Source organism: Arthrobacter sp. ISL-95, from assembly GCF_018613695.1.
In the GTDB taxonomy this organism is placed as follows: Bacteria; Actinomycetota; Actinomycetes; order Actinomycetales; family Micrococcaceae; genus Arthrobacter.
In genome coordinates this window covers 1-103,581 of sequence record NZ_JAGGPR010000014.1, presented here as the reverse complement: position 1 = coordinate 103,581, position 103,581 = coordinate 1, and the positions used below count along the sequence as shown (strand labels likewise).

The window sequence follows — 103,581 nt, the reverse complement described above, 5'->3', positions numbered from 1 at the left end:
TAACCCAAAGATTTCCCACCCCAACGGGACCAGCCCACACCAGGGCCGGCACACCACCGGGAACGGGTAACAGAGTTACGGCGGTCATAGCGTGGGGGAAACGCCCGGTCCCATTCCGAACCCGGAAGCTAAGACCCACAGCGCCGATGGTACTGCACCCGGGAGGGTGTGGGAGAGTAGGACACCGCCGGACACAAATTCAGGAGAGCCCCGACCACCAGGTCGGGGCTCCCCGCATTTAAGTGCTCTCCACAACGTAAGGTCTTGGGCGCTGTCCTCAAGCTCACAGCGCCCGCTTTAACCCAGCTGTGTGCCATTCACCCCCGGTAGAGTTGGTGGTCATGGAAAATCTGTTTAGCCACCCTGAATCGGAGCCCGAGCCGTCCAGGCAGGACGGTGACGGACTGGAGCCCCTCATCATGACTGTTGTGGTGCCCACCAACGTCTCGCATGCCTTCCAAGGCTTCACCGATCATCCACACCTTTGGTGGCCGCTGGAACAGGAAAGCGTGTATGGCGAGGGATCGCATGTTGAGTTCGAAGAGAACCTGATCCTGGAGACAGCCGAGGATGGCCGCACGTCCGTGTGGGGGACAATTGATGACTGGCAGCCTCCGCTATCCTTCCACGCCAGCTGGTACCCGGCCAGTACTCCTTTGTGGTCCACTGAGATCCGTGTGGTCTTCCGGGCAGTGGATGAGGGCACTGAAGTACGTCTGATCCATGATGGTTGGGAGGGCGCCGAGGACCCTGCGGCCTCGCGGGAGTCCTACGCCGAAGGCTGGCCTCGAGTCCTTGAGCGATATGTGCGATTCATGGGCGGGGCAGTTGCCTAGGACCCGCAGGCTCCACGCGAGTGATTGGCAGTTGTTGAAAGCAGTGCGTCTGGAGATGCTCTCGGATACGCCCATGGCCTATGTTGAGAGGCTGGATGCTGCGCGCCGGCATACGGAATCCCAGTGGCAGGAGCGTGCTGCCGCAATGTCCGGAGATGCCAGCATCACCCTGGTGGCTGATACAGGCGAGGATGGCAGCAAACTGTGTGGACTGATGCGTGTGGTGCTCAAACACCCCGAAAGCGCGGAGAAGCCGCCGCAGGCCATGCTTATCAGCGTCTACGTGGCGCCTGAGCACCGCGGGCTGGGACTGGCCGATGAACTCCTCAGCGAATCGTGCAAGGCCGCGGCGGAGGAGCTGGGAGCCGAAAGCATCGAGCTGGGGGTTCACGAGGAGAACGTGAGGGCGCTTGCGTTCTACCGACGCCACGGATTCGAGACTACGGGTGCCAGCCGGCCTTATCCGCAGGATACGTCAAAGCTGGAGCTCGTGATGGAGCGGCGGCTGCCGTAAAGAGGCCTAAGAGCCGGCCCTGGGAACAGCCGTACTTGTCCGGACCACCAGCTGGGTGGGGTGCTCAGTGTCGGCCGGTTCCAGGACCAGCCCGTTGGTGATTGCACCCAGAAGTGTCCGAACAGCCAATGCGCCCTGGCCCTTGGCGTCCTGGTCGATGGTTGTCAGGCCAAGCACCTTGCCGAGGTCATGCCCGTCAATGCCCATCACCGAGAGGTCATCCGGGATGCGCAGCCCGAAGTCCCTGGCGGCGAGTATGGTCCCGATCGCCATTTCATCTGACGCTGCGAAAACTGCGGTGGGCCTCTCCGGAGCGCTTGCCAGGAGTTGCCGCGCGGCAGCGTATGCGCCTTCTATGGTGAAGTCCGCGGAAACGATCCATTCGGGCCTGACGGGGCAACCGGCGTCGTGCATTGCTCTTTCATAACCGCTGCGGCGGGTTCCGGGCAGGTGGAAGTCTTGGTCATAGGCTTCAAGACCGGTGACGTGCGCGATCTTGGTGTGGCCCAGGCCCAACAGGTGGTTGGTGGCTTTCAGCGCGATTCCGGAGTCGTCGATCCTGATGGTAGAGGCTCCCGGCAAGGGGCCCCCGATGCCCACAATGGGCCGGTGCATGGCATGAAGCTGCTGGAGCTCGTGTTCGCTGAGCTCAAGGGAGACTGCAATCACCGCATCCACCCTTTTGCGGAGCAGGAAGTCGGTAAAGACGCTTTGCCGGTGAGCAGGATTTTCACCGATGTTGTAAAGGGTGAGGTCGTACCCGGCCTCAAGCAGCGCAGCGGAGGCGCCCTCGATCACCGCCGAATAGAACCAGCGGTGGACCGAGGGAACCACCAAACCGACGTTGTGCGTGCGCCCGGAGGCCAGGCTCGACGCATGGTAGGACACTACGAATCCCAATTCGGCTGCCGCGGTGCGGGCACGTTCTCGGCTGCTGGAGGAAACGTTGCCCTTTCCGCTCAGGGCCCGCGAGACCGTAGCAACGGACAGCCCTGCTCGTTCGGCTACGTCCTTGATGCCGGTCATGCTGCTCCTCGGGGAAAGTTAGCTGGCTGTGAGCCAGATTGTCTCCCCCGAGCCTAGTAGACCCGCGCCCTCCGCTCCGGAGCTTCGCAGGATGGTTTCGCCTTCCGGGAGCGCCATGGCGTCGGCCCCGACGTTCATGATCACAAGGGTGTTGCCGTTGAGGTAGGCGAGGGAGCTCCCGCTGCAGAAGTCCTCCACCCAGGCAAGGGAACCCTCTCCGAGCCGGTGCGTGGCGCGAAGGGCAAGCATCCGGCGGTACAGGTTAAGGTGCGACGCCGGATCTGCCTCTTGCTTGTCCCTCGCCAGTGCGGGCCAGGACTCCGGTTGCGGCAGCCAGGGGTCCATGCCGCTACCGAACCCGGAGTGTGGTTCGGCGGAGCGCCAAGGGAGTGGCACCCGGCAACCGTCGCGGCCGATGCGTGATCCACCGGTCCGGGTGAATGTGGGGTCCTGGCGCATGCTGCCGGGGATGCCGAAGGAGTCGGGAAGGCCCAGTTCTTCTCCTTGGTAGAGGTAGGCGCCGCCAGGCAGGCCCAACATGAACATGGTGGCCGCGGCAGCACGCCGTCGTCCGAGTTCCTCGTTGGGCTGGACGTCGTCAGGGCCGATTCCGTCGCCGTCACGGGGGCCTGGTCCGTCGTAGCCGAATCGTGAAACGTGCCGCACAACATCGTGGTTGGACAGCACCCAGGTGCTCGGGGCGCCCACGGCATCCAGAGACACCAGGGAGTCGGTGATGATGTGGCGGAGGCGGTTCACATCCAGTCCTGCGTGCAGGTAAGGGAAGTTGAAGGCCTGGTGCATTTCGTCGGGACGGACCCACTGTGCCAAGCGGGGGAGCGGGTCCACGTTGGCTTCGGCACACAGGATGCGGTCCGGTCCATACTCTTCCAGGATGGAGCGCCAGCGGCGGTAGATATCGTGCAGAGCCGGTTGGCCAAACATCGGCGCGTCCTGGCCCGGGAAACCGTCTGAGCTGTTGCCGTCCGCACGGCCACCCCAGTTGGGGAGTCCTGCGGCCTTGACCAGAGCGTGGGCGACGTCCACGCGGAAACCGGAGATGCCGCGGTCCAGCCAGAAGCGCAGGACGCGTTCAAACTCGGCATGCACGGCCGGGTTGTCCCAGTTGAAGTCCGGCTGCGAGGAGTCGAAGAGGTGCAGGAACCACTGGCCGGGTTGGCCGTTCGGCTCCGTGATGCGTGTCCATGCCGGGCCGCCGAAGTGCGACTGCCAGTTGTTGGGCGGCTCGTTGCCGTCCGGTCCCTGGCCGTCCCGGAAGATAAACATGTCCCGCTCCGCGCTGCCGGCCCCGGCAGTGAGGGCTGCTTGGAAGGCCACGTTCTGATCCGAGCAGTGGTTGGGGACGAGGTCCGCGATGACGCGCAGGTTGAGCCTGTGGGCTTCGGCAATGAGGGCGTCGAAGTCGGCCAGGGTGCCGAAGAGCGGATCGACATCGCAGTAGTCGCTGACGTCGTATCCGGCATCCCTCTGAGGTGAACGGTAGAAGGGTGACAGCCACACGGCGTCCACACCCAGCGCAGCCAGGTGGGCGAGCTCGGCAGTGATGCCCGCCAGGTCTCCCACGCCATCACCGTTGAGGTCGCGGAAGGACCGCGGATAGATCTGGTAGATCACAGCCGAACGCCACCAGCCGTGCGCCGTGGAGGCGTCGTGGACCGGGGTCAGATGCGTAAAAGCTGCAGTGGGCTCGTGGGTCGCAACCGAGAGCATGGAATCAACGGACATGAACACATCGTAGGAGAGATTTCCTCAAAGTGTAAACGTTTCCAGTCCTAAGGATGCTGACTTTGCGGCTTCCAAGTAGGCTTGGTAATCCTCGCCCGCGGGTTACATGTTTGGATCTGGAAGCGCTTGCAGTCGGCCATGGGAGTACCGTGATCCAGGCGATTCCCCTGACTGACATTCGCACGTACTGGAGGGCATTCGGTGCCGCGCCGGCGATGTGCGCAGCTGACTAGACTGGCACTGAAAAGACTGCGAAGACTGCCGGTTTGGCGTGTCCGCGGAGCTCATGTGGAGGGAAAGCCTTGTCGGACGAAACGGCGGTTGCCGGAACATCAGGGGAAAGCATCAAGAAACGCGCCGCAGGCCACGGGGAAGCCATGCAACCTTCAGCCGCGCAACGCACCTTCCTGCAGGAGCTCGAAGCCGGGCTGAATACCGGGCAAATGGCGGGCGATCAAGAGACCCTCACCGTTTACTCCGCAGATCAGGGGCCAATCCTTGAGAGGAACCTGCCGCTCGCTGTGGTCTGGGCCGAATCGGTCGAAGACGTGCAACGCATTGTCCGCAGCTGCGCGGCCCATCAGGTGCCGATCGTTGCACGGGGCGCTGGCACCGGTGTCTCCGGAGGTGCGCACGCCACCCCAGGCTGCATCGTCCTGAGCTTGGAACGGATGAACCGCATCCTGGCCCTCAATCCCGACGACGAGACGGCCGTCGTCGAACCCGGCGTCATCAACGCTGAACTGAACGCTGCCGCCGCCGAACACGGGCTCATGTACGCGCCGGACCCGGCCAGTTACAAAGTATCCACCATCGGCGGCAACGTGGCCACGAACGCCGGGGGACTGCGGTGCGCCAAATACGGTGTAACGCGCGACTCCGTGCTGGCGCTGGACGTCGTCATGGCCGACGGCTCGCTGATGCACACCGGTCACCAAACCTTCAAAGGCGTCGCCGGCTATGACCTGACCGCACTGCTTGTGGGCTCAGAAGGAACACTGGGGATCGTGGTGGGTGTGACCGTTCGCCTGAAGTACCTGCCCCGCGAGGTGCACACCATTGCTGCCTTCTACCGGGATTTCCGTAGCGCCGCCGCCGGGGTACTCGCCGTAGGCAAGGCCAGGGTACAGCCCGCCATCATGGAACTCCTGGACAACGGAACCCTGGTGCAGCTCGACGAACTCCACGGCGGCGACCTGCAAAAGCGCGGCAAGTCCCTGCTGCTCATCCAGACAGACGGTTTTGGGGCGGCTGCAGAAGCCGACGTCGTCCGGCAGGTCCTCGCCGATGGCGGCGCCACCGTGACCACCGAAGCCAGCGCCGAAGCCGAAATGTTGGTGGAACTTCGACGCAACAGCCGAGGCGTGGAAGTGGACGACGAATTCCGGGTAGGTGAAGACATCGCAGTCCCTCGCTCCCGGCTGGTGGACTTCGTAGCCGAACTCGAAGCCATGGCCGCCCGATTCCAGGTACGACTCAAAGTCGTGGCCCACGCCGGCGACGGGAACCTGCATCCCACCTTCTGGATGGACCGTGTAGACCCAACCACCGACGCCGACGCCCTGCAGCGACTCAACACTGCCCTGGACGAATCCATCCGGGTAGGACTGGGCATGGGCGGCACCATCACAGGTGAACACGGCGTGGGGCAATACAAGCTCCGCTGGCTCGGCCTTGAGCAGCCAGAGCCCGTGCGGGAGTTGCAGCGGCGGATCAAGGAGCTGTTTGATCCCCAGGGGATTCTGAACCCGGGGAAGGCTATCTAAGGCTGGCTTTTCGGTGTGGCCCGCGGGGCCGTAACGCTCGGCGCGCTCCTGTGACGCTCTATCACGTCCCTCGGGTTTGGGGGTGACGCTCTATCACCTCCAATCCTCTTGCAGATTGCAGACCACCCCAACACTTCTTGGTATTCCAAAATTGTATCGCGCTTAGAGCGTGTCACATCGATGCTGCTTGTTTGTCGGCGTTTACTTTCCACCAATCTCCTCCTAGGCTTGCTTGGTATACCAAAGTTGCTATGAGGAGAATGACGTGGAAGAACTGCGCCTGGACGATGCCCGACCTTCGGGGCGTGGATCACGACTCACTACAGGGCTGGTATTGCTCGCGCTAGTTGTGGTGTCTGTTAATCTTCGGCCGGCTATTACGACCGTCGCCGGGGTCATGAACCAGGTGCCGGGTGTGTTTGGTTTGGATCCTTCGCTTCTTCCCTTGTTGGGGACCCTGCCCGTGTTGGCTTTTGGTATTTCGGGGCCGATTGGGCCTTGGCTGGCCCGACGGCTGGGGACCGGGCCGGCTGTGGCCGTTGCCTTGTTGGTACTCGCTGCTGCATTGATTGTTCGGGCGACCGTGTCCGCACTTTTGCTGCCCGGCACGTTCTTGGCCGGCAGCGCGATCATGACGGCCAGCGTGCTGGTTCCCCAGATCGTCAAAGCCAACCGCGGGACCGGGTGGTGGACGGGCCTGTGCACCATGGGATTCGGTCTTGGCGCCGCGCTCGGTGCCGGACTGGTCCAGCCACTTGAGCAGGCATTCGGCGGCAACCTGCCGTCAGCCCTGGCCGTGTGGGCAGTGCCCGCCCTGATCGGTGCCTTCCTGATCCATCGATCCGGAGGACGCCCGACGGCGGCACCCACCACTGCAGGCACCATCACCGGAGCCCCTGATGTGGTCACCCCGCTCAGGAAGCAGCGCACGGCGTGGGCAGTCACCGCGTTCTTCGGGCTGCAGGCCATGCTCTACTTCGCCATCACGTCGTGGCTGGCCGTGTACTTGGTATCCCGGGGCCTTTCGCCGGCCGACTCCGCCGCCTTGCTGGCCTGGTTCAGCATTGCAGGGCTCCCGGCCAGTTTGCTGGCACCCGTGCTGGCCGGCCGACCCGCCATCCTTCGGATCATGGCCCCCGGCCTGGGGCTCTCGGTGGCACTGGCACTCCTGGGAGTCCTCGCAGCACCGGCCGAGCTGCAGTTCCTCATGGTTGGGGTCCTCGGAATTGTCCAAAGCGCGGGCTTCGGCTTGGCTATGGCCTTGGTGGTGATCCGATCGGCTGGACCCCAGTCCGCCGGAAGGCTCTCTGCCATGAGCCAGGGATTCGGATTCGCTCTGGCTTCGTTGGGGCCGCTGGGCGCCGGGTTGCTGCACACCATCACAGGTGGCTGGGAAGTGACATTCTGGGTGCTTGCAGCCGAAGCCGTGGTTCTGGCCGGTGCGGGGTTCCTGGCCGTCCGGGGACCGCTGGTGAGTGTCGAATCGGCTGAAACACCCCAGCAGGTACCAGCCAATCCCTCTCCTGTTCGCTAACCCCTCTGTTCTCAACGGCGGGGAATCGGACGGCGCCCGCCGTGCGATGGCTTCGCACGGGCCTGTCGGGTAGCAACTCTGCGGCGTATCCTCGGCGATATGACGAACTCACCATCAGGGACGAATCAGCCAGGACCGCCCGCTACTGAAATTCTGGAGACCAACGAGTGTTGGGACCTCCTCCGTGGTGTCTCAGTGGGGAGGCTTGCTGTCTTGGTGGACGACCACCCGGACATCTTCCCAGTGAATTACAAAGTGGACCACGGAACCATGGTGTTCCGAACCGGCGAGGGCACCAAGCTCCATGCGGCCCTCGGCGATACTCCCGTGGCCATCGAAGCCGACGGTGTCAATGCCGAGACAGGTGTGGCGTGGAGCGTGGTGGTCAAGGGCCAGGCGTCCGAGGTGAAGCTGACCGAGGACGTGCTGGATACCATCGGCCTCCTGTTGTTCCCGTGGGAAGCGGGGCAGAAGGACCAGTTCATTCGGATCACTCCAAGCAAGGTTACTGGCCGCCGATTCACGGTCACTCCCGCTGTAACGTGGTGGTCGCCGCTGGATGACGCGCCCACGGCACGAGGCGAGTAACACTTAACGCGAAAACCCGCCCTCGTTCGAGACCCACGCTGTCGCTATGCGGCGAGGTGTTCGAACAAAGACGGTTTTCTTGCGGGCGCTAGACGAGTTCCAGCTGGTCGGCCACCACCCTGCCGGCGTGGATCACAGTGCGGTCCTTTCCCCGGTCCATCACCGTGGAGGCCACGGTTTCGCCGTCCACCAGAAGCAGTTCTGCGGGATCGCCAACCTCGACGCCGGGACGGTGGGCTGTGTCCTTGAGCCTGGTGGCGCTTGGGTCAAGAATGCTCGCCCCACCGATGGTGGCGATGGCCAGGCAGTGCTCGATCAGCTCGTCCTTGCGGAAACCATGAGTGAAGGCGAGCTGCCAGGTCCGGTCCAGCATGTCCGTGTTGCCGTAGGGGGACCAGTAGTCGCGCTGACCGTCTTCGCCGATCCCCAAGCGAACGCCGGCTTCCGTGAGCAGCGGGATGGGCAGTTGACCTGCTGCAGAAGGTGCAACCGAAGCCAAAGAGACATCGAGCTCAGCGAAAGCATCAATGAGCCTGCGTGTGGTGGCTTCGTTCACGCTACCCAATTGGTAGGCGTGGGACATGGTCACCTTGCCCTGCATTCCGAGCGCGCGGGTGCGCTCCAGTACCAAATCGGTGCTGAAGACACCCAGCTCACCGGGCTCGTGGAGGTGGATGTCGATAGGAACCTGATACTTCTCCGCCAGTCCGAACACGATGTCCAGGTGCTTCGCGGGATCACGGTCCAGCGTACAAGGATCGATGCCGCCCATTACGTTGGCGCCCGCTTTCAACGCCTCCTCCATCAATTCCACTGTCCCCTCCTCCAGCAACAAACCAGCCTGAGGGAAGGCGATGATGTCCAACGAGGTGTGGCCGGCGAACTTCTCCTTGGCGGCAGCAACGGCGTCGAAACGCTCCAGCCTGCAGTCCACATCCACTTGCGCATAGGAGCGGACGCGAGTAGTACCCCGGGCGATCATCCGGCCCAAGGTGTCGTTCACGCGTTCCTGCAGCGGAACCTCGGCGTTGCGCCAGTTTTGGCGATCGTTCATCATCATGGTCCACACGCCCGGACCGCCGGTGTGTTCCCGGAAAGGGAGGCCGATCCGGGTGGAGTCCAAGTGCACGTGGACGTCCGAGAACGATGGCAGCAGCAAGCGTCCGCGGCCTTCTACGACGGTCCCTCCGGCTGGAACCACCCGGGCAGGGTCATGGGCCTCGACGCTGGTGATCTTGCCGCCGGTTTCGCCCGCAACAACGGTGACGTCGCTGAGCGCTTGCCCCCAAGGGCGGACGGCGCGGATCAGGGTGTTCAATGTTTGCTCCTTTGGTAGTGAAACCATTGCAGGCCTCTATTGCACGCCGGCCAGGGCCGTTGCGGCCAGACCTGCGTGGTGGCAAGCCGGTGCGCCAGGCGTGGCTGGCGCCGGAATCTGGTCAATGCAGCGTTGGCGTTGTTCCTCTGGAAGCGTGCCGATCAACGGGCAACGTGTCCGGAAGACGCAGCCGCTGGGTGGATTGGCCGGAGAAGGCAGATCGCCGCGAAGGCGGATCTTCACTTGTTCGCGGGCAGCGCGCGGATCCGGCAGCGGCACCGCCGACAGCAGTGCTTTGGTGTACGGGTGCAAGGGATCGCTGAACAAAGCGTCGCGAGGCCCCTGCTCAACGATCTTGCCCAAGTACATCACCGCGACCTCATGGGAAATGTGCCGGACCACAGAAAGATCGTGGGCGATGAAAATGTAGGAAACACCGGTATCGCGCTGGATCTGCTGCAACAGGTTCACTACCTGTGCCTGCACCGAAACATCCAGGGCGGATACTGGTTCGTCGCACACAATCACCGAAGGATTCAGGGAGATCGCCCTGGCGATACCTACACGCTGACGCTGACCGCCGGAAAACTCATGCGGGAACCGGTTGTAGTGCTCCGGCTTGAGCCCCACATGGTCCAGGAGTTCCTTGACCCGGTTCTTGAGTCCACCCGGAGGGTTGATCTTCTGCGCCACCATGGGAGCCGCGATGGCCGTGCCCACCGTCTGACGCGGATTCAACGAAGCGAAGGGATCCTGGAAAATCATCTGGACTTTCCGCCGGAAGTTGTACAGATCCTTGCCCCGGAGTCCGCTGATGTCCTCCCCGTCCACCCGAATTCGTCCACCCGTCGGGTCCATGAGGCGCGCAACCATGCGGCCTGTGGTCGACTTGCCGCATCCGGACTCACCTACGAGCCCCAAAGTCTGGCCTCGAGCAAGACTGAACGATACGCCGTCGACCGCTTTTACAGAGCGCTTGGCGGCGCCCGGCAGCAGCCCGCCCTTCAGCGGGAAGTGCTTCTGCAGATTTTCAATCTGGAGAATTGGCTGATGTTCCATGGCGGGTCCTAACGCGAATTCCGGATGGTGATGATCTGCGGGCCGCTCAAATGGCAGCGTTTGCCGTGCCCGTCCTCAACCCGCAGTTCCGGCCGCTGGTTGCTGCACAGGCCGTCGCCGGCGAGTTCGGCGTACTGACACCGCGCGCTGAAGATGCAGCCCCTGGGCAGGTCAAGGAGCGACGGCGGCTGGCCGGGTATGGGGTTCAGCCTGCTCGCCGCGCTGTTGAGCGTAGGCATCGAATTGAGCAGTCCCAAAGTGTAAGGGTGCTGCGTGTCGTAGAAGATTTCGTCCACGGGCCCGGACTCAACGCACTGGCCGCCGTACATGACCAGCACGTTGTCGCTGACCTCGGCCACCACACCGAGGTCGTGGGTGATCAGAATGAGAGCGGAGTTAATTTCCTCTTGAAGCTCGGACATGAGGTCCAAGATCTGGGCCTGAACCGTCACATCCAATGCAGTGGTTGGTTCGTCGGCAATCAACAGCTCGGGTTCGCAAATCAGCGCCATGGCGATCATGGCGCGCTGCCGCATGCCACCGGAGAAGTGGTGCGGGTACTCGTCGTAGCGCTGCTTAGGACTGGGGATACCCACCCTTCCCAGCATGTCGACGGCGGCAGCCCGGGCCTGCTTCTTGTTCGCCTTGTTGTGGACCAGGTACGCCTCGGCAATCTGGTGACCCACCGTATAGAAGGGGTGCAGCGCAGAAAGGGGGTCCTGGAAGATCATGCCGATGTTGCGGCCACGGAGCGGGCGCATTGCGGACTCGGGCAGGGTTACCAGATCTTTGCCCTGGAACATCGCTTGGCCTGTGACCTGAGCCGACGTGCCTTTGAGCAGGCCCATCAGCGCTTGGCTGGTCACGGATTTTCCGGAACCGGACTCGCCCACAATGCCAAGGGTCTGACCCCGTTCCAGTGAAAAATCCATGCCGTTCACTGCGGAAACAACGCCGTCGTCCGTAGGGAACTTCACGGTGAGGTCGCGTACCTCAAGGAACGCTTCTGTTGCTGTGCTACCTGCCGTATCGCCAGCCGGGGCGTTCGCCTTCTTGGTGCTGATATTCAACGGGGTCATTGGAGCCTCACTCGGGGATCGATGGCGGCGTAGGCGAGATCCACCACGACGTTGGCCACGATCACGAAGAACGCGGCCAGCATGGTGATGGCCATGGTGACGGGGAGATCGCCGGAAATGGCGGCGTGTACGGCGGTGAAGCCCAAGCCGGGGACGGAGAAGATCTGCTCGGTAAGGACTGCGCCGCCCAGCAACAGGCCGATGTCCATGCCGAGCATGGTCACAACCGGTGTGATGCCGGCTCGCACGCCGTGCTTGAAGGTGACCGTCCGCGGTGCCAGGCCCTTGGCGCGGGCCGTCCTGATGAAGTCCTCGCCGAACGTCTCGATCATGTTGGTTCGGGTAACGCGGATGTAGGAGGCACTGAAGAGCACAGCCAGCGCGATCCAGGGCAGCAGGTAGTTGGCCACCCACGCCCCGGGTCCCTGCGGGCCAAAGGGGCTGTTGATCTCGTTGGTGGTGAAGGGCAACAGGTGCAGTTGGTTGACGAACAGGAGCAGCAGGAACAGACCGGTAACGGGGATGGGTAGCGAGACACCTACAGAGGCTGCGCCAACAATGAACTTGTCCACGGGCGAGCCCTTGCGCAGGGCGGCAAGAAGGCCCAGCCCGACGCCGCTGATGGTCCACAGCACCAGCGCGCCGATGGCCATGGAGAAGGTGTAGGGAAGCGAGCGGCCGATGATGTCGGCTACGTTCTCATTTGTTTGGAAGGACTTTCCGAGGCACGGCCATTCGCAAAGAGTCTGCGCACCCGGGGCACCGATCATTCGCGAAGAAAAAAGCCCGCGGATGTAATCGGCGTACTGGACGAGGAAAGGCTGGTCCATGCCCAAAGCAACACGGGCCTCGGCCACACGCTCGGGTGTGCATTCCTGACCGCAAGCAGCGGCTGCGGGATCAGAGGGGCCGAGTTGGAAAAGCGTGAAGGTAATAAAGCTGACCGCGGCGAGAAGCAGGACCAATGAACCGGTCCGGCGAAGAATGAAAGTCATCATGGTGGTGGTTGCGGGCCGCCCGCTGATGCAGACGGCCCGCTTCTCCTTCTGGACTATGCCCGAATAGTTTTCGAAGCCCGGTTATTGCTCGACGCCGACGATCGAGAGATCGATGCCGCCGAAGAAGTAGCCCACCTGGGCGTTGCGGACGTTGGAACCCACCACGCTGTTGGTGTGGCTGCGGATGAGCGGGACGATCGGGTAGGTCTTCAAAGCTGAGCCGAACGCCTCGGACCACTTCTTGCCCAGTTCCTCGGAGGTGCCGTCCGTATTGCGGAGATCAAACATGGTCTTGGAAACTACGGGATCGAAGTATCGGGACGTGTTGGAGAAGCCGTAGCTGGTGCCCTCATTGTTCGGTCCCAGCAGGGGATCCGCGGAGGTGCGGATTGACGCCGGGTCGGCACCGCCGCACCAGCCGGAACGGCCCATGTCCGGCAGCTGCTCGCTGGCCAGTACGGAGTAGTAGTTGGGTGCCGGGATCGGAACCAGCTCAACCTCGATGCCCAAGGCCTTGAGGTTCTGCTGGACAACCGTTCCGGTGTTCTTGAAGGCATCCCGATTGTTGGCGTACCCGTAGGTCAGGGTCTTAGGGAAGTCCTTGCCTTCAAGGAGCTTCTTGGCTTCCTCCAACTTCGGCTTGCCAGTGGGATCCAGTTCCAGTTCGGTCTCTACATAACCGCGCATCTTGGCGTTCAGCGGGCTCTGGGTGATTTCGCCGAATCGTCGTCCACCGTACTGAACCAGGATGGACTGGCGGTCCAGAGCCAAAGCGATTGCCTTGCGGACATCCGGGTCCTTGATTTTCTCGGTGTTCAAACTCAGGACGTCGTTGCATCCCAGGAGACCCGAGGCCACCCGGTCCTTGACCTGGGCGTCGGCCAGCTTGGCGGAGTCCGAGGTTTGGAGCGCACCGTTGGAGTCAAGGGTGATGGCATTCGGATCAGAGTCCGCCAAAAGCTGCTGGCTGATGGTGGCCTGTGAGGTGGACAGCGAGAAGCTGAAGGTGTCCGGAAGGGCCGAGCGGTTGGGGTCCGTTGCGGGGTCCCAGTGCGGGTTGCGGACCAGCTTGAGGGACTTGCCGCGGTTGTAGGACTCCACCATGTACGGGCCCGAGGACACCGGGTGATTGGTGTAGTCCAGCTTGGTGTCCTTGGCCTTCGGGACCGGCGCCGTATTGGAACGGGACGCCAGGGCAGGGAACTCAGCAAAGGGCTTCTTGAGGTGGAAGACCACGGTGCGCTCATCGGGCGTTTCAACCGCCTTGAGCACAGCGGAAGGATCCTTGTACGGCCCCTTGTACCCGCCGGCGTCGAGCGCTGCGTTCAACTCCTGCGGCGCCTGGGTGTACACATCCTGCGCGAAGGTTCGCTCCACGCCGTACTTGATGTCCGCAGAGGTAATGTGCGTTCCGTCCTCGAACTTCACGCCTTCCTTGAGGGTGAACGTCCAGCTGAGGCCGTCATCGGAGACCTTGCCGGTGTCCGTTGCCAGGTCCGGGACTACTGTTGGCGGCTGGCCCGCCGTCTCCTTCGCCATGGTGAGCGTGCGGTAGTAAAGCTGGCCAACATTCGCCGTCTGAACATAGTTGCTGTTTCCGGGGTCCAGGGTCTGGAAATCGGAGGACATCAGGACGTTGATATTGCCGCCCTTGGCGGTGAAGCCGGACTTGACCACGTTGGGGGCCAACTCTGTGACCGAACCGGCGGGCTTGGAACTGCTGGGCTGGCTTTGGCCGGCGCCGCAGCCGGTCGCGGCCATGGCGATCAGCACCGAAAGTGCCAGAGCTCTTGCAGGGGTTTTCATGATGCTCCTTGTGAGGGGGTGGGAGGCGATGCGGGGGATAAGGGTTAGTGACGCGAAGCTTTGGGATCCAAGGCATCCCGGACGGCGTCGCCCAGGAGGTTGAAGGCCAGGACGGTAACGATGAGCATGACGCCGGGGACAGCGAGGAACCACGGATCACTGAGGTACCAGTTGCCGGACTGGGCAGCATTGAGCATCTGGCCCCACGACGGTGTCGGATCCTTGACGCCGACGCCCAGGAAGGACAGCGCGGCCTCCGCCGAGATGTTGGTGGGGATCAGCATGGTGGCGTACACCAGGACGACTCCCATGACATTGGGGATGATCTGGCGGAAGAGAATGCTCAGGTGAGAGGCGCCGAAGGATCGGGCGGCTTCGACGAACTCGCGCTCGCGGAGGCTCAGCACCTGGCCTCGGACGATTCTGGCGAGGTACGCCCATCCGAAGAAGCCCAGGATGATCACCAGGGATGCCATGGGCAGGAAGCTGCCTTCGCCCAGCGGCGTGTCCCTCAGCCGTGACTGCAGGATGGGTGTCAGGGAGAGCACCAGGAGAAGGTGCGGGAAGGCCAGGAATAAGTCCATGATGCGGCTGATGATGGCGTCCGTCTTGCCGCCGAAGTAGCCTGCCGCCGCGCCGAGGACCGTTCCGAGGACCACTGAAACGACGGTGGAGAGCAGCGCGATGGTGAGTGACACTTGTCCGCCGTAGGCGAGCCTGGCGAAGAGGTCGCGTCCCAACCCGGGCTCGACGCCCAACCAGTGCTGGGCCGAGGGATACATGTAGCCGGGGAGCGGCAGACCGGGGGTTTGGAAGTCATCCAGAACCTCGGGACTGGTGTTGGACGTGTAGGGGTCGTTGCCTGACATGGCGCTGAGGACGGGAGCCAGGATGGCGAACAGCAGGATGGCAACCACCACGCACAGGCTGAGGAGCGCGATCTTGCTGCGCCGGATCCTCATCCAGGCCGTGGCGAGAAGGGAACGCGCTTCGGCAGGTGCTTTGGCCTCCGGCGACGTTGCCGGAGGGAGCGGCGGGCTGCCGATGCTTGGTTCGACGGACTGTATCTGGGTCAACGGTTCTGCTCATTTCGTGATAAGGAGCTGGCTCCGGAGTTCTTGTATACCAAAATAGACTAGAGCAGGATTGGTGCGATGTAAATCACAATTAATGTACTGTTTGGAATACCAGAGGGTAATACGAGCTGTCCCTACCGGACAGGAAACAGGAGTCGCCGTGCCTACCAAGGTCACCGCCCGCTATGTGCTGGGGCATCAGAACGGCCGCCACGTTCTGCTCGAAAATGCGTGCGTGGTGTACAGCGGCCACACCATCGACTACGTGGGACACGAGTACACCGGGCCGGTGGACGAGGAAGTCCACGTAGGCGAAGCCCTGCTGATGCCCGGCTTGATCGACCTCGACGCCCTGACAGACATAGATCACCTCATCCTGGACAGCTGGGCAGGCCCGGAGCAGGCCAAAGGCCATCAGTGGTCCGAGGACTACTTCCAGCACCACCGCACTGACGTCTTCACAGCCGAAGAACGCCAGGAGATCCGCGAATACGCCCTGATTCAGCTGATACTTCACGGCATCACTACCTACATGCCCATCGCCTCGGAAGTTCACTCAGAGTGGGCTGAACCTTTCGAGGAACTGGTGGGCATGGCGGATACCAGCCGACGCTTGGGCCTGCGCGGCTACTTGGGCCCCGCCTATAGATCCGGTGTGAACGTCGTGTTGGAGAACGGCGAACGCTCGGTAATGTTCGACGACGGCCGCGGCCGTGAGGGATTGGCCGACGCCTTGCGTTTCCTTGACCACGCAACGGAACTCGATGACCCCTTGGTCAACGGAGTCCTGCTCCCGTGCCGGATCGAAACGTTGGACATCGAACTGCTTAAGGAGACGGCAGCCGCCTCCGCGGATCGCGATGTGTTGGTACGCCTGCACTCACTTCAAGGGCTCGTGGAGCGCGAGCTCATTCTGGAACGTCACGGCGTGACACCCCTGGAGCTTTTGGAGCAGGTGGGAATACTCAACGAACGCCTGCTCATCCCGCACGCCACCTACACCGATCGGAATCCTGCCGTATTCGGGGAGGACCATGGCGACCTCGCCCGGTTGGCAGCAAGCGGTGCCAGCATCATCCATTGCCCGTTGACGTCCATGCGCTACGGCAGCACGCTGGATTCCTTCAATGCCTACAAGGCGGCAGGAATCAACATTTCCCTGGGTACCGACTCGTTTCCGCCCGACCTGATCCGCGGCATTGACGCCGGCGTGCAACTGGCCAAGATTCTGGCCGGGACGAACGACGCCGGCGACGTGGCCGGATACTTCGACGCAGCCACGGTAGGAGGAGCGCATGCACTGCGCCGTCCGGACCTTGGGCGGCTCCAGCCGGGTGCTCAGGCAGACCTTGTGGCTTTCTCGCTGGGAGACATCCGCGACGGCGTCCATGATGGCCCGCTACGAACCCTCATCCTCAATGGAACAGCCCGCCAGACCGTGCTTTCGGTGGTGGCAGGCCGGACAATTATGGCCAACGGTGTGATCGAGGGAGTGAACCTGGACCACTGGCGGCAGAGGGGCCAGGAACTCTTTGACAAGATGCGCCGCGCCTACAGCGTCCGGGACAGCCGGAACCGTGCAGCGGATGACCTGTTTCCGCCCGTGTATGCTCGGGTGGAACGCTGACCGGCGCCGTCCGCCGCAGGGAGCGGACACTGGCATGAAGGGAAGTTTGACAGTGGCTGAGGCGATGCCGGAAACCGCGAATGGCCGCGACGAAGAGGCCCGCGCAGAGAATGTCTACCAACTGGTGTTGGAGGGCATTGTCACGGGCACGTACGCGCAGGGTATGCGGTTGCGGGAACGCGAACTTTCAGAGCTCTATAACGTCTCCCGCATTCCTGTGCGCGAAGCCATCCAGCGCCTGGAGCAGGACGGCTTTGTTGCGACATTCCCTCGCCGCGGTGCGGTGGTGCGCCAACTGACCCTGACCGATGTCAACGAGCTCTTCGATGTTCGCCTCTGCCTGGAGACGTTTGCTGCCCGCATGGCTGCCGCGCGTGTGGCCGAGGGCAGCGACGGCGGACGGCTGGAAGAACTCATGGAGGCGTCCGAGGCAGCCATCGGCGACGAACGCACTGACGACGTCGCTTTGATCAGCGCCGAGCTCCACGCCGAAATCGTGCGCCTGTCCGGGAACAGGCTGCTGATTGAATCCGTGAAACCCCTGTTCGGGCGGATGCGCTGGATCTTCGGGCTGGCCCACAACCGCAGCAACGAGCTCCAGCGCGATGAACACACCGAACTGTGCAACGCGATCCTGAAGGGTAAGCCGGACCTGGCCTACTCACTGGCCTACTCGCACATCGAGCTGGGCCGCGAACCTGTTCTGGCCGGCCTCGCCGAGACCCTGGAACCGTGAAACTCCACTAGTCGTCAGCGTCCGGATATTCTTCCTCGTCGTCGTACCGGCCGGATTCTTCCACTTCCACCTCCAGGATCTTGAGCAGCTCCGTGTCCGGGTTCAGCATGATGGCTGCCTCGTCGCGGCGGTGCTGCAGCACCGTGTCCAGGTAGGACTGAACGGTCTCAGCCAAGGGCACGTACCTGTCCTGTTTCTGGCTCATATACCAACGGTGCTCCAGGACCTCGTGCACCACTTCCGCCGGCTCCAGCTTCCCGGCCAAGTGCCGGGGAATGGAGCGGACAATGGGTTCGAAGATCTGGCTGACCCAGATGTGGGCGCTGATTTCCTCGTCAAGATCCGGGTTGTTGTCGGCACGGAACTGGTCCATGTCGTTGAGGAGCCTTCGGGCCTGGTTCTCCTGGGCGTCCAGTCCGGTGAGGCGCAGCAAGCGACGCTGGTGGTGACCGGCGTCGACGACTTTGGGCTGGAGCTGGATGGTGGAGCCGTCCGCCGTGGTCTTGATGGCGTACTCTTCGACGTCAAAGCCGAGCTCGTTGAGGCGCCGGATGCGGGCAGCCACGCGCCACCGCTCGCCGAGTTCGAAGGACTCCTTCTCCGTCAGCTCGGTCCAGAGCCGGCGGTAACTGTCCATGATCAGCTCACTGGTGGCTACGGGATCCACCTTCTCCTCGATCAGCCCGCCGTCCAGCAGGTCCATCAGTTCGCCGGCGATGTTCACTCGGGCGATTTCGAGGTCGTACTCACGCTGGCCCATGGACAGATCCGGGTAGAGTTCGCCCGTTTCGGCGTCCACCAGGTAAGCGGCGAAGGCACCGGCATCACGGCGGAACAATGTGTTGGACAGCGAAACGTCGCCCCAGTAGAAGCCCACAAGGTGCAAGCGCACCAGCAGTAGCGCCTGGGCGTCAATGAGCCTGGTCAGGGTGTCCTTGCGCAGCATCTGGGAGAACAGCGCACGGTACGGCATGGAGAACTTCAGGTGCCGCGTGACCAGCACCGGGTTCAGTGGCCTGCCGTCCGCGGTAGTCCTGCCCGTAATGACAGCCACCGGCTCCACGCAGGGAACATCCAGCCGGGCCAGCTTCCGCAGCATGTGGTATTCATGGCGGGCAACGTGTTCAGAGGTCTCCTTGATGGCGATGACCGAGCCAGCCAAGTGCGCGAAACGGACAATGTGCCGGGAGATACCGCGGGGGAGCGCGGCCAGGTTCTCAGCAGGCCAATCTTCCAAGGCAATATGCCACGGCAAATCCAGCAATTCAGGATCTGCCGCGGCCGCCGTGATGTTCAGGGATCCGATGACGCTCGCCGGCGGTGCGGTGTCCTGCGCGCTCGCCGCTTCAGTCCTGGGGAGCTTGCCGATCTGCCCGTAGTCGGTAGGTTCGTCGTGCCACTGGGCTTCGTTTTGCTCGCTCATGCCTCAATTGTTCCGTACTTGGGAGGGGAGGACGTTTCCGCTTCGGGAAACGGCCACAGCGACGTGGCAGACCATTCGACGTCGGGCGCTTCCTGGAAGGCAACACCCTGCCTGGCGAGCCGCTCACACAAGGCGCCCAACCGGCGTCGGAAGTCACCTGCATTGCGGACCTCCTGACCGGACCAAGCCACTTCCGCCAAGGAAACGGACCTCGGGTAGAGGAGCCACTGTGCCTGCTGGTTGTCTCGGACGGTCTCAGACCACAACGCGCCCTCGACGCCAAGGATGTGCTGGTCCTTCAGGCCGCCTTGCGCGGGGTCCCAGTTGTAGTAGTCCGCCCAATCGAACGGCCCGCCTTCCACCCATTCGAGCCCCACGGGACTGTCCGGCGCGTATTTCTGGTCCAGGTAGGTTTTGTCCGCCGGGGACATGAGCACCTTGGCCGCGTGGTCTTCCGCCTGCCGCGCCACCGGCTCGAAATCGCCGTGCCAGTACTGGATTACGGCACCTTCTGGAAGCTCTACGGCCGCAAACTCATTCCAACCCACTACTGTCTTGCCGGTTTCAGCGCCGATCCGAACGAACTGCTGGACCATGGCGACGTAGTCGTCATGCTCCGTGACCTTCGCTTCATCGCCACCAATGTGGAGATAAGGACCAACCGTGATGGCAGCAAGCTGGCCGAGGACCTCGCGCACGAACTCGTACGTGGCGGGCAGGTCTGCGGTGAGCGTCGACCAGCCCACCTCCGCCGTGGTGCTCATCGGCTTGGCTTGGCCGTCAGGGCTCAGCTGCGGAATCGCGGCGAGGGCAGCGTTGACGTGTCCCGGAAGGTCAATCTCCGGCACTATCAGCACGTTCTTGCTGGCAGCATAAGCCTGGACGTCCCGGAAGTCCTGCTGTGTGTAAAACCCTTCGCGACCACGCACGGGCACGGCCGTAGGCACTTCTACAGCGCCTTGGCCACCCACAGCGGTGAGATCCGCGTAGGGCAGTCCCGACGGGTTGTGCTCCGGCTCGTGTATTTCGATACGCCAGGCTTGATCATCCGTGAGATGCAGGTGGAGGGCGTTCAGCTTGAACTGCGTCATGACGTCGATCTGCTCTTTGACCTGTTCCACGGTGAAGAAGCTGCGGGCCACGTCCAGCATCAGACCGCGGTAGGCAAAGCGCGGAGCGTCCGCAATTTCGACGGGGGGAATCACCCAGGTGCTTTCGGCGCCCGGATCCGTTCCCTCAAGGGCGGCCGGGAGCAGTTGGCGCAGCGTCTGTATGCCATTGAAGAGTCCCGCAGCAGTGAAAGCGGTCAACCTGACACCGGACTCGGTAGCTGTGAGGGCGTAGGCCTCGGGGCCGTCGTCGAACGTTTCTTCCAACTCCAAGGTGATGTCACCCGGGTGGGTTTCCCGGACAATCGGCAATTCAAAACCGGTTGCCCGGCGCAGCAGCGACGCGAGCTGCTCGGCGACCGGGCCGGCTGAATGGTCCGCGGTGATCCGGGCGGTGGATGTGAGCGTGAAAGCCGGGCCGTCCAGGAGTGCAACGTGGGAGGGGCGGGGGATCAAATTATCTGTGGTGTTCATGCCGTTCCTTCGCCGGAGTTAGGTTAACGCGAGAGCGGCCCGACCGGGAGGGTCGGGCCGCTGTCACGATGCGGAACTTACAGACGCGTCAGCGCCTTGGCGGGATTAGTCGCCCAGACGGAGGCCGGTCTTGGTGTCGAACAGGTGCACGTGGCCGGACTGCGGACGAACGAAGATGGACTCGCCCTTCATCGGGGGGCGACGACCGTCGACGCGTGCAACGATGTCGTGGCTCTTGCCATCAAGGATGGTGTGGCCATAGACGTAAGCGTCGGCACCGAGTTCTTCAACCACGTCAACCTCAACCTGGAGGCCTTCGCCGTTGCCGACCGTCTCAAGGTCTTCCGGGCGCGAACCGAGGGTGACGGTCTGTCCGTGAGCCTCCTCGAGGATGTCGCGCGGCACGGGGTAAACCGTTCCACCGAACTGGACGCCGCCGTCGACGACCGGCAGTTCAAGAAGGTTCATGGCCGGGGAGCCGATGAAGCCTGCAACGAAGACGTTCTGCGGGCGGTCGTACAGGTTGCGCGGGGTGTCAACCTGCTGCAGCAGCCCGTCCTTCAGCACAGCAACGCGGTCGCCCATGGTCATTGCCTCAACCTGGTCGTGTGTCACGTAAACCGTGGTGACGCCGAGGCGGCGGGTCAGGGATGCGATCTGCGTACGGGTCTGGACGCGGAGCTTGGCGTCAAGGTTGGAGAGCGGCTCATCCATGAGGAAGACCTGCGGGTTACGGACGATTGCGCGGCCCATGGCAACACGCTGGCGCTGACCACCGGAGAGTGCCTTCGGCTTGCGGTCCAGGTAAGCCTCAAGGTCAAGAAGCTTGGCTGCTTCGCGTACACGCTCGGCACGCTCTTCCTTGGAGATACCGGCGATCTTCAGTGCGAAGCCCATGTTGTCCGCAACGGTCATGTGCGGGTACAGAGCGTAGTTCTGGAAGACCATTGCGATGTCGCGGTCCTTCGGCGGAACGTCAGTGACGTCGCGATCGCCGATCAGGATACGGCCTGCGTTGACGTCCTCAAGGCCTGCGAGCATGCGCAAGGAGGTGGACTTACCGCAACCGGAGGGTCCAACGAGGACCAGGAATTCGCCATCGGCGATGTCGATGTTGAGTTTATCGACAGCGGGCTTATCTGTGCCCGGGTACAGACGCGTAGCGTTATCAAAAGTAACTGTAGCCACAGTTATCAATCCCTTCACCGGCAGGTACGTGCCGGACGATCCGTTGTGAATGGTTCATTTTCTTCAGTTGAACTCCCCGGCCAATGGCCGGGGAGGATCTCATGACGCCGCACGGTACTGTGCGTCACATCACATCCAAGAGTATGTCAGACTTTTTGACTAACTACCTAAATGTTACGAACGTCACATGTCGTGCTCGTCACGTGCTAGGCCCCCGCAGTGACCTGCCGTCGCTCGCGCAGCAAGGTTTCCAGCAACTCCGCCACGTGCATGGGCGCTTCCACCCGATACTGCGCTTGGGTAAAGTCCAAGCCTACTTTGATGCCTACGTCATCGCCCATCAGCCGGCCCAGCGCATCCTCATCGGTGACGTCGTCGCCGGCGAACAAGATGGCCGTGGCGCCGGTTGCTTGGCGGAGGAACTCCACAGCCTCGCCCTTTGACGCATGGACTACCGAAGTTTCCAGGACGCGCTTGCCCGTTTTCAGGTAAACACCCGGGTGTTCGCGGAGCACCCGCATTGCGGCCTCGACGGCGTCTTCCGCAACGTCGTCGTCTGCCATCCTCGTGTGGAGGACGACGCCGGCGGGCTTATCCTCGAGCAACGTCCCCGGAGCAATATTCACGATTTCCGCAAGAACCTCACGGACCGCAGCCAGTTTGCTGCGCTGCTGCTCGTCCAGTTCCAAACCCAAAGATCCTTCGCCCAGCCACACCTCAGCGCCATGGCTGCCGATCAGCAGCGTACCCGGCGGGGGTGAGGCGACCAGGCGCAGGCTGTCCAATGCGCGGCCTGAGATGAGTGCCGTCGTCGTGCGGGGAAGTTGTGCCAGGGCCTCCAACGCCGCGGCGGACCGGGGCAGGGGACGTGCGTCCTCCGCGCGATCAACCAGCGGGGACAGGGTGCCATCAAAATCGAGGGCAATCAGGAGGTGCTCCGTGCTGGAAATGCGCCGGACAGCATCCAGCAATTCCGGTGAAAGGGAGAGCTTCTCAGCTGTCATCGCGCACCACCTTCTCTTCCAAGGCGGCCAGGAATTCAGCTGACCAATGATCGACGTCGTGATCCAGGATCTGCTTGCGCATCAGCTTCATGCGGCGGCGGGCTTCCTTCGGCGGAAGGTTCACTGCGCGCAGGATGGCGGATTTGAGGCCGTCGATGTCGTGCGGGTTGATCAGGAGCGCTTGCTTGAGTTGGTCCGCCGCGCCGGCGAACTCGCTGAGGACCAAAGCCCCATCGTCCTCCGACCTGGCGGTGACGTATTCCTTCGCCACCAAGTTCATGCCGTCGCGCAGGGCCGTGACGAGCATGACATCCGCTGCGAGGTACAGCGCCACCATTTCCTCTACCGGGTAGCTGTGATGAAGGTAGCGGACGGCCGTGTTCTGGATGGTGTCGTAAGTGCCGTTGATGTGGCCAACAGTGCCTTCGATTTCCTCGCGCAGAAGCCTGTACTGCTCTACGCGTTCGCGGCTTGGGCTGGCCACCTGAATCAGAGTGGCGTCCTCCACCTTGATGCTGCCTTCGCGGAGGAGTTCCTCAAAGGCTTTGAGCCGGTGTCCGATTCCCTTGGTGTAATCCAGCCGGTCAACGCCAAGCAGGATGGTCTTGGGGTCACCCAGGTCCCTGCGGATCTGCTTGGCCCGCTCAATGATGTCCGGCCTGGCCGCGAGCTCACGGATCTGGTCAACGTCGATGGAGATGGGGAACGCTTGTGCCCGGGCGATGTGGGTGACTTCGCCGTCCGGACCCTTCACATGAACCTGCTGCTGTTTGACGCTGGCACCCAGGAACCGGCGGGCGGAACGCATGAAATTGCCGGCATCGCTGGGGCGTTGGAAGCCCAAAAGGTCCGCGCCCAGCAAGCCGTCAATGATTTCCTTGCGCCACGGGAGCTGCGCGAAGATCTCCGGGGGAGGGAACGGAATGTGGTTGAAGAAGCCGATCTTCAGGTCCGGCCGGGCCTCGCGTAGCATGCGCGGAACCAGCTGGAGCTGGTAGTCCTGGACCCAGACCGTAGCGTTGTCGGCGGCATGCCGAATGATGGCGTCCGCAAACTTCTTGTTGACCTGGCGGTACGAATCCCACCACGTACGGTGGAACTCAGGCGGTGCAATGACATCGTGGTACAGCGGCCAAATGGTCGCATTGGAAAAGCCCTCGTAATACATTTCCACTTCGTGGCTGCTGAGCTGGACCGGGACCAGGTCCATGCCGTCGTGACTGAAGGGACGCACTGTCTCGTCAGGGGCGCCATGCCAACCCACCCACGCGCCGTCGGACTTCGTCATCATCGGAGCGAGTGCCGTGACGAGGCCGCCGGGGGAGCGACGCCAGCCATCGCCGCCGTCGTCGTTTCCGTCATTGCTGCACCGATCAACGGGCAGCCTGTTGGAAACCACCATGAAATCGAACGTGCTCGCCGTGGGCTTCTTCGTTGGAGAAGCCTTGGCGCTTTGTTCGGTAGTGAGTTTTTCGCTTGCCAAATCCTGCATTAATGCTCCCTGGGGTTGCTGTGACTCAACTCCCAGCCTACTAGCGGAATCATCCCAGGCACTTGATCGTTCAACAGCCGGGTCATAAGGCAGGGGCAAACCTTCAAGTTTGCTCCCGTAAACTGACCCCGTTGCCCCAAGCTATGCACTTTGACGTCGAATACCCCGAGGAACTGATGAGCCCCGCAAACGAACCACGCCTGTCCAAGGCCGAAAAGACCGCCCAGGCGCGGGAGAAAGCGCGAGCAATCCGCGAAGAACAGATCAAGAAGGAGAAGCGCAACAAGCTCCTTGTCGGCTGGGGCATCGTGGCGGCCGTGGTGGCAATCATCGTCGTCATTGCCTTCGTGTTTTTCGGAACTTCCCAGAACAACTCGGCTGTTGCCGATCAGGGTCCGACGCCAGCCAACGGTAACGTTCATGGCGGCATCACGCTGCTGGCCAACACTGAAGTGGTGAAATCGGAACCAGCCACGGTCAACGTGGCCGATGTCCCGGCTCCCCTTGAGACCAAACCCGCTACGGTTACCGTTCCGGGCGGCGAGGCCGAGGCCGGCAAGCCCGTCAAGGTTATCGCCTACATCGACTTCATCTGCCCGGTCTGCAAGCAGTTCGAGACCGCCTACGGCGAATCCCTCACGAACCTTCGCAACGAAGGCAAGATCTCCGTTGAGTACCGCGCCCTGGGCTTCCTTGACCGCCAGTCCACCACCAACTACTCATCCCGTGCAGCCAACGCTGCCGCCTGCGTAGTGAACTCCTCGCCCGAGAAGTACGCGGAATTCTTCGACCTGCTCTTCGAACGCCAGCCTGCTGAGGGTGGAGCGGGCATCTCCGATAACGACCTCAAGAAGATGGCCACCGAAATCGGTGCGGCCAACATCGACTCCTGCATCGACAGCAAGCAGTTCCGTCCGTGGGTGAAGGTTGCCACCCAGGAAGCAGCGGCAATCGGCGTCACTGGTACGCCCACCGTGTTCATCGACGGCAAGCAGTGGGACGGCAAGTCCGACCTGAACGCCGAGATCCAGACGGCAGTCAGCGCCAAGGGCTAAGCCTCGCGGAATTCACGACGGCGGCCGGTCACCCTTTGCGGGTGGCGGGCCGCTGTTTGTTTGTGGCGGTCGCTTTGGAGTGGCTGTTCTTGGCCGCCGTGGAGCCGCGAATTTCGTTGACGGGGATGGTCTGGGCTAACCTTATCTAGCGCACTTTCGCGCTTTGCTTCGGGTAACCGAAGCGTGCCTCCTTAGCTCAGTTGGCCAGAGCACCGCTCTTGTAAAGCGGGGGTCGTCGGTTCGAATCCGACAGGGGGCTCCACGAACCCCTCCATTCCGGCGATTTTGCCCGGAATGGAGGGGTTTTTCGTGTCTGAAATGTAGGGCACTACATGCTGGACGTTTAGGTGAGACAGGCCGCGCCTGACGTCGTATGACTTGTGGCGCCGGTGCGTTCTGTGTCTGCCCAGGACATCTCACGCTGCCCTAGCGGAGCTGTCGCTTGTACTGGAAGCTGTAACCATTGTGGGATTGGCTGTAAACACAGCCGGTCACAAGGTAGCCCTTCTTCGCGTACTGGCCCTGCCAGTACGTGCAGGCGTCCCAAGAGACGTACTGCCATGCGGTGAATCCGGGGATAGCGGCAGTTGCTGCAGGTGCTGCGGCAACGCCTGCCCCCACGGCGATGTCCGCAAGAAAGGCGCGATCGCCACCTCGGGGCTGCTCTTGTCAGAAGGTCAATTAACTGTATGGTTAATTAAACAATCGGTTAAATGCAATTCTGGAAGGCCAGCCATGACCACGACGGTTGAACATCTCGATGCCGCTTTTGCGGCACTCGCGGACCCGACCAGGAGGGCCATTCTGACGACTTTGGCCCGCGGCGATGCGACAGTCTCAGAACTAGCGGCGCCGTTCTCCATGAGCCTCCCGGCGGTTTCGAAACATCTGAAAGTCTTGGAAACCAGCGGACTCATCTCCAGAAGTCGGAGTGCGCAGTACCGCCCCTGCCATCTGGAACGTGTGGTTCTTGATGACATCGGGGAGTGGATCGAGCAACACCGCAGGCTCTGGAACGAGCGGTTCGACAAGCTTGATGAACACCTTCAGGCAATCCAAGGCAGTGAGGACGTCACCGAATGAGCGACCCCGATGTTGTTGCCGCCGATCTGGAGTATTCCCGTGTGTTTGACGCGCCTCGGGAGCTGGTCTTCGACTGCCTCATCACCCCAGAGCATCTTGTCCACTTCTGGGCGCCCCGAGGTTCCAGTGCTCCGGTGGCGCACATGAGGGTTGATCCACGCCCTGGAGGCGTGTTCGAGACTGTCATCGTCAGCGACTCCGATGGAAGTGTCTATGAAACCCATTCCGTGTTTCTCGAGATTGACAGGCCGGAACGACTCGTATGGCAAGAGGGGCATACCGGCATGACCGTCTTCGTGACGCTAACGGCGCTGTCCCAAGGAAAAACGCGCTTGGATCTCCGACAGACGAACGTACCGGCCGTGGTGAGGCTTCCCCGGAATCGAGCAGGGTTCAAAACAACGCTGGACAAATTCGCTGCCTACCTCCTAAATCTTTCGAAAGAGGAACAACTATGAACCAGACCATTTCGTCGGACGGAACCACTATTGCCGTCGACAGCTACGGAAACGGTCCCGCCCTGGTTGTAGTCGTGGGCGCCTTTTGCGACCGACAGTCAAAGAAAGGGCTCACCGCCCGGCTCTCGGATCGTTTCACAATTTTCGAATACGACCGGAGGGGTCGGGGCGACAGTGGGCCGCTCGGCGATAACAGCGTCGAACGCGAGGTGGACGATCTGGCCGCTGTCATCAGTTTGACCGGGCAGTCGCCATTTGTCTTCGGAGACTCCTCCGGGGGAGCTCTCGCGCTGGCGGCCGCAGCAGCCGGGGTGGCTATGAAGAGGATAGCGGTCTTTGAGGTCCCCTTTACTGAAGGACCGAGCTTCACTGTTGCCCAGGAGCTCGCACGCTTGGTTGCTTCGGGCCAGCCCGGGGAAGCGGTGGTTCGATTTTTGGCACTGATGGGCACCCCGGCGCCGGCCGTCGAGGCCATGAGGCAAGGCCCCTACTGGCCGCATATGGAAGCTTTTGCTGCCACACTGCCCATCGATGTTCAGTTATGCAACAACGGAGTTATTCCCCGCGGCCAACTCGGTACCCTCACAGCACCACTTCTGGCACTGGCGGGTGACCGCAGCCCGTGGGCCGAGGACGTGGCCCGAACCATCGCGGCCGCCGCACCTGGCGCTGAGGCGCGTGTCCTCTCCGGCGTCGGGCATGACGTTCCCGACGCTGTTCTCGCTCCGATCCTCGCGGAGTACTTCGCCTGACCCGGCACTATGGCCGTTCCGCGTGAAGAAGATGTAGTCGGTACGACGCGCACCTCTATCCCGAAGCACGCTGTTCCCGGCGCTGGCGGTCCATAGCATTGAGGCGGTCGATGCCAATGGCAATCCGTATGGACAAGACCAGCCGGTGGATCTCGTTGTCTGTCAGGGTCCCCTGCAGGCTCGGAAAATACCGGTATGCGGTACTTCGTGCAATGCCGGCGGCCTGCGTTGGGTCATCGACGGCGGGCGAAGTCCCTGATGCCTTCTGTGTCAAATAACCACGAAAGCAGTGATCTTGCGTAAATTCTTTCGGCTGGCGGCCTCGACTTCGGTCGTCGGGTTGCTCGTCCTTGGTCTCATTGCCTGCGGCGGCCCTTCAGAGGCAGAACGGCTCGTCAATGATATGCAGGATGCGGCAACATCGGTGCCTGGGGTACAAGCCGCCCAAGTGCACGTGAACATGAACACCTCTGGAAACTTCATCACCGCCAAGCTTGTAGGGGCCAGTAACGACGAGGCCGCGCTCTCCCAAGCCCTGAAGGGAGCCCTTCCGGCGATGCTGGAGAAGACCAAGGACTTGGCCTCGGGGACCTTCTCGGTCAGCATCTTCTCCCCTGATGACGCAGTGTCCGTAGGGTCAGACGCTCTTGGCTACACAGGCGGGACATCCCTCTCCGATATCCGGGATTACTTTCTCGACCAGCCCTAGAGCATGTGTCTGCGTAAACCTACTAGGCGGCGGACTAAAACCGTAACCGGCCCCTACTCAGGCTTGAACGATGACAGCCGGCCAATTCTTCGCCGTGCCGCGGCTATCAGAGGACGTGCTGCCAGGGCCCCTGCCTTCAAAGACCCAAGAACCTTATTGAAGCTGCCGTAGAGGCGGCCCCGGCTACGCCAGTTTTGCGTCCATTCCCACGTTGTTCGGATGAAGTGCACAGCCAGCACAACGACGAAGAGTGAGATCACCAGACCAGCAACTGAGGCGGCCACGATCATCACACCCGTGATGTGCACCAGGAGGACGGCAGAGATCACAACTGTGTGTGCGTCAAGAAGTTCCATATTCATTTCTCGTTTTATGCGGGATGGGGATGAGGGTGCCGGAGGCGGAAGCCTGCGGCCAGGTACGTGGATTGCAGGCGTGTTGAGGCCGTCTCCGAGTCAGTCGGAAAACGCCGTCATGCCGCGGGCAGGCCACGACTGCGGAATGACCTCGGAAATCTTCAAAGCTGGGTCAGTCTGCGAATAGGTTCGGCGACGCGGCTGGCGAAGTTCGTTCCTCAGGTGCCACGAACGGTCAAGTCAATGACAGCAGGCACCGCAAACGCACGCATAGACTCCGTCCGGTGTTCTTTCCGGGCATCACTTTTATCGGGTTGTTCCCCACAACAAGCCTTCCTGACCTTGAGTTTCGTTCTATCCTATCGATGAGTACCCGCGCGTTCGTTAGCAACGCGTCACGGACTCGTCAGAATCGCCGGGAGGAGTAACGCTGAGGGCGACTGTGACGCCGTAGAAGTTCACCCCACTCAGCGCCTGAACTGAACTCAGCGCCTCGCCCTGGGCTGACTCTCATAACCCCTTTACGGCCGCCAGTTTCGTTTGATGTGTGTGCCTTCCGAACGAAATGTGACCAGCCTCCAGCTCACCGTGCAAAAGTCACCCAATGATGTCGCTAGGGTCCGGCGCACTGTTGCTCATTGGTGTGAATACCGAGGTGGGCAGGCCAACCAGGCGACGACTCCCAACTCGCCTGATCACGCGGGGGCGCCTCTTTTCGGTTACAAAACTACTCCGGTCATCAAACGGCACATGGCTGCCATTGACATGCCTTGGAAGCGTCGGACATACTCGTCCCAAATCGATTTGGGATCAGATCACAACGTCAGTCCCAAGCAGGTAAGAAGTAGCTTCCATAGGCGCAGCAGACCAATGACGGTTGTACGGCCCTACCGGGCCGTCGCTGCGCCAACCTGACTTTCAGGCACTACAGATGACAGACCATCTTCGAGAGAAGTTATTCATCATGGAACGTACAAAGCTTCACCCCGTGGACGAAGTTCCACCCCTCCGACGCCTCATCCCCCTGGGACTGCAACACGTGATGGTCATGGTTGCGACCCCACTCTCAGCAGTTTTCCTTGTCAGCCAGACTCTCCGACTATCCGACTCCCTCACAACCAATCTGCTCAGCGCCACCTTCATCCTCTCGGGCCTGGGAACGCTCCTCCAGTCGTTCGGCCCATGGAAGATGGGTGCAAAACTACCCTTCGTCATGCTCCCGGGCGGCGCTCCAATCATCATGTTCCTCATGATTGCTCAGGAGCATGGCCTTCAGATGGCTACCGGCGCGGTGATCCTTACCGGCGTCTTCTATTTCGTTGTCCTTCCACTGTTCACCAGACTGCTCAGGTTCTTTCCGACCGTCGTTATTGGAACGATGATCGTCGTCATCGGGATCAACTTGGTCAAACACTCCGCGTTGCTGATAACGGGCCAACCCACCAGTGAAGGCTTTGGGCGCTTCGACCACCTCGCTCTAGGGGTGGCTACGATCCTCCTCATCGTGCTCTTCTATCGTTTTCTTCCGGGCTCTTGGCGGCCGGTCGCTGTCTTGCTGGGCATGGTGGGAGCCACCGCCATAGCCGCGCTTATGGGTTTGGTGAACTTCACTGGCGTCGCTGAGGGCAATGTCATTGCCCTTCCTCAGTTGCTGCCTTTCGGACCTCCGGAGTTCGATCTTCTGGCCTCGCTCCCTTTGCTGATCTTCAGCATTGCCTCGATGGCAGAGGCTACGGGCCAGACAGTCCTCAACGGTGAGGTTGTTGGCAAGGAGATCATTGCCAAGCGCGATGCGCCGAAAACCATCCGGGGCGATGCCATCATGTCGCTCCTGGGAGGCCTGTTCGGTACGTCCCTTATCGTTACCAGCGGCGAAAACATTGGAATCGTCAAAGCGACCGGAGTCCGTACCCGATTCGTCACTGTCACGGCCGGCTTCATCCTCATCCTCATTGGAGTCATCGCCCCGGTCGGACGACTAATGGCGGCAATTCCCACCGCGGTGGTGGGCGGTACAGCGGTCATCGTGTTCTCAATAATTCTGGCAATGGGCATTCAGATGCTACGACGCGTGGACTTCCAAGACCATCGAAACACCATGATCGCCGCGGTCGCTCTCTGCGCGGGACTCATGCCCACCCTCGTACCAGGCATGTACGACGAATTACCACCCAATGCCCGCATCCTGCTGGGCAGCGGCGTCGCGATGACAGCCTTCGTCGGCGTCGTGATGAACATTCTCTTCCTGCATCTGGGAAAGAAGTCCGGCCAAGAGACAAGCACTCCAGACGAAGAATTCCCAGCACCTGAAAACCAAGTGAAAGAGTCCCTGTGAACACTTCAACATCCGTCAAGCACCTGAACACCGACGAGATGCTGCTCCTGCCGGAGCTGCTTCTTCTACCCACTGGACCAGTCCGCGACTACGCGGTGGTCATCGCCGATGGTATTTTCCGCGAGGTGGGCCCCGCCTCCAAGCTCATAGCAGAAAATCCGGCACTTTCACCGGTCCGCCTGGATCACCACCTCCTCATGCCGGGCTTCGTAGATACCCATCACCACCTGACCCAAAGCTTCGGCAAATCGATGATCTGCGGCGAGCCATCGGAGATCTTCCGTCGGCTGTGGGTCCCGTTGGAGCAGCACCTCGACGACGAATCAATCTACGTGGCCTCGAAGCTGGCCGCCTTGGAGTCACTTCGAGGAGGGTTTACCACCGTCTGTGACGCGGGAACACGAGCAAGTGTTGATGTGGGAACGGTCGCAGCTGCAACGCAGGACGTCGGCCTTCGTACCGTGCTGGGCTACATCTGCAACGACATTGCTCCCGACGGTTCCTCCTTGGATTACGCAACGGTCATGCATGCTGCGGAGCGTCATCTCAGTCGTTGGGACGGGGGGTCCCTTGTCCACCCATCTCTGGCCGTGTCCATCCCTGAAGCAGCAAGCCAAGCTGTCCTTCGTGATACCTCACTTCTTGCCCATGAAGCCGGTGCCACCTACCAGGTTCACTTGAACGAACACCTGGCCTCGGTTGAGCGCTCCATCGAACGCTGGGGGCTCAGGCCACTGGAATACATGAATTCAGTCGGCGCGCTCGGCCCGCAAACACTGGCCGCCCATGCCACACTCCTGACTCCTTATGAACTCCGGCTCCTCGAAGAAACAGACTGTGCTGTCAGCTACAACCCGGTCGCCAGCGCATGGAAGGGAAACGCCGTAGCACCAGCCCTGCACTTTGCCGAGAGGTCTATTCGCTTCGGGATCGGCACGGACGGTACCAGAAGCGACGGTTTCCGATTGCTCGACATCGCCGAACTGGCCCAACGACTGGCTTTTGGCATCCAAACGGGCGACTCCTCCTGCGGCGGTGGCTGGACATGGCTGCATCACGCGACCCAAGGAGGGGCTGAAGCCGCCGGTCTCGGGGCGGTCACTGGAGAGATCGCAGTGGGTAAATCCGCTGATTTCCTCGTATTGGATTGGTCGGTTCCGGAGATGCAACCATCGTGGGATCCCAGCTGGGAGCTTGTCAGGTATGCCAACCGCGATCAGATCATGGCTGTCGTCGTCGCCGGCAAGCTGAGGCTCTGGGAAGGATGGCCTGTGGAGTGGGACGCCCAAGCCTTCATGGTTGAAGCTCAAGAAGTTGCACACCGTGTCATGGCAAAAGCGCCCGTCCGGCGCCTGCATCCAACAGCTACCGAACATCAGCTGTTGCGCCAGCGCTCCAAAGCGGGCACACCCTCTCTTGTGGGTTAGGAGGTTCCGTGGCGCCGAAAGGAGTTTCTTCGGCGCCGCGGCCCTTGGCTTTGCTGCAAGACAACCGACAGAAGGAAACAAGTGAGCACGCAAATATTCATCCTGGTGGCGATAACCGTAGCCGTGGCATCCCTGGTGCAGGGAAGCACGGGGATGGGATTCGCCCTGATCGTGGCCCCTGTGGTGGGGCTCTTTGAACCGCAGCTGTTGCCGGTGCTGTTGCTGGTCCTCATGCTGCCATTGAACGCCTACGTTGTTTGGCGGGAACGCCATGCCCTCGATCTACGTGGAGCAGGTTGGATCACCATCGGCCGGGTAGCCGGCACAGCCGGCGGATTCTGGGTTCTCGTCGCCGTTCCCCCTTCGGGTTTGAGCCTGCTCATTGGCATCTCAACAATTCTTGCCGCCCTCGTCTCCCTGATCATTCCATCCTTCAAGGCCGGACGAGGAGCCTTGCTGGCAGTTGGAACGATCACGGGCATCACCGAGACAGCAACCGGTATTGGGGGACCCCCGTTGGTTCTGGCCTACCAGCACCGGCCGGCAGCAGTTTTGCGCTCCACCGTGGCCTTCTGCTTTCTCGTCGGGGAGGTGATGTCGCTGGCGTTGCTCGCTGCAACGGGAAACGTCCATTTTGAACAGTTCCAGATGGCATTGTTCCTTCTACCGGCCTTGGCCGTCGGTGCTGTGGCCAGTGCAGCGATTCATCACCGTCTGGGAGGTAAACGCATGAGGACCATCGTGCTCACCTTCGCCCTGGTCTCAGGAGTCGCTGTTCTGTTCCAAGGCTGACCGGTCAACCATGACGGACGACGCCCGTGGGATCAGTTCAGGTTCCGGGCCGAGGACCACATGTCGGGAACGGTTCCCGGAGCGGTGCTCAAGCAGGAGGTCGACGGCGAGGTCAGCAGCGTCGGCCAGGTGAAGATTGACCGCCGTCAGCGGGGGCACGGACGTCTGAGCCCGGAGCCCGTTATAGCGGGTGACCACCCTGACGTCCGCAGGGATTCTCTTGCCGCTTTCGTGGAGGCCCCGGACGACGCCAACGGCGAAAGCATCCACCAAGGCACAAATACCGTCAACTTCAGGATGTGACTCCAGGAGGGCGAGGGCCGCGCGATAACCGCCGTCCTCGCCCTCCTCTTCGTCCAATCGAATGACGAGCGACTCGAGGTGGTGTTCCGCTGTGAACTCCTCGTAGGCCCTGGAAACATCTATGTACGAGTGCCTCTGTTGGGAACCGATGATCAGTGCGATGGAACGGGAACCCTGCTCAAACAGGTGCTCCAGCAGGAGGTTCCCTGTACGGTGGGACTGCATGTCGATGTAGGGGATTTCAGTCTCTGCCTCGGGCTGCCGGCCCAGGCTCACTACCGGAACTCCCAGTGCACGTAACCGGCCCGTGGCCGGGTCATTTTCCTCGGGTTCAACAACCACTGCGCCGTCAATATCGAATTGATCCAGTTCCGGACGTTCCCGTAGCGGCGGCACGAGAATCATTGCGAAACCACTCAGCAGCGCTGTTTCAGCCGCAGAGGCCGCCACCTCCATGAAGAACCCAAGCTTTGAAGGACCAGCAGCAACCGAAGCGGGCATCGAAGCGACGAGACCAAGCGTCTGCGCGCTACCAGTACGGAGTCGCTGGGCCCGGATGTTGGGCCTGTATCCGAGCTCCTCGGCCGCTAAGTGCACCCGCGCTTTGGTGCCGGGGTCGACGTATCCCCGGTTGTTCAGGGCGTGTGACACTGTTGTCCTGGATACGGCTGCCACTCGTGCGACGTCACTGATGGTGGGACGTTTCTCCGAACCCAATTACTTCCTCCCGGCGAGCTGGTGCTCGAAGAGTACCACGCACTGAATGCACATTTGTCGGACACGGGATACGGGCAGGGTGGTCGTTCGGGGCCCCTTTCAGGCCGAAGTCCGGCACCCAATCTGCTCGGCAAACGCGAGCATTGCCTCGCGGGCCATGTCGACGGTAACCAGCCTGTTTCCTGCCACAATATGCAAGCTGTATGCGTCTTCGAGCGCCACCATGTTCATTGTGGCTTGATCGAGATCGGCGGAAATAGTGAAGGCGCCGGACGCATTGCCTTCCTCAAAAATGGCGCGGTATGTGGCGGTCTGGCGCAAGTACATCTGCTGAACCAGGGTGTCGTGCAGGTCCGACTGGCCGGCCATGAAATCGAACTCGTAAAGCAGTCGCATGAGGGCGTCGTCGGGTCCGCTGGGCAGTCCCGCGGCAATGGCTGCCCGCAGCTTTTCAGCCGGTGATTCAAGTTCAGCCACCACGCTGTCCCGGTGGTCGCAGAAACGCTCCGTACCGGCGCGGTGGGCTTCCACCAGGAGAGCATCCAGATCATCGAAGTAGTAGAGCAGCGCCCCTCTGGTCAGCCCCGCCCTTTTGGCGACGTCGGTCAGGGACAGGGAGCGCAGCCCCTGTGTGGAGGCTTCCTTGAGTGCCGCCTCGACGAGCTCGGAGCGGCGCCGTTCCTGCGTGTTGGGTCTTGCCATGCTCTTGACACTATCCGATGTGAACTGCCACACTCCAATAGTTATTTGACGCTGACGTCAAAAAACTAAATCGACCTGAATGGACTCCCATGGAACAGCCCATCACCTCCGTTCCCGCGCAGCCTCCCAAACCTGTAAGCGGGACAGCAGGAAACTATGACGCCTCCTTGTCCCGCAGTCTGGGGCTTGGCGGCAATATCCTCATCACTTTGTCGTCGATTTCGCCTGCTTCCAGCGTCTTCATCCTCGGCGGCGCCGCCTTGACGGCTTTCGGCACCGGGGTGGTGTGGGGATTTCTCATAGCCGGCGTCGTCAGCATCCTTGTGGCCTTTTGCTATGCGGAACTCGCGTCCGCCTATCCCGTAGCGGGCGGCGACTATTCGCTGGTGTCCCGGGCGTTGGGACCGGCTTTTGGTGTCGCCACCTTTTTCATCAGTTTGGTGTCCCTGCCCCTGATTGTGGCGGTCTTCGCCCTGGGTGTTGCCGACTACCTCGGAGTGGCCTTTGCAGGGCTGTCGCCGCAGCAGACGGCACTGGTAGTGGTGGTTCTCACCACCGTCACGGCCTGCTTCAACATCCGGACCAACGCCTGGCTGACGGGCGTCTTCCTGTTCATTGAAATGGCCGCACTGGTACTTCTGGCAGTCCTGGGCCTCGTCCACATTGAGCGCCCAGTTGAGTCTCTCTTCACTGCCCAGGCTCTGGACCCGGCCACTGGCTCCTTGGCCCCGCTCGCCATCTCCGGGCTCATGATTGCCGTGACACAGGGCATCTTCTCCTTCAACGGTTACGGGGGAGCGGTTTACTTCGCCGAGGAAACCAAGAACCCCACAAAGACGTTGGCCCGTGCGGTGATCTGGAGTGCGGCCGTGACTATCGCCGCAGAAATAATCCCGCTGGGTGCGATCCTCCTGGGGGCTTCATCCCAAGAGGAATTGTTCGGCTCGGTGCTCCCCGTAGAGGCTTTCCTGAGCGAACGTGCAGGGGACGCCGTGACCATGTTGGTCCTCTTGTCCGTCGCGTTTGCCATCGTTAACGCCATCATTGCCATCACCCTCCAGGCCGGCCGCCTGCTATATGCGGCCGCACGTGATCAGGCGCTGCCAGCAGGTCTTTCCCGCGGCCTGCGGCAAGTGAGCAGCAAGGGCCAGGTACCCGTAGTCGCCACAGCCGTCATGGGCGTGTTCGCCTTCGTGGCGTGCTTCGTCCCTATCGACGTTCTTCTGACCGCCACAGGGTCCACGCTCACTTTCAGCTATCTCTTCATCGCGCTGGCCGCCATCAACCACCGCCGGACAAACCGGAATCGGACAGGCTACCGGATGCCGTGGTGGCCATTGCCTCCCGCCCTGTGTATTGCGGCACTGGGCTTGGTTTTCATCGTGGCCATCCTGGATCCGGCGCAATGGCTGAGCCTGGGCATTTCCTTGGTATTCGTGGCTGCCGGCTTCATTTACTACTTCCTGTATCTCCGGCCGCGGAGCGGGACCCACCTGCTGTTACTTGACGCTGTTATTGAGGAGGAGAACCACAATGCTTGACCTGCTGCTCCACAACGGAGCTGTCCGCACGTTTGACGACGCCGGATGGGCCCAGTCTGTCGGCATCACCGGCGGCGTCATCACCTATGTGGGAACGGACAGTGACGCTCCAGCGGCCCGACGGCGGATCGACCTAAGTGGGCGGCTGCTGACACCCGGTGTCATCGACAGCCACAACCACCTGCTCCTAGGGTTCGATCCCGACGCCGTCAGCCTGGAGGGTGCACATTCCTTGGCGGAGGTCCGCCAGCGGATCGCTAATCACGCCAGGGAGCGTCCGGATCTGGACTGGGTGTGCGCCGAGAACGCTGTGTATTCAGTGGTGGAAGGTAGGCGGCCCAACGCCGGAGATCTTCGGGGCCTGACTGACCGCCCGGTGTTCATCACCACCTATGACCAACACTCAGTATGGCTCAACGACGCCGCCCTGCGGGTGCTTGGAATTGATCGCGGCACTTCCATCCCATGGGGCCGTCCGGAAGTAGGAGTCGATGGCAAGCCGACCGGCTGGGTCACCGACTTCTACACAAGCGCGATGACCACCGCGGGCTTGCGGGGACTTCAACGCGACATCCCCATGTATTCTCCGGACCGCCGCTATCGGCGGATCACCTCAAGTTTGGCGATGGCGGCAGCCAGCGGCATCACCACGGTGGTGGAGCCCCAAGTTCCACTCGCGGAGCTTGACCTGATGTACCGGGCGCGACGGGAAGGGAAAATGCACTCCCGGGTGATCACTGCTCTCTTCCATCCAGTTGGTTCCGATGCGGAGTTCCGAAAGGATCTGCGCGAGGCAGTGGACAGTGCGCCAGTGGACGACATGCTTCGGCTTGGGCCGGTCAAGCTCTACGCCGATGATGTGATTGAACCGCACACCGCTGCCATGCTCGCCGACTATGCCAACAGGCCGGGCCACCGAGGAGCACCGAGCATGCCGCCGAACGAGTTCACTGCGATGCTCGGGGAGTTGGACCGCATGGGCTTCCAGACTCACACGCACGCAACCGGAGACCTGGGCGTACGAATGGCTCTGGACGCGATCGAGCAAGCCCAGCACCAAAACCACACCGCCGACCGCCGGCACGGGATTGTCCATGTGGAGTGCCTCGACGACGCCGACTTGCCCAGGTTCGCCCAATTGGGTGTTGTTCCGGCCATGCAGCCACGGCACTGCTCACCCGACCTGGTGGCCGGTACGTGGATGGACAACGTAGGCGAGGAACGCTGGGACCGTGCCTGGCGGTTTAAGTCCCTTGCCAAGTCAGGGGCCCGCTTAGCCTTCTCCAGCGATTGGCAAGTGGGAGAGATGGATCCGATCGTGGGCTTCTACTCGGCACTGACAAGGGCAGGCCTCGACGGCGCCTCGGCTTGGACCCCTGACGAGCGCCTCGATCTGGACACAACCATCCGCGCCTACACGCAAGGCGGTGCTTGGGCCTGGCACGCAGAAGCAGAACTGGGCGTCATCCGCGTAGGTGCGAGGGCCGACGTCGTGGTCTGGTCGGCGAACCTGTACGCCTTGGAAGCATCCGCACTTCTCGGTGAGCGGGCCGACCTGACCATCATCAATGGCGCGGTGGTCCACGATGCCCGGAGGGAGTTTACCGAGGAGCCGCCAGTGCAAGCCGCTGCTGCCCTTGCGACTCAGGGCATCCCTTCCTCCGCGCACTCAACGTGCTCACACTAACGGCAAGCTCCCCAGGACGAAGGGATCCCATGGGGCCGTGAGCCGTCAGTCCAGGCAAAGTGACTTGTCAGGCTAGGTTGACAGAACTACTCCGTCAGCCTAGCCTGACAAGCATGGGAACTGATGATCTTTCCGAGCAGATCCATTCGACGAACCCCGCCGTTGGCCTACGCGCGGTGGGAGCTCTTCACCGCTTGGCCGAGCAGGTGGAGGCTACCCACGTGAAAGCGGCTCGCGAGCAGGGTTGGACGTGGGAGCAAATCGGTGACGCCCTAGGTGTCTCCCGGCAATCAGTACACGCAAAATACAAGGAGTGATTTGAGTCATGTTTGAACAATTTGCCCGCGACACCCGCAGGATCGTGGGGTACGCCATGGAAGAAGCCCGAGGCAGGGGTGATAAGCGGCTGGGAACGGAACACCTGCTTTTGGGGGCGCTCCACGAACCGGAACCTTCTGCGGTCCTCGGTATCACCCTGGAAGATGCGCATAACGCAGCGTCACGGTTGGATGCCGACGCGCTGAAGGCTATCGGGCTCGAAACCAAGAATCTCAAGGGGGCCGCGATGCCAACAAAGGGGAGGAAGCCGCCGTTCAGTTCGGGCGCCAAGGAGGTGATGGCACACATGGTGAAACAGGCAATGGATCAGAAGGCCAGGCAGATCACGACATCGAACCTTCTAATGGCGCTTCTGGACCGCGAAGAACACGACCCCGTGTCTGCGCTCTTGGAAGAACTGAAGGTGGACAAAACGACAGTTCGGGCCCGACTCCGGTGAAGGGCTCAGCTACCGAGTGCCTTCCTTGCGCTTCTTGACCCGCCGGATGATGAGCCACACGACGAACGCGGCAAGCCCTGCGTACACGGCGTAATTGAGGAATCGAGAGTACTGATCAACCAAGTGATATTGCTTGCCGAGAAGTGCTCCCGCACCAATGAGCAGGGCATTCCATACGCCCGTCCCCGCGACAGTAAAGATGCTGAACGTCACCAGGTTCATGCGTTCGGCACCTGCCGGCAGGGAAATGAGGCTGCGCACGCCGGGTAGCAGCCTGCCAAAGAAGATGGCTGACCTGCCGTGGCGCTTGAACCAATCGGCGGCCTTCTCGAAATCTTCGCGGTCAACCAACGGGAGCTTTGAAAGCAGCTTGATGGACCTCTCCAACCCCACCTTGTAGCCCAGCCAGTAGAGAAGCATCGCTCCGGCATAGGCGCCCAGTGTGCTGGTGACAAACACCAGGATCAGGTTAATGCCGCCCTGTTGGGTAAGGAATCCGGCCAGTGGGAGGATCACCTCACTGGGTATGGGCGGAAAAATAGTCTCCAAGAGCGTCAGCAAGCCCACGCCCCATTCACCAAGGGCCTCGATTACCTGCGCGGCGATCCCCACAATCCCGGTTAACTCATCGGCTGCATCAGTCGCCCTGAGAAAGCTGATCAGTTCGATCTCCCTTCATGACGGACGCTTCAAAAAAAGACCTGACGGTGGCAAAGGGAAGCCCAGTGATGGGGGACCACTGGGCTTCCACCTCAACGCTATTCCCCTTGGCGCCGTCGAGCAACAAGCAACGTCAAGAGGTTTCTAGGCAGCAGTGTGCACAGCAACGGAAGCACGCTCAACTGCCGGGCAGGCGATCTTTACTGCGGACTCGAGCGGCGCAGCGTCAAGGCCCAGCAGCATTCGAACGCCCGCCGCACCTAGTTCGTAATGGGGCAGTGACACGGTTGATAGGGGCGGACGCAAGTGCGCTGCGATGACCTCCTGGTTGTCGAAACCCACCACGGCAATGTCATCCGGAATGGAGAGGCCGTTTTCCCGCAGGCCGTCGTAGAGGCCCATTGCCATGCGGTCGTTGTAGCAATAAACGGCGCTGACATTGCGTTTGAGCAGTTCATCGGTGGCGCCGAAGCCACCCTCCTGATCTGGGTAGGCTTCCAAAACCAAATCGGCGTCGAAGGGGATTCCGGCGGCCTCCAGTGCGTTCCTGTAGCCCTGGAGTCGTCCGTCCCGGGCGGGAGCGGGAGTGGTGGTGTTGATGAAGGCGATTCGTCGGTGGCCGCCTCGGAGCAGAATCTCGGTGGCGGACTGTCCTCCCTGTGCCTCATCGGGTACTACGGCGCGGGCCGTACCGGCTTCTGGGGAGAAACAGTTGACCAGGACAAAATCCGCCTCGCGAAGGGTTTCCGGAATATCAGTGGGGCGGTGGAACCACGTTGAGTACAGGATGCCGCGGACCTTGTATTCCAGCATCATGGCGATTGCGTCTTTTTCGAGGTCCTGGTTGCCTTCGGTGTTGGCGATCAGGAGCGCGTAACCATGTTTCCAGGCTTCGTCCTGAGCCCCATGGATGATCTGGCCGGCGAAGGGCGTGGTGGCTACGCCGTCGGCGACCAACCCAATGAACTTTGAGGTTCCGCTGACCAACGTTTTGGCCATGGCATTTGGGCGGTAGCCCAGCTGGGCGATCGCCTCCGTGACCCGTTGACGTGTCTCATCCGCGATGCGTGCGTTCTTCTTTTTGTTGATGACCAACGAGACCGTGGCAGTGGAAACACCGGCTAGTTCAGCGACTTCGCGGAGGGTCACCGGATTGGCGCGGTCTGCTTTGGCATGAACTATGGGGCTGGCCGCGTTGCCTGAATTTTTCTCCTGCGAAATCATCTGTCCTCCGTCTGGAGTATATCCGTCTGCCGTAGTGGTCATCCCTTCGTCGCCCCGCTTTCCAAGCCTTGAATCATGGCCTTGTTCAGGACGAGGAAGACCAGGAGCAAGGGAGTTATGGTTACGCACACCGCAGCAAAAGTGGCCGTCCAATCCACCTTGCCCATGGCGCCGATGTAATTTTGTAGGCCTAGTGGAATGGTCTTCAGGTCCTCGGACAGGACAAAGCTGTTGGCGAAGATGAAGTCGTTCCAAATGAAGATGCTGTTCACCAGGACAACAGTGACCACGGTGTTGAGTGACAGCGGCAGGGTGATCAGTCCAAAAATCCTGTACGGGCCAGCCCCATCCAGTGATGCTGCCTCGTAGGTTTCGCGCGGAATGTATTCGAAGAAGGACGAAAAAAGGTAGATGGACATCGGCAGGGCGAAACCGGCCAAAGGGATAATCATCGACTGGTAGGTGTCCAGCAGGTTGACTGCGGAGTAGTCGATGAACAGCGGGACCAATGCGATCTGAACCGGAACAATGATTCCAATCAGGAACAGGGCACGGACGAAACGGCTCAGGCGGAAACCGAGGACCTGGATGGCGTAGGCGGCCATCATGCCGAACAGCACAATGAGGATGTTGGCGCCCATGGTGACAATGAAACTGTTCAGGATGTTCCGGCCCAAGTCGCCCGTTTCGAAGGCCCTTGCGTAGTTTTCCCATGTTAACGAACTCGGAAGTGCGAACGGATCACCGGTTGCGAAGTCGTGTTCTGTCCGCAGGCTGGTAAGGAACAGCCAGGCGAGCGGGTAGACCTGGACGATCACGATGAGCATGATCAAGACCCGCGAGAGTGTCCGGTGCAGGCTCGGCTTGCGGCGTCGTCGTTGATGAACCGGCGAGGACGGAGCCGACGCGCGCGGGGTAATCGGGGCTGTCTGGGTGATCATGAATCTGCCTTCCGCTTGAGCATGAACAAGATGAGGCCGACGGCGACGAGGCACTCGATCACGATGAAGACGGAGATGGTACTTGCGTAGCCGAAGTCCGTGCTGGTGAAGGCTGTCTTGTACATATAGGTGGTGAGCAGCTCGGAGGACTGCCCGGGGCCACCATTGGTCATGAGGTACGGGATATCGAAACCGCGCAGGCCGTAGGTGGTGGCCATGATGGTGGTGGTGATCCATACGGGACGTATATAGGGGAACCGGATCTTGGTGAAGAGTGTCCACTTCGAGGCGCCGTCCAGGACTGCGGCTTCTTCCAGTTCCTTGGGCACGGCGATCAGAGCAGCGTAGATGATGAGCATGTAAAGCCCGGTGAACCGCCAGCCTTCAGGGGCGGATACGGCTGCCAGCACGGTGTTCACGTCGGAGAGCCAAGCCCGCTCAAGGGATCCCAAACCCACCCAATGCAGCAGCTGATTCAACAGGCCAACCGGGTCGATGGAGTAGATACGGATAAAGAGGAAGGCAATGGCGACGGTGGAGATCACCGCTGGCAGCAAGTACAGGGTTTTGATGAGTTCCCGGCCCCGACGCAGGGACGTGAGCAGGCTGGCTACAACCAGTGCTCCGCCGAGTTGCAGCACCAGGCAGATGGCCAGGTAGAGGAGTGCGTTGAAAAAGGATCTCCAGAAGATATCGTCCGCGGTGAGCATCCGGACGTAGTTGGCGAGCCCAACGAACTCCATTTCGCTGATCCCGTTCCAGGAGAAGAAGCTCAGGAACAGGGACTGAAGAATAGGGAAGAGTACGGCTGCGCAGTACAGCAGCAGGGGTGGAAGCAGGAAGACCAGGACGGAGGTCCTTGACCTGTTGGGTAGCATGGTGGGCCTTTCGGGCGGGGGCCTTGGGAGCCCCCGCTGCTTCGGTTTACTTGAAGAACTTGGGGGCGTTCTGCTTGATGGCGTCGTCCATGGTCTTGGTGAACTGTTCGGGCGTGATGTTGCCCTGGACCAGGAGAACGAGTTCCTGCTGCAGCCGGCCGTTGGTGGTGGGGTCAAGCTGGGTATCCCACGGCATGGCTTGCTTGTCCCCAAGGGTGTTGGCCGTTTCGAGCGCTTTCTTGTACAGCGGAGTCGCGTTCCCGGGAATGGCAGTTTGCACGTTGGTGGTGGGGGAGAGGGCGCCGGTGGCGGCATACTCAGCCGGGTACTTGTTCAAGGCGAACTTCAGGAAGTCGCTCACCAGCGGATCGTAGGTCTTGGAGTTCACTGCCATGCCAATGCCGGAGGGGGAGACGAACTCGTTGGCGGAGGTCACCGAGCCTTCGGTGGTGGGCAACGTGAAGAAATCGGTGTCGTTCCGGACCTCGGAGTTGAGCTTGTCCGTGGCGAGGCTCGGGAGTTCCCAGGTGCCGATGTTGTACATGGCAGCTTGTCCCGAGGTGAACTGGTTCTGCGCATCCGAGTAACCCTGCGCGGAGAATCCATCCTGGAAGCACTTCGCCTTCCCTAGGTCAGCCATCCACTTCACCGTCTTCTGTCCGGCGTCGTCAGTAAAAGATGCCTCGCCCTTCTTCAGCTTCTGGACGAAGTCCGGTCCCGCTTCACGGAACGGCTGGTACGCAACATAGCGTTCCAGCGGCCACTGGTCCTGACCGTCAATGGCGATAGGTGTGATCCCTGCATTCCGCAGAGCAGTGCACATGGCGGGAATGTCATCGAGTGACTTCGGCACGGAAACGCCTGCCTTTTCAAACAATGCCTTGTTGTACCAGATGAATTCGAGCTCGAACTGGAACGGAATCATGTACAGGGAGCCGTCGTCGAAACGCTGGTAGTCCAGTGCGCCGGGGCGGTAGTCGTCATAGACGTCCAGTGATTTCAGGAGCTTGTCGGCTTCCACCATTTTTCCTTGCTTGGCAAGTTCCTGAGCGAAGGGGGTGGCATCAGTGTCGAACAATTCCGGCAGCTTGTTGGCCGCGGCCAGGGTTTCAAGTTTTTGAATGTAGGAGGGCCGGTCCGGGGTGGTGATGAGGTTCAGTGCGAAGCCCGGGTGGTCCGTGGCGTAGTCGTCCGCGAGCTTTTTCATGATGTTGATGACAGCTCCGTCGGCGGGCCTGGAGAGCAGCCAGGATATTTCGCGGGGTTTGATCTCCCCGGTGGGGCTGACATTGGAGGGGTCAGTGGCGGCACCTCCGCCGCCACAAGCTGTCAAAGCCAAAGCGGCGGCGGCTGCGACGGCGGCAGCACGGAATAGTTTCTTCATTGCGGCAATCTCCCTTGATTGGAACAGAGGTTGGGGTGAGGGGTATTCAGTTGTCGGTACGCTGGCGTATCTCAAGTTCGGTAAGGGTCACGGTTCCTTCTCCGGCGAAGACGCCGATCCGGCCGGTAGTTAGGTCGTAGATCCTGGCGCTGAGCGCCACTTGACGGTCGACGACGGCGACGCAAGTGTCGCCGTCGACGATGACCTCAAGGGTGTGCTCGCCAGGGGTGAGCTCACAGGGCCGCTCAAGTTCGACGTCGAAAGGGACGTCCCCGGAGACGTGCCACTGCGCATCGCCGGTAATGGCGCGCGGCCAGCGGTCGAAAACGAGCCGGCCACGCTTGGGCTCCAGACGCAGGACGTAGGAATGGTCGCCGTCGTGGCTCGAGCGGAGCAGCAAACCGCACTCGGTTGTATTGGGAGTGATATCCAGTACCGCTTTGGCGTAAAACTGCTGCGGTAATTCCTCGTCGGACACCACGGCCGCGTACCCGTCCGGCACCTCGAGCCGCGCCGGCAACGCGCCGGTCAGGGAAACCGGGACGTCTTCCCAGAAGCTCTCCACGAGTTCATCCGCGAACGAAAATCCCAAGGTCCCGTCAGGGTTTTGGAGGGCTTCCAGCACGGACATGGTTCCTGCCCACTGCCATGGCCCGTGATCGGTGTTGCCTTCTTTGCTGGCAATCCATCCGAAGAAGAAGCGCCGCCCGTCGCGTTCTGCCGTCTTTGAGGCGTAGAAGGCGCGGCCGTCGATGCTGTCCAAAGCGGGCACCATCCACGGGCCGTCGGGGCTCTTGGCCATCCGGTAGCGGGTGGTGAACGTTTCCGAGAACTCGGAGTACACCATGTACCACCAGTCACCCCAGGCAAAGACGTCCGGGCATTCGTGCGTGATGTAGCGGCGCGGGTCCCAGAACGGTTCGGTGTGCTGCCACGTCATCAGGTCCGGGGATACGCACTGTGCGATGACGCCGCGGCGGCGTTCGGGCCCGGTTGAGTGCCTTGCCGCGAGAAGCATCCTCCACAGGTTCTTGCTGTCATCCCAGAACACAAAGGGATCGCGCCAATCACCGGACTCATAGCCGGCTGGGGCGCCGAAGGTGTGCTCGGGGTGCTTGAGCCAGGTCCGCATTCCGTCAGTACTCGTGGCATGCATGACCAACTGCAGGGGCGCCCCATCAGGACCTAGATTGCGGGGGTTCTGTCCGGTGTAGAACAGGTGATGGACGCCGGACCCGTCCGTGACGATGCTGCCTGTGTAGGCGTTGAAGTCCAGATCCGTTTCGCTGCCGTGGTGCAGCGATACGCCGTGGTCCTCAAACTGGGTGAGGTCTTTGGTGGTGACCAGATTCCATGAGGTACCCGGTTTTGGGTCTGAGCGGTCTTCGTGAAGGTAGAAGAGCCAGAACTCCCCGTCCTTTTCGAAGGGGATGAGGTCTCCAACCCAGCCGTCGGCTGGTTGGAAGAAGACTGAGCGTTTCATCTGCGCTGATGTCCATTCTGCTAAAGCGTTTGATCACTCGTAAGTTAGCGTGAATTTCCATGCTGTTCAAGCGTTTTAGCAAATTTCTTTCTCCCTTGCTAAAACGCTTGACCAGTCTCGGCTACTGCCGCTAGTGTCCTGCATAGCTTCGGCTTCCCACCCGCTGGATGACGTTTGGCGCACTGCTGCCCCAAACGCTGAGAGGAACGAATCAATGACGAATCACATTTCTCGACGCACTGCCTTGCAAGGCGCAGGAGTTGGCGCGATCTCGCTGTTCCTGAGCAATGCCATACCTGCAGCCGCGCATGCCCAGGCATCGCTTCGGGCCATCTACCACATGACTCCGCCGTCGGGCTGGTTGTGCGATCCGCAGCGTCCCGTCCATACCAACGGCGCCTATCAGCTCTACTACCTCCACTCTGGTCAGAACAACGGCCCGGGCGGGTGGGACCACGCATCTACAGGTGACGGAGTGGCCTTCACGCACCATGGTGTGGTGATGCCTCTGCAGCCCGACTTCCCGGTGTGGTCGGGATCAGCGGTTGTGGACACGGCCAACACCGCTGGGTTCGGTGTGGGGGCGGTAGTCGCGCTTGCCACGCAACCAACTGATGGCATTCGAAAGTTCCAGGAGCAATACCTCTATTGGTCTACCGATGGCGGCTACACGTTCTCCGCGCTTCCGGAGCCGGTGATCGTCAACACCGACGGACGAACTGCCAGCACCCAAGCTGAGATTGAGAACGCAGAGTGGTTCCGCGACCCGAAGATCCACTGGGATGCTGCACGCAATGAGTGGGTGTGTGTGATCGGACGGGCGCGCTACGCAGCCTTTTACTCTTCGGCAAACCTGCGGGATTGGAGCTGGAAATCGAACTTCGACTACCCGAACCACGCCCTGGGCGGAATCGAGTGTCTGGATCTGTTCGAAATGACGGCCGACGACGGCATCCGGCATTGGGTGTTCGGTGCGAGCATGGACGCCTACAGTATCGATTTGCCCATGACCTTTGCGTATTGGACGGGTAGCTGGAACGGCACGGCGTTCATTGCCGACGACCTCACTCCGCAGTGGCTCGACTGGGGCTGGGACTGGTATGCCGCCGTGACGTGGCCGTCGGTTGATGCGCCCGAAACGAAGCGCCTGGCTATCGCGTGGATGAACAACTGGAAGTACGCTGCCCGCGACGTGCCGACAGATGTATCCGACGGGTATAACGGGCAGAATTCCATAACGCGTGAACTGCGGCTGGAACGTCAATCAGGAGGTTGGTACAGCTTGATCAGCTCCCCGGTTGGCGCATTGCGGGATTATGCGACAGCAACTACCACCCTGCCCGACCGCACGGTTAACGGCAGCGTGGTACTGCCATGGAGCGGCCGTGCTTACGAGCTTGAGCTCGACATTTCATGGACCAACGCCACGAACGTCGGGGTATCTGTTGGCCGCTCCCCGGATGGCTTCCGCCTCACGAATATCGGCAAGTATGGCGATGAGTTGTACGTCGACCGCGCGCCGTCGGACCAGAGTGGATACTCTCTGGTGCCGTACACTCGGGCTGCTGCGCCTATCGATGCCAATGCGCGGTCAGTCCACCTGCGCATCTTTGTGGACACTCAGAGCGTCGAGGTGTTTATTAATTCGGGTCACACGGTGATTTCACAGCAGGTCCATTTCCTGGAGGGCGACACCGGGCTTTCACTCTATGCGGATGGTGGTTCAGCAAACTTCACCCGGATCAGCATTCGCGAGTTTGGCAACCCTCTATAGGCGGCGAACCCCGTACTAAGCGCTGTGTGGCCGCGTGCGGTGCGCCGAATGGACCCTCAATGAGGATGGCCGGAACCGGTGGACGGCGCGCGGCTCACCCCTTGGGTGGCGGGGGTGGCGTGCCTTGGGCTTGCGCTCCTCTTCTGCACGCGAGGAGGGGAGTAAGGCCAGTGGCAGGATGGTGCCCGCGAGCCAGACAACCACGCCGATTAGCACTAGAAGGATGGCTGAAGTGGGCTCCATGTGATAAGCATAGGCACTTTGGGCTTCGTTGATAAGTAGCCTGATTACCTTTCGGGTCGGGGAGTATTTTTGACAACCCGGGCGTGGGTGGACGAACTCCGCGTTACGTCATCACCCGAGGTTATCCACAACCTGACAAAGGGCGTACGACGGCGGGGCCTCGCCCGCGCTAGGCTGGTCACCTCGGCTGATGCAAGTGGCCGCAGGAATCACAACGCGGAGCCACATCTTAATGTCCGATGACCTTGCCCTGACCGCCCTGGCGGCCTCTTCCTTTTCCTTGCCTGAACTGCGCGACGGCCAACTGGCAGGTATGACTGCCCTCGTCGAGGGGCGTGATGTCCTCGCCGTCATGCCCACCGGGTACGGAAAATCCGCTACCTATCAAGTCGCAGCACTTCACCTTCACAACACAACGGGCCGGCCCGCCGTCGTCGTTTCTCCTCTCATTGCCTTACAAGAAGACCAAATGGATGGGCTGACTGAGGACTTGGGTGAGGGCACCGCCGTCGTCATCAATTCTTCCCTCAGCGCTTCGGAGGTGGAGGCAGCCTGGGAGGCAGTGGAAACCGGAAAAGCGATCTTCCTGTTCCTCGCGCCTGAGCAATTGGCCAAGCAGGAAACCGTGGAGCGGATCGCCAAGCTGAACATCACAATGTTCGTAGTGGACGAGGCGCATTGCGTATCCTCCTGGGGACACGACTTCCGCCCGGACTACCTGGAACTGGGCAGCGTCCGCGAGCGCCTGGGCAACCCGGCGGTTATAGCACTGACCGCAACTGCGTCGCCACCCGTGCGTGAGGAGATCGTCAAGAGGCTGGGCATGACGGAACCGTTGGTTCTGGTCCGTGGTTTCGACCGCCCCAACATTAGCCTCGATGTTGTCCGGCACCAAGAGGACAAAGGCAAGCGCAAAGCTGTGGTGGCGCAGGTTGTCGAGCTTGCCACGTCGGAGGGCATGGGCCTGCTGTATGCCGCTACCCGCAAGGACACCGAGAAGTACGCGGCCGCCCTGACAGAGCACGGTCTGCGCGCCGAGGCTTATCACGCGGGCAGGGCGGACGCTGACCGGGAAAGCATCCATGAGCGATTCTTGGACGACCTGCTGGATGTAGTGGTTGCCACTACAGCTTTTGGCATGGGGATCGACAAACCCAATGTCCGGTTTGTGGTGCACGCAGATATTCCGGAGTCCCTGGACGCTTACTACCAGGAAATCGGCCGCGCGGGCCGTGACGGTGAATCTGCTGCCGCCATACTGCATTACCGCGCCGAGGACCTTGGGCTGCGTAGGTTCTTCGCCACCCATGCTCCGGATGCGGAGGAGCTCATGGCCATGCTGAAGGTCATCAAGAACGCCGGCGCACCTGCTCCGAAAACGGCCCTGGTGGAGCTCACCGGCTTTCCTGCCCGCCGTGTCACCGCACTAGTGAACCAGCTGGAGGAAGCGGGTGCCGTGAAAACCGGCAAGCGCGGCACCCGGCTCAGCTCCAAAGCCAAGCTGACCGGGCTGGTAAATCGGGCCCTCCAGTTGGCTGAGGCGCGTCAACGCGTTGACCAGTCCCGGCTCACCATGATGCGGGGGTACGCGGAGACGGACGCTTGCCGTCGCCGGTTCCTGCTGGGCTACTTCGGGGAGGACCTGCCGCGGCCCTGCGGCAACTGCGATGCTTGCGCGAAAACACCCGACGCCGCTGGGCCGGGTGACGTCGGCCAGCGCCCCTTAGCTGCCGAGACTTTGTTCCCGTTGCAGTCCACCGTGATCCATAAAGAATGGGGGCCTGGGTTGGTGATGCAGCACGAGGATGACGTCATGACTGTTCTGTTCGAACAGGAAGGGTATAAGACCCTGTCCCGTACCGCCGTCGTCGAGCATGAATTGTTGAAGCCGGCTTAAGTGCGGACCCGATGCACCCCGGCTTTCCGCGAAAGATCATCACCATCAGCACGCCGACCAATGCCGCCCCGCTAACCAAGCACAGCAGACTGCCCCACGGAGCGTAATCACCACCGGAAATGAAGAAGGCGTCCGCCAAGGCCATTCCGGCGGAGAAGGATGCGAAGAAGTACATGGGTGCGCCGAGCACCAGGATCAAAAGTTGGAAAATCACAACGGTTCTCATCCGTGAGATAACCCGTGTTGCAGTCAGCAGAACCACAAGCACACCAAGAAGCGTTCCGATGCCTGACCAGGTCAGAACTCCCACTAAGGAAATTGACTCGTTGCGTCGGGCCAATCCCTCATGTATCTCGTCCAAACTGGCGCCCGGAACGGCGGCGAGTGGATTCCACACGAGGATCTGCAACGCTGAGGTGAGCGTGTATCCCGCTATTGTCAGCAGCCCAACGATGCTGACGATGACGCGCGATGTCTGAGAGCTGTTTCCCTTGGTCCCCATGCTGGAAGCCTAAAGGAATCAGGTATTGAGCTCCAGCATGAGGGCGGGCAGTTCATCGGCGAGCTCGCGGGCCAGGAAACCCAGGGGACCGAGCTTGCTGGCGAGACGGTCGGCGGCGGCCGCGTGAAGATGGGTGCCCCAGCAGGCGGCTTGGGCACCGCTGGTACCGCGCGCGCGGAGCCCGGCGATTGCCCCTGCCAAAACATCACCGCTGCCTGACGTGCCTAGACCGCCGTAGCCGGTGGTGATCTTCCACAGTGCCGAATCATCCGCCTCGGCGGACGGCCCCGCGATGTAGCCCTGGCAACTCACCACGGCATCAAACCGCCGGGCGATCTCGGCAACATCGGCTCCCAGATCCTCCGTGTCCCGGCCCAGGAGAAATCCGGCCTCTGTCGGGTTCGGTGTGAGGATCAACCGTCCCCTCCACGGCCCCGAATCATCTTGGATCTTCACTAACCCAGCCAAAGCGTAGGCATCCAGAACGATCGCGGGAGTACCGCCGTCGTTGGTGGCCGTGTGGGACTTTTCCCGCTCCAGCAGCGCTCGCAGCAGCGATTCGGCGAGTTCCGGATCATCCAAGCCCGGACCAATCAGCACCGCATCAGCACGATCCAAGTAGGAGGAGATCCGGTTCAGTCCTTCTCCGGTAACGGACCCTTCAGGCGTCTCGGGCATGCCCACGGAACCGCACTCCGGGAGCGCAACTCCCACTGAGACCGCTACGGATTCGGCCACGGCCAAGGTGATCTTTCCCGCGCCGGCACGAAGGGCTGAGGTGCCGGCCAGCAATGCCGCGCCAGGAGTCGCGCGTGCACCACCGATCACCAGCACTGCGCCGCGGGAATACTTGTCCTCTCCGGGGGCGGGCAACGGCCAGTCACGCAGAAGCGATGGTGTAACCAGCGTGGGGGCGTTGGAATCACTGTGGGTGGACACTGGCATCTCCGGCGTGTTCGGTGACGGTGACACCCTGCTCTGTGAGGTGGTCAGCCACATTGAAGCTCTCCAGCTGCCAGGGCCCCGCGCCCGAAGGCCGCACGTAGCGGGTGATCGATGCGTTCAACACCGACGTGTTGGCCGCAAGGTCGAGGATTTCCTGCTCAGACATCCCTTCCAAGACATAACGGACCAGCAGGATGACGGCATCGTGGCAAACCAACATCACCCGCTGCCCTGCTCCCAACGTATTGAGCTCATCCAGGATTGAACGCAGGCGGAGCGCCACGTCAGCCCACGACTCACCACCGGGCGGCCTATAGTACAGTTTGCCCAGCCACAGCCGCCTCTCGGCTTCGTCCGGATATCGGGTCTCAACACCCAGGCGCGTCAGCCGGTCCAAAATGCCCAGCTCCCTGTCGCGGAGACGCTCATCAGTGAGCACCGTCACGGGCCAGCCAGCGGTCTCAACAGCAATTTCCGCTGTTTGCCGGGCCCTCGCATAGGGGGAGGAGACGATTGCATCCGGTCGGAGTTCATCGGCGATCCGCGCCAGCGCTGTTCCCAGTGCTTTGGCCTGGTCCAGTCCCGTGCCCGATAGATTGACATCCGCGTCCCTGGCCGGAACCTCAATGACTTCGGCTCCAGCCAACCGCGCTTCCGTTGCGGCCACGTTGCCTTCGCTCTCGCCGTGCCGGATCAGGAGCAACTCCACGGCTCCGGCCTCCTGCACTGCGTCCGTCAGCCCGTCCTCGTTCACTAAAATCACCCTTCCGCGTGCGTTGCCGAATGCAGAACACTATCCACTGCGTACCCACAGAAACAGAGGATAAACGCTCGACGGCGATCGCGAACCTCTGTTGCGGGAACTTGGAGTGCAGTAAGTTGCTCGCATGGAGGACTCATACCCAGTCATCATTGTCGGTGCCGGATTCGCGGGCGTAGCAGCAGCCAAGGAGCTGGGGCGCAAGGGCGTTCGTGTCTTGCTGATCGACGCAAATAACTATCACCAGTTCCAACCGCTCCTTTATCAGGTGGCCACCTCGCAAATTGGAGTGTCAGCCATCGCCAGGCCACTGCGGTCCGTTTTCCGACGCTATAAGACTGTCAAGGTTCTGACCTCAAAGGTGGACTCCGTTGACTCAGCGGAGAGGGTGGTCAAAACTGCTGATGGCCACGCGTTGCGGGCAGATGTCCTGGTCATTGCCGTGGGGGCTGTCCCGAATTTCTTCAATACACCCGGCGCGGAAGAACACGCCTTCCCGCTGTACTCCGTCACGGATGCGACGAAGCTGGGGACTGGCCTAACCCGGCTCTTGGACAAAGCCGATAGAAACCCGGACGGGTCTGTGGATGTAGTTGTGGTGGGAGGCGGGCCCACAGGAGTTGAAACAGCCGGAGCCATGGCCGAGAACGTCAAATACGTGGTGAGCAAGTACTTCTCGCCGGAACTCGCGGCACGCTGCCGGGTCCATTTGGTGGACATGGTGCCCAGCGTCCTGAACATGTTCTCCGCCAAGTCGCAGAGCTACGCCACCGATCATTTGAAGAAGGTGGGCGTCCAACTCCACATGGGAGTAGGCGTGACCGAAGTCCGGCCGGGCGGAGTGACTTTGGCGGACGGGAGTTCTGTACCCGGGCAGATCGTGGTGTGGGCCGGTGGACTAAAAGCGGGCGACCTCATTGCCGGATCGGGTCTTGCCCAGGGGCGAGGCGGGCGAATTGATGTCCGCACCGACCTCACCGCTCCCGACGCGGACGGAGTCTACGTCATCGGAGATGCGGCCAACATCACCGACTCAACGGGGGCAAAGCTGCCGCAGCTGGGATCGGTGGCGCAACAGGCCGGCAAATGGGCGGCCAAGAACATCCTTGCGGACCTTAGCGGGGGCAGCCGCACCCCCTTCCGATATGTGGACAAAGGCTATATGGCCATGGTGGGGCGTGGCGCTGCCGTGGCAGAGCTGGGCCGCAAACGAATCCAGCTCCAAGGCATCCTGGCTTTCCTGTCCTGGCTCTTGGTGCACCTTGCCCTGCTGTCCGGTCTCCAGCAAAAGATCCGCGCCTTGTTCTCCTGGCTCAACGGCTATCTCCTTCATAGCCCTGCGCAGGTAGTAGTCAGCGGGCCGATCGAGAAGGAAACCACCGAGCAGGATCCGCCGGGGTCGTTGCCTTCAGAGGAGTCGTGACGAGGACTCGTTCTTATAGGCGCGGTGAGCCAACATTCCGTGACCGGCAAGGAGTATACCGGCGAGCGTAATCGGGAACGCTTGCAGAGGGACGGCCAGCAGGATCAACAGCACACCGACGGCGACGGCCAGGACATCGCGCATGCGAGGTTGAACCGGGCCGCGTACGGGAACCCCGGATTCCAGTTGTCTGGCCAGATCCGGGTCTTGGATGAAAAGTTCGCGCTCAAGCTGCTGAAGAACTTTGCGCTCCCTTTCTGAAAGTGGCATGGGAGTCCCTCCTAGGCGCTAAGGCTCCTTTGTGCGGTTGGCGGGTCAACTGGTTTCCTGGATAATCCCGATTTCCAGTGACTCGATAAGCTAAGCATGCTTACTATTCAAATCGCAAGGAAAAATTTGGCCGCAGCAACGAGCTCGGCATTGCCGTCAGCTTGGACTCCGTCGGGTAGCAGGAGGGTGTCCTCGAGGCCGATTCTGGTGTCCAAACCCCACCGGGCAGCAAGCTGCAGCGCAACCCACGTTGACCGTTCCTCACCGTGGAGCAGGGCGGGTGCCTGGAATGCTTGCCGGCTTTCGGATTGACCTGGTTCCTTCACCAGTTCCAGGAGGCGTGCGGCTTCGCTCTCCACGGTTTCGGCTGGAACGTCCTGCACTTCGATCAACACCCTCAAACATTTGTACCGGAGCGGGGAGGAAGCCCACCGGCGTGCAGCGTAAGCCTGCCAAATGCCCGCCTCGATGCCGACGCCCCGGTGGTGAAGGAGTCCGGCCACCTCCTCTGCACCTTCCTCATGCCAATTCACGGAAGCGAAATCGGGTAGCTCGTACCAGGACTCGATCATCTTCAGCCGGGCTGGTGCATCGGGGGAACTCCAAGCGCCCGTTGTCACCCCCACTGGTGTGCCCGGGCATGCTGCACGGAGAGCAGTTAACCACGCGGCTACGTGTTGGGGTTCCAGGGTGTCCTGACCTTGCGGATTCTTCGGATGGACATGCAAGGTGTGCGCGCCGGCAGCCACGGCTGCCGCCGCTTCTCTTGCCAGGGCGGCCGGATCAGTGGCCAATCGAGGATGGCGCGATATTTCCCTGGCGCCGTTGAGACAAGCCTGTAGCATCACGCCATTCATGCTAGAGGCTGGTGGCGTGCGGCGGGAGACCACCTTGAGCGCCCAAGCTGGGAAGATAGCAGAAGGAATCCCCAACAAGGAGCAACATCATGACACTCAAAGAACGCTTGAAAGCCGACGTCGTTGACCACATGAAGGCCGGCAACAAGGTAGCCCTCACCACCGTCCGCAACGTCCTTGGCGAGATTACTACCCGCGAAAAGTCCGGAAAGACCCCTGTAGAGCTGGACGACGCACAGGTGACCTCACTCCTTCAGAAGGAAGCCGCAAAGCGCCGGGACACAGCCCGCATCTACACCGAGGCCGGCGAGTCAGACCGTGCAACCGCGGAAGTCGCCGAGGCTGAAATCATCGAGGCTTACCTGCCGAAGGCGCTCACTCGCGAAGAAGTGGAAGCAATTGTTGACGACGCCATCAAGGCGCTGAAGGCTGATGGCCAGGAGCTTTCCATGCGCTCCATCGGAGCCGTCATGAAGCCGGTCACCGCCAAGGTTGCAGGACGCTTCGACGGCAAGACTGTCAGCGAGATCGTCCGGGGTCGCCTGACGTAGAGAGTCAACTGACCCCAAGCAGCCACCGCAAAGTGTCAGCGTTGCGCACGGCGTTACCACCGCCGTCGTTGTTGAAATAGACGTATACGTCCTTGCCGTAGCCGTCCCACTCACGAATCCGGTCCGCCCACCAGCGGAGATCATCATCGGCGTATGAGCCGCCGTAGAGGTGCTCATGGTCCGGGCCGTGCAGTCGAACGTACACGAATGGTGCGGTGGCCCGGAGGATGCACGGCAGATGGGCGCCGCTCATGATGCAGTAGGCGGCGCCTCGACGCTCCAGCAGGGCGTACACGTCCGGGTGGTCCCAACTGTCATGACGAAACTCGACGGCGATGCGAACCCACTGCGGAACGGTGGCCAGGAAGTAGTCGAGTCGGGCGTCGTCCCGTTGAAAATCAGGTGGTAGCTGGACCAGCAGGACAGCCCTTTTGTCGCCGAGTTCGTGCCAGCAGCGCACAATCCGTTCCACCCAAACTTCGGGACTATAGAGCTTCTTGCCGTGCGTAAGACCTCGCGGCGCTTTTACCGACATGGCGAAACCACCCGGGAGTCGCTCCCTCCAACTCGCGAAGGAAGTGTCGCGAGGCCATCGGTAGAAACTCGCATTCAGCTCAACCGTGTTAAATCGCGACATATAGTGGCTTAGACGCTTGGCCGCAGGAAGGCCCGGGGGATACAACACGTTCTCCCAATGGTCATAGCTCCAGCCCGAGGTGCCAATATGGATGCCCATGATGTGGATGGTAGCGGGTTATGCGCAGGAAGGGTGGCTGGCTTGGGCGGCTCGCCGGTGCTGGCCTAGACTCGAAGGGCCAAATCCAGTTGATGGGGGAACCATGGAGAATCAGGCCAATTCTGCTGCGCAAGAGACAGGTGATCAGCCCGACCGCAAGGTGACGGGCCCTGTTCCACCTGAATGGCTGGGGCCGGTCCTTGCCCTCGCTGCCCTCGCCTCGATGGTCATTGGCTCGATCATTCAGGGAGGGATCCCTCTGGGGGTTATCGGATCGCCACTTCTCCTTGCTTTTCTTATTTATGTCTTCTTGAGGAGATGGGCGAGGCGCACCAGGGGAATATCGGTCTTGGAATAGTTTTATTGCTCATCGTCAGCGCCATTTCCTCCCAAGGAAGAGGCACCGTCGACCCTTTGTACTCCTTCCTTGCGCACATACTTGGACCCTTACTGGCTGTCGCGGCCGCGTGGTGTTTCCGGCAGCGGGCACCACTAGTGCCCCAAGCCGCTGCGTGGTCCGCACCGTCCTCCGCCGGGGCGCCGGGCGGGCTGCATAGCTCCATCGACGCCATGCATAACATCACCGCGGTTCTTGTTGAGCTGTTTCCCACCCTCCCGCCGGCGTGGTCTTCGGCTTGGTTGGAATTCAGGGAAATCGGCTCTCATCGCGAGTGCCTCTTCAACGTGGAAACGGGAGGGGCACGGTTCACCACGGAAGTCCCAGCACACTTGGCTGACCAGATGTCTGAGGCCAGGAACATCATGCGCGGCCCCGGAGGCAATACGTGGTTCGCGGCCACCATTACACTCAATCCAGCGGATCCCGGGAGTTACCAAACCGAGTTCAACTACGACAAAGAACCGGAATGGCTCGCCGAGCCGACGAAGGCCGCGTGCCTCAGTGAAACGCGTCGGATCCGAAAGCTTGGCACACTCCCGGAGTGGGCTCTACGCCGGATGGGTGCGGCCAAATAGCCGTCTGCCCCTAGGTCGGGACGCGGAAAGGTGAATTCTCCTGCACGTTCATGGCCGTCCAGAGTTCGTAAGGGCCCATGTCTGCATAGTGGGAAAACTCAATAAGTGTGATCTGTCGTCCAGTCCGTCTTGGGCTGTCGGGTGATTGGAGCAGCCATGTGCCGGTCCCGGCCTTGGAGACCGTGTAGCCGGGAGCTGCTTTGCTTGCCACGACAGGCATCGATGTCGGCATGAGGAATGGCTGGCGTTCGCGGCGGCGGAAGAGATTCGTGAATCGGTAGAGGAGTACCAGCTCGATATCGACCAGTAGCGGAGACGTGAAAAGTATCTGTTCTTCGCGCGACCGCTCAGTAGTGCTCAGTATGTAAAGGTCATCCACCTGCCGAAGGTAGATCTTGATTTCACCGCCGAGGTTATACAGGCACCACGAGCCATCCTGTGATGTGACGATCGAATATCCGGCTGCGGTGATAGTTTCCAGCAGGCGATCAATCATCGGCTTCAATTCAGTGCTCATAGGACAGGACTCCCGACTTTAATAGTTCCTCAACGGTCAGAAGCGAGTGCTGTTCGTCGAAGAACAGTACCTGGGTTGCCCCGCCTGGCCGTCCGAAGCCGGGCGCCACAATGGATGACTCGACGTACAACCCCCGAATGCCATCGGGCCATTCGGTCGCTAAGCGATAGGGGGCGTATGGCCGCTCCAGATCACTGACAGGGAGCGAGCGAGCCTCGAAGCTCGCCGGTTCGCCGTCATTGAGTGCGTAGAGATACGAACCGTCTTCGAATCCAACACGGTCGACTATTTCACCGAACTGGCTTCTGAACTTGGATAAGTCATGGGTCTGTCGGCTTTCGCTAACGGCACCGTCGTTAGCGGGATAGCGGTTCCACATAGTTGGGGATTCCTTCAAAGGTCGATGGGATATGTGGCGAGAGGAGAGGACAGCCAAAGCTGCTCAAGAGGGCACGAGGATTCAAAGAAGTTATCTCTCTTGGAATCTATTTCTCAAAAAGAATGGAGGTTTTCCGTCGGCTTCAGTAAGCGCGGAGAATACATATTGAGGGGTGAGTCTGCAATAATAGGAGAAGTGCAGTAGGTCTAGGAGCTGGCCTGTCCGCAAACTATTTGAACCATCCTCTATTAATATATAGTCGTCTTTATCCTCTTCAATGGAGAATCCTGCAGCTGCTTTTGCCATGTTCGGTGGCATTGAAGTTACAGTAAGCAGCGGCAGATGCTCCTTCCATCGCAAATCCTTGCAGAACCGATACGTTAAAAATAGCTCCATATCACACAGGTTGGGCGTGAAAAAACTTATTTTTGGCTTGAGCTGCCGACTTGAAGTGGACATGACGTATTGATCACCGAAAACGTACAGATTGCGAATGGCATCTCCAAGAATAAAGTGCCACACTCCGGTGGCCAAAGACTTCTCCTTTGAGCTACCACTATCGCTTATCAGCTGGGACAATCCATTTACTAAGGCATCCAACTGTTCTGATCTTCGACTCAATATTCGAGCACCCCCGCCCTCTGTGGTGATTCAAAAGCTAGCCTTCCCTTTGTGCGAATTTTATATACACAGTGACAATAACGCGGTTGCGTTCCAGCTACCTTTTGACGGCTGGGTCCATCGAAACGGCTGGTTCCTCGTTGTGGGTGAAAATCCACTCAAGGTGGGCGCCGGGTGCCTTCGACTCCAGTCCTTGGAATTGACGCGAAGCCGTGGTCTGCACCCAATCTCTGATTGCAGATGGAACGGCCTGGTTGTCGAGTTCGTCGAGGCCTTTTGAGGAAGATCTTCGACGGCGTACGCGGCTCCGCTTCTCGTGGAAGCTCGGGTTGGGCTGCTCCAGGTGTTGGTGTTGTCTAGCCGAAGAGCTTTCGGCTGATTTTCGCGAAGACGCCTGGTTCTTTGGATGGGTCGATGATTTGGGGTTGTGCGGAGAAGTCGGTGCCGGTTTTGGTGACGGGTAGGCGTTTGTTGGCCCACTCGACTGTTTGCAGTTGGGGGTTGTAGACAGGGGGTGTGACGCCTTCGGCGCGGAACACAGTCCACATCCACTGCGGAATGTTGTCCAGCGTGCGTGGGAAAGCCTTCAGGTCCTGGAACAATGTCAGTGCGTCCGCCGGACGATCAGGGATGGTTGTTTCGTGGGCGGGTCTGAGGAGTTCCACGTCGAAGACCTCAAGTCTGCCGTCCGAATCTGGATAGAGATAGACCTTGCAGCTTGTCCACGTCCCTTTACCCTGGACGTACGACTCGCATCGGATTTCCTTGAGCCACTGGCTCATTGCCTCTCGTGAGAAATCTAAGGAAAAACTGCGCGACCCCCAAACACCATCCCGCAAAATCTCCTCTGTGCGTCGAGACCACGCCTGATGGATCACGGAGGTGCTAACGACTTCCTGGGCACAGGAGCCGAGGCCGCCTTCTTTGAATGTTTCCCCTTGCAGACGGCTGAGGCCTGCCGTTACGGAAGGGCTCCACACAAGTTGGCCGCTACTCAAAATGTCTCCTCTAGGTCCAAAGGCAAATTCGGAAACTCGTGAAACATGGGTGTCTCTGAATCGAACTTGTGCGTGACTTCAATGCTGCCAGGCAGACCGGGTTTTGGTCCGGGGACGGCTTCTACCTTTAGACGTAAGCCTAGGGGTTGTGCGGTGTCGACGCGGTGGAGGGCCTTGGTCATGAGGTCTCTTTCGAGTTGGTAGAACGCCAAGGTGTTCGCGGGTACGTTAGGGGTTCCGTGGCCGCGGTTCTGGAACATGAGTTGGGCCATGAGGTTGGCGCCTTCGCCTGGTCCTGCGAAGAGGGATGCGATGAGGTGGCCGCCCTCGTAGCCGCGTCCGCCGACACGTATACCGGCCAGTATATGCTGCCATGCGCTGCGGTTGATGTCGCCTCGAGCAGTTGAACTTCGACGACGGCGCACGCAGCTCCGCTTCTTCGGGGAGATTGGATTGCGACTGCTCTTTGTGACCGTGTTAGTGCTGACGGGCGCTCCGTCCGGCGTTGGTGCTGGCTATCCGCCGAAGAGTTTTTTGCCGATCTTCGCGAAGGCGCCTGGTTCCAGTGTGGGGTCAATCACGACCGGTTCTATGCTGAAATCAGTTCCTCTGTCGGTAACTGGCCTGCGACGGTTTTTCCAGTCCACAGACTGGAACTTTGGATTGTAGATGGGAGGGATAATTCCTTCAGCTCGGAATATCTCCGACATCCAGGACGGAATATTGTTTATTGTCCTCGGAAACGCTTTGAGGTCGCGGGCCCATGTCTTTACGTCCGCCGGCCTGTCCGGAACTCTAGTGAGCTTCTCGGGCCGTATAATTTCCTCATCGAAAACTTCAATGTAATTATCACCCGATTGTGAAATTCGTATGACACAGCTCGTCCAAGTACCCTGGCCGACGACGTAGGACGAACGTCTCAGCTCGTACATCCAATTGGTGGTAGCCTCTTCGGAAAAAGTTACCGAAAAGTCCTGACTCTGAGGCACTCCCCGAAGCCAGGTGGCCTCTGTCCTCCGGGACCAACCTTCGTGCAGTACTGCCGATATCTTGATGTCATCAGCAACAAAGCCAGCTCCGCTCGGGGAGAAGGCCTCGTTGTGTAATCGTTCAAGTCCTGTCGCTACTTGCGGCGAGTTAAGTCTGAATGCTTGCGGCAATTTCTACTCTTCCGTATCAGGCAAATTATCAAATCTGTTGATTTCGATTTCCTCTGTTGAGTCGAACCGATGTCTGACTACCACGCTGCTAGGGAGGCCGGGTTTTGGTCCGGGGACGGCTTCTACCTTTAGACGTAAGTCTAAGGGTTGTGCGGTGTCGACGCGGTGGAGGGCCTTGGTCATGAGGTCTCTTTCGAGTTGGTAGAACGCCAAGGTGTTCGCGGGTACGTTAGGGGTTCCGTGGCCGCGGTTCTGGAACATGAGTTGGGCCATGAGGTTGGCGCCTTCGCCTGGTCCTGCGAAGAGGGATGCGATGAGGTGGCCGCCCTCGTAGCCGCGACCGCCGACACGGATACCGGCCAGTATCTGTTGCCATGCGCTGCGGTTGATGTCGCCTTTAAGCAACCCGGTGATGTGTGCTTCGACGCTCTTGGGCTTGGCGAAGTCATCAGTGATGATCGTGAAGTGGTTTTCCAAGCCACCGTCAGTTTTCGCGGCCACGTTGTAGGTGACATTGGGCATCCGCTTGTTCAGTTCAACGGACCAGGCACCTCTAACACCAGCGTACGTGTCTACGCGATCGACTCGGCCTGTGGCATCTGTATAGAACCGTTCAAGACTGTCAGCCGTGAGGCCGCCGGTGCTATCTGGCATTTTGGTGCGGTTGTCCACGATGTACAAGGTGTTGGGTTCCAGCCCGGTCTTGGCTGCGAAGTTGTCTTTGCGGCTGACCGGGAAGAAATCGTGACCATGCTGAAGGACGACGGTGTTGGTGATGTTGTTCTGTGGCGGGAAAGGGTCAGGGACCACGGGTGCATGCGGCGCCCGTGAGCCGTCCTCAACGAGTGCACCGGAACCGCCCCGTGTGTCAGGGGTGTTCCCCCGGATGTCTGCAGCGCTCTTGTCCAGCCAGTTTGGTACCGATGAGTTGTCCGCGGTCCGTGTTAGTAGACCGCTGGGCTCGGGGTGAAAGGCGGTTGGAAGGCTCGCATCGACATTACGGAGGCCATTGGCAAGGGAGTTCATCCCGTCCGCGGTAACGTGTTTGCCTCCCGTGACGAGGTCCTTCACGCCAAGTTTGGCGTTTTCTAGAGCCGCCCATGTCGCCGCTTTTGACTGGGTGATTGTGTCGAGCACTTTAGCCGTGTGGGATGGCATCACCAAGTCCGATAATTTCAGGGCCAGGGAGCCGGGCTTATCCAGGAAAAGGCCGGTTCGGTAGAGTCCGTTGGCGGCGTTACCGAGCGGCGAAGAAAGCACTCCCAGCCGTGGACTGCCCATGGTTGCGGTGCTGAGTCGCTGCGCCACCAAGCCCAGCTTCCCGGCGGTCGAACCGGCTTTAACCCCCACCCCGGCACCACCGGCAAGGAGAGTCGCGACGTCGAAGGTGGTCGCGCCGATGGCGTAGCCGGGGTCGGTGCCCCATTCGTCGTAGTGGATGGTTTCCTTGGCCACGTTGAGGGTGGTCAGGAGGGCTTGGGCTTCATCGGGTGTCATGTCTTTGCCGCCGCGGGCAAACACGTTTCTGGTGGTGAGCGCCGCGGCCCCGAGGGCGAACATCCCTTGCCAGGCTTGGACTTGCTTGGCCGTGTCGGTGGTGAACAGCAGGGTGTGCAGGCCTTGAAAGGCGCCGATCAGGGCGCTGGTGAACCCTTGGCCGGCCGAGCCGGCCCCGCCGAGCCGGACCGAGATGTTCGGTGGCCCCCAGGGAAGGTCGGGGAGTTTTTCGTCGTTGCCCATGAAGTGCTGGACGTGGGTGAAGCCGTTGGCGGTCATGTCGGTGGAGCTGTTGAGGTTCGCCCGGGGGATGGTCGGGGGATGGTAGCTTTGCCCGCCGGTGAGGGCGCTTAGTGCGGTGGCGCAGGTGGCGTCGGAGTCGAGGATGGCTTGGGCCAGGGCGCTGGCTTTGTCCATGGTGTTGCGGTGACGGTCCACGATTGTCAGGTTTGAACGCCAGTCATCGTTGCCGCCGATGAGCTCGTCCAGGGCGTGGACTTCTGAGCGGAGGGTGTTGATGCGTTGTTTCAGTTCCCTGGACCGGTCCGCGTACGCGGCCAGCACGGTGGCGGCGTTGCTGGTCAGGTTAGCCAGGTCCTGGGAGCGGGAGAACACGAGGTTGAAAGCGGTCAGGACCTGCCCGGCTTCGGGGGCTTCGTAGGCGCTGGAAAGACCGGCCCAGGATTTTGCGGCGTCGTTGACCCCGGAATGAACGGCGTTCCCGGACGCTGCGAGGGCCTGGCCCTGGCTGTCCAAGGCGTCCGGGTCCGGCAGCGGCGGGAGCCCGTCAACGCTGATCCCGGACGCGCCCGGACCTGCGACACACACCTGACTGAAGTCCATACTTACCGCCCTAATGCCGAAACGGACAGGTGCACGGTTGAGGCACTGGACGCCGCTGTTGATGCCATGGACAGGTCGCCGTCGGCGTAATGGCTCACGGCTTCGGAGGTCCCGGTCAGGGCAGCGGTGCTGCGCTCGAGCACGTCCGTGGTGGCCGGAACCACCCCGTTCTCGATCAACGCCCCCAACGCTTCTTGAACCTGGGCGGACGGCACGGCCGCGGCGATTCCTTCCACCGCGCCCTGCATCCTGGCCAACGGTTCCTCCAAGGCCGAAACAGAGCTGGCGGTCGAGGAGATCACCGCCCGCGCGGTGCCAACATCAATACTCCAAACTGCCATACCAGTCACCTGCCTCTAGAGACCGGCGGGTTAGCCGATGCTCTGCACGGCGTTGCGGGCAGAGGTCGCGGCGGTGGTGGCGGTGTCGTCGTTGGTGCCCAGGGTGGTCCGGACCAGGGCGATGATGGCTTTGACTTCGTCCGCCGCTGAGCTCCAGCGGGTTTCGACTGCCTGGTATTCGGCGTCGACGCCGTCGGCGCGGAAGTCGGCCATGGCCTGGTTCACGTCGGACTGGCGGGCGGCGATGAGGGTTTCCAGTTGCGCGGCGAGGGCTTGGATGTCGGACTGGACCTGGGCGGAGACGTTGGTGTCGTAGGCGATGCGGTTGGTGGTCATGATTATGCCCGTCCTTGGAATCGTGCGGCGTCGAAGTTCGCGGCGCCTTCGGAGCGGCGTGCGTTATCCGAGGCGGACAGGTCGCCTTGGGTGAAGGCGGTGTTCATCCCGGACTGGCCTTGGACGATGCCGGCCAGGGCGGTGTTCAGCTCGGACGCGACGAGGTCGGACCGGTTCTTGAACGAATCGAACGTGGCTTTGCCGGCACCGCTGAATTTGCCTTCGAGCGGGGTCACGGCATCAACGAACCGGCGGACCAGGGCGCCGAGGTCCTGGTGGGACGCGTCGGTTTGTTTGCTCAGGTTCCCGAGTGTCTCGGCACCCATATCAAAGATAGCCATTGATTCCCCCAAAGGTAGATGGTTGTGCTGGAGCACCTTAACAGCATTGCGAACACAACATGTTAAGTCCAGTCGATGCAGTAACAAGGAACTAAGCTCTCCGTGACAGCGTGCGTCACAATCCGCGCAGGTTACGGAAAGCAGTCCCGTGAACTTTACCTTGCCCGCAACAGGGCGCGCACAGAGTCAAAAGGCGCCAACTAGGTGCTGAATCGGACCCAAATAGGTGCTAAAAACACCCAAAATGAGTGGTCGGAAAGATCAACTAGGTACTCCGGTGCCAAAGACCAGAAAAGTTCACCTTCGCAAGGGCGAATGACGCAAGCTCCGGATCAGAGCCCGGGAGCAAACTTTGTCTCAGGCAGATGCTAGGGTCTGGACCGTTATTGAAACCGACCCATGGATTAGGGTTGATGGCACTATGACGCCGTACAGGAGCCTGATGGGGAGGGCCGCACATGGCTGAAGACTACGATTCCCGGCTGCTTGAGTCCGCCCGGGTCAGGAAGCATAGACTCGACGATTCTTTGTTGTTTGGGCAGAACCCACAGGAACGTAGCTATAAGACGGCCACCACGCGGCTCATGCAATCACTCCTGGTCGCAGCGCTCATCGCCGCAATCTGTGTTGGCTTCAGTTTCGTCCAACATCTGCTCAGTGAGCAGGCGGCCAAACAAGCAGTGACGTCAGCATCAGCAACTCTCATCAAAGGAATCCTATGAGTATGGCCTTGAGCCGGGTCACCATTATCGCGGCGCACCGGCATCTCGATGTAAGGCTCCCTTCCGATGAACCCATCGCATCGCTCATGCCGCAAATTCTGAGCCTGATGATGAACGAGCCCACCAGCACCCGGACAGTCACCGGAGCCAGCACCGCAATCCTCATGTCGTCCGTGCTGACCACCAGCGTGGGCATCACCCTGGAAAGTTCACTGACGTTGCGGCAAGCGGGCATCTCCGATGGCTCCATGCTCTACCTGCGCGACGAACGCGATGTCCCTGCAGCGCCTGATGTTTATGACGTCCCCTCCTTCGCGGCCGAATCAACAGAGCGGCTCCCGGCTTTATGGGCCGGGCAGCTGCGGACTGTTGGCCTAGCGACCGTTGCCGGTTTATTGATGGCTGCTGCCGGTTCGTCGTTCGTTGTGCTTCTGCGCGGAGCCGGGAACAGGGATGCCGCCATGATCGGCATCGCGATTGCTGCAGCGTTGATGTTGCTCGGCGCCACAGCCGGACGCGTACGCTCCGTCCCTGGCGGACTCGCGTTGGTTGCCGCTGGGCTGGCAACGGCCGGTTCCACGGCCTTTATGGTGTCGCCTTTCGCTACCGGGGCTCTTCTCCTGTCCGCGGCCTTGGTCCTGGCCTTGGTTGCCTCGGGCATGGCAACGGGTAAGTACATCCCTTTCCTTTCAAGTGCCGGACTGCTCCTCCTTCTGGGTGGATTGTGGGCAGTGCTGGCCTTCAGCACTCGAGATCAGCCGCTCTCAGCCGGTATCACGGGAATCGTGGCTATCTTCGCGTTGGGTGTCGCACCCAGGCTGGCCACCGTATTGACTGGCCTTAGCGGTTTGGATGACGATCAACGCCAAGGTAAGCGGGTCACCCGCAGCACAACGCTGGATGCCGTCCACGCAGCACACGCCACTTTGACCGGTTGGACGCTCACTGCAGCATTGGTGGCTGGAGTTGCGGTGGTGGTGGTTGCGACCGCGAAGAACCGGCCGGTGTGGGCGGTCCTGCTTGCGGTGGCGCTGTTGGGCGCCTTGACGTTCAGGGGCCTGGCGTTGCCGCTGCTTGCGCAGCGCGCCGGAGTCTACGTAGCAGTAGCTGGTGCCTGCTGGGGTGCCACGCAGGTCTTTGCCTTGGCTACCACACAGCCTCTCTGGCTTGCTGTTGCAGCCGCGTTGGCAGTTCTCGTGCTGGTGGCCTCTGTAATTAAGGTCAGGGAACAGACGGCCGCCAGGCTGCGAGTCATCGCCTCAAGGCTCGAGCTCCTCTGCGTCCTTGCCACCATTCCCTTGGTTCTGGGACTTTCAGGAGCCTATACACAGCTAGGACAGACTTTTGGGTGAACAACCGCGCTCCGGATTCCCGATTGACGAGACAAGCACGACGCCGGTGGGCGGCTTCCCGGGGATGGGCAGCACCGCGGCACCAGCGCCAGCCGTGACCGGGGCGGGTCCTGCCGCACCAGCAGCCGCCACCAAGGCGACAACGCCAGCCCCACCTAAGCTGCCGCCGTCGACTCCTCCTGCCCTTGAGCCGCGCTCCACACGGGTGGCCACATCACGCCGTAAAAGCGGCGACAGTTGGTGGGAACGCGTCCGCTTCGAGGTGACCGATGCAGTGACCTCCGGATCGCTGTCCGAGCGGCTCATCAGGGCAAGCTCAGCCGTTGAAGCCCCCATCACCACAGGGCGGCGCATAGTGGTTTTGGGCACGGCGGGTGGCGTGGCAACCACCACCGTTGCGGCGATGCTGGCAAAACTGCTCGGCAGCATCCGTCAGGAACCCGTCATCGCTATAGACGCCACTGATCACAGTGGAAATTTGATGCGATACCTCGGTGCATCGCAGGTGGCCCCGTTGGCCAAGCTGATGCATCAGTTCCGCACAGAACCCGTGCGGACGCTTCCGGATGCCGTTAAGAACGCAGCAGCCTGCGGCAGCCAGGTCTTCGCGGCGGGCAGGGCTGACGTTCCTGCCTTGGCCGACCAACCGCTCGGCTTACAGGAGTGGACAGATGTGTCATCTACGTTTTCGCGCTTTATGGCGGTAACAATCGTCGACGGCGGCGCCTCGCCTTTGTCCCGACACGCGGCGGCGCTTCTGGAGACTGCGCACGCCGTGGTGCTGGTTGCACCGCCGGGTAACCCGGAGGCCGTAAAACTCGCATCCATTCAAGAGTCCTTGAATAACACTTTCCCGGACGTCCAACAAGTGACCGCGGTGGTCCGTTCCCGCCAGAGTCACGATGCCGCAGTGCGCGACGGCGTGCTGCCCTATGACCGGCACCTGGCCAGTGGCAGCAGCCTTCAACTCAGCCGTCTGGGCTCCCGAACCAGGATCGCCGCCACGGAACTGACCGGCAAGGCCCTGATGGCCGCGAACAGGGCATGAGCGCATGACCACACGGATCGTCCACCGCCCTGCCAGGACCACACTTCCTGAAAAGACGCCTGAAGCTGCACTGCTGGATGCCCCACCGCAGCTGGCCGGGGGAGCAGGCGGGATGAACCTCCTTGCCCTGGTGCCCATGTTGGGAGCTGCTACGTCGGTGACGGTGATGATGCTTTTCCGGGGCTCGTCTTTGGCCGGCATTGGCGCGATCATGATGGTGGCCACGGTCCTTGCTTCGGTTGTGCTCATGTTTTCCCAGCGTGGCAAGGCCACCCGTCAAAGGGCGGCCAAGCGGAGACTGTATATGGACTACCTCAGGCGCCGCCGGTCTGATTTTGAGTCAGAAGAACAGCGTGCACGGTCAGGCGCAAATGCTGCGCATCCGCCGGTGAGCCGCCTGGTGCAAGGCGTGGTCAACCATCCCCACCGGCTTTGGGAACGTCGCAGGACGAGTCCTGACTTCCTGGTCACCCGATTCGGCACCGGCAGTGTTCCGCGCAGACCCATCACGATTAAGGACAGCGGCGATGCTGTTGAACGTCCGGACGCCTTCATGCTCTCTGAAGCCGAACAGCTTCGCCAACGCTTTGGCAGCAATCCGGATATGCCGCTGACGCTGCCGCTGGCTGCAGTGTCCGACGTATCGATCGTGGGGGACCGGGAAACGGCACTAATGGTCTGCCGCAGCCTGCTCTGCCAGCTTTCTGCCGCACAATCTCCCGAGGATGTGGAGTTGGCGATTGTTGTTGGTGATGACCAGCTGGAGGACTGGGAATGGACCAAATGGCTGCCCCACATACAGGAGCGGGGAACCCTGCGAAGGGCGGGTTCATTGGCTGAGCTGGCCGGCCTGTTGGAAGGTTCCATGGGTGCGCGGCTCACGGCGGTGAACAGCGCCGCCCGCAACTTCCAGCAAGTTCCCGCGGATGCCCTTCCTAGGCTGATTATCATTACGGACCTTCCAGGGCAGAACGCCGGGGCGCTCCCTGGAGTGCCTGCTGACCTTCCCCTAACCAAGCTTGCGGTGACCCGGATCCATGTGTTGGCTGAGCAGCAACAAGAGCCGGAACGGGTTGACCTCCGTCTGACGGTCTCGCCCGACGCACTGAGTATGGAAGCTACTGCCACCGGCCAAACCATGCAGGGCGTTGCTGATGACGTGTCTCCGGTGGTTGCTGAATCCGTAGCCAGGGCCTTGGCTCCGCTGCGTCTTTCGGAGTTGTCCCACGAATTCGGCGAGCACAAGTCCTCGCGGAGCTACGCCGAGGCCCTTGGTCTGAGCGACTACACGGCCGAGGCCATGCTCCAGTTGTGGAAGAGCCAACGGGGCTCGGATTTCCTGAGGGTTGCCATCGGAGAAGACGAGGACGGAACACCGGTCCACCTGGATCTAAAGGAACCGGCCCAGCAAGGCATGGGACCGCACGGGCTCTGCGTGGGGGCAACCGGTTCGGGCAAATCCGAACTCCTGCGCACAATAGTCCTGTCGTTGATCGCCACACATTCCCCCGAGGACCTCAGCATGGTCCTGGTGGACTACAAGGGCGGCGCAACGTTCGCCCCATTCGAGGCCGCCCCCCATGTTTCAGGCTTGGTCACTAACCTGGTCAGCGATGCCAGCCTGGTGGACAGAATCTATTCCAGCCTCGCGGGAGAGGTTAAACGCCGGCAGGAGTTGTTGAAGAACGGTGGCGACTTTGCCCACATCAACGATTACCGGAGCGCCCGGAGCAGGACCCCGGACAACCCGGCACTTGCTGAGCCGCTGCCCTACTTGTTCGTGTGCATCGACGAGTTCGGGGAGTTGCTCACCGCCCGTGCTGACTTCATCGATCTCTTGCTCTCCATCGGCAGGATTGGGCGTTCGATCGGCATCCACCTGCTCCTGGCCTCCCAGAAAGTGGAGCAAGGCATGCTCCGCGGCCTCGATACCTACCTGGCCTACCGGATAGCACTTCACACCAATTCGGAAAGCGAAAGCCGCACCATCATTGATGTCCCCGATGCCTACCACCTGCCCAGCACCCCGGGCCACGGCATCCTCAAAGTGGACACCACCGTGTTCAAGCGATTCCGTGCAGCCTACGTCTCCGGCGCCTTGCCCCTGGCGGAGGACGACGCCGTCGATTCAGTGACGGAGTCAGTCCCCGTGCAGACCTTCCACCTGGCAGAAGAAACCGTCAACGAGGTGCCCGATCCAGTCCTGATAAACAGCACCATGACGCGGGGCGTTCCCGTAGAAGGCAAGCGCCCCTCAAACCAGGCAGAAAGTGCCACCATCCTGTCCGCCGTCGTGGGCTTCGCCGCACAGCAACCGCGATCAACGCCACCGGTGTGGCTTCCGCCCCTGCCGGTTGCTGTGTCCTTGGCGGGAACCGGCGCCTCACTGGACCTCACCTCCACAGGCCCGAGGCTCGGCCAACCGCAATACCTCAGTCCCGCAATCGGGATCCTGGATGACCCGGCCCGGCAGTGGCAAGGACCGTGGCACCTTGATCTCACCGCCCGAGGCGGCAACCTCGCGATCATCGGTGCTCCGCAAAGCGGCAAGTCCACCGCGCTGCGCACCATCGCGGCATCGCTGGCCTTGAGCCATGGCGTGGAGGACGTCAATATCTACGCGGTGGACCTCCTGGGCAATGCGCTCGCAGGGCTGGCGGCGCTGCCGCATTGCAGTGGGGTGGCCGGCCGCGGCAACAGGGAGCTGCTTCGGAGGACCATTGAAGAGGTTCAAGGCCTGCTGAATGTCCGGCAATCCGTGTTCGATCACCACAAGCTGGATTCACTCCAAGGGATGCGAGCGCTCCGGTCCAGGGGTGGGCTTGGGGAGCTGGCATGCACCGATGCTTTCCTTCTCATCGACGGTTTTGGAAGCCTGACCTCCGAGTTCCCTGAACTGGAGGACTCGGTCCACGACATCATGACCCGCGGTAGCACTCTGGGCGTCCACGTCCTGGTCAGCCTACGGAGTTGGTCCGAGGTACGGATGTCCCGGCAATCACTCTTGGGAACAAGGATTGAGCTGCACCTTGCCGATCCCGCGGATTCACTGGACCGCCGCCTCGCAACAACGCTTGGGGCAAACCGTCCGGGACGCGCACTGACCATGGATAAGACCATTGGTCACTTTGCCCTACCGTCGTTGTCCCCAACCCCGGATCAGGACAATGCCGGGCAGGAACTGGCCGAGCTCGGTGGGGTCTTGGGCCAATACACCCCGCTGACCGCGCCTCCCGTACGCGTCTTGCCTGCACTGACGCGGCTTTCGCCGGATCACAGTCCGGGCGGCGGCAGCATAGCGCTTGGCGTTCGGGAGCACGACGCCGGCATCGAGAACCTTGATCTATTGGGCACGGACAGGGGAGCCGTGGTGATTGGTGACCCCGAAACCGGCCGGAGCAACCTGCTGCGGACTGCGGCCTCACAGCTGATGGCCTCCCACGAACCGGGTCAACTGGCCTTCGCGGTGTTCGATCCCCGCCAACAGCTGCAGGACTTCATCCCTGACGAGTACCTGGGCGAGTATGCCTCCAACGGGCAAAAGGCAGCCCAGCTGGCCGAGTTCGTTGCGGGGCAGGCACGGGACAGGTTAGGCGATGGAAGCAGGTCACCAGTGCGTTCGCCAAAGATCGTGCTCTTGGTGGACGACTACGACATTCTGGCGGCTACCGGAAACCAGCCTCTGCGTGCTTTGGCAAGCTACCTTCCCTCCGGTGCGGACATTGGACTTTTCGCGATGGTCACCAGCAGGACCACCGGCAGCGGCATGATGATGCACGACTCCTTCATTGCCAGTCTCCGGGCCGCCGGCGCCCCCGTCATCCTGTTCTCGGGAGACCGTTCTGAAGGAGTGGTCGCCAACGGTGAACGTCCCGTTCCGCTACCTGCGGGCAGGGCAAGGATTCTTCGCACCAGCCGCCCCCCTGTGACCGTCCAGACCTTCCACCACCATCATGAGGTTGTTCACCATGAGCTATGACTTTCACCTGATTTGCGATCAAGACCCTCGCGAACGTCGTTTCGAGTATGCGTGCGGCGAGTTCGAAAACAAGTTCTTTGTCAACGCCGTGGAGGGCTCCGAGAACCTTGTGGTGAACCTCGCGGGAGAAGATCTGGGGCTCATCAGCGTTCCAGTGAACGTGCCGAATTCTGAAGTGCGACGGGTCTTTGGTGAGGAGGTAGCCCATCAGCTGGCCGGCGACGCCTGCGTCTCAGAGGTCAACTGCCCTTATGACAAAGACACCGCCGAGGCCGTGCGCGCCTTCCTCATGATCACGGTGATCGGAACCAAAGGACTTCTCATTGATCCGCAGTCCAACGAGGTCATCAACGCGGAATGGGGAGCATGAGTTCAATACCGTTGGTGCCCGTTCCAACTCCAGCGGCCCGTCCATGGCTTAGCAGGACGCTGCGCAGGGATCTGCAGCAAGCTGCGGCTGCGTCGGCGGGAAACGGCATTGTCGCCCTTCAGACACGAGCCGATGCTGTCGTCACTTACCCGCTGCTGGCATTTCTCAAAGCCGCGGGAATCCCATGGTTTGCGGAAGACCCCAACGGTGAGGTGCGCGACGCCCTAGCGGCGACCGCCGCCACTCAGTTCAGCGACACCGCTGCGGCGAGCGATGCAGCCGCGGCTAACGATGCCGCTGCGGCGAGCAGCGCGCCCCCGGTGAGCCCCGCCGTCGTGATCCGAGGCAGCGTTCTGCATGCCGCCTCAGGTGAACTCATCCTGGGAGCTTTCACGTCCGGGATGCTGGCAGCTGCCGGGTGCACTCCGGAGTATCAGGGGCCCGCAGAGCCTCTACAGCAGAGGTGGAATGAAGCGGCGCTTACTGCCTGGCTGCGCGAGACCATGCCCTTGGGGATTGCTTTGTTGTCCGGCCAGGGCTTCGCGGGAATAGTAACGGCCTACCGCACGGAAACCGGAGTGGTGGAGGCGTTCGATGTATTGATGTCCGCCTCTCCAAGCAGTACTCTTCCCGATCCGGCAGCACTTGAGGCTGCCGCCGTGGAGGCCAACGCACAGGAACTGACCGTGGAACTACACTTTGGCGCCTCCGGGCTCAGCATCCCTGCCGGCGGGGACGCCATGAGGGTTCCGCAGTTGCTGGTACTGGGGCCATCGCTGCACAGAGGTGTTCCCGAAGCGGTGGAACTGGATGCTGCCGGGGCGGCCTCGGCGCTCCGTGGTCACGCCCCCTTCCAACATCTGGCCGTCCGATACCCGACGGCTTCCACCTGGGATGGTGGAAAAGCCCGCCGCACCCAGGAGCTCATCCTAGGGGCGGCGCAGGGCAAAGCACAGGGTAACCCTCAGGGCCGGTAGCCGGCCTAGATGTAGCCGTCCACGATCGCGGCGGCTATCTCCTTGTAGGCCCTGCGGGTCCCGGCCGAAATCTTGTCCAACGAAATGCGGTCGCCATCGGCGACGCCGCGATCGTGCGGGACTGTAATGAGTTGCCGGCAGAAGCCTGCGAGGTGCTCTTCAATGGCACGCTTATTGACCCGACTGGAAACTTGGTCCTTGTCAGTGACCACCACAATGGCGTTTCTGGCCAGATTCTCGTACCCATGGTCGGCAAGCCACTGGAGGGTATTGCGGGCACGCTTGGCACCGCTCACGGCATAGCCGGACGCGATGACCAAATTGGTAGCTTCCGGGAGCACTCCGGCCATGGCCGGATGTGACACGCCCGTACCGCAGTCAGTGAGAGTCACCGAGTAGTACTGCGACACCAAGTGTTTAATCTTCAGGTATTCAGCAGCCGTCAGGGCATCGGACAACGCGGGATCCTGCTCGCCTGCCACCAAATGCAGCCTGTTGGCGTGATGCATGTAGTCGGTGAGCATTGTCAGCGACGTGATCTTTTCGATGTCCCGGACAATATCCGTGATGGTGCGCGGCTTGACCTTCTGATAGAGCATTTCGCCGAGTGCGCGTTCGGCCAGGTCCCCGCTGTCAGGGTTGGCGTCGATGGCGCACGGGTGGTCGCCGCGGTACTCGGCAAGGATCATGCCCACACCCACGGTAGTGGAGGTCTTGCCGATGCCGCCCTTGAGGCTGAGGACAGCTGTGTTGAAGCTGCCGGAGAGCGGACGGGCGATCCGGCGTTCCAGCTCCGCCTCGTCCTGGTCCCTGGCGCTGGGGCCGAGGTTCACGAAACCACCCGTAGCCGAATACAGAGCGCCGCGGAAGCCCGTGGTGGGACGTGGCCTGTCCGGCCTGACGAACTGTGTCTCAAGGTGCGTCGAACCGTAGCTTGGGGTTGTCGGAGGAGCCACCGCCGAGTCCGAAGGAGCCACTGCCGAGTCTGCCGGGGTGCTGTCTACGGCACCCGGGAATCCTGTCACCGCTTCGGCGCGACCGTCCGGATGAACGTGGAACCGGCCTTCCTGGCCCTTGACATGGTCTACTGCGTCCGCCAGAACCGGGGCTCCGGACGACTTGGCATAGTCAGCAAGCACCGCTATTGCAGCCGAGTAAGGATCAATTCCCTCCGGCGGAGAGATGGCCTCTCCACCTACTGTTACCCTGCCGTCGGCAAACACTTCGACGCGTGTGGCCCCCAGTTCCATCGCTGTACCCTTCGATATTCCGCTACGCATCTTGGTGACGCTCCAACCAGTGATACTAGCCGGGGTAGGCATGGCGGGTCATGTCACGTGTCCCGCATAGGTACATTCAGGCCGATGGCAAACCGGTCAACGACGCATTCATGGTGGTCAGTCTGTTGTTCTCGTCGAACGCAATAGTGGCCTGGCCGTCGTCGAACGTTACCTCAAGGGTGCCTGGAGACGGTTCGGTGACCGGTGTCTGAAGCCGGAAGCGGGCGTAGCTTTCCACGGCTCGGCGGTGGTCCTCGATCATGCCGGCGGCCACCGCCTCCATGAAGCGCATCTGGAAGGTGAGGGCTGATGGCGGCCCCAGCTCCAGGCTGCCGTGGTTGTAGGCAACCACGGCCATAGAGCCCCTGCCGATGTTTGACGTGAAGTGGTTTGCCCGGCCGGTGATCATTTTCACTGCGGTGGCAATCTTGAAGGCCACCAGGGTTGATCCGGCCTTTTCAGCGCTGAGCCTGACTTCCTCGTCCGCAAATGCGGGGACGATGCTGGTGAAGGGAACCTCACCATTGGTCAGTTCGTCAATGCCGTAGTGCCGGCCGAATGCGACAACCTGGTCAAAGACTTCCTTTTGGGCAGGCGTGGCCGCAACATTCGGATTCGCCCATCCCCACAGGAAACTCTTGGGACCGGGGCCGGACGTTCCCACAAAAGCAGTCTGCAAATGCTTTGAACTTCTCCCGGGAAAGTGGAATTCCACACTGGCGAACTGATCGGCAGTGTGCCAACGCTCGTAGCCCCATTCCTCAAAACGATCGTCCTGCATGTGATGGGTTTCGAGGAAAAGGATGGCACCGTCGTCGACGATGTTTTGGAAGGTCAGCTCAGTCATGGGACCCAGCCTAGACATGGGGCAAGACAGTGAAGCAAGTCAAGAAGGCCTGTTGTTAATAAGCCTGACTAGCGACTTCCCTAGCCCCGGGCTGAGGTCCTCGCCATCAAAGCCTGGAGGTCTTCGGCAACCTTGGCTACCTCTCGCTGCCTGGAGGTGCGGGCAGGCTTGGATCCATGTGTTGCCTGCCGGGTCGGCCGGTTGTTAGTGCGGCTTTGGCGGTGGACTTGAGGATCGCGAGCGGGTGCGTCTACGGTGACGGCGCCCTGCAGGGGATCGTGGAAAAGAGGGAAGCTCATAGTTTCCGATCCTGACAGAAGCGTCCGGATGCCGGTATGGACAGGTGCATACGTGAGCGGGGCTCTGCTGTGCAGATGTCCATCGGGCGGCCTCAGTTGGGGCCGCGAGCACTCAGCCTAACCCCACAAGGCTTTCTTGAGCAGAGCTCTTAGCTGCGCGTTCTCGTCTTCAGTCAGTGTGGCCAGCTGGGTCCGCTCACACTCTTCGAGTCCGGCCCGCGCTTTGTTGTGGATCCGGCGGCCCTCAGCGGTGGAGACGATGATCTTTGCCCGGCGGTCCTGCTTGCCTTGGGCTCGTTTGACCAGTCCGCGGTGCTCGAGGTCGTCGACCAGGCTGACCACCTGGCTGGGATCCAGGCTGAGGAAATCGGCCAGTTCACGTTGTGTGGGTTCCAACCCGCTGCAGGCGAGTGTCAGCACGGAGAATGACCGCTCGCGGAGGCCGTAGTCGGCCAGTGCTTTGTTGTTCAGGAGTGAACCTGTGGCGTGCAGTTTGGCCAGCAACAGGCCCACATCGCTGCCGATTTTTGCTGCGGCCAGGCGCGGGGTTTCCACTTCGATGCTTTGCGGGCCCATGACAACTCCAATAGTAATGAAAAACAATCGTTGACTTTTTCAATGATCCGTATTCTCATTGATCATGACAAGGATCTCACGATGCAGTGGGATCGGCTTCACCGGCTCAGGCCGGTTACTGCATGCGAAGGAGCACGCCATGAGCTTGAACGGCAAGGTTGCAATCGTCACCGGGAGTGGACAGGGTCTTGGACTCGCTTACGCGAGGGAGCTCGCCCGCCAGGGTGCCGCCGTCGTTATTAATGACGTGAACGCCCAGACCGCGGCGGATGCTGTTGCGCAGATCGAGGCCGACGGCGGACGCGCCACCGCTGTGGTGGTTCCGGTTGGTTCGACTGATGCTGCGAAGGCTTTGGTGGCCGGTGCTGTTGAGGCGTTTGGCCGCTTGGACATCTTGGTGACCAATGCCGGAATCCTGCGGGATAAGAGCCTGCTGAAGATGACGGATGAGGACTTTGACCTGGTCATCAACGTGCACCTGAAGGGCACGTTCACCTGTGTCCGCGAGGCATTCGCGTACTTCAAGGAGAACAACGTCGCGGGCCGGATCATCACGATTGGTTCGCCGACCGGCCAGCGAGGCAACTTCGGGCAGAGCAATTACGCGGCGGCGAAGGCCGGGATCGTAGGCATGGTCCGGACGTGGGCTTTGGAGATGAAGAAAGCTGGGGTGACGGTGAACTCGGTGATCCCAGTGGCGGCGACGGCGATGACCAAAACGGTCCCGTATTTTCAGAAGGCCGTGGAAGCAGAGGAGCGCGGTGAGGCGATGCCGGCGTTCTTCCGCCATGATCTTGGTTTTGGAACGGCCGACGACGTCGCCGGGCTGATTGCCTTCCTCGCCTCTGATGCGGCTGCTGAAATTACCGGCCAAGCGATCGGCGCCGGTGGTGACCGGTTGCAGGTTTGGACACACCCGACGGCGGCGAGTACCGAGTACCGTGAGGGCGGTTGGAGTTACGAGGCCCTGCAGGAGAACGCTGGATCGCTTTTTGGTACTGAGGCACTGCAGAGTTACGGCGAGGAATTCCTGCCGCTGCCCGCGGAGCTCCGGCCGGAACAGGCCAAACCTGAAGCCGTACAGGCCCGCTGATCATGGCTACCCGTTACGAATTGGGCATCGACGCCGCTGCGGTGGATGCGATCGACATGCACGTCCATCTCGAAGTGGACAGTTGCGGACACGCTTCCCTGCCGGAAGCGCTGACGGAGGCCTCGGCGAAGTACTTCAAGTCCGAGGACCGCACGCCATCGCTGGACCGGATCGCCGAGGTGTACCGCGAACTAAACATGGCCGCCGTCGTGTTCACTGTTGACGCCCGCACCCAGCTCAAGCACGAGCCCAACAGCATCCCGGAACTGATCGAGGGCGCTGCCCGGAACAATGATGTGCTCATTCCGTTCGGCAGTGTTGACCCCAGGACCGGGGAGGACGCGATCGCGGGAGCGAAGCACCAGGCTGTTGAGCTGGGCGCCCGCGGTTTCAAGTTCCACCCTTCGCTGCAGGGTTTTGATCCGTCCAACGAGACGTTCTACCCACTCTGGGAAACGCTCCAGGAGCTGGGACTTCCCTGCATATTCCACACCGGCCAAAACGGCATGGGGGCAGGTCTCCCCGGCGGGTATGGGATCAAGCTCGCCTTCTCCAATCCGCTCCTGCTGGACGCTGTGGCGGCAGATTTCCCGGGCCTGCAGATCATCATGGCCCACCCTTCCGTGCCGTGGCAGGACGAGGCAAACTCGATCGCGACACACAAGTCCAACGTCTTTATTGACTTGTCCGGGTGGTCGCCGAAATACTTCCCGGAGTCACTCGTGAAAGCGTGCAATTCGGTACTGCAGGACAAGGTGTTGTTCGGCACGGACTTTCCGCTGATTACGCCGCAGAAGTGGCTGGGCGCGTTCGCCGACCTGCCCTTGAAAGACGAAGTCCGGCCCAAGATCCTCAAGGACAACGCCGTCCGGCTGCTTGGTCTGGATGGCTGAGATGACTGCGACTGCTACGACGGCCACAGGAACAGCCCAGCGGCTGTACTCCGTCGCGGACTGGTACGACGCCGAAGCTCTCCTTAGCACCGCGGAACGCCAGGTACTTGGCCGGCTGCGGGACTTCCTTGACGCCGAAGCGAAGCCCTTGTTGGCCGAGTACTGGGAGAAGGGGGAGTTCCCCGAACAACTGGCACGGCCGTTGATTGACCTGGATCTGATGGAACCAGCCGACCTCACTGTTGAGGCCCCTGCGCGAGGGATTTACCACGGCTTCCGGATCTTCGAACTGGCCCGTACTGACGCTTCGCTGGCCACCTGGTACACCGCCCAGGCAGGGCTGTTCCGGACAGCCATCCGGGTGGGTGCGTCCGAAGAGCAGCAGAAGGAGTGGATGCCCAAGGTCATCGACTTCTCCCTCAAGGGCGTCTTTTCCTTGACCGAACCCGAGCACGGCTCTGATATCGCCGGGGGGCTCGCTACCACGGCCCGCTTCGAAGAAGATCCCGACGGCGGCACTGGCTCCGGTGCTTGGCTTCTGGACGGTGCCAAACGGTGGATCGGGGGCGCGTCCACAGCCGACGTGCTGTGCGTATTCGCCCGCGATGTCGCCGACGGGCAGGTCAAAGCGTTCCTCGTTGACCGGAGCGCTCCCGGGGTGTCCCTGGAGAAGATCCAGGGTAAGACCTCACTGCGGATGATGCAGAACGCCCACATCACGTTGAACAATGTCAGGGTTCCCGAAGCCATGCGCCTGCACAATGTGAACTCCTTCATAGACGTCGCCGCTATGCTCCGGGCGATGCGCTCGGACGTTGCCTGGATCGCCGCCGGAATCCAAGCCGGGGCGTTCGAAGCAGCGCTGGCTTATGTGAAGGAGCGTCAGCAGTTCGGCAAGTCCTTGGGCTCGTTCCAACTGGTCCAGGAGAAGCTGGCCCGCATGCTCGGCAACGTCACGGCTTCGCTTTCACTCGTTGTACGGCTGACCGAGCAGCAGGGCTGGGGAATCTACCGGGATCAGGACTCGGCCCTGGCCAAGATGCAGACGTCCCTGATGATGCGCGAAACCGTTGCCCTCGCCCGCGAAGTGGTGGGCGGTAACGGCATCACGCTCGCCGCCGACGTCGGGCGTTTCCACGCCGACGCCGAAGCCGTCTATTCCTACGAAGGCACCCACGAGATCAACGCCCTCATCATCGGCCGCGCCCTCACCGGCGCCAGTGCTTTCACCAACTAAATCACTTCAAACAACTACCAGGAGGCAAAGATGCCCAATCTCGTCGTCGATTTCGACACCCTGCTCACCATGTCCGGCAAGGACCTGGGCACCACCGACTACCGCGAAATCACCCAGCAGCAGATCAACCTGTTCGCCGACGCTACGGACGACCAGCAGTGGATCCACACCGACCCCGAACGCGCCAAGGACGGGCCGTTCGGTGCCCCGATCGCGCACGGCTTCCTCACCCTGTCCCTGATCATCCCGTTCTGGGGCGAACTCTTCGACGTGGAAGGCGTGACCACCAAGGTTAACTACGGCCTGGACAAAGTCCGCTTCACCTCACCGGTGAGGGTGGGCTCCAAAGTCCGCATGAACGGCAGCATCGCTGAGGTCACCGAGGTCAAGGGCGGCGCCCAGATCAAGGTCAACGCCACCATCGAAATCGAAGGCCAGGAACGCCCCGCCGTTGTTGCCGAATTCCTCGCACGCTTCTACAAATAAACCCTCCACCAGCAATTTTCCTCCTCTCCCAAGGAACAGCCATGTCAGGACACACTGCGCTCGCATCGTCGAGTACGGCCGCCAAGCGCAAAGAGGCGCGCACGGTCATCTTGTCCAGCTATCTGGGCAGCACCATCGAGTTCTACGATTTCCTGTTGTACGCAACGGCCGCAGCGGTTGCCTTCCCCAAGGTGTTCTTCGCCGGTACTGACGAATGGGTGGGCGTGGTGGCTGCCTACGCCACGTTCGCTGCCGGGTACGTTGCCCGCCCATTGGGTGGCATCATCTTCGGACATTTCGGTGACCGCATCGGCCGCAAGGGCATGCTGATCGTGTCCATGGCGATGATGGGTGTCGCTTCGACGTTGATTGGTTTGATCCCGGGAGCCAACGTCATTGGTCCTTGGGGTGCCGTGATCCTGGTGGTCTTGCGTGTCTGCCAGGGAATCGCAGTGGGCGGTGAATGGGGCGGGGCCGCACTCATGGCTTTGGAGCATTCGGACCCCAAGCGGCGCGGGTTTGCGGCGTCGTTCGTCAATGCCGGCGCCCCGACGGGCGCAGTGCTCGGCACCGTAGTGATGGGCATTTTCTCCGCCCTTCCTCAGGACGCGTTCCTGGCGTGGGGTTGGCGCGTGCCGTTCCTGTTGTCCTTCGTGCTTTTGATCGTGGGCATGTTCGTGAGGTTGCGGGTTTCCGAGAGCCCCATCTTCGCCGAGGCCGTTGCCAAGGAAAAGGGCACCAAACGCAAGATGCCGTTGCTTGAAGTGCTGAAGCGTCCCAAAACCCTCATCATGATCATGTTTGCCGGTGCTGCCGGCTTCGGCCTCCAGGTAGTGCTGCCCACGTTCGCCGTCACCTTTGCAGTGTCCAAGGGCGCACCACAGCAGGGCGTGCTCTATGCCTTCGCAGGCGCCTCGGCCATCTCCATCCTGTTTGTCCTCTTGGGCGGTAGGCTCTCCGATCGCTTCGGCCGCCGTCCGGTCATGGTCACCGGCCTGGCTTTGTTCATCCTGTACCTGTTCCCAATGTTCGGGATGCTCAGTTCCGGCAACATCGCTTTGGTTTTCATGGCCTTCACAGTGGCGCTGGTTCTGCATTCGTCCCTTTATGGTCCACTGGCCGCATTCGTGTCCGAGCAGTTCGGCACCACAAACCGCTACACCGGCGCTGCCGTTGGCTACCAGTTGGCAACCCTGATCGGCGCTGGCTTCACGCCCGGCATTGTGGCGGGCCTTTATAAGGACGCCGGCCAGAGCATCGTCCCGGTGGTGGTGTTCCTGTCCGTCATGTCGCTGGTATCGATTGTCTTCATCCTGCTGACGCGGGAGTCTAAGAACAACGACCTCTCTACGGTCAGTTAGGAGCACTGCACCATGGACAACAACGGAGTTGGATCCTGGCTGCACCGGCGCCGGATCAAGTCCGGTACCAAAACGGCAGTCATTTCCGGTGAGCACACTGTCAGCTACGCAGAACTCGCAGACCGGACCGACCACTTGGCCAATGCGCTCAAGGATAGGGGAGTGAACAAGGGGGACAGGGTGGCTTACCTCGGCGAAAATCACGCGTCCTTTGTGGAGACGTTCTTCGCCTGTGGGCTGCTGGGCGCGATCTTCGTCCCGCTGAACACCCGTCTGACGGCCCCGGAGTTGCGGTATCAACTGCAGGACTCAGGAGCACGGCTCTTCATCAGCGCGGCATCGTTGGAGACCGTCGCCGCCGGATCCTGCATGGACACCGAGGTAACCCACCGTCTTGTAGTGGCGCCCGACGACGTTACTGACAGTTCCGCTCCTAAGCTGCCATCCGGCGTCGAGCACTATGGCGAGGTTCTCGACGCTGCAACCGCGGCAGCGCAGGATGAAACCGTGACGCTGGACGACGGCGCCATGATCCTCTACACGTCCGGCACCACCGGCAAGCCCAAGGGTGCACTGCTGACGCACGGCAACATCACCTGGAACTGCATCAACACGGTGGTGGACATGGACCTGAACCGCAACGATGTAGCGCTGATGATCTCGCCGCTGTTCCACGTGGCATCCCTGGATATGGGTCTGCTTCCCATGCTGCTCAAAGGCGCCACTGTGGTGCTTGAAGCCAAGTTCGACGCCGGCCGGGTACTGGAGCTGGTGGGGCAGCACAAAGTCACCACGCTCAACGGCGTCCCCACCACCTTCCAGATGCTCTGTGACCATCCCGGATGGTCGACGGCGGATCTCAGCTCCCTGGACAAGCTCACCTGCGGCGGTTCCGCGGTTCCGCAGAGGGTGTTGGACGCGTATGAGCAGCGCGGCATCGGTTTCACCAGCTGCTATGGCATGACCGAAACCGCGCCCGGGGCAACCATGCTCCCAGTATCGCGGTCCAAGGAAAAGGCCGGCTCTGCGGGGCTGCCGCACTTCTTCACAGACGTGAGGATTGCCGATCCGTTAGGCGGCGTTGCTGCGCTCGGAGAGGTGGGAGAGATCCAAATCTCCGGACCCAACGTGATCAAGGAGTACTGGAACCGGCCGGAAGCCACCGCAGAAAGCTACTCGGACTCGTCCTGGTTCCGTTCCGGCGATATGGGCTATCAAGACGCGGACGGGTTCCTGTTCGTTTCGGACCGCATCAAGGACATGATCATTTCCGGCGGCGAGAACATCTACCCGGCCGAGGTAGAAGCTGCCATCGCAGAGCTACCGGCAGTGGGGAGCGTGGCAGTGATCGGAATTGATGACTCGAAATGGGGAGAAGTGCCCCGGGCGATCGTCACTTTGCGTGAAGGAGAATCTTTGACCGAGGACCAACTGCGCTCGCATCTGGAAGGCCGGTTGGCGCGGTACAAAATTCCCAAATCCGTGGTGTTTGTTGAGGAAATGCCACGAACCGCCAGTGGAAAGATCCGGAAGATGGACCTCCGAAAGCACTACGCACAGTGACGCGTATTCCGCAGCCGCCAGCGTTGACGTTCCTCGCCACTCTGAGCGCGGACGTAGGTGAGCCAATTGACGCCGGTATTACTCCGGAGGGGCACCGGCGGATCGTGCCCATCACCGGTGGGACCGTTTCCGGGCCAACACTTCCACGGGCGCGTGTTGCCGGCCGGTGCTGACTACCAGATTCTCCGGAGTGCCGAGCTGACGGAACTGGATGCCCGGTATGCCGTGGTACTCGATGACGGAGCAATGGTTTATGTTCACAACGCGGCTCTGCGTTTCGGTGCTGTGGAAGATATCGCCAAGTTGAATAAGGGAGATGCAGTAGATCCCGCGCTGATCTATTTCCGGTGCAGCCCTCGCTTTTCCACTGCTTCAGTTCAGTGGGCTCGGCTCAACCACACCATCATGGTGGGAACAGGGCGCCGCCGGCCCGGTTCGGTGGAAATCGACGTGTTCACTGTGAGCTAGCTCGTGGGAATTGCCGGCTCATGAAAGCCCCCGCGGACGAAATATTGCGTTACCAAGCTAAATCCGGGTTAATTTCCTCCATCGAACTGCATAATTCGCTGTTGGGGCATTACGATGAGCACGACTCACACTGAGCATGAAGCTACATCACGACTCACACCTAACCCGGGGGATATAACAATGAGCACTTACCCGCAACAACCGCAACAAACCGAGCAGTACGGCGTTCAGGCCGGCGAGCCGCCGCTGTGGGCACCGTACTACGGCGCTCCGATCGGCGCTGCCGTGAAGCGTTTCTTCAAGAAGTACACCGCGTTCAGCGGCCGCGCGAGCCGTAGCGAATACTGGTGGTGGACCTTGGTGGCAGCGCTTGTTTCCGTCGTGCTGCAGATCTTTACGATGTCCGGTTTGTCCGTTGGCGTCGATGGCGACCCGGTCTACGGTGCCACGTTTGTCATTGGCTCCATCGTTTGGGGTCTTTGGGGCCTTGCCACGATCATCCCGTCCATCGCTTTGATCATCCGTCGCCTGCATGACGGCAACTTCAGCGGCTTGTTTGCCCTGCTTCTTCTGGTTCCCTTCGCTGGCCAGTTGGCCGTGTTCATCATGACGCTCCTGCCGTCCAACCCGGCCGGCCAGCGTTTCGATCAGCCGACTGCATAGTCACCACCCCGGCAAGTAATACCTGCCAATGAAAAGGGCGGCACCTCGCGTGCCGCCCTTTTTCGTGCCCTTTTCGGGTTCCTTAGTGCCGCTCAAGGGGTGCCCGTGAAATGCTGTGACTGACTCGGACCCACGCCAACGACTGACCCACCCACGACTGACTCACCCCAACGACGAGGAGTGCCATGCCCCACCCTCCACACATGAGGACCATCAAGCGGTGTGCCGTAGTTGGCGGCGGGATCATCGGCATTGCGGTGGCGCGGGAACTTGTCAACAGACTCGACGACGTCCAGGTCACCGTCTATGAAAAGGAAGACCGGCTCGCAGCCCACCAGACCGGGCACAACTCGGGTGTGGTTCACGCCGGCCTGTACTACGAACCCGGCGGGCTGAAGGCAAAGCTGTGCCGCAGGGGAGTAGAGCTGCTGCAGGAATTCTGCGCCATGAAGAACCTGCCCTACGAAGCCTGCGGCAAGCTGGTGATCGCCCAAACACCCGAGGAATCGGCTCGCCTGGACAAGATTTTCGCCCGCGCCACAGCCAACGGCGTTCCCGGCGCACGGATGCTGCTGGGCGAGCAGATACGCGAGGTGGAGCCGAACGCCGTCGGGCTTTCCGCCTTGCACTCGCCGGAAACGGCGATCGTTGACTACACGGCCATCACCAACGCGCTCGCCGACGACGTCCGCAGCTCCGGAGGGACCATCCGGCTGGGGCAGGAGGTTATTGCCCTTGAGCAGCAGGACAACGGCGTGGTGGTTAGTACACAGGACAGCGGCGAACATTACGACCTCGTGGTGGCCTGCGCGGGACTTCAATCGGACCGTGTGGCCGCAGCGACCGGTGAACCGGCTACCCCAAAAATCGTGCCCTTCTTCGGACAGTATTTCCTGCTGGGCAAGGAAGCCCGAGATCAAGTGAGTGGTCTCATCTACCCCGTCCCGGACCCGAAGCACCCCTTCCTCGGCGTCCACCTCACCAAACGCATCGACGGCGAAATGATGCTGGGCCCGAACGCGTTCATCTCCTTTGGTCGCGAGTCCTACGCGTGGAATGAGGTGGATGTGCGCGACGTCCTGAATTACACGCTTTTTCCTGGATTCTGGAATTTCGCCCGGCAAAATGTGCCGTCAGCCGTTCGAGAATTCCAGACCGTAGTGAGCAAGAAAAAGTTCATCCGCGAGGCCATGCGCTTCGTGCCCTCGTTGGAAGGCGCCACCATTCTTCCCGGCACCAGGGGCGTCCGCGCGCAGGCCATGAACGGTGATGGTTCGCTGGTGGATGACTTTGTCATCGCACGACGCCGGGACACGGTCTTGGTGCGCAACGCACCTTCTCCTGGGGCTACTTCGTCCATGGCCATAGCGGAGTACATCGTGGAGAAGGCTTTGCAGGACTGAGGAGTTAACAAGCTCGTGATCCATCCGAAACGGCCTCCAAACGCAAGCTGGATACCGTTACCGCATGATCGGATCACTGGCCTCCTTTGCCGCCTCAGCAGGCACCACCATTGCAGCCTGGATCGAGGCGGCCTACGTTCTGGATTGCACTGGTCCGGCAGCGGAGGAAGACGGGGCAGGCGGGCACGGAGCCATGAGTGATCTGTGGTGGCTCCCGGCCCTCAGCGGCGTCACGGTTGCCAGTGCGCAGGCCATCCAAGCGCACGCCCTGAGGGTGCAAACAGATCCGTAGAACCAGCCGGGAATGCTGCAGAATGTCGCGTTGGGCACACTATTCGTTTATCACCGCCGATATGCCCTAAACTGCTTCACTGAGGTGCCGGAATAGGCACTATGCAGCAACGAAAGCGAACCTCAATGGCTACTGATTATGATGCCCCGCGCAAGACAGAAGAAGAGTCTCCCGCCGAGTCGCTTGAGGGCCTCCAGGCTTCCCGTGTAAACACTGCGCAGACCGCGGTTATCGACGTCGAGGAAAACGATACCGCCGAAGGCATTGACCTGCCCGGCGCAGATCTTTCCGGTGAAGAACTGACCGTCGTTGTTGTTCCGGAGCAGTCTGACGAATTCACGTGCGGCTCCTGCTTCCTGGTCCGTCACAGGTCCCAGATTGCACTGGAAAAGAACGGTCTTAAGTTCTGCAAGGACTGCGAAGGCTAAGTAACGCCAAGGTCTCGTTATCTTGGGTTACGAACATGGGCGCGAGGACCCTCTGCGCGGCCGCTCATCACCCAAAAAACTGCCCTTCGATAACCCTCTTGTAATCGCAGCAGCGGCCACTTAACGGTTGCGCCCCGAAGCGGATACAACCCGCCCAAACGCCCCGATGCACTCCTACTGTTGAAGTATCAACTTCGCCTGAAGGGGGCACAAAAAATGAGGAAACTTGGAGCGGGTTTGGCAGCGGTCATGGCAGCTGCCGGGCTCGGTCTGGTGGCGCCGGGACCAGCCTCGGCAGCTACATATTGCGGTATTTCGTGGGGTTCCATGGCCAAGGCCGACCCCGACATGAGTTCCGCCAACGTCACCAACGTTCGCACGGGCCAACAGCCCTGCTACGACCGCCTGGTCATTGACATGACCGGCAAGGTGGCCGGCTACGCGGTTCAGTATGTTCCGGTGGTCACCCAGGATGCTACCGGCTATCCCATCCCGGTTCTGGGGGATGCTGACCTGCAAGTGATGGTCACTGCACCGTCCTACAACCAGTACAGCCAGCCAACGTATGAGCCGGCAGCCAAGGCGGAACTGTCCAACGTCTCCGGCTACCAGACGTTCCGGCAGGTGGTTTACGCGGGCAGTTTTGAAGGCACCACGAGCATCGGGCTGGGCGTTCGTGCCCGCCTTCCGTTCCGGGTGTTCACCTTGGACGGGCCCGACGGCGGTTCGCGCCTGGTGGTGGATGTGGCACACCGCTGGTAAAGGCTTCTTGCTGGAGCGCCCAGAAGCTACGAAAGCTGCCAGTTCGCCCGGATGATTCCGGCGAACTGGCAGCTTTCCCGCGTTTCGCAGCTTTGTTCCGGCTCTCTACTCCGGCACTACCAGCGCAGGCGTATCCTTCCGGATGGTCTCGCCGCGGAAGAACCCGGGCCGGACCCGGGACATGATCAGCATGACCACGGCACCCAAGGCCAGGATGCCGATGCCCAGGACGAACACGAGCCCCACCCCGAAGATCTGGGAGCCACTGCCAAACTCAGGAGCCCAGCTGTCTACTGCGGTCTGCAGGAACACCACAAACAGTCCAACCCCACCCAACAGCGGGCAAACGAGCCGCAGGAAGAAGTTCCGGGCGCTGGAGAACACGCTGTTACGGAAGTACCAGACGCAGGCGATGGCCGTGAGCCCGTAGTAGAAGCAGATCATCAGGCCCAAGGCAAGGATGGTGTCGTTCAGGACGTTCTCGCTGATTACGTGCATTACCGCGTAGAAGCCCGCGGACAGGACGCCGGCCGCAACGGTGGCGAAGCCCGGCGTCGAAAACTTCTTGCTCATGTGGCTGAAGCGCTCCGGCAGGGCGCCGTAGTGCGCCATGGCCAGCAGGCTGCGTGACGGCGAGGTGAACGTGGACTGCAGGGATGCCGCAGAGCTGGAGAGCACGGCCAGGGACATGAGGATGGCGAACGGACCCATCACCGGTGATGCGAGTGCAGTGAAGACGTTGGCGTGGTTTTCCTCGTTGTTCAGGCCGATCCCGGTATCGCCGACGCCTGCGAACATCATGGTGGCAATGGTGACCAGGAGGTAGATGCCCAGCACAATCACCGCTGTCAGCGTGCCTGCCAGGCCGGCGGTTTTCTTGCCGTTGGCAGTTTCCTCGTTGACGGTCAGGCAGACATCCCAGCCCCAGTAGACGAAGATCGACAACGAGATACCAGCTGCGATCTGGCCGAAGGTTTCGATCTTGGTGACGTCGAACCAGTCCCAGCTGAACGGCACAGCAGTCTCGGAGGTGGACCAGTTGGCGAACGCCATGGCAACGAACAGGCCAAGGACCAGCAACTGGAAACCTACCAGACCGTACTGGACGATCTTGGTGGTGTGAAGGCCGCGGTAGCTCACCCAAACGGCGAGGGCCACGAAGACGAAGCACGTGGCAACGTTGAGAAGCTTGTTCGAAGCGAGGTCAGCGAGTTCCGGAGAACCCGTGGCCTGTGCAAGGAACAGGTAGAAGAAGTCCACGGCCACTCCGGCCAGGTTGGACAGAACGATGATGTTGGCGGCAAGCAAGCCCCAGCCACCCATCCAACCAACCCACGGGCCGAACGCTTTGGTGACCCATGTGAAGGTGGTGCCGCTGTCCGGGGAGTCTGCGTTGAGCTCCCGGTAGGCAAGCGAGACCAGGATCATCGGAATGAACCCGATCAGGAAAATGACGGGCAGTTGCAGCCCGGCTTCGTTGACTGTTGGCCCGAGCGCGCTGGTGAGCGTGTACGCCGGGGCGATGGTTGAAATGCCAAGAACGACGACGGCGAGGAGCCCCAACTGCCCCGTCTTCAGTCCCTTGCCGCTGATCTCGTGCGACTCTGCAGCTTCATTGCCGCTGCGGCGGATTGTCTGGCTCATATGAGGCCCTTTCTAGATGGCCGAAGGCTGCTGCTGCGTAATGCAGTGGATGCCGCCGCCCCGGGCGAAGAGTTCGCGCGCGTCAACACCGATCACGCGGCGTCCGGGGTAGGCGTCGGCGAGAATGCGGAGTGCTTTCTCGTCCATGGGTTCGTTGAAGCTGCAGGCGATAACCCCGCCGTTGACCACAAGGTGATTGATGTAGCTGTAGTCCACATATCCCTCATCGTCGGTAAGAGTCTCCGGAGCGGGAACTTCGATGATGTTCCAGTCCCGGCCCGCTGCGTCATGGGTGGTGCGCAGGAAGTCGATGATCTCCCGGGAGACCCTGTAGTCCGGATGTTCCGGGTTCTGTTGGGAATGGACCAACAGCGTGCCCGGGCTTGGGATTGCGGCCACGATGTCCACGTGTCCGCGAGTGCCGAACTTTTCCGAGTCACGCGTGAGGCCTCGAGGAAGCCACACCACGTGGGTGGCGCCGATGGTACGGGCCAGTTCCAGCTCGATGTCGGCTTTCGTCAGGCCTGGATTTCGACCCTGATCGAGCTGGACAGTCTCGGTGACCAGGACGGTGCCTTCACCGTCAACCTGAATGCCACCGCCCTCGTTGACGATCCCTGACGGGATGTGCCGGGCGTTGGTGCGGCCGCTGATGTCCTCGGCAATGAGCGAATCCTTATCCCAGGCTGCCCAGTCCTGGCCGCCCCAGCCGTTGAAGATCCAGTCCACAGCGCCCAGTTGCCGGTTGGAATCCAGGACGAACGACGGACCGATGTCCCGCATCCAGGCATCGTTGAGCTCAGCGGTAATTACCTCAACGCGTGGATTCAGATAGCGCGAGGCCGTTTCGACGTCGTCGGGTGTTACCACCATGGTGACGGGTTCAAATTCAAGGATGGCATTGGCAACTGCCGCCCAGGCCGAACGTGCTGCGTGGGCGTCTTCTTCTGTGTCACCCAAGGTGTAGCCGCCGGTGGGGAAGGCCATCCAGACGCGGTCCTGAGGAGCCGTTTCCGATGGCATGCGCCACGCGCTCACGCGATAACCACCTGGGTTTGCTGCGTTTTTACTGCGCCGAGCGGGGCGTTGGGGTCCACCGCTTCGGCCGGTCGCCGGCGGGTTGCCGGGCCGATGGTCAGGGAAGCGAAAGCTTCCGAGTGTCTGATTTCAATCATGGGGGGGTTTACTCCGTGAGACGACTGTCACTAAATGAATAGTGTTCATTTAGTATGACGGGAGTCACCCTCAAGCGCAAGGCGCGTTTTTGTGACGCGCTTGCGTTGCTCCCGTAGTCGTTCGAACCGTACAAAATTCGACCCTTACGAGGATTCGACCCGGACCAGGGTGACCCCCGGGGGCAAGGGCGGGAGTAACCGGCGTCTTGGCGATGTGCTGAATTGGTGTTGGAGGGTTTTCCACATAGGACGGTTCCGGTCTTATGGTGCTTCGTGCTCGCTGGAAGAGTAAGCGGTATGGAGCAGATGCGGGAGGGGCAAGCGATGGATGTGGAAGCGCTTCTTCCTGCTCCGGGAATCGGTGGCGCCCCGTACAGCCCGCGGGTTCCGGAGCTCATCTCGCTGTTGAGCGCTGTCCGTTTGGGCACGGAAAGTGGTGAGTTGATTGATCAAATCCGTGGCCTGGAAGACCTGAAGTCGGCTATCTCGGCTTTGCAGGCGCGGGTGGTTGTGGCTTTTGATCTTGCTCAGCGTGCCGAGCAGGCTGAGGCTGGTGTTCCTGCGGCGGAGCGTGGTCAGGGGGTGGGTGCTCAGGTGGCGTTGGCGCGTCGGGAATCCCCGAACCGCGGGTCTAGGTTGTTGGGTTTGGCGAAGGCCCTGGTGATGGAGATGCCACGGACGTTGGCGGCTCTGCAGTCCGGGCAGTTGAATGAGTGGCGGGCTACGTTGTTGGTGAAGGAGACCGCGTGTCTTTCTGTTGAGGACCGGTGTGCAGTGGATGAGGAACTTGCCCCCGATACCGGGACCTTTGAGGGGAAGGGCGATAAGGCGATCGTTGCGGCGGCGAAAGCTGCCGCGTACCGTCGTGTTCCGCGGTCGGTGGCTGGGCGGGCCAGCCGTGCCGCCGCGGAGCGGACGGTGAGCTGCGTCCGGCGCCGGATACCATGACGTACCTGACCGCGCTGTTGCCGGTCGCCCAGGGTGTGGCGGTGTATGCCGCGTTGAGCCGGGCGGCTGATTCGGCCCGTTCCACCGGGGAAGCAGAGACTGGCGGGGTTATCAGGGGCCGTGGTCAGGTTATGGCTGACACCTTGGTCGAATGTGTCACCGGAACTCCGGGCGGGTTCTCAGGAATTAACCTGGACCTGGTCATGACGGACCGGACCCTGTTCCAAGGGGACAGCGAACCAGCCCGGCTTCAGGGTTACGGAATCGTCCCGGCGGAATGGGGAAGGGAACTTCTCGGCTTGGGGCAAGCCGGGAGCTTAAGGCCGCCGACCAGCATGGGACGGTTAGCCGCCACACCGCAAGCCACGATGGATCCAAAACAAGCAGCGCAGGATCCAAAACAGGCAGCACAGGATCAGGACCAGGCAGCACAGGATCAGGACCAGGCAGCACAGGATCCAAAACAGGCGGCACAGGACCAGGAGTTCGATGTCTGGCTCCGTCGGCTCTACACAGCACCGGCCACCGGAGAACTCCTGACCAGTGATTCCAAGGCCCGGTTCTTCCCGGCAAGGCTTAGGCGCTTCATCGAAACCCGTGATCACACCTGCCGCACCCCCTATTGCGACGCGCCTATCCGGCACATTGACCACGTCATTCCGTGGCGTGCCGGAGGGAAAACAAACATCGCGAACGGCGCCGGACTTTGTGAAGCCTGCAACCACACCAAAGAAAACCCCGGTTGGACCACCAAATCCCTCCACGGGCCAGGGCACCCACTGGAAATCCGCACGCCTACAGGACGCGTGTATCGTTCTCAAGCGCCGACGCTGCCAGGATACGTTCGGGACTCAGCGCTGCCCTCCGATTCGCCGGGACCGGTGCCAGTCGAACTGCCCGACCCTTCGCTGGCCGGAGTTTAGGATGCGGGCGGTATGTGGCTTCCTGTCTGAGCGGAAACCTGCCCAGCCAACATCGACCCCGCGATCAACCACCCAGCATCCGGCTCAGAGCGTCGGCAGGGTCAGGATCTCGGCTCCGTCGTTGGTGATGGCGATGGTGTGCTCACTGTGGGCAGTGCGGCAACCGGTCGCGCTGCGGAGTGTCCAGCCGTCGGCGTCGGTGACAAGCTGGGCGGTGTCGGCCATCACCCACGGTTCCAGAGCCAGCAGCAGTCCAGGGCGCAGCTTGTACCCTCGGCCCGGACGGCCCATGTTCGGTACGTGCGGCTCCTGGTGCATCGTGGAGCCAATGCCGTGGCCTCCGAACTCGGTGTTGACGGGGTATCCGGCCTCGCTGAGGACCGAGCCGATGGCATATGCGAGGTCGCCGATGCGGGCGCCGGGCCGGGCGGCCTCTATGCCTGCGCGCAGAGCGCGTTCGGTTGCTTCGATCATTGCGACACTCTCAGCCGGCTTGGTCTCACCCACGATGAAGCTGATGGCAGAGTCTGCTGCGATTCCGTCCTTCAAAACGGCCAGATCCAGCGTGAGAAGGTCGCCGTCGGCCAGTTGGTAGTCCGTGGGCAAACCGTGCAGGACAGCATCGTTCACGCCGGTACAGATGTAGTGGCCGAACGGTCCGCGACCAAAGGAAGGAGCGTAGTCCACGTAGCATGAGACGCCCCCGGCTTCGAGGATCATGCTCTTTGCCCACTGATCAATGTCCAGGAGATTGGTGCCCACGGTTGCGCGGCTCTTCAGCGTGTGCAGAATATTGGCCACCAGGGCGCCGGCCTCCTTAGCGCGGCCTAGTTCTGGTTGGCTCAGGATCTCAATCATGCGGGGCCTTTCGTGTGAATACCAATAACTATCCCGGCCATATTATCCCGGTATTACAATTGGAGCCATGGTCAGGTTGCCGCTTACACCCGCAGAGGCCGAGCGTGGACAGCGCCTCGGTGCTCTTTTGCGTCGCGCCCGGGGTGAGCGCTCCATGCTGGAGACGGCTCTGGACGCCCGCGTCTCGCCCGAAACGCTTCGAAAGATCGAATCAGGCCGGGTGGCGACGCCTGCGTTTCCCACTGTTGCTGCGATCGCGGATGTCCTGGGACTCTCCCTCGACGAGGTGTGGGCGGAGATTAATCAGCAGGAGCGTGGGGTTGAGTCCGGCCCGCGCCGGAGCGCACGTGAATGGTTGGCTTCGTAGCTTCAACGTTTGGGCCGCGCCCGCACGTGAAGCCGTTCGCCCTGCTGGCCGAAGAGGGTTAGGAGTTCCACCGGCTCCTTGGTGGCGCTGGCAAACCAGTGAGGTGTGCGGGTATCAAACTCTGCAACCTCGCCGGGTTTCAGGACAAAGTCGTTCTCGCCCAGGACTAACCTGAGTTTGCCGTTGAGAACATACACCCAGTCGTAGCCCTCATGTGATTGAGGCGTGGGAGTCTCCTTGCCTGTGCCGCCCTTGAGAACCATTTTGAAGGCCTGGATACCGCCGGGGCGCCGAGTCAGAGGGACGGCCGTTCCCCATTCGTGGACGTGCGGTTTGAGGTGAATGCGGGGATCGCCGGTTTCCGGGGCGTCGATGAGTTCTTCCAGTGGGACCTGATACAGCCGCGCTATAGGCAGAAGAAGCTCCAGAGTCGGCTTGCGTTGACCCGATTCCAGCCGTGAGAGCGTGCTGACGGAAATGCCTGTAACTTCCGACGCTTCAGCAAGGGTCACGTTGCGTTGGGTCCGCATGGCACGCAGGCGAGGGCCGACGGCGTCGAGCATTGAGCTGAAATCGGTCATCATGCCATCAGTTTGCCATATCGGCAAACTTCCTTGCTGATACTGGCTGTCTTGACCAACCATGGAAGAAGCGGCGCAGGGCCGCTGGATAAGTGGAGGCATTCGTGGGTACGGAAATTGAGAACAACCGCGTGGCGGACGAATATGACGTTGTTGTGATGGGAGGTGGCGCAGCTGGGTTAAGTGCTGCGGTCACCTTGGGCAGGGCCTTGCGGTCCGTCCTCGTCATCGACGCCGGTGAGCCGCGGAACGCGCCCGCAGCCGGGGTGCACGGGTTCCTGTCGCGGGACGGAGTCAATCCCCAGGAACTGCTGAAACTCGGACGAGCGGAGGCGCTCCAGTACGGGGCGGACATAATGTCCGGCACCGCAGTTGGGGCACGCTCGACGGCGGAGCCAACGGACGATTCAGAGCTCGCCTTCGAGGTGGATCTGGCCGATGGTCAAACTGTCAAAGCGCGCCGACTACTTGTCACCACCGGGCTGGTGGACATCTTGCCCGACGTCGAGGGCATCCGGGAACGATGGGGACGCGACGTCCTGCACTGCCCCTACTGCCACGGCTGGGAGGTCCGAAACCAAGCGATCGGGATCCTGGGGTCAGTGCCAATGGCGATGCACCAGGCGTTGCTGTTCCGCCAGTGGAGCCCCAACATCACCCTGTTCCTCAATGACGTTCTGGAACCGACAGAAGAACAGTGGGAACAATTGGCTGCCCGCTCCATCACCGTGGTGGACGGCAAAGTTCAGGCGCTCCAAATAACTGACGACACTTTGACTGGTGTCGTCCTGGCGTCAGGAACCATCATTCCGGCGGACGCTGTAGTCACCGGCCCGCGGCTGGAGGCGAGGTCCGACGTCCTGGAATCCATGGGCGTCCCCATGGCGGAGCACCCAATGGGCATCGGAACACACGTAGAAGTGAACCCCCTCGGAGGGGCAACGTCTGTGCCCGGAGTATGGGCCGCCGGAAACGTCACGGACCTGAACGGCCAGGTGATGGCCTCAGCAGCCGCGGGCGTCATGGCAGGCGCTGCAATCAATGCCGACCTGATGATGGAAGAGACCCGAACTGCTGTAGAGGAAACACGCCAGTCAGCTCTATCCCACTGATCACAACGCACAAAACCATCGACGTGAGGACATTGTCCGAGGACGATTAAAGGACAGCCGTTGAAGGAGGTTTGTATGTGCTACGCGTACTACGACGACTTCGAGAGGCGCACGAAGAAGGACTCCGCGCGCAAGCCTGAAGCACGCACGTCAGAGACACCCAAGGACCAGCAAGCAGCAGAGAGCCGTCCCCGGACGGAAGGAACGCTGTGGACTTTCCTGGCCCGCCGTCGCAGGGAATCCGAGGTTACCGAACCGAGGATCGACCGCATCCGCGAGAAAGTCTAGGTCCCGGACCGGATCGAAGAAGCTGGACAGGATCAACACGAAGGAAAGGCGCTGCGCTCGCAGCGCCTTTCCCTTGCGGCTGGCTGGAAAAATACCAGCGCCCTAGGACTTGGTGGCCAGGAACTCCCGCGCGGCCGTCACCAGCGCTTCCGTTCCCCGTGCCAGCGTCGGCTGAATGACGGGAGCAAAGTACGGCGAGTGATTTGACGGAATGTCCTCGGGATGGCGACCCGTAGTGGCGAATTCCTTGAACAAGGCCGGCTCGGCACCACCCAGGAACCAGAAAACCAGGGGAGCGCCGGCGGCCTTCGCCAAGGCTCCTACGTCTTCGCTTCCGGACACGGGGCCGGGGTCGATGATCTGTGTTTCGCCGAACTTTGCTGTGAAGGCAGCGGACACCCTGCTGGTTGCAGCTTGGTCGTTGACGGTCAGCGGGAAATGCTCTTCAAACTGAATCTCGGGGTCCTTGGGCGCACCTGAAGCTGTGGATTCTCCCTGGGCAATCCGCTCAATGGAGCCGAGGATTTTATCCCTGGTGGCCTCGCTGAAAGTGCGGACGCTGAGGCCCAAAGTCGCTGTTTCGGGAATGATGTTGTTCTTGGTTCCTGAGTGAATTCGCCCAACAGTCACCACCGCGGAGTCACTGGCGGCGAGCTCACGGGAGACAATGCCCTGTAACCGCACAGTGGTTGCAGCAGCCATCAGAACCGGGTCAACTGTGGTCTCCGGACGCGATCCGTGACCACCTCGTCCGTGCAAAGTGATGTTGAGGGAATCGGCGGACGCCATGGTGACGCCGGGACGCATGCCGAACCATCCGGCAGGGAAGGGTGCCACATGTTGGCCTAGGACGATGTCAGGTTTCGGCACCACGTCATACAGTCCGTCGGCAACCATGGTTTCTGCCCCGCCGCCCCACTCCTCGGCAGGCTGGAAGAGGGCGATCAGCGTGCCTTGCCACTCATCACGCTGCGCGGCCAGGACCTCCACCGCGCCAACAAGGCAACTCACATGCACGTCATGGCCGCAAGCGTGCATGACCGGCATGTCCTTACCCTCATGATCAACACCCATCGCCGAGCTTGCGTAGTCCAAATCCGTGGCTTCCTTGACCGGCAACGCATCCATGTCCGCCCTGAGCATCACCACGGGTCCCGGCCCGTTGTCCAGAACACCAACAACCCCGGTCTTTCCGATGTTGCGATGAACGGTGAAGCCAAGGTCTTCGAGATATCCCGCGGCGATCCCCGCGGTTCGGGTTTCCTGGAACGACAACTCGGGATGGGCATGCAGGTCCTTGTAAAGCTCTTCGAGGTCAATGGTCATGAGTCTGCCCTTTTCATTCGACGCCTAGGTCTGGCCAGTGTATCCAGCCCAAAGCTGCAAAGGTTGGGAAGCCCCGGCAGACTGGATGCATGAACGATTCTGAATCAATAACCACACAGCTATCCACCGTTGAGGAGTGGACCGGAGCGCTTGCAGAATCCAAAGGGTCCCCGGGAGGCGGCGCCGGGACCGGGGTGATGCTTTCCATCGCGGCCTCCCTGACGTCCATGGTGGCCGGATACACCGAGGCGGAGAAGTCTCAGCAAGAGGAACTCGCCGGCATTCACTCCCGTGCCCGTGAACTACGGCAAACCGCCCTTCAACTAGCCGACGACGACGCCTCCGCCTCCAACGCCTTCGGCGCTGCCTTCCGCCTGGACCCCGGACCTGAACGCGAGGAAGCCATTCATAGAGCTTCCGTCGATGCGGCCAAAGCATCAGCGGTCCTCGGAGAGCGGGCCCTTGATGCCATTGAAGACCTCGGCTGGCTCGCTTCCAACGGCAATCCTGCGCTGATCGCCGACGTCGTGGTGGGCTTCGGAGCCCTCCGGGCAGCCATCGCCGGAGCCCGAACCAACGTGAGCTTCGACCTCGCATCCCTGACCTCCGCGGGGGCCGCGCTCGAGGAAGTCAGGGAACAACACCCGCAGCTATGGAACACCGTTGGCCGGCTTAGTGACGCCCTCGACAGAATCGACCAACTGACCGCCGACGTCGACGAAAAAGCAGCGCCGACCGAAGCCTTGTGAGGCCCGGTATGCGTGGCAAATCCCTACGGAACCACGCAGAGCGGGCCTCACAACGGCATTACTGCGCCTTCGGCACACGCCTGAGAACGACGGCGGCGAGCACCGCCGCGCCAGCCATCAGTACCAGCCCAATCGCCGCAGTGATGTGGACGCCGGATTCGAAAGCTGTCCGGGCGGCGGCTGTCAGGGCCTCCGACAATGGGGCCGGAAGGGCAGTGGCCGCATCAACAGCGCCGGCGAGCGTTTCGCTGGACTTGCCTGCGGCTTGCGTGGATACACCGTCCGGGATGATGAGGTTGTGCTGGTAGGAAGCAGTGAGGATGGAGCCAAGCACTGCGGTTCCCAAGAGTGATCCCAGTTCGTAGCCGGTCTCGGAGATGGCCGAAGCAGCGCCGGACTTGTCGGCGGGAACGGAGGCCAGAATGAGGTCATTGGAAATGGTCTCCGCGGCACCCACACCAACAGCCAGTACGGTCAAGGCCGACAACAGGAACACCGGTCCGCTGCCGTGATCGCCTACCACCACGATCAAATAACCCACGGCGCTGAGCGTCAGGCCGGCAGCCACAACGAACCCGGGCCGCACGCGCTTGACCAGCGGTACCACCAGCAGGCCAGCGATGACCGTTGCCAGGAGGGCGGGAATCATCGCGATCCCGGCCTCCATGGGGGACTGGCCCTCAACAAGTTGCAGGTGCTGGGCGAAGAAGTAAATGAAGCCCGTCATGGAGAACAGGGATAGGACGTTCGCCACAATTGCCGTGCTGAAGACCTTGTTCTTGAACAAAGCAACATCCAGCATGGGGTTTTCGATCCGCTGCTGACGACGCACGAACAGAATGCCCATCACCAAACCGAAGCCCATGAACGCAGCCGCGGACGCCCCGAAACCATGGACCGCGAATTCCTTGATGCCGTAAACGAATGGTGCCATGGTGACTACGGACAAGAGAATGCTGGGCACGTCTACCCGGCCGGGATTGGCATCCCTGGACTCAGGAATCAGAACACGGCCAAAGGCGAGCAACGGCAAAAGCAGGAAAGCTGCAACCAGGAACACGGCGCCCCACCAGAAGTGCTCCACCAGCCAGCCGCCGAAGATGGGGCCCAGGGCGGCGCCGCCGGAGAACCCGGCAGCCCATACGGCGATCGCAAGGCGGCGCCGGTTGGGATCGGTGAAGATGTTCCGGATCAGGGACAGGGTCGAGGGCATCAGCATGGCGCCGAACACACCAAGTCCGGCGCGGCCGGCGATCAGCCATTCAGCGGACGGCGCGAAAGCTGTAGCAGCCGAAACCGCTGCGAAGCCTGTGCTGCCGATCAGCAGCAGCCGCCGTCGTCCGATCCTGTCTCCCAGGTTGCCCATGGAGACGAGCAGCGCGGCGAGCACCAGCGGATATGCGTCAACAATCCAAAGCAATTGAACGCCGCCCACGTCCAGTGAGCGGGCGATTTCAGGCAGGGCAAAGGTGAGCGCGGTGTTATCGACGGCCACCAGCAGCACCGGAAACATCAGGAGTGCCAGAGCCGTCCAGTCGCGCCACGGTGCTGCCTGGCCCTTGATGGGGTAGGCGGAACGGGGTGCTGGGGTTGAGGACGGCGAGAACATTCCTCTACTGTACCGTCCAGACGGTACAGTTTCAACTACAACCCCCATGAGCCTTTAGGGAATGATGGACACATGCCACGAAAACCAATTGCCCGGGACGCCGTCCTGGACGCCTTTGAAGCCCTCCTCATTGAAGTAGGGGAGAGGGCTGCCACACTCGACGCCGTTGCCAAGCGGGCAGGAGTGTCCAAAGGCGGGCTGCTATATCACTTCCCCAACAAGGAAGCGCTGATCACGGCCCTTTTGGAGCGCCTGGACCTGCTCGCAGATGAAGATACCGAAGTGATGAAGGCTGCGCCGGATGGTTCCGCGGCCTACTTCATCCGCTCATCGCTCTGGGCGGATACGCCCATGGACCGGGCCTTCGTCGCCGCCACCAGGCTGGCTGAGGTGGCCCACGAGGAAACCCGCCGCCGGTTTGCCGCAATCCAACAGCGGTGGCTGGACGTCCTGGCCGAGGACGTCGGGCCGGAGGTTGCCAAGGCCGTCAGCTACATGGGCGATGGCCTCTACTTCAACGCGATCTTTGAGGGCGGCCAGGAAGGCGGCAACGCCGGGCGGGAGGCCGACGTCGAAATCCTGCTGGGAGTCCTCGAGCGGCTGCGGAAGTAGTGATTCATCCATTTGCTGCTGAGGCCGGCGCGTAGGACAATTAACTCTTGTGGCGTGCCCAACATAGTGCCCACATACAACTGAACATGCCTTTGATCTGCGGCGGGAGAGTCCTGCAAGCAAGTGATGCAGGCGCCGTAGGAGCAAACCCTCCCCAGGAATCTCTCAGGCCCACGCACCGCCGCGGCGAGGCAACTCTGGAAAGTAGCAGGCACTCAGCCCACCTCAGGGTGTTTGAGTACTGTGCTCACCGACGGTGCAAGCGATGGTTGTTCACGCAACGGCGCGGAAACTCTCAGGTCCAATACAGAGCGGGGAGGAACCCAGCCGCTGTGGCGTACCCAAACGCCGCCCAAGTAATGGAGTTCCTTCGTGACGGTTAGTTCTGCCTCCACCACCTTCGTCGATCGGCATATCGGCGCCCGCCGCCAGGCCGATATTGAGACCATGCTCAAGTCCGTCGGCTACGACACCGTCGATTCGCTGGTCGACACCGCCGTCCCGAACGACATCCGACAGGATGTTGCCCTCACCCTGCAGAACGCGCTCAGCGAAGTTGAAGTTTTGGCTGAGCTGCGCAAGCTTGCGTCCAAGAACAAGACCGCTGTCCAGATGATCGGCCAGGGCTACTACGACACCGTGACGCCGCCGGTGATCCGCCGCAACATCCTTGAGTCCCCGGCCTGGTACACCGCGTACACCCCTTACCAGCCGGAAATTTCCCAAGGTCGCCTTGAAGCACTCCTGAACTTCCAAACCATGGTCCAGGACCTGGTTGGCCTGCCGATCGCCAACGCGTCCCTGCTGGATGAAGCAACCGCCGTTGCCGAAGCCGTGCTGATGATGCGCCGCGCCAACAAGAACAAGGCTGTCCAGGACGGCAAGACGGTCCTCGACGCCGACTGCCTCCCGCAGACCATCGCCATCGTTAAGGGCCGCGCCGAGGCGCTTGGTTTCGAGGTTGAGGTCGCTGATCTCTCCTTGGGTCTCCCGGAAGGCGCCATTAACGGCGTCGTCCTCCAGCAGCCCGGCGTGTCCGGCCGGGTATTCGATCACTCTGCCGTGATTGCCGAAGCCAAGGAACGCGGCGCACTGGTCACCGTCGCTGCCGACCTCCTCTCCCTCACCCTCATCACCCCTCCGGGCGAGCAGGGTGCGGACATTGCCGTTGGTTCCGCGCAGCGCTTGGGCGTTCCGCTGTTCTTCGGCGGCCCGCACGCCGCGTACATGGCCGTCCAGAAGGGCTTGGAGCGTTCCATGCCCGGCCGTCTGGTGGGAGTTTCCAAGGACGACGCCGGTGTTCCCGCCTACCGCTTGGCGCTGCAGACCCGCGAGCAGCACATCCGCCGCGAGAAGGCCACGTCCAACATTTGTACCGCGCAGGCATTGCTGGCCATTGTGGCCTCGATGTACGCCGTCTACCACGGCCCTGAGGGCTTGAAGGCCATCGCCGAAACAGCCCACGGCCACGCCCGCACCCTGGCAGCGTCACTGAAGGCTGCCGGCGTCGAGGTCCTTCACGGTTCCTTCTTTGACACCATCACCGTCCGCGTCCCAGGCAAAGCTGCTGAGATCGTCGCCGCTGCCGAAGCCAAGGGCATCAACCTGCGTGGTGTCGACGCAGATACTGTCGGTATCTCCGTTGATGAAACCACGACGACGGCGGTTGTCGCCGATGTCGCGGCGGTCTTCGGCGCTTCGGTCGTTGAAGCCGCTGAAGGCTTCGCGCTCGAGGCTTCCGTTGAGCGCGCCAGTGATTTCATGCAGCACCCCGTGTTCAATACGCATCGCTCCGAAACGCAGCTCCTGCGCTACATCCGCAAGCTCTCGGACCGGGACCTCGCGCTGGACCGCACGATGATCCCGCTGGGTTCCTGCACTATGAAGCTGAACGCTACGGCCGAGATGGAAGCAATTTCCTGGCCGGAGTTCGCCTCCATCCACCCGTTCGCTCCGGATTCCCAGACCGAGGGCTGGCGTGAACTCATCACCGACCTCGAAGCCCAGCTGACCGAGATCACCGGCTACGACCAAGTCTCCATCCAGCCGAACGCCGGTTCCCAGGGTGAACTCGCCGGCTTGCTGGCCATCCGCGGCTACCACCTCTCCCGCGGCGACGAGCAGCGCAACGTCTGCCTCATCCCCGCTTCCGCCCACGGCACCAACGCGGCCTCGGCAGTGCTGGCCGGCATGAAGGTAGTGGTTGTGGCCACTGCGCCTGATGGCACCATCGACCACGTTGACCTGAAGAACAAGATCGAAGCCCACCGGGATGCCCTCTCGGCCATCATGATCACCTACCCGTCAACGCATGGTGTGTACGACGCCGACGTCCGCGAAGTCTGCGAAGCCATCCACGAGGCCGGCGGACAGGTGTACATCGACGGCGCCAACCTCAACGCCCTGGTTGGCCTTGCGCAGCCGGGCAAGTTCGGCGGGGACGTGTCCCACCTGAACCTGCACAAGACCTTCTGCATCCCGCACGGAGGCGGTGGACCCGGCGTTGGTCCTGTTGCCGCGAAGGCACACCTCGCACCGTTCATGCCCGGCGACGCCGCTTCCTGGACCGAAGGCAATGACGTCCCGATTTCCGCGTCCCGTTTTGGCTCCGCCGGCGTCCTGCCGATTTCCTGGGCCTACGTGAAGCTCATGGGTGGGCAGGGCCTCACCGAAGCCACCAAGTCCGCACTGCTGGCCGCGAACTACATCGCATCCCGCCTCAATGATCACTTCCCGGTCCTCTACACCGGCGAAGGTGGACTCGTGGCCCACGAGTGCATCCTGGACCTCCGCGAATTGACGGCCAAGACCGGCGTCACCGCTGAAGATGTGGCCAAGCGCCTGATCGACTTCGGCTTCCACGCCCCCACTTTGGCCTTCCCGGTTGCCGGAACCCTGATGGTGGAGCCCACCGAATCCGAGGACCTGGTGGAGATCGACCGCTTCATCGAGGCCATGATCACCATTCGTGCCGAGATCGAGCAGGTGGCGCATGGAGACTTCGCCGTGCAGGATTCCCCGCTTCGCCGCGCGCCGCACACGGCTGCCGCCGTCGTTTCGTCCGATTGGGATCGCGCCTACCCGCGCGAGCAGGCCGCCTTCCCGGTCCACCACCTCAAGCAGGACAAGTACTTCCCGCCCGTAGGCCGCATTGACGGCGCAGCCGGAGACCGCAACCTGGTCTGCTCCTGCCCGCCGATCGAAGACTTCGAGAACTAAGGACTGGTCATGACGGAGAACTACACCGCTCTCTACGAAGAGCACAAGAAACTCGGCGCGTCCTTCACCGACTTCGGCGGCTGGCAGATGCCGCTCAAGTACTCCTCGGAGTTGGCTGAGCACCACGCCGTCCGCAAGTCCGCCGGCTTGTTCGACCTCTCCCACATGGGCGAAGTCTGGGTCACCGGTCCCGAGGCCGCCGCGTTCCTGGACTACGCCCTGGTGGGCAAAATCTCCGCCATGGCTATCGGCAAGGCCAAGTACTCGCTGATCTGCCAGGAAGACGGCGGCATCATCGATGACCTCATCACGTACCGTCGCCCGTCCACCGACGAAGGCACCGATAGGTTCCTGGTGGTTCCCAACGCCGGCAACGCTGCGGTTGTTGCTGCGGCGTTGCTGGAGCGCGCCGCCGGTTTCGACGTCGTGGTTGAAGACGCTTCCGCTGAGACGTCGCTGATCGCTGTTCAAGGGCCGCTTGCCGAAGCGTTCCTCCTCCGGCTGGTGCCCGCCGAACAGCACGCACTGGTCACTGAACTCAAGTACTACGCGGCGGTTGACGTTCCGTTCACTTTCGACGGCGGCACTCAGGACCTGCTGCTGGCCCGCACCGGGTACACCGGCGAAGACGGCTTCGAGATCTTCGTAGCCAACCACGCCGCCTCCGCTTTGTGGCAGACCATCGTGGACGCTGCCGAAGAAGGTGAACTCACCCCCGCCGGCCTGGCCTCACGCGACTCACTGCGCCTCGAAGCCGGTATGCCCCTCTACGGTAACGAACTCTCCCGCGAAGGTAACCCCTTCGCTGCAGGGCTCGGACCCGTGGTGGCACTCTCCAAGGAAGGCGACTTCGTGGGAAAAGAGGCACTTGCTGCCCTCAAAGCCGACGGCGCCGGCTCCACCAGCGGACGCAAACTCGTTGGCCTCAAGGGCCTGGGCCGCCGTGCGGGACGCGGGCACTACCCTGTCCTCAAGGACGGCGCAGTGATTGGCGAAGTCACGTCCGGTCAGCCCAGCCCCACGCTCGGCTACCCGGTAGCGTTGGCGTATGTCGACGTCGAACATTCAGAGCTTGGTACCGCGTTGGACATCGACCTGCGAGGGAAAGCTGAGCCGTTCGAAGTCGTCGCACTGCCGTTCTACAAGCGGGTTCGCTGAGCCAGTCGCCTTTGGCCCGGCGGGTCTGACCTCCTCCGCGGGCTCGGTCGCTTAGGCGCCCGCTGAGCGGACGCGATGCTCCCTTGGACGCCCGCTTCCGGAGGATTTCGGTGCCCCACACCCCCGAATCAGCCACGCTCACAGCCCACCCGCGACACAATTAGATGTAGCCACTACACGTAAAGGAAACAGAATGCCCAAAGTAGCGCCCGAACTTCAGTACTCCGACGAGCACGAGTGGGTTTCCCGCGGAGACGGAAACTCCGTGTCCGTTGGTATCTCCGAGGTAGCCACCGACGCACTGGGTGACATTGTGTACGTTGACCTGCCCGAGGTTGGTTCGACTGTGACTGCAGGCGAGACCTGCGGTGAGGTGGAGTCCACCAAGTCCGTCTCGGACCTGTACTCGCCCGTCACCGGCGAGGTCACGGAGACCAACGATGCCGTTGTTTCCGACCCCGCCCTGATCAACAACGATCCTTACGGGGCAGGCTGGTTGTTCAAGGTCGCCGCTGAGTCCGAGGGCCCGCTGCTCTCGGCCGAGGAATACGCCTCCAAGAATGGCGGAGACCTCTCCTAACTCCGGCGCCTTGAAGCGGAGGCCCGATGGGGACGACGTCCTCTGCGACCTCGGTCACTTAGGCGCCCTCTGGGCGGACGCGAACCTCCCTTGGACGGTCGCTGCCGGACGCCGCTGAGGTAATGCCGGTCCGATTCGGGGGTTCGCTGCGACATGTGCCGTGCGCACGGCATGATTGGCACGGAACCTACGAATCGGGGAACGCCCTCCGGGCCACCGACCGAGCCCGCGGAGGAGGGCGACCCAGCGGGCCAGCCCGCGTCACAGTGGCGTAGCGTGGATTGTAATAACTGAATAAAATTGCGACGCCGGGTTGCCGCCTTTGGGGGCCATCCGGCGTCGTGTTTCGGTCGCCTGCTGCCAAAAGCGGGGGTGGCCCTCCGGCAGGACCATCTGCCGGACCGTTTTCAAGCTTTGTAAGGAATCCCGACCATGGCTGTTGGTGTTTTCGATCTGTTTTCCGTGGGTATTGGGCCGTCGAGCTCTCATACTGTGGGGCCGATGCGTGCTGCTGCGGTGTTTGCTGGTGAGCTCAAGGACGCTGGTGTCCTGCGTTCGGTGGCGTCGCTGCGGGTTGATTTGTATGGTTCGTTGGCTGCGACGGGTCGTGGGCACGGGACCATGACCGCTACGCTGCTGGGCTTGGAGGGGTATCACCCCGAGCTGATCCTGCCTGACGAGGTGGAGGAGCGGTTGGCGACGA

The 103,581-nt window shown here is 61.4% G+C and carries 103 protein-coding genes, 1 tRNA gene, 1 rRNA gene, 1 pseudogene and 1 riboswitch; of the genes and pseudogenes, 55 read left to right on the top strand and 51 right to left on the bottom strand.

The features are described from left to right. Positions 1-76 precede the first annotated feature (76 nt). The 3 genes from rrf to J7I86_RS17875 all read left to right on the top strand — a co-directional run bounded on the left by rrf (position 77) and on the right by J7I86_RS17875 (position 1,350). Positions 77-193 (top strand): 5S ribosomal RNA (gene rrf / locus J7I86_RS17885). Positions 194-341: 148 nt separating this feature from the next. Further along, complete coding sequence (locus J7I86_RS17880; protein WP_214822004.1) at positions 342-836, top strand: SRPBCC domain-containing protein; 495 nt, start codon at positions 342-344, stop codon at positions 834-836. Beyond that, a complete protein-coding gene (locus J7I86_RS17875) occupies positions 805-1,350 on the top strand; it encodes a GNAT family N-acetyltransferase (RefSeq protein ID WP_396019908.1) in 546 nt (181 codons plus the stop codon). The genes J7I86_RS17880 and J7I86_RS17875 overlap by 32 nt, the downstream gene beginning before the upstream one ends. Before the next feature lie 6 nt (positions 1,351-1,356). Here J7I86_RS17875 and J7I86_RS17870 read toward each other — a convergent pair whose 3' ends face one another. Both J7I86_RS17870 and J7I86_RS17865 read right to left on the bottom strand, forming a co-directional pair. Further along, positions 1,357-2,376 carry a LacI family DNA-binding transcriptional regulator gene (locus J7I86_RS17870; RefSeq protein ID WP_214822003.1) on the bottom strand — a complete coding sequence of 340 codons (1,020 nt, stop codon included), beginning with the start codon at positions 2,374-2,376 and terminating at the stop codon, positions 1,357-1,359. Positions 2,377-2,394: 18 nt separating this feature from the next. Beyond that, positions 2,395-4,107 carry a glycoside hydrolase family 13 protein gene (locus J7I86_RS17865; protein ID WP_396019909.1) on the bottom strand — a complete coding sequence of 571 codons (1,713 nt, stop codon included), beginning with the start codon at positions 4,105-4,107 and terminating at the stop codon, positions 2,395-2,397. Between the two features lie 317 nt (positions 4,108-4,424). On the opposite strand from J7I86_RS17865, the gene J7I86_RS17860 reads away from it, so the two are divergent. The 3 genes from J7I86_RS17860 (at position 4,425) to J7I86_RS17850 (ending at position 8,010) form a co-directional block, all read left to right on the top strand. Next, positions 4,425-5,888: an FAD-binding oxidoreductase gene (locus J7I86_RS17860; RefSeq protein ID WP_286179976.1), complete on the top strand. Its 1,464-nt coding sequence runs from the start codon at positions 4,425-4,427 to the stop codon at positions 5,886-5,888. A gap of 274 nt (positions 5,889-6,162) precedes the next feature. Beyond that, entirely contained in the window at positions 6,163-7,422 is a 1,260-nt protein-coding gene (locus J7I86_RS17855) for an MFS transporter (protein WP_214822011.1), read from the top strand. 99 nt (positions 7,423-7,521) lie between these two features. Next, the gene (locus J7I86_RS17850; protein WP_214822001.1) at positions 7,522-8,010 is read left to right on the top strand and encodes a pyridoxamine 5'-phosphate oxidase family protein; all 489 of its coding nucleotides are present in this window, start codon (positions 7,522-7,524) and stop codon (positions 8,008-8,010) included. 88 nt (positions 8,011-8,098) lie between these two features. Here J7I86_RS17850 and J7I86_RS17845 read toward each other — a convergent pair whose 3' ends face one another. From J7I86_RS17845 to J7I86_RS17820, 6 genes are all read right to left on the bottom strand, one after another. After that, positions 8,099-9,328, bottom strand: coding sequence for an amidohydrolase family protein (locus J7I86_RS17845; RefSeq protein WP_214822000.1), 1,230 nt, complete (start codon positions 9,326-9,328; stop codon positions 8,099-8,101). 36 nt (positions 9,329-9,364) lie between these two features. After that, complete coding sequence (locus J7I86_RS17840; protein ID WP_214821999.1) at positions 9,365-10,387, bottom strand: ABC transporter ATP-binding protein; 1,023 nt, start codon at positions 10,385-10,387, stop codon at positions 9,365-9,367. Between the two features lie 8 nt (positions 10,388-10,395). Then, complete coding sequence (locus tag J7I86_RS17835) at positions 10,396-11,466, bottom strand: ABC transporter ATP-binding protein (RefSeq protein WP_214821998.1); 1,071 nt, start codon at positions 11,464-11,466, stop codon at positions 10,396-10,398. Then, on the bottom strand, positions 11,463-12,464 hold the full coding sequence (locus J7I86_RS17830) for an ABC transporter permease (protein ID WP_214821997.1): 1,002 nt from the start codon (positions 12,462-12,464) through the stop codon (positions 11,463-11,465). The genes J7I86_RS17835 and J7I86_RS17830 overlap by 4 nt, the downstream gene beginning before the upstream one ends. A gap of 81 nt (positions 12,465-12,545) precedes the next feature. Beyond that, complete coding sequence (locus J7I86_RS17825; protein ID WP_214821996.1) at positions 12,546-14,270, bottom strand: ABC transporter substrate-binding protein; 1,725 nt, start codon at positions 14,268-14,270, stop codon at positions 12,546-12,548. A 44-nt stretch (positions 14,271-14,314) separates the two neighbouring features. Beyond that, the gene (locus J7I86_RS17820) at positions 14,315-15,346 is read right to left on the bottom strand and encodes an ABC transporter permease (RefSeq protein ID WP_286179975.1); all 1,032 of its coding nucleotides are present in this window, start codon (positions 15,344-15,346) and stop codon (positions 14,315-14,317) included. 160 nt (positions 15,347-15,506) lie between these two features. Between J7I86_RS17820 and J7I86_RS17815 the strand changes: the two genes are divergently transcribed. Both J7I86_RS17815 and J7I86_RS17810 read left to right on the top strand, forming a co-directional pair. Beyond that, complete coding sequence (locus J7I86_RS17815; protein ID WP_214821995.1) at positions 15,507-16,973, top strand: chlorohydrolase family protein; 1,467 nt, start codon at positions 15,507-15,509, stop codon at positions 16,971-16,973. A 34-nt stretch (positions 16,974-17,007) separates the two neighbouring features. After that, positions 17,008-17,709 carry a GntR family transcriptional regulator gene (locus J7I86_RS17810; protein ID WP_286179974.1) on the top strand — a complete coding sequence of 234 codons (702 nt, stop codon included), beginning with the start codon at positions 17,008-17,010 and terminating at the stop codon, positions 17,707-17,709. A 7-nt stretch (positions 17,710-17,716) separates the two neighbouring features. On the opposite strand, the gene J7I86_RS17805 is transcribed toward J7I86_RS17810, so the two are convergent. The 5 genes from J7I86_RS17805 to J7I86_RS17785 all read right to left on the bottom strand — a co-directional run bounded on the left by J7I86_RS17805 (position 17,717) and on the right by J7I86_RS17785 (position 24,399). Then, positions 17,717-19,132 carry a DUF4032 domain-containing protein gene (locus tag J7I86_RS17805; RefSeq protein WP_214821993.1) on the bottom strand — a complete coding sequence of 472 codons (1,416 nt, stop codon included), beginning with the start codon at positions 19,130-19,132 and terminating at the stop codon, positions 17,717-17,719. Beyond that, complete coding sequence (locus tag J7I86_RS17800) at positions 19,129-20,715, bottom strand: beta-N-acetylhexosaminidase (protein ID WP_214821992.1); 1,587 nt, start codon at positions 20,713-20,715, stop codon at positions 19,129-19,131. The genes J7I86_RS17805 and J7I86_RS17800 overlap by 4 nt, the downstream gene beginning before the upstream one ends. Before the next feature lie 105 nt (positions 20,716-20,820). Further along, a complete protein-coding gene (locus J7I86_RS17795; RefSeq protein WP_214821991.1) occupies positions 20,821-21,903 on the bottom strand; it encodes an ABC transporter ATP-binding protein in 1,083 nt (360 codons plus the stop codon). Between the two features lie 206 nt (positions 21,904-22,109). After that, positions 22,110-22,907: a trehalose-phosphatase gene (gene otsB / locus J7I86_RS17790; RefSeq protein ID WP_214821990.1), complete on the bottom strand. Its 798-nt coding sequence runs from the start codon at positions 22,905-22,907 to the stop codon at positions 22,110-22,112. Next, positions 22,897-24,399 carry a trehalose-6-phosphate synthase gene (locus J7I86_RS17785; protein ID WP_214821989.1) on the bottom strand — a complete coding sequence of 501 codons (1,503 nt, stop codon included), beginning with the start codon at positions 24,397-24,399 and terminating at the stop codon, positions 22,897-22,899. The genes otsB and J7I86_RS17785 overlap by 11 nt, the downstream gene beginning before the upstream one ends. A 176-nt stretch (positions 24,400-24,575) precedes the next feature. On the opposite strand from J7I86_RS17785, the gene J7I86_RS17780 reads away from it, so the two are divergent. Together J7I86_RS17780 and J7I86_RS17775 are read left to right on the top strand one after the other, a co-directional pair. Then, positions 24,576-25,454 (top strand): thioredoxin domain-containing protein, encoded by an 879-nt coding sequence (locus J7I86_RS17780; protein WP_214822009.1) that lies wholly within the window; start codon positions 24,576-24,578, stop codon positions 25,452-25,454. Between the two features lie 185 nt (positions 25,455-25,639). After that, positions 25,640-25,716 (top strand) — tRNA-Thr (locus J7I86_RS17775). A gap of 164 nt (positions 25,717-25,880) precedes the next feature. Here the strand turns inward: J7I86_RS17775 and J7I86_RS17770 are convergent. Further along, positions 25,881-26,075 (bottom strand): hypothetical protein, encoded by a 195-nt coding sequence (locus J7I86_RS17770; RefSeq protein WP_214821988.1) that lies wholly within the window; start codon positions 26,073-26,075, stop codon positions 25,881-25,883. A 114-nt stretch (positions 26,076-26,189) separates the two neighbouring features. Between J7I86_RS17770 and J7I86_RS17765 the strand changes: the two genes are divergently transcribed. The 3 genes from J7I86_RS17765 to J7I86_RS17755 are packed head-to-tail and all read left to right on the top strand — an operon-like array spanning position 26,190 to position 27,747. Then, positions 26,190-26,537: a helix-turn-helix transcriptional regulator gene (locus tag J7I86_RS17765; protein WP_214821986.1), complete on the top strand. Its 348-nt coding sequence runs from the start codon at positions 26,190-26,192 to the stop codon at positions 26,535-26,537. Further along, positions 26,534-26,995: an SRPBCC domain-containing protein gene (locus J7I86_RS17760; protein WP_214821983.1), complete on the top strand. Its 462-nt coding sequence runs from the start codon at positions 26,534-26,536 to the stop codon at positions 26,993-26,995. Before J7I86_RS17765 ends, J7I86_RS17760 begins: the two co-directional genes overlap by 4 nt. Next, positions 26,992-27,747 carry an alpha/beta fold hydrolase gene (locus J7I86_RS17755; RefSeq protein ID WP_214821980.1) on the top strand — a complete coding sequence of 252 codons (756 nt, stop codon included), beginning with the start codon at positions 26,992-26,994 and terminating at the stop codon, positions 27,745-27,747. Before J7I86_RS17760 ends, J7I86_RS17755 begins: the two co-directional genes overlap by 4 nt. 55 nt (positions 27,748-27,802) lie before the next feature. Here the strand turns inward: J7I86_RS17755 and J7I86_RS17750 are convergent, their stop codons facing one another. Further along, entirely contained in the window at positions 27,803-28,021 is a 219-nt protein-coding gene (locus J7I86_RS17750) for a hypothetical protein (protein WP_214821975.1), read from the bottom strand. Positions 28,022-28,036: 15 nt separating this feature from the next. On the opposite strand from J7I86_RS17750, the gene J7I86_RS17745 reads away from it, so the two are divergent. Beyond that, positions 28,037-28,456, top strand: a complete 420-nt coding sequence (locus J7I86_RS17745; RefSeq protein WP_214821973.1) for a hypothetical protein — start codon at positions 28,037-28,039, stop codon at positions 28,454-28,456. 53 nt (positions 28,457-28,509) lie between these two features. Here J7I86_RS17745 and J7I86_RS17740 read toward each other — a convergent pair whose 3' ends face one another. Beyond that, positions 28,510-28,818: a hypothetical protein gene (locus J7I86_RS17740; protein WP_214821970.1), complete on the bottom strand. Its 309-nt coding sequence runs from the start codon at positions 28,816-28,818 to the stop codon at positions 28,510-28,512. A 958-nt stretch (positions 28,819-29,776) separates the two neighbouring features. Here J7I86_RS17740 and J7I86_RS17735 point away from each other — a divergent pair. The 3 genes from J7I86_RS17735 to J7I86_RS17725 all read left to right on the top strand — a co-directional run bounded on the left by J7I86_RS17735 (position 29,777) and on the right by J7I86_RS17725 (position 33,366). Beyond that, positions 29,777-31,147, top strand: a complete 1,371-nt coding sequence (locus J7I86_RS17735; protein WP_214821967.1) for a uracil-xanthine permease family protein — start codon at positions 29,777-29,779, stop codon at positions 31,145-31,147. Next, entirely contained in the window at positions 31,144-32,574 is a 1,431-nt protein-coding gene (locus J7I86_RS17730; RefSeq protein ID WP_214821965.1) for an amidohydrolase family protein, read from the top strand. The genes J7I86_RS17735 and J7I86_RS17730 overlap by 4 nt, the downstream gene beginning before the upstream one ends. Positions 32,575-32,655: 81 nt before the next feature. Further along, positions 32,656-33,366 carry a sulfite exporter TauE/SafE family protein gene (locus tag J7I86_RS17725; protein WP_214821963.1) on the top strand — a complete coding sequence of 237 codons (711 nt, stop codon included), beginning with the start codon at positions 32,656-32,658 and terminating at the stop codon, positions 33,364-33,366. On the opposite strand, the gene J7I86_RS17720 is transcribed toward J7I86_RS17725, so the two are convergent. Further along, a complete protein-coding gene (locus J7I86_RS17720) occupies positions 33,337-34,386 on the bottom strand; it encodes a LacI family DNA-binding transcriptional regulator (protein WP_214821962.1) in 1,050 nt (349 codons plus the stop codon). The two genes, J7I86_RS17725 and J7I86_RS17720, sit on opposite strands and share 30 nt — an antisense overlap. 99 nt (positions 34,387-34,485) lie before the next feature. Continuing rightward, positions 34,486-35,088 carry a TetR/AcrR family transcriptional regulator gene (locus J7I86_RS17715; RefSeq protein WP_214821961.1) on the bottom strand — a complete coding sequence of 201 codons (603 nt, stop codon included), beginning with the start codon at positions 35,086-35,088 and terminating at the stop codon, positions 34,486-34,488. Positions 35,089-35,177: 89 nt separating this feature from the next. On the opposite strand from J7I86_RS17715, the gene J7I86_RS17710 reads away from it, so the two are divergent. The 4 genes from J7I86_RS17710 to J7I86_RS17695 all read left to right on the top strand — a co-directional run bounded on the left by J7I86_RS17710 (position 35,178) and on the right by J7I86_RS17695 (position 39,094). Then, a complete protein-coding gene (locus J7I86_RS17710) occupies positions 35,178-36,629 on the top strand; it encodes an APC family permease (RefSeq protein ID WP_214821960.1) in 1,452 nt (483 codons plus the stop codon). Continuing rightward, a complete protein-coding gene (locus J7I86_RS17705; protein ID WP_214821959.1) occupies positions 36,622-38,316 on the top strand; it encodes an amidohydrolase in 1,695 nt (564 codons plus the stop codon). Before J7I86_RS17710 ends, J7I86_RS17705 begins: the two co-directional genes overlap by 8 nt. 113 nt (positions 38,317-38,429) lie before the next feature. Continuing rightward, positions 38,430-38,633, top strand: coding sequence for a helix-turn-helix domain-containing protein (locus J7I86_RS17700; RefSeq protein ID WP_214821958.1), 204 nt, complete (start codon positions 38,430-38,432; stop codon positions 38,631-38,633). Positions 38,634-38,641: 8 nt separating this feature from the next. Continuing rightward, complete coding sequence (locus tag J7I86_RS17695) at positions 38,642-39,094, top strand: Clp protease N-terminal domain-containing protein (RefSeq protein WP_214821956.1); 453 nt, start codon at positions 38,642-38,644, stop codon at positions 39,092-39,094. A 9-nt stretch (positions 39,095-39,103) separates the two neighbouring features. On the opposite strand, the gene J7I86_RS17690 is transcribed toward J7I86_RS17695, so the two are convergent. The 6 genes from J7I86_RS17690 to J7I86_RS17665 form a co-directional block, all read right to left on the bottom strand. Continuing rightward, positions 39,104-39,706 carry a DedA family protein gene (locus J7I86_RS17690; protein ID WP_309476757.1) on the bottom strand — a complete coding sequence of 201 codons (603 nt, stop codon included), beginning with the start codon at positions 39,704-39,706 and terminating at the stop codon, positions 39,104-39,106. A 192-nt stretch (positions 39,707-39,898) separates the two neighbouring features. After that, positions 39,899-40,978, bottom strand: a complete 1,080-nt coding sequence (locus J7I86_RS17685) for a LacI family DNA-binding transcriptional regulator (protein ID WP_214821948.1) — start codon at positions 40,976-40,978, stop codon at positions 39,899-39,901. 38 nt (positions 40,979-41,016) lie between these two features. Continuing rightward, a complete protein-coding gene (locus J7I86_RS17680; protein WP_214821946.1) occupies positions 41,017-41,919 on the bottom strand; it encodes a carbohydrate ABC transporter permease in 903 nt (300 codons plus the stop codon). Then, positions 41,916-42,797: a carbohydrate ABC transporter permease gene (locus tag J7I86_RS17675; protein WP_214821944.1), complete on the bottom strand. Its 882-nt coding sequence runs from the start codon at positions 42,795-42,797 to the stop codon at positions 41,916-41,918. The genes J7I86_RS17680 and J7I86_RS17675 overlap by 4 nt, the downstream gene beginning before the upstream one ends. Before the next feature lie 46 nt (positions 42,798-42,843). Then, positions 42,844-44,181, bottom strand: a complete 1,338-nt coding sequence (locus tag J7I86_RS17670; protein ID WP_214821942.1) for an ABC transporter substrate-binding protein — start codon at positions 44,179-44,181, stop codon at positions 42,844-42,846. A 46-nt stretch (positions 44,182-44,227) separates the two neighbouring features. Further along, positions 44,228-45,664 carry a GH32 C-terminal domain-containing protein gene (locus tag J7I86_RS17665; RefSeq protein WP_214821940.1) on the bottom strand — a complete coding sequence of 479 codons (1,437 nt, stop codon included), beginning with the start codon at positions 45,662-45,664 and terminating at the stop codon, positions 44,228-44,230. Positions 45,665-45,878: 214 nt separating this feature from the next. Here J7I86_RS17665 and J7I86_RS17660 point away from each other — a divergent pair, with 214 nt between their 5' ends. Both J7I86_RS17660 and J7I86_RS17655 read left to right on the top strand, forming a co-directional pair. Next, a complete protein-coding gene (locus tag J7I86_RS17660) occupies positions 45,879-47,438 on the top strand; it encodes a glycoside hydrolase family 32 protein (protein WP_214821938.1) in 1,560 nt (519 codons plus the stop codon). 475 nt (positions 47,439-47,913) lie between these two features. After that, entirely contained in the window at positions 47,914-49,578 is a 1,665-nt protein-coding gene (locus tag J7I86_RS17655; RefSeq protein ID WP_214821935.1) for an ATP-dependent DNA helicase RecQ, read from the top strand. On the opposite strand, the gene J7I86_RS17650 is transcribed toward J7I86_RS17655, so the two are convergent. From J7I86_RS17650 to J7I86_RS17640, 3 genes are read right to left on the bottom strand one after another with little or no spacing between them, the layout of a single operon-like run. Beyond that, positions 49,493-50,080, bottom strand: a complete 588-nt coding sequence (locus tag J7I86_RS17650; RefSeq protein WP_286179971.1) for a hypothetical protein — start codon at positions 50,078-50,080, stop codon at positions 49,493-49,495. The two genes, J7I86_RS17655 and J7I86_RS17650, sit on opposite strands and share 86 nt — an antisense overlap. An 18-nt stretch (positions 50,081-50,098) precedes the next feature. Continuing rightward, positions 50,099-51,025, bottom strand: a complete 927-nt coding sequence (locus tag J7I86_RS17645) for an NAD(P)H-hydrate dehydratase (RefSeq protein ID WP_214821933.1) — start codon at positions 51,023-51,025, stop codon at positions 50,099-50,101. After that, complete coding sequence (locus J7I86_RS17640; RefSeq protein WP_214821931.1) at positions 51,003-51,788, bottom strand: histidine phosphatase family protein; 786 nt, start codon at positions 51,786-51,788, stop codon at positions 51,003-51,005. The genes J7I86_RS17645 and J7I86_RS17640 overlap by 23 nt, the downstream gene beginning before the upstream one ends. A 124-nt stretch (positions 51,789-51,912) precedes the next feature. On the opposite strand from J7I86_RS17640, the gene J7I86_RS17635 reads away from it, so the two are divergent. Then, positions 51,913-53,208: an NAD(P)/FAD-dependent oxidoreductase gene (locus J7I86_RS17635; RefSeq protein ID WP_214821928.1), complete on the top strand. Its 1,296-nt coding sequence runs from the start codon at positions 51,913-51,915 to the stop codon at positions 53,206-53,208. Here the strand turns inward: J7I86_RS17635 and J7I86_RS17630 are convergent. Then, a complete protein-coding gene (locus J7I86_RS17630) occupies positions 53,194-53,478 on the bottom strand; it encodes a DUF3040 domain-containing protein (RefSeq protein WP_214821925.1) in 285 nt (94 codons plus the stop codon). The genes J7I86_RS17635 and J7I86_RS17630 overlap by 15 nt on opposite strands. 107 nt (positions 53,479-53,585) lie before the next feature. Next, positions 53,586-54,272, bottom strand: coding sequence for a 3-keto-5-aminohexanoate cleavage protein (locus J7I86_RS17625; RefSeq protein WP_286179970.1), 687 nt, complete (start codon positions 54,270-54,272; stop codon positions 53,586-53,588). Between the two features lie 152 nt (positions 54,273-54,424). Here J7I86_RS17625 and J7I86_RS17620 point away from each other — a divergent pair, with 152 nt between their 5' ends. Continuing rightward, entirely contained in the window at positions 54,425-54,886 is a 462-nt protein-coding gene (locus J7I86_RS17620; RefSeq protein WP_214821919.1) for a GatB/YqeY domain-containing protein, read from the top strand. A gap of 4 nt (positions 54,887-54,890) precedes the next feature. Here J7I86_RS17620 and J7I86_RS17615 read toward each other — a convergent pair whose 3' ends face one another. After that, positions 54,891-55,622, bottom strand: coding sequence for a DUF72 domain-containing protein (locus tag J7I86_RS17615; RefSeq protein WP_214821916.1), 732 nt, complete (start codon positions 55,620-55,622; stop codon positions 54,891-54,893). Positions 55,623-56,117: 495 nt separating this feature from the next. Here J7I86_RS17615 and J7I86_RS17610 point away from each other — a divergent pair, with 495 nt between their 5' ends. Then, positions 56,118-56,597 (top strand): hypothetical protein, encoded by a 480-nt coding sequence (locus J7I86_RS17610; protein WP_214821913.1) that lies wholly within the window; start codon positions 56,118-56,120, stop codon positions 56,595-56,597. Between the two features lie 10 nt (positions 56,598-56,607). Here the strand turns inward: J7I86_RS17610 and J7I86_RS17605 are convergent, their stop codons facing one another. The 10 genes from J7I86_RS17605 to J7I86_RS17560 form a co-directional block, all read right to left on the bottom strand. Next, on the bottom strand, positions 56,608-57,114 hold the full coding sequence (locus tag J7I86_RS17605; protein WP_214821910.1) for an Imm61 family immunity protein: 507 nt from the start codon (positions 57,112-57,114) through the stop codon (positions 56,608-56,610). Further along, a complete protein-coding gene (locus tag J7I86_RS17600; RefSeq protein WP_214821907.1) occupies positions 57,104-57,493 on the bottom strand; it encodes a TNT domain-containing protein in 390 nt (129 codons plus the stop codon). The genes J7I86_RS17605 and J7I86_RS17600 overlap by 11 nt, the downstream gene beginning before the upstream one ends. Positions 57,494-57,583: 90 nt before the next feature. Next, positions 57,584-58,027 carry a hypothetical protein gene (locus J7I86_RS17595; protein WP_214821904.1) on the bottom strand — a complete coding sequence of 148 codons (444 nt, stop codon included), beginning with the start codon at positions 58,025-58,027 and terminating at the stop codon, positions 57,584-57,586. Between the two features lie 443 nt (positions 58,028-58,470). Continuing rightward, a complete protein-coding gene (locus J7I86_RS17590; protein ID WP_286179969.1) occupies positions 58,471-58,896 on the bottom strand; it encodes a hypothetical protein in 426 nt (141 codons plus the stop codon). A 212-nt stretch (positions 58,897-59,108) separates the two neighbouring features. Next, complete coding sequence (locus J7I86_RS17585; protein ID WP_214821898.1) at positions 59,109-59,537, bottom strand: DNA/RNA non-specific endonuclease; 429 nt, start codon at positions 59,535-59,537, stop codon at positions 59,109-59,111. A gap of 90 nt (positions 59,538-59,627) precedes the next feature. Next, the gene (locus J7I86_RS22940; protein ID WP_286179968.1) at positions 59,628-60,272 is read right to left on the bottom strand and encodes a hypothetical protein; all 645 of its coding nucleotides are present in this window, start codon (positions 60,270-60,272) and stop codon (positions 59,628-59,630) included. A gap of 3 nt (positions 60,273-60,275) precedes the next feature. Next, positions 60,276-62,612 carry a DNA/RNA non-specific endonuclease gene (locus J7I86_RS17575; RefSeq protein WP_214821896.1) on the bottom strand — a complete coding sequence of 779 codons (2,337 nt, stop codon included), beginning with the start codon at positions 62,610-62,612 and terminating at the stop codon, positions 60,276-60,278. Between the two features lie 2 nt (positions 62,613-62,614). Next, a complete protein-coding gene (locus J7I86_RS17570) occupies positions 62,615-62,953 on the bottom strand; it encodes a DUF6507 family protein (RefSeq protein WP_214821893.1) in 339 nt (112 codons plus the stop codon). Positions 62,954-62,983: 30 nt separating this feature from the next. Continuing rightward, positions 62,984-63,289 (bottom strand): pore-forming ESAT-6 family protein, encoded by a 306-nt coding sequence (locus tag J7I86_RS17565; protein WP_214821891.1) that lies wholly within the window; start codon positions 63,287-63,289, stop codon positions 62,984-62,986. A 2-nt stretch (positions 63,290-63,291) separates the two neighbouring features. Next, positions 63,292-63,630 (bottom strand): hypothetical protein, encoded by a 339-nt coding sequence (locus tag J7I86_RS17560; protein WP_214821888.1) that lies wholly within the window; start codon positions 63,628-63,630, stop codon positions 63,292-63,294. 458 nt (positions 63,631-64,088) lie between these two features. On the opposite strand from J7I86_RS17560, the gene J7I86_RS17555 reads away from it, so the two are divergent. The 6 genes from J7I86_RS17555 to J7I86_RS17530 are packed head-to-tail and all read left to right on the top strand — an operon-like array spanning position 64,089 to position 72,078. Further along, positions 64,089-64,352, top strand: a complete 264-nt coding sequence (locus J7I86_RS17555) for a hypothetical protein (protein ID WP_214821885.1) — start codon at positions 64,089-64,091, stop codon at positions 64,350-64,352. Next, on the top strand, positions 64,349-65,704 hold the full coding sequence (locus J7I86_RS17550; protein WP_214821882.1) for an EsaB/YukD family protein: 1,356 nt from the start codon (positions 64,349-64,351) through the stop codon (positions 65,702-65,704). The genes J7I86_RS17555 and J7I86_RS17550 overlap by 4 nt, the downstream gene beginning before the upstream one ends. Further along, the gene (locus tag J7I86_RS17545) at positions 65,697-66,752 is read left to right on the top strand and encodes a hypothetical protein (protein WP_214821878.1); all 1,056 of its coding nucleotides are present in this window, start codon (positions 65,697-65,699) and stop codon (positions 66,750-66,752) included. The genes J7I86_RS17550 and J7I86_RS17545 overlap by 8 nt, the downstream gene beginning before the upstream one ends. Positions 66,753-66,756: 4 nt before the next feature. Beyond that, entirely contained in the window at positions 66,757-70,731 is a 3,975-nt protein-coding gene (gene eccCa, locus J7I86_RS17540; RefSeq protein ID WP_214821875.1) for a type VII secretion protein EccCa, read from the top strand. Next, the gene (locus J7I86_RS17535) at positions 70,721-71,101 is read left to right on the top strand and encodes a hypothetical protein (RefSeq protein ID WP_214821872.1); all 381 of its coding nucleotides are present in this window, start codon (positions 70,721-70,723) and stop codon (positions 71,099-71,101) included. The genes eccCa and J7I86_RS17535 overlap by 11 nt, the downstream gene beginning before the upstream one ends. Continuing rightward, positions 71,098-72,078 carry a DUF6177 family protein gene (locus tag J7I86_RS17530; protein ID WP_214821869.1) on the top strand — a complete coding sequence of 327 codons (981 nt, stop codon included), beginning with the start codon at positions 71,098-71,100 and terminating at the stop codon, positions 72,076-72,078. The genes J7I86_RS17535 and J7I86_RS17530 overlap by 4 nt, the downstream gene beginning before the upstream one ends. A gap of 5 nt (positions 72,079-72,083) precedes the next feature. Here the strand turns inward: J7I86_RS17530 and J7I86_RS17525 are convergent, their stop codons facing one another. The 4 genes from J7I86_RS17525 to J7I86_RS17510 form a co-directional block, all read right to left on the bottom strand. Next, entirely contained in the window at positions 72,084-73,328 is a 1,245-nt protein-coding gene (locus J7I86_RS17525) for a MinD/ParA family protein (protein ID WP_286179967.1), read from the bottom strand. Positions 73,329-73,434: 106 nt separating this feature from the next. Next, a complete protein-coding gene (locus J7I86_RS17520; protein WP_214821866.1) occupies positions 73,435-74,205 on the bottom strand; it encodes a DUF6882 domain-containing protein in 771 nt (256 codons plus the stop codon). Between the two features lie 80 nt (positions 74,206-74,285). Continuing rightward, positions 74,286-74,504, bottom strand: coding sequence for a hypothetical protein (locus J7I86_RS17515; RefSeq protein ID WP_214821863.1), 219 nt, complete (start codon positions 74,502-74,504; stop codon positions 74,286-74,288). Positions 74,505-74,621: 117 nt separating this feature from the next. After that, complete coding sequence (locus J7I86_RS17510; protein ID WP_214821860.1) at positions 74,622-75,080, bottom strand: MarR family winged helix-turn-helix transcriptional regulator; 459 nt, start codon at positions 75,078-75,080, stop codon at positions 74,622-74,624. 139 nt (positions 75,081-75,219) lie between these two features. Between J7I86_RS17510 and J7I86_RS17505 the strand changes: the two genes are divergently transcribed. The 13 genes from J7I86_RS17505 (at position 75,220) to J7I86_RS17450 (ending at position 85,729) form a co-directional block, all read left to right on the top strand. Beyond that, positions 75,220-76,173, top strand: coding sequence for an SDR family NAD(P)-dependent oxidoreductase (locus J7I86_RS17505; RefSeq protein ID WP_214821857.1), 954 nt, complete (start codon positions 75,220-75,222; stop codon positions 76,171-76,173). Positions 76,174-76,175: 2 nt separating this feature from the next. Continuing rightward, positions 76,176-77,066 carry an amidohydrolase family protein gene (locus tag J7I86_RS17500; protein WP_214821854.1) on the top strand — a complete coding sequence of 297 codons (891 nt, stop codon included), beginning with the start codon at positions 76,176-76,178 and terminating at the stop codon, positions 77,064-77,066. Position 77,067: 1 nt separating this feature from the next. Beyond that, positions 77,068-78,303, top strand: a complete 1,236-nt coding sequence (locus tag J7I86_RS17495) for an acyl-CoA dehydrogenase family protein (protein ID WP_214821852.1) — start codon at positions 77,068-77,070, stop codon at positions 78,301-78,303. Positions 78,304-78,333: 30 nt separating this feature from the next. Beyond that, complete coding sequence (locus J7I86_RS17490) at positions 78,334-78,789, top strand: MaoC family dehydratase (RefSeq protein WP_214821850.1); 456 nt, start codon at positions 78,334-78,336, stop codon at positions 78,787-78,789. A gap of 41 nt (positions 78,790-78,830) precedes the next feature. Next, positions 78,831-80,150 (top strand): MFS transporter, encoded by a 1,320-nt coding sequence (locus J7I86_RS17485; RefSeq protein ID WP_214821840.1) that lies wholly within the window; start codon positions 78,831-78,833, stop codon positions 80,148-80,150. Between the two features lie 12 nt (positions 80,151-80,162). Beyond that, a complete protein-coding gene (gene menE, locus J7I86_RS17480) occupies positions 80,163-81,713 on the top strand; it encodes an o-succinylbenzoate--CoA ligase (protein ID WP_214821838.1) in 1,551 nt (516 codons plus the stop codon). Next, a complete protein-coding gene (locus J7I86_RS22935) occupies positions 81,710-81,886 on the top strand; it encodes a DUF3237 family protein (RefSeq protein WP_309476756.1) in 177 nt (58 codons plus the stop codon). Before menE ends, J7I86_RS22935 begins: the two co-directional genes overlap by 4 nt. Further along, positions 81,831-82,181, top strand: coding sequence for a DUF3237 family protein (locus J7I86_RS17475; RefSeq protein ID WP_309476755.1), 351 nt, complete (start codon positions 81,831-81,833; stop codon positions 82,179-82,181). Before J7I86_RS22935 ends, J7I86_RS17475 begins: the two co-directional genes overlap by 56 nt. A 180-nt stretch (positions 82,182-82,361) precedes the next feature. Continuing rightward, entirely contained in the window at positions 82,362-82,844 is a 483-nt protein-coding gene (locus tag J7I86_RS17470) for a DUF805 domain-containing protein (RefSeq protein ID WP_214821835.1), read from the top strand. Between the two features lie 185 nt (positions 82,845-83,029). Then, positions 83,030-84,247, top strand: a complete 1,218-nt coding sequence (gene lhgO / locus J7I86_RS17465) for an L-2-hydroxyglutarate oxidase (RefSeq protein WP_214821832.1) — start codon at positions 83,030-83,032, stop codon at positions 84,245-84,247. Between the two features lie 64 nt (positions 84,248-84,311). Continuing rightward, the gene (locus J7I86_RS17460; RefSeq protein ID WP_214821830.1) at positions 84,312-84,539 is read left to right on the top strand and encodes a hypothetical protein; all 228 of its coding nucleotides are present in this window, start codon (positions 84,312-84,314) and stop codon (positions 84,537-84,539) included. 125 nt (positions 84,540-84,664) lie between these two features. Continuing rightward, positions 84,665-84,967, top strand: coding sequence for a DUF4193 domain-containing protein (locus tag J7I86_RS17455; protein ID WP_214821828.1), 303 nt, complete (start codon positions 84,665-84,667; stop codon positions 84,965-84,967). A 216-nt stretch (positions 84,968-85,183) separates the two neighbouring features. Next, a complete protein-coding gene (locus J7I86_RS17450) occupies positions 85,184-85,729 on the top strand; it encodes a hypothetical protein (RefSeq protein WP_214821826.1) in 546 nt (181 codons plus the stop codon). 105 nt (positions 85,730-85,834) lie between these two features. Here the strand turns inward: J7I86_RS17450 and J7I86_RS17445 are convergent, their stop codons facing one another. The 3 genes from J7I86_RS17445 to J7I86_RS17435 are packed head-to-tail and all read right to left on the bottom strand — an operon-like array spanning position 85,835 to position 88,548. Then, positions 85,835-87,373: an APC family permease gene (locus tag J7I86_RS17445; protein WP_214821824.1), complete on the bottom strand. Its 1,539-nt coding sequence runs from the start codon at positions 87,371-87,373 to the stop codon at positions 85,835-85,837. 12 nt (positions 87,374-87,385) lie between these two features. Then, entirely contained in the window at positions 87,386-88,411 is a 1,026-nt protein-coding gene (locus J7I86_RS17440) for an agmatine/peptidylarginine deiminase (RefSeq protein ID WP_214821822.1), read from the bottom strand. Beyond that, on the bottom strand, positions 88,408-88,548 hold the full coding sequence (locus tag J7I86_RS17435) for a hypothetical protein (RefSeq protein WP_214821820.1): 141 nt from the start codon (positions 88,546-88,548) through the stop codon (positions 88,408-88,410). Before J7I86_RS17435 ends, J7I86_RS17440 begins: the two co-directional genes overlap by 4 nt. Positions 88,549-88,845: 297 nt before the next feature. On the opposite strand from J7I86_RS17435, the pseudogene J7I86_RS17430 reads away from it, so the two are divergent. Next, positions 88,846-90,419: pseudogene (locus J7I86_RS17430) on the top strand (HNH endonuclease). A gap of 84 nt (positions 90,420-90,503) precedes the next feature. Here J7I86_RS17430 and map read toward each other — a convergent pair. After that, positions 90,504-91,277 carry a type I methionyl aminopeptidase gene (gene map / locus J7I86_RS17425; RefSeq protein WP_214821818.1) on the bottom strand — a complete coding sequence of 258 codons (774 nt, stop codon included), beginning with the start codon at positions 91,275-91,277 and terminating at the stop codon, positions 90,504-90,506. A gap of 67 nt (positions 91,278-91,344) precedes the next feature. Here map and J7I86_RS17420 point away from each other — a divergent pair, with 67 nt between their 5' ends. Further along, entirely contained in the window at positions 91,345-91,644 is a 300-nt protein-coding gene (locus J7I86_RS17420; protein ID WP_214821816.1) for a helix-turn-helix domain-containing protein, read from the top strand. Positions 91,645-91,646: 2 nt separating this feature from the next. Here the strand turns inward: J7I86_RS17420 and J7I86_RS17415 are convergent, their stop codons facing one another. Further along, positions 91,647-92,228 carry a helix-turn-helix domain-containing protein gene (locus tag J7I86_RS17415; protein ID WP_214821814.1) on the bottom strand — a complete coding sequence of 194 codons (582 nt, stop codon included), beginning with the start codon at positions 92,226-92,228 and terminating at the stop codon, positions 91,647-91,649. Between the two features lie 101 nt (positions 92,229-92,329). Here J7I86_RS17415 and J7I86_RS17410 point away from each other — a divergent pair, with 101 nt between their 5' ends. Together J7I86_RS17410 and J7I86_RS17405 are read left to right on the top strand one after the other, a co-directional pair. Then, positions 92,330-93,337 carry an NAD(P)/FAD-dependent oxidoreductase gene (locus J7I86_RS17410; RefSeq protein ID WP_309476754.1) on the top strand — a complete coding sequence of 336 codons (1,008 nt, stop codon included), beginning with the start codon at positions 92,330-92,332 and terminating at the stop codon, positions 93,335-93,337. 75 nt (positions 93,338-93,412) lie between these two features. Next, the gene (locus J7I86_RS17405; RefSeq protein ID WP_214821812.1) at positions 93,413-93,625 is read left to right on the top strand and encodes a hypothetical protein; all 213 of its coding nucleotides are present in this window, start codon (positions 93,413-93,415) and stop codon (positions 93,623-93,625) included. A 102-nt stretch (positions 93,626-93,727) separates the two neighbouring features. Here J7I86_RS17405 and J7I86_RS17400 read toward each other — a convergent pair whose 3' ends face one another. Continuing rightward, on the bottom strand, positions 93,728-94,951 hold the full coding sequence (locus tag J7I86_RS17400; RefSeq protein WP_214821810.1) for an amidohydrolase: 1,224 nt from the start codon (positions 94,949-94,951) through the stop codon (positions 93,728-93,730). 89 nt (positions 94,952-95,040) lie between these two features. Here J7I86_RS17400 and J7I86_RS17395 point away from each other — a divergent pair, with 89 nt between their 5' ends. Then, positions 95,041-95,700 carry a cyclodeaminase/cyclohydrolase family protein gene (locus J7I86_RS17395; RefSeq protein ID WP_214821807.1) on the top strand — a complete coding sequence of 220 codons (660 nt, stop codon included), beginning with the start codon at positions 95,041-95,043 and terminating at the stop codon, positions 95,698-95,700. A 58-nt stretch (positions 95,701-95,758) separates the two neighbouring features. Here the strand turns inward: J7I86_RS17395 and J7I86_RS17390 are convergent, their stop codons facing one another. Then, complete coding sequence (locus J7I86_RS17390; protein WP_214821805.1) at positions 95,759-97,309, bottom strand: MFS transporter; 1,551 nt, start codon at positions 97,307-97,309, stop codon at positions 95,759-95,761. Positions 97,310-97,381: 72 nt separating this feature from the next. On the opposite strand from J7I86_RS17390, the gene J7I86_RS17385 reads away from it, so the two are divergent. From J7I86_RS17385 to J7I86_RS17365, 5 genes are all read left to right on the top strand, one after another. Beyond that, a complete protein-coding gene (locus J7I86_RS17385) occupies positions 97,382-97,921 on the top strand; it encodes a TetR/AcrR family transcriptional regulator (protein WP_214821803.1) in 540 nt (179 codons plus the stop codon). A 93-nt stretch (positions 97,922-98,014) separates the two neighbouring features. After that, positions 98,015-98,112, top strand: a riboswitch (glycine riboswitch). Between the two features lie 181 nt (positions 98,113-98,293). Continuing rightward, the gene (gcvP, locus tag J7I86_RS17380; RefSeq protein ID WP_214821801.1) at positions 98,294-101,140 is read left to right on the top strand and encodes an aminomethyl-transferring glycine dehydrogenase; all 2,847 of its coding nucleotides are present in this window, start codon (positions 98,294-98,296) and stop codon (positions 101,138-101,140) included. 9 nt (positions 101,141-101,149) lie between these two features. Further along, positions 101,150-102,298: a glycine cleavage system aminomethyltransferase GcvT gene (gcvT, locus tag J7I86_RS17375; RefSeq protein ID WP_214821800.1), complete on the top strand. Its 1,149-nt coding sequence runs from the start codon at positions 101,150-101,152 to the stop codon at positions 102,296-102,298. A gap of 193 nt (positions 102,299-102,491) precedes the next feature. Beyond that, positions 102,492-102,878: a glycine cleavage system protein GcvH gene (gcvH, locus tag J7I86_RS17370; RefSeq protein ID WP_214821798.1), complete on the top strand. Its 387-nt coding sequence runs from the start codon at positions 102,492-102,494 to the stop codon at positions 102,876-102,878. 432 nt (positions 102,879-103,310) lie between these two features. After that, positions 103,311-103,581 (top strand): serine dehydratase beta chain (locus tag J7I86_RS17365; RefSeq protein WP_286179965.1); only part of this gene is annotated, 271 nt, incomplete at its 3' end.

Excerpts from the sequence above, each read along its gene's own strand:
- J7I86_RS17880 (WP_214822004.1), top strand. The coding sequence starts at position 342 with ATGGAAAATCTGTTTAGCCACCCTGAATCGGAGCCCGAGCCGTCCAGG.
- J7I86_RS17875 (WP_396019908.1), top strand. The coding sequence starts at position 805 with ATGTGCGATTCATGGGCGGGGCAGTTGCCTAGGACCCGCAGGCTCCAC.
- J7I86_RS17870 (WP_214822003.1), bottom strand. The coding sequence starts at position 2,376 with ATGACCGGCATCAAGGACGTAGCCGAACGAGCAGGGCTGTCCGTTGCT.
- J7I86_RS17865 (WP_396019909.1), bottom strand. The coding sequence starts at position 4,107 with ATGCTCTCGGTTGCGACCCACGAGCCCACTGCAGCTTTTACGCATCTG.
- J7I86_RS17850 (WP_214822001.1), top strand. The coding sequence starts at position 7,522 with ATGACGAACTCACCATCAGGGACGAATCAGCCAGGACCGCCCGCTACT.
- J7I86_RS17840 (WP_214821999.1), bottom strand. The coding sequence starts at position 10,387 with ATGGAACATCAGCCAATTCTCCAGATTGAAAATCTGCAGAAGCACTTC.
- J7I86_RS17835 (WP_214821998.1), bottom strand. The coding sequence starts at position 11,466 with ATGACCCCGTTGAATATCAGCACCAAGAAGGCGAACGCCCCGGCTGGC.
- J7I86_RS17830 (WP_214821997.1), bottom strand. The coding sequence starts at position 12,464 with ATGATGACTTTCATTCTTCGCCGGACCGGTTCATTGGTCCTGCTTCTC.
- J7I86_RS17825 (WP_214821996.1), bottom strand. The coding sequence starts at position 14,270 with ATGAAAACCCCTGCAAGAGCTCTGGCACTTTCGGTGCTGATCGCCATG.
- J7I86_RS17810 (WP_286179974.1), top strand. The coding sequence starts at position 17,008 with ATGAAGGGAAGTTTGACAGTGGCTGAGGCGATGCCGGAAACCGCGAAT.
- J7I86_RS17805 (WP_214821993.1), bottom strand. The coding sequence starts at position 19,132 with ATGAGCGAGCAAAACGAAGCCCAGTGGCACGACGAACCTACCGACTAC.
- J7I86_RS17800 (WP_214821992.1), bottom strand. The coding sequence starts at position 20,715 with ATGAACACCACAGATAATTTGATCCCCCGCCCCTCCCACGTTGCACTC.
- otsB (WP_214821990.1), bottom strand. The coding sequence starts at position 22,907 with ATGACAGCTGAGAAGCTCTCCCTTTCACCGGAATTGCTGGATGCTGTC.
- J7I86_RS17785 (WP_214821989.1), bottom strand. The coding sequence starts at position 24,399 with ATGCAGGATTTGGCAAGCGAAAAACTCACTACCGAACAAAGCGCCAAG.
- J7I86_RS17780 (WP_214822009.1), top strand. The coding sequence starts at position 24,576 with ATGAGCCCCGCAAACGAACCACGCCTGTCCAAGGCCGAAAAGACCGCC.
- J7I86_RS17765 (WP_214821986.1), top strand. The coding sequence starts at position 26,190 with ATGACCACGACGGTTGAACATCTCGATGCCGCTTTTGCGGCACTCGCG.
- J7I86_RS17760 (WP_214821983.1), top strand. The coding sequence starts at position 26,534 with ATGAGCGACCCCGATGTTGTTGCCGCCGATCTGGAGTATTCCCGTGTG.
- J7I86_RS17755 (WP_214821980.1), top strand. The coding sequence starts at position 26,992 with ATGAACCAGACCATTTCGTCGGACGGAACCACTATTGCCGTCGACAGC.
- J7I86_RS17740 (WP_214821970.1), bottom strand. The coding sequence starts at position 28,818 with ATGAATATGGAACTTCTTGACGCACACACAGTTGTGATCTCTGCCGTC.
- J7I86_RS17735 (WP_214821967.1), top strand. The coding sequence starts at position 29,777 with ATGGAACGTACAAAGCTTCACCCCGTGGACGAAGTTCCACCCCTCCGA.
- J7I86_RS17715 (WP_214821961.1), bottom strand. The coding sequence starts at position 35,088 with ATGGCAAGACCCAACACGCAGGAACGGCGCCGCTCCGAGCTCGTCGAG.
- J7I86_RS17710 (WP_214821960.1), top strand. The coding sequence starts at position 35,178 with ATGGAACAGCCCATCACCTCCGTTCCCGCGCAGCCTCCCAAACCTGTA.
- J7I86_RS17705 (WP_214821959.1), top strand. The coding sequence starts at position 36,622 with ATGCTTGACCTGCTGCTCCACAACGGAGCTGTCCGCACGTTTGACGAC.
- J7I86_RS17700 (WP_214821958.1), top strand. The coding sequence starts at position 38,430 with ATGGGAACTGATGATCTTTCCGAGCAGATCCATTCGACGAACCCCGCC.
- J7I86_RS17695 (WP_214821956.1), top strand. The coding sequence starts at position 38,642 with ATGTTTGAACAATTTGCCCGCGACACCCGCAGGATCGTGGGGTACGCC.
- J7I86_RS17685 (WP_214821948.1), bottom strand. The coding sequence starts at position 40,978 with ATGATTTCGCAGGAGAAAAATTCAGGCAACGCGGCCAGCCCCATAGTT.
- J7I86_RS17680 (WP_214821946.1), bottom strand. The coding sequence starts at position 41,919 with ATGATCACCCAGACAGCCCCGATTACCCCGCGCGCGTCGGCTCCGTCC.
- J7I86_RS17675 (WP_214821944.1), bottom strand. The coding sequence starts at position 42,797 with ATGCTACCCAACAGGTCAAGGACCTCCGTCCTGGTCTTCCTGCTTCCA.
- J7I86_RS17670 (WP_214821942.1), bottom strand. The coding sequence starts at position 44,181 with ATGAAGAAACTATTCCGTGCTGCCGCCGTCGCAGCCGCCGCCGCTTTG.
- J7I86_RS17665 (WP_214821940.1), bottom strand. The coding sequence starts at position 45,664 with ATGAAACGCTCAGTCTTCTTCCAACCAGCCGACGGCTGGGTTGGAGAC.
- J7I86_RS17660 (WP_214821938.1), top strand. The coding sequence starts at position 45,879 with ATGACGAATCACATTTCTCGACGCACTGCCTTGCAAGGCGCAGGAGTT.
- J7I86_RS17655 (WP_214821935.1), top strand. The coding sequence starts at position 47,914 with ATGTCCGATGACCTTGCCCTGACCGCCCTGGCGGCCTCTTCCTTTTCC.
- J7I86_RS17650 (WP_286179971.1), bottom strand. The coding sequence starts at position 50,080 with ATGGGGACCAAGGGAAACAGCTCTCAGACATCGCGCGTCATCGTCAGC.
- J7I86_RS17645 (WP_214821933.1), bottom strand. The coding sequence starts at position 51,025 with ATGCCAGTGTCCACCCACAGTGATTCCAACGCCCCCACGCTGGTTACA.
- J7I86_RS17635 (WP_214821928.1), top strand. The coding sequence starts at position 51,913 with ATGGAGGACTCATACCCAGTCATCATTGTCGGTGCCGGATTCGCGGGC.
- J7I86_RS17630 (WP_214821925.1), bottom strand. The coding sequence starts at position 53,478 with ATGCCACTTTCAGAAAGGGAGCGCAAAGTTCTTCAGCAGCTTGAGCGC.
- J7I86_RS17620 (WP_214821919.1), top strand. The coding sequence starts at position 54,425 with ATGACACTCAAAGAACGCTTGAAAGCCGACGTCGTTGACCACATGAAG.
- J7I86_RS17615 (WP_214821916.1), bottom strand. The coding sequence starts at position 55,622 with ATGGGCATCCATATTGGCACCTCGGGCTGGAGCTATGACCATTGGGAG.
- J7I86_RS17605 (WP_214821910.1), bottom strand. The coding sequence starts at position 57,114 with ATGAGCACTGAATTGAAGCCGATGATTGATCGCCTGCTGGAAACTATC.
- J7I86_RS17600 (WP_214821907.1), bottom strand. The coding sequence starts at position 57,493 with ATGTGGAACCGCTATCCCGCTAACGACGGTGCCGTTAGCGAAAGCCGA.
- J7I86_RS17590 (WP_286179969.1), bottom strand. The coding sequence starts at position 58,896 with ATGAGCCAGTGGCTCAAGGAAATCCGATGCGAGTCGTACGTCCAGGGT.
- J7I86_RS17575 (WP_214821896.1), bottom strand. The coding sequence starts at position 62,612 with ATGGACTTCAGTCAGGTGTGTGTCGCAGGTCCGGGCGCGTCCGGGATC.
- J7I86_RS17570 (WP_214821893.1), bottom strand. The coding sequence starts at position 62,953 with ATGGCAGTTTGGAGTATTGATGTTGGCACCGCGCGGGCGGTGATCTCC.
- J7I86_RS17565 (WP_214821891.1), bottom strand. The coding sequence starts at position 63,289 with ATGACCACCAACCGCATCGCCTACGACACCAACGTCTCCGCCCAGGTC.
- J7I86_RS17560 (WP_214821888.1), bottom strand. The coding sequence starts at position 63,630 with ATGGCTATCTTTGATATGGGTGCCGAGACACTCGGGAACCTGAGCAAA.
- J7I86_RS17555 (WP_214821885.1), top strand. The coding sequence starts at position 64,089 with ATGGCTGAAGACTACGATTCCCGGCTGCTTGAGTCCGCCCGGGTCAGG.
- J7I86_RS17550 (WP_214821882.1), top strand. The coding sequence starts at position 64,349 with ATGAGTATGGCCTTGAGCCGGGTCACCATTATCGCGGCGCACCGGCAT.
- eccCa (WP_214821875.1), top strand. The coding sequence starts at position 66,757 with ATGACCACACGGATCGTCCACCGCCCTGCCAGGACCACACTTCCTGAA.
- J7I86_RS17535 (WP_214821872.1), top strand. The coding sequence starts at position 70,721 with ATGAGCTATGACTTTCACCTGATTTGCGATCAAGACCCTCGCGAACGT.
- J7I86_RS17530 (WP_214821869.1), top strand. The coding sequence starts at position 71,098 with ATGAGTTCAATACCGTTGGTGCCCGTTCCAACTCCAGCGGCCCGTCCA.
- J7I86_RS17525 (WP_286179967.1), bottom strand. The coding sequence starts at position 73,328 with ATGGAACTGGGGGCCACACGCGTCGAAGTGTTTGCCGACGGCAGGGTA.
- J7I86_RS17520 (WP_214821866.1), bottom strand. The coding sequence starts at position 74,205 with ATGACTGAGCTGACCTTCCAAAACATCGTCGACGACGGTGCCATCCTT.
- J7I86_RS17515 (WP_214821863.1), bottom strand. The coding sequence starts at position 74,504 with ATGAGCTTCCCTCTTTTCCACGATCCCCTGCAGGGCGCCGTCACCGTA.
- J7I86_RS17510 (WP_214821860.1), bottom strand. The coding sequence starts at position 75,080 with ATGGGCCCGCAAAGCATCGAAGTGGAAACCCCGCGCCTGGCCGCAGCA.
- J7I86_RS17505 (WP_214821857.1), top strand. The coding sequence starts at position 75,220 with ATGAGCTTGAACGGCAAGGTTGCAATCGTCACCGGGAGTGGACAGGGT.
- J7I86_RS17500 (WP_214821854.1), top strand. The coding sequence starts at position 76,176 with ATGGCTACCCGTTACGAATTGGGCATCGACGCCGCTGCGGTGGATGCG.
- J7I86_RS17495 (WP_214821852.1), top strand. The coding sequence starts at position 77,068 with ATGACTGCGACTGCTACGACGGCCACAGGAACAGCCCAGCGGCTGTAC.
- J7I86_RS17490 (WP_214821850.1), top strand. The coding sequence starts at position 78,334 with ATGCCCAATCTCGTCGTCGATTTCGACACCCTGCTCACCATGTCCGGC.
- J7I86_RS17485 (WP_214821840.1), top strand. The coding sequence starts at position 78,831 with ATGTCAGGACACACTGCGCTCGCATCGTCGAGTACGGCCGCCAAGCGC.
- menE (WP_214821838.1), top strand. The coding sequence starts at position 80,163 with ATGGACAACAACGGAGTTGGATCCTGGCTGCACCGGCGCCGGATCAAG.
- J7I86_RS17470 (WP_214821835.1), top strand. The coding sequence starts at position 82,362 with ATGAGCACTTACCCGCAACAACCGCAACAAACCGAGCAGTACGGCGTT.
- lhgO (WP_214821832.1), top strand. The coding sequence starts at position 83,030 with ATGCCCCACCCTCCACACATGAGGACCATCAAGCGGTGTGCCGTAGTT.
- J7I86_RS17460 (WP_214821830.1), top strand. The coding sequence starts at position 84,312 with ATGATCGGATCACTGGCCTCCTTTGCCGCCTCAGCAGGCACCACCATT.
- J7I86_RS17455 (WP_214821828.1), top strand. The coding sequence starts at position 84,665 with ATGGCTACTGATTATGATGCCCCGCGCAAGACAGAAGAAGAGTCTCCC.
- J7I86_RS17450 (WP_214821826.1), top strand. The coding sequence starts at position 85,184 with ATGAGGAAACTTGGAGCGGGTTTGGCAGCGGTCATGGCAGCTGCCGGG.
- J7I86_RS17445 (WP_214821824.1), bottom strand. The coding sequence starts at position 87,373 with ATGAGCCAGACAATCCGCCGCAGCGGCAATGAAGCTGCAGAGTCGCAC.
- J7I86_RS17435 (WP_214821820.1), bottom strand. The coding sequence starts at position 88,548 with ATGATTGAAATCAGACACTCGGAAGCTTTCGCTTCCCTGACCATCGGC.
- map (WP_214821818.1), bottom strand. The coding sequence starts at position 91,277 with ATGATTGAGATCCTGAGCCAACCAGAACTAGGCCGCGCTAAGGAGGCC.
- J7I86_RS17420 (WP_214821816.1), top strand. The coding sequence starts at position 91,345 with ATGGTCAGGTTGCCGCTTACACCCGCAGAGGCCGAGCGTGGACAGCGC.
- J7I86_RS17415 (WP_214821814.1), bottom strand. The coding sequence starts at position 92,228 with ATGATGACCGATTTCAGCTCAATGCTCGACGCCGTCGGCCCTCGCCTG.
- J7I86_RS17405 (WP_214821812.1), top strand. The coding sequence starts at position 93,413 with ATGTGCTACGCGTACTACGACGACTTCGAGAGGCGCACGAAGAAGGAC.
- J7I86_RS17400 (WP_214821810.1), bottom strand. The coding sequence starts at position 94,951 with ATGACCATTGACCTCGAAGAGCTTTACAAGGACCTGCATGCCCATCCC.
- J7I86_RS17395 (WP_214821807.1), top strand. The coding sequence starts at position 95,041 with ATGAACGATTCTGAATCAATAACCACACAGCTATCCACCGTTGAGGAG.
- J7I86_RS17390 (WP_214821805.1), bottom strand. The coding sequence starts at position 97,309 with ATGTTCTCGCCGTCCTCAACCCCAGCACCCCGTTCCGCCTACCCCATC.
- J7I86_RS17385 (WP_214821803.1), top strand. The coding sequence starts at position 97,382 with ATGCCACGAAAACCAATTGCCCGGGACGCCGTCCTGGACGCCTTTGAA.
- gcvT (WP_214821800.1), top strand. The coding sequence starts at position 101,150 with ATGACGGAGAACTACACCGCTCTCTACGAAGAGCACAAGAAACTCGGC.
- gcvH (WP_214821798.1), top strand. The coding sequence starts at position 102,492 with ATGCCCAAAGTAGCGCCCGAACTTCAGTACTCCGACGAGCACGAGTGG.